We start from the raw sequence: 113,283 nt of genomic DNA, 5'->3' as shown, positions 1-113,283 counted from the left end.
CACGGCCGTCGCCCGGGAAACGGTGGAGGCCTATTTCCGCTTTTCCCAGGAGCACAACGTACCGGTGGTGTCCTTTGCCAACGCCTATCTGGGCCTGGGGGCGGCGGCGGTCCTGGAGATCGACCGCGCCGAACTGGGCAGGCAGGCGAGCGATATGGGTTCGGCTATCCTCAAGGGGACCGAGGCGTCGGACATTCCCCTCGCCTATCCGCGCAGAATCCAGCTCAGAACCAATCCGAGCGTCATGAAACACTTGGGCATAGCAGCCGAGCGCGCTGCTCTGCACCCAAGAGAATGACCGTGTCGCCCCGCACCCAATTCATAAACTTCCGCGCCAGCTTCCAATTCAAGCTTTTCCTCATATTTACCCTGCTGACCGCCCTCATGGCCGTCCTGTTCGGCTCCGCCTACATCGTCACCGAAATCCGCGAGCAAAGCATCTATGCCGGCAACAGGTGCCAACTGATAGCGGCGCACCTGGCCGATACCGTCCGCCTGCCCCTGTTCGCCGAAAACCGCACCATGCTCATGCAGATTGCCCAGGACACCGCCCGTACCCCCGATTTCCACAGCCTGACGGTCCGCACCAATGACGGCAGGGTCCTGGCCGAGGTGCGCAAACCGATTTCACGCAGTCCCAGCGAGTTGCTGAGCAGGACCGTGGAGGTACGCAGCACCCCCCTGGGAGCCTCCCCGGAATCCGCCATTATCGGCAGCAAAGAACCGGTGGGCGCCTTGATCGGCAGCGTCCGCCTGGATTTGGACACGACCGAGCTCAAGGCGCGGACCCAGCGCCTGATCATGATGGCATGCGCTACGGCCTTTCTTTTCTGGCTCTCGGTCTCGTCCCTCTGCTATCTCGCGCTCCGCCAGGTGACCCGCTCCTTCAATGCCCTCATGCGCGGTCTGGAGTCCATGCAGTCGGGGAACTACGCGGTCAGGATCGCTCCCGTCAGCAACGATGAACCGGGCCGGGCCGCCGGTGCCATCAGCCTGCTGGCCGCCTCGCTGCAAGAGCGGGAAGAGGAAAACCGCCGCCTGCAACAACAGCTGGTCGACGCCATGCGCCTCGAAGTCCAGAAGGAAAAACAGCAGATCATGGCCAAGCTGATCCAGACCAACCGCATGACCTCCCTGGGGCTCTTGGCCTCCAGCATGGCCCACGAGATCAACACGCCCAACGGCGCCATCAAGCTTGCGGGGCAGCAGGTGGCCAAGACCTGGAAGAGCGCGCTCCCCATACTGGAGCGAGTTGCCGAGGAGGAAGGGGATTTCGTACTGGGAGGGGCGGTATTCAGCCTGGTGCGGGGTGAAGTCACCAAGGCCACGGAGGTCATCGCACGCTGTTCCGAGCGCATCGAAAAGGTCGTGCAGGATATGAGGGTTTACAACATCGGCGGTCATAGCGACGCAAAGGGCCGGGTGGACCTCAATCAGGTGGTCGTTGACGCACTTACCATCATCCGCGCCCATGGGCGCCACGGCAATATCGTCATCCAGACCGAACCGTACCCGGAACTGCCCGCGGTGGCCGGCAACCGTTACCAACTGGAGCAGGTGGTTATCAATCTGATCCTGAACAGCATACAGGCCATTCCGGAATCACGGAACGGGCTCATAACGATCGTCTCGGGCTATGACCGCCAGCATGGGGAGGTTTCCCTCGTCGTAAGGGATGACGGGAAGGGCATCCGACCGGATATCATGAGCCGCCTCATGGAGCCGTTTTTCTCCACCCGCATGGAAAGCGGCGGCAGCGGCCTTGGCCTGTATATCTCGAACTTCATCGTGACCGAACATCGCGGGCGCTTGGTCGTCGAATCGGAACCGGACAAGGGCACGACCGCCACGATCAGCATACCCGCTGCCGGCGACGCCGGCACTCCCGGCCCCGATGCCCCACCCGCTCCAGAGGCCTAGGCCCACTCTTCAGTTCATCTTTTCCAATTCGCTCAGCTTTTTCTGCACCGTCTGACGGCACACGCCGAGAAGGTCGGCGGCCGGCCCCTTTTTGCCCCCTGTAACCTTCAGAGCCTCTTCGAACATCAACTTCTCGATTTGCCCCATGGAGGGAAATGTGGGGAAGACCACATGCAGGCTGAACTGGCTGTTGGCAACCTTGGCTCCGGCGTCGATCATGGTTCTGGACCTGACCGCCAGATCCGGGAAGTCGCTCTGCACCAGCAGACCGGTCTTGTTGACGACCACCGCGCTGCCGACCTTGTTGATGAGCTCCCTGACATTGCCGGGATACTCATACTCTTCCAGCAGCCAGCGCAACTCCGCGGCAATCCTGGGCGCCCTTTTACCCATGGCCTTTGCCGCCATATTGATATAATGGTTAACTAAGGGCATGATATCCTCGCGCCGCTCCCGCAAGGGGGGTATGTGCAGTTTGTGGTAACAGATCCGGTGATAGAGATCCTCCCTGAACGTACCCTCGGCGACCAGTTTTTTGAAGTCCCGGTTGGAGGCCACGATGATCCGCGCGTCGCTTTTCAGGAGGACATCCGAGCCCATGCGGTAATACTCGTTTTCCTGCAGGAGCCGCAGCAGCTTGATCTGGGATTCGGGCGCCAGATCGCCGATCTCGTCGAGAAACAGGGTCCCGCCCTGCGCCTTGGCGATCAATCCCTGGCGAAGTTCGTTCGCGCCGGTGAACGCACCTTTCTTGTGGCCGAAGAGCGTATCCTCGAACATATGGGCATCGAGCCCGGCCACATTCAGGGGGGTAAAACTGCCCTGCAGGCCGCTGGCCTTGTGAATGGCGCGGGCAATCAGCTCCTTGCCGACCCCGGTTTCGCCGGTGATGAGCACCGGGTAGCGGGAGGGGGCGATGGTCTCCACCAGCTTGAAAATGGACAGCATCTTGTCGCTGCCGGTCAGGATGTCCTTGAAGATATCCGGCTGGGCAAGGGGATCGCCCAGGAGATAGTTCTGGAGCTGCTGGTTCTGGTTCGAAAGCTCGAGGATCTTGAATGCGTTGTTGATGCTGGATATGAGCCGCGATGAATCGAGGGGTTTGGTGATGTAGTCCATGGCCCCCTGTTTCATGCAGCTTACCACCGTATCGATATCGTTTACCCCGGTCATGATGATGACCGGGATGGTCGGATATTTCTGGGCAATGACCGGCAAAAGGTCGGCACCCGAGACGCCCGGCATGATCCAGTCCAGGAAAATTGCCGAGTAGATTCCCTTGTCCAATTCCGCCAGCACCTGGCTGCTGTCGGTGAGCGTCACCATCTCGCAGATCGAGTTGGAGAGAAGCACAAACCGAATCTCTTCCAGAAAATCCGCATTGTCATCGACAAACAGGACAAGGGGCACCTTGCCGTTTTTTTGTGGTTTTTGCGTATCGGTCATGGGTCGTCCCTCCTGCTGCGGAATAATGCAAAATTATTGCCCAAAAACTTGCGGCAACAAAAAAAGCAGGTCAATCTGCCGGCGCTGGGGAAAAAGAGTTTGTTACAAAAGAGTGGCGTCCTCTCCGAGCTTGACGCTTCAGCCCGGAGAGCGGCGAATGGGGAGGCCCCGCCGGCCGCCCGGCTCGAAACGGGGAAACCGAACGGCCCGCGAGAGGCACAAGGTGATGAAAACGAGAGATGAGCCTCGTGGGCACAGGGCTCGGCCGGCAGGACGGCTACTGGGTCAGTTCGTCCGCCACCCTGACAAGGTTGGGCAGATCGGGCTTGGTCAGGATATGGTTGGCCCCCAGCCCGATCCACTTGCGCTTGTTATCCTCGGAGGCAAGGGAGGAGAAGATCACAACCGGCAAACTCTTCAGCGTCTCTTCCTTGCGCACGAGCGAGGTCAGGTGCAGGCCGTCCATCTGCGGCATCTCCACGTCGGTGATCATCATGCTGATGTGGGACCTGAAGTCGCTGCCGTCCTGGGTGCAGTGGGTGATTTTATCCTGAATGATGCCCCATGCCTCGGCGCCGTTTTCCGCTTCGGTAACGGCATAGCCGGCCGAACGCAGGGTCTGGCACAGGGTATTGCGAATGAACAGGGAGTCATCGGCGACCAGTATCGTTTTGTGGGAGCGGTCCACGACGCCACCTTCGGCTGACAGCAGGGCGCCCTCTGCAAGCGGCCTCAAGGCGCTCTCCGAGCAGAGCTCGCCCACGATCTTCTCGAAGTCCAGCACCAGGATGATGCGATCATCCATCTTCACCAGGCCGGTGACCTGCTCGCTATGCACCGAGTGGGACGGCGGCTCGACGTTTTTCCACGAGATCCGGTAGATGCGGGAAACGGAGTGGACCAGCACCCCGACCATCAGGTTGTTGAACTCGAGGACCACCACCCGGTCCGCCACCAGGTCTCCCGTATCCTTGCCGAGCACCTTGGCGAGGTTGATAACGGTAATGACCTTGTCCCGCAGCTTGATCATCCCCTCCACGCCCGGCTTGGCATTGACGACCCGGGACATCTGGGGCAGCCGGATGATCTCCCGGACCTTGGCCACATTGACGCCGTAGTGGCAGGGCACGAGATTATTGTGGTCATCCATCTCGTCGATCCTGAACTCGACGATTTCAAGCTCGTTGGTATCGCTCTCCAGCAGTATGTTAGTCTGTTTCATATCCAGGCCCTTTGCGGTAATTTTCGGAGCAGTATAACAATGAATATCCATGAAGGGAAGAGTTTATAAATATCAAACCTGACGACCGGGCCACCCCGCTGAACTTGACTCCCCCGGGCGGTCTGTGCTAGCTTTTCCAATCATCCTGACAGATTTTCGGAGCCACGCACATGTTTTTTCCCCCCATTGACACCTTTCGCACCCTGTCCAGGAGCGGCAACCTGATCCCGGTCTACCGGGAAATCATGGCCGACATGGATACGCCGGTCACCGCCTTTAAAAAACTCGACGACGGGCGTTTCTCCTTTTTGCTCGAGAGTATCGAGGGTGGCGAAAAGTGGGGGCGCTACTCCTTTCTCGGCTCCAGCCCCTCATGTGTCATCCGCTCCAAGGGGCACACCGTCGAGATCATCGAGAACGACGTCACGACCACGGTAACCACCGATGATCCGCTCGGCTCCATCCGCACCCTCCTGGCCCGATTCACGCCGGTGGAGGTCGAGGGCCTGCCCCGTTTCTTCGGCGGCGCCGTCGGCTACCTGGGGTACGACATGGTGCGCCACTTCGAGCACCTGCCCACGGAGAAACCGGCTGCACTTGACGCCTACGAAGCCTATTTCCTGGTGACCGACACCATCGTCATCTTCGATACCATGGCCCAGAAGATCAAAGTGGTCTCCAATGCCCACCTGGACGGCGCCATTACCCCGGAAGAGGCTTATCGGCAGGCGACGGAGAAGATAGAAGCCATCATCCGCAGACTGCGCGCCCCGGTGCCGCCGGCCGCGACCATCCCCTCCGGCGGACCGGTCGAACTGCACTCCAACGTCACCCGCGAGGCATATGAGGCTGCCGTGGAAAAGGCCAAGGAGTACGTCCGGGCCGGGGACATCATCCAGGTGGTCCCCTCCCAGCGTTTCAGCGGGCCACTCTCGGCCGATCCGTTCGACGTCTACCGCGTGCTGCGCACCCTGAACCCCTCCCCCTACATGTTCTTCCTGAAACTGGACGGCACGGTCATCGCCGGGGCCTCGCCCGAGGTCATGGTGCGCAAGGAGGGGGACCGGGTCGAGCTCCGCCCCATCGCCGGCACCCGCCCCCGGGGCGCCACGCCCCAGGAGGATGCCCGACTGGCCGAGGAGTTGCTGGCCGACCCCAAGGAACGGGCCGAACACGTCATGCTGGTGGACCTGGGGCGAAACGATCTGGGGCGCGTCTGCACCACGGGATCGGTTACGGTATCGGAACTGATGGTCATCGAACGCTACTCCCACGTGATGCATATCGTGTCCAACGTGCAGGGGCGGCTGGGGAGCGACCACGACGCCTTCGACGTCGTGCGGGCCACGTTTCCGGCCGGCACCCTCTCCGGCGCGCCCAAGATCAGGGCCATGGAGATCATCGACGAACTGGAGCCGGTGCGCCGCGAGATCTATGGCGGCGCTGTGGGCTACTTTTCCTTTTCCGGCAACATGGACCTGGCCATCACCATCCGCACCCTGGTCATCAAGGACGGCATGGTGCACATCCAGGCCGGGGGCGGCGTTGTTGCCGATTCCGACCCGGCTGCCGAGTGGCAGGAGACCGTCAACAAGGCCATGGCCGCGCGGCGGGCGTTGGAGATTGCCGAGAAAGGGCTCGAATAACATGGCAGGCTGTTGAAAAACAGCCATCTCGCCGCCATCCTCGAAAGCCACCTTGTGCGGCGTAGCGCTGCTACGCCTCCGCGGAACTTTCTGCGGGTGGCGACGATCTGACTATTTTTGAACAACCTGAGAATAAATCAAAAGGGATAAGATATACTATGCTGGTAATGATCGATAACTACGATTCCTTCACCTTCAATATCGTCCAATACTTGGGCCAGTTGGGCGAAGACGTGCGCGTCTACCGCAACGACAAGATCACCGTGGAAGAGATCGAGGCCCTGCAGCCGGAGCGGCTGGTGATCTCCCCCGGCCCCTGTTCCCCCGGCGAGGCGGGCATATCGGTGCAGGCGATCAAGCATTTCGCCGGCAGGGTTCCGATCCTGGGGGTCTGCCTCGGCCATCAGGCCATCGGGGAGGCATTCGGGGGAAAAGTCGTCAGGAGCGTTTCCCTGATGCACGGCAAGACCTCGCCGATCATCCACGATGACCGGGAACTTTTTGCCGGACTTCCGAACCCGTTCCAGGCCACCCGCTACCACTCCCTGGTGGTGGAGCGGAGCAGCCTGCCGGATTGCCTGGAGGTCACGGCATGGGTTGAGAACGGGGAGATCATGGGGATGCGCCACAAGACCCTGCCCATCTGGGGTGTCCAGTTCCATCCCGAGTCGATCCTCACCGAGGGGGGGATGAACCTGCTGGAGAACTTCCTGAAGATAAGCCGGCGGTGAGGAACATCTCATCGTGGCAGGTGTCGATGCTACGCCATAATGTAAAAAGAGCCTGCCGGAGAAAATCCGGCAGGCTCTTTTGGTTCAGCTATGAGATGCGGCTATCAGGCGGCCTTGATGGTCACCTTGAGGGTTGCGACAACTTCGGGGTGAATCTTGACCGGAACGCTCGTCTCGCCCACCTGCTTGATCGGTTCGGCAAGAACGATCTTCTTGCGGTCGATGTCAAAGCCCTTTTCGGTGAGGAACGCGGCGATCTCCATATTGGTGACGGAACCGAAGAGTTTCCCTTCTTCGCCGGCCTGGTGGATCAACTCGATGGCAAGCCCTTCCAGTTTGGCGGCCAGGCTGCGGGCGGCCTCCAGGGTCTTGTTCTTCTTGTAGGTCAACTGGCGTTTGGCGTGTTCAAGCGCCTTGGCGTTCTTCTCGGTCGCCTCGATGGCAAACCCTTTGGGGACCAGATAATTGCGGGCATAGCCGGGAGCAACCTTGACGATGTCGCCGATGTGGCCGAGGGTTTCGATGTTTTCCTTCAGAATGACCTTCATACTTCTCTCCTTTCGAGCCTGACTATTACAGGTTTTCCTGTTTTTTGGGGGTGCGGAAGTCTCCCCACAGATCAAATATGCCGATGGCGGCAACGATGGCCGCGAGATACGGTTGCACCAGCAGCATCACCCAGAGAAACACGCGTATGATGCTGTAAAAAGCCTGGCGGGCGGTGATGGTCAGAATAACCGCCAACCCCTGCAAAAAATAAAGCGTCGTCGTTACGACCAGTACGTTGAGAGCCGGGATCGTGACGAACCGGCTGGGCGCCAGCATGGCGAATCCGGCTGCGATCAGGATCCAGACCAAGGGTTCCGGCAGCCGGAGATCCTTGAAATCGCCCAGGGGAAAGCGGTATCCCATCAGGAATGCCGGCCTGCGTATGAGCGCCAGATTGCATCCCGCCATAATCCCGAGCAGGATGGTCACCAATGACGGGTAAATCCTGATCAACAGCGCGGCAGCCATGTCCATGGACTTTTTGACCATGGACAACTCGTCGCCTTTGACGCCGCTCTTTTCATACAGGGCGAGCGCCCGGGAGATGCTGGTGGAAATCTCGCCGGAAAGGGCTTGCTGCAGATCCTGGTTGCCGACCAGCGTCAGAATGACGGCGACCACGGCCACAAGGGCCGCGCTAACGCCCGTGGTCCAGGCGATAGTCCGGGCCGCGCCATACCCCCGCAGCAGCAACTCCGGCATCAGCAGGGCGATAACCCCGCATTGCAACAGATAGATAGCGCCCACATTCGGACTATATACCGCCGTCAACGCGATACCGGCCAACGTGAAGATGACGGCCGCTGTGCCGCGCCCCTGACGCAGACGATAATACACCACCGGGAAGGGGGCCAGAAGCCCCGTAAAGAAACCGAGCGGCGGTAGTACAAAGGACACCGCAAACAACGCGAACGTGCCTGCGGTGCCCACGAGAACTGCGGTAAGCCGTGCCTTAATGGAATCGGCCGGTGTGTTCGGGTTCATTCAGACCCTAGGACAGCGAGTGGTTCGCGGCGATCGGCAAGAGCGCCAGGTTGCGGGCGCGCTTGATGGCCTCGGTGATTTCCCGCTGGTGTTTCGCACAGTTGCCGGAGATGCGGCGGGGAACGATCTTGCCGCGCTCCGAGATGAAGTAGCGCAGGGTACGGGGTTCTTTGTAATCAATGGTCAGGTTCTTTTCGGCGCAAAAACGGCATACCTTCCTGCGCTGGAACGGACGGCGCTTGCGGGGGCCGCCGGGGCCGCCTGCGGGACGCTGGCCGGGACCGCCTGCCGGACGTTGATACGGGGTGCTGGGTCTTTCGTCGCTCATGATAGTATATCCTCCAGGAAATTATTCGTTTGCCGCTTCAACGGCAGGGACTGCTTCTTCAACAGCCTCGACCGCTTCCGCTTCGACTACGGGAGCTTTTTTCTCAACAGCCTTCTCGGGCTCTCCGGTAATGTTGACGCTCTGGTACCGGAGCACCTTTTCGTTAAGTCTGAGGCGCCGTTCCAACTCGGCGATCAGCTCCGCCCCACCATCAAAGCGCAGATAGTAGTAGCGCCCCCGGGCAAACTTCCTGATGGGGTATGCCAGTTTCCTGACACCCCAGTCGTCCAGCCTGAAGCACTCGCCATTGTACGACGAGATGACTTCCTGAACCTTGGCGCCGATGCTTTTGATCTCGTCTTCGCCAAGTTCCGGCTGGAGGATGAAAATCGTTTCATACTTCCTCATGTGATGTTTCCTCCTCACGGTTTTCGAGCCCCGGTCCTGCCCGGAGCAAGGAGATACGGCACGGATGCCGTCTTTAAAAGAACTGGTTATGTACAATATTTTTCCAGCGATTGCAAACTATTTATCGTTTTCCCGACCCCTCCTAGTTTAGGAGGGGTCGGGGGTGGTAGCCTTTCTCCGTTTATGCGAAAGATCCGTGACAATCAATGATTGCTATAAATAGCTTGTGGTTATGGCGCCCGGCGAATGCGGAACTTTTTGAGCAACTCGGCCGGATGGTAGGAAAGTTTGGCGTTGCGCAAGCCTCCATCCCCCAGGTCCTGTTCCCGGTTCACAAATTTGCAGTCATTGAACAAAACACGGCTGTACTCGCGGTTAATGAGTTGGGAGAGCCCTTCCATGAAAGGGTCGGTCTTTTCGAAATGGCACACCGTGGTCTCGACGTTGAGCCGCTCCCCCAGGCTGAAGGCCTTGACCTCCCCGGCAACCGTCACCACGACCCCTTCCAGCCCCAAAAGTTCCGCTTTTTCCACCGCCTCGGCGGTGGCCTCGACCTCCAGCCCGAGGGACGGCTCCTCCCCGGCAGCCATCCCCCTCCACACCTCCAGCAGCTTACAGCACCCCGTCCGGTACGGTTCCGAGAAGAGTTCCACCCGGTACTCGTGGCGGGCGGCAAAATAGCTGATACGGTTCTTTTTCTTGTGAAAACGGTTGCCCGGCAGAGTGGCAAGCTCCTCCCGCAGGTAGAGATAGTCGAAAGAGTCCCGGTCTTCCACCGCGGTCACCCCTCCCCGCTTCAGACAGCGTTCCGCAAACGCCTCATCGGCACCGTAGAGTTCCAGCCCGTCGCCCCACACCCTGTCCAGCGCCGTTTCCACGGTCCCCCCCAGGGGCGGCATACAGTAACGCTCCCCCGAATACCCGCGCCCCAGGACCACCAACGAGTCCCCCACCATGGTCAACCGGTAGTCGTGGGCGGCACGAAACAGGTACAGGCCGGCAAAGGTCATTTCGGAGATACGCGGTTGCAAAACGGAAAAACGCTCATCCAGCAAAGGTTTATCGACAAGATCGAGAGGGCGCGAGTCGGGGTAGGATGGAATTTCCATTGAGTTCTCCGGAACGGTTGTAGTAATACAGAAAGAGTTATCCTATCAGAAAAGGTACCAGGGAGGAACAGCCATGGCCATCGCTACCAAAATTGCCGGATTCATCTCACGCTCATCCTGGATTCGCAAGATGTTCGAGGAGGGGGAAATTCTGCGCCGGGAATTCGGTGCCGACAACGTCTATGACTTCACCCTGGGGAACCCAAATGTGGAACCACCCGAAGCCTTCTACCGCGAGCTTCTGTCCTTGGCCCAACATCCCCTGCCCGGCATGCACAGCTATATGAACAATGCGGGCTACACCGAAACCCGGGCCGCCGTGGCGGCCAAACTGGCCAAGGATTCCGGACTGCCGGTCACCTTCGAACACGTGGTCATGACCTGCGGGGCGGGAGGGGCACTCAACGTGGTGCTCAAGACCATCCTCAATCCGGGGGACGAGGTTATCGTCCTGGCCCCCTATTTTGTGGAATACGTATCGTACATCGACAACCACGGCGGCGTCCCGGTGCCGGTCTGGACCGACCGCGACACCTTCCAGCTCGACGTGGACGCCATCGAGCGGGCGCTCACACCGAAGACGCGCGCCATCATCGTCTGCTCTCCCAACAACCCTACCGGGGTGATCTATCCTGCGGAAAGCCTGCGTAAACTCGGCGATCTCCTGGAGAGGACGCAGCAGAAGACCAGCCGCCATATTTACGTCATCTCCGATGAGCCCTACGCCCGCATTACCTATGACGGCAAGCACGTCCCCAACATCTTCCCGCTGGTAGAAAATGCCGTCATCGTTACCTCCCACAGCAAAGACCTGGCCCTGCCGGGCGAGCGGATCGGGTACCTGGCCATCAACCCGCGCATGCCCACCGCCATGCAGTTCATGGGAGGCGCCATCTACTGCAACCGGGTTCTGGGGTTCGTCAATGCCCCGGCCCTCATGCAGCGCCTGGTGGCCAACCTGCAGGACGAGACGGTGGATATCGAACCGTATCGGGCGAAACGCGATCTTCTGTTGCGGGAACTGACCGCCATGGGGTTCAAGGTGGTCAAGCCGGACGGCGCCTTTTATCTCTTCCCCGCCTCCCCCCTGGCCGACGACGTGGCATTCATCAAACTGGCCCAGAAACACCGCATCCTCCTGGTGCCCGGAAGCGGATTCGGGGCGCCCGGCTTTTTCAGGATCGCCTACTGCGTGGACATGGGCATGATCGAGCGGAGCCTGCCGGCCTGGCGCGCATTGGCCCAGGAAACCGGGCTCAAAGGATAAGTCGCTTTACCGACCGTACCCGCAACAACCGAACATGAAACGGCAGAGGCCCCCACAGGATTTTTCAACCTTGTGGGGGCCTCTGCCGTTTGGCTCGGCACAACTAACCACCCTGAAAACGTCTGCCACAGAGACACGGAGAAAAGCGGGAGCAAAACAAATAAACAACGATTCAGGTGTTGTTTTCCCCAAATAGATACTGCGTTTTTCTCTGTGTACCTCTGTGTCTCTGTGGCAGATGTTGATCTTAAATTTGGATCTGCCGCATCAATCCCGGAAACGCTTCACCAGGTCCCCGTAGGCGTCGATACGCCGGTCGCGCAGGAACGGCCAGATGCGCCGCACGGTTTCGCTCCGCGCCAGATCCAGGTCCACCAGCAGGATTTCTTCATCCTCCCGCGAGGCCTCCGCCAGCAGTTCCCCTTGGGGCCCGGCCGCAAAACTGCTTCCCCAGAACCGGATTCCGGTTTCGGGATGGAGGGGGGACGGCTCGAACCCGACCCGGTTGACGGCCAGAAGCGGCAGGCCATTGGCCACGGCATGGCCGCGCTGGACGGTGATCCAGGCGTCCCGCTGGCGCTCCTGCTCAGCCGTGCCGTCGGCCGGGTCCCAACCGATGGCGGTGGGATAGATGAGGAGATCGGCCCCGGCCAGGGCCATCATGCGGGCCGCCTCGGGATACCACTGGTCCCAGCAGACCAGGACCCCGAGGGTGCCGACCGAGGTCTTGATCGGATTGAACCCCAGATCGCCGGGCGTAAAATAGAATTTCTCGTAAAAGCCCGGGTCGTCGGGGATGTGCATCTTGCGGTAGACGCCGGCTGTTGAGCCATCCTTTTCGAAGACCACAGCGGTGTTGTGGTACAGGCCGGGGGCACGGCGCTCGAAGAGCGAGGCCACAACGACCACCCCCAACTCGCCGGCCAGACCGGCAATGGCGCGGCTGGCGGCACCCGGGATCGGCTCGGCCATGTCGAACAGGGCGGGGTCCTCCACCTGGCAGAAGTACGGGCCGGCATGCAATTCCTGCAGGACCACCAGCGCAGCCCCATCGGCCGCGGCGCGCCTGATCATGGCGCAACTCCTCTCCAGGTTTGCGCCTTTATCGTTGCCGCAACGCTGCTGAATCAATGCCGTCCTGATGAGTCGCGTCATGGCAGAACCCCCTGGGGCAACTGCATGGTCACGCAGTGCAGGGAGCCGTGCTGTTCCAGGAGCGGCAGGCAGTCGATGCCGATGATCTCCCGGCCGGGAAAGGCCTGACCGATGCACGCCATGGCCGGTTCGTCCTTTTCCGGGTCCCGGTAGGTGGGGACCAGCACGGCGCCGTTGATCACCAGAAAATTGGCGTAGGTGGCCGGCAGGCGGTGGGCCTGGTCATCGAAGCGGGCCTTGGGCCAGGGAAGCGGGAGCAGGCGGTAGGGCGAGCCATCCGGAGCCCGGAAGGCCCGGAGTTCCTCCTCCATCAGTTTCAACTCCTGATAGTGTTCGTCCCGGGGATCGTCGCAGGCCGTATAGACGATGATATTATCCGGGCAGATGCGCGCCAGTGTGTCGATATGGGAATCGGTGTCGTCCCCGGCCAGGAAACCGTGATTGAGCCACAGCACCCGGCCGGCCCCCAGAAGGGAGGCCAGGGCCAGTTCGATCTCCCCCTTGTCCAGTTGCGGGTTGCGATTGGGCGATAGCAGGCATTCGGCGGTGGTCAGGATGGTGCCGAGCCCGTCGCTCTCGACGCTGCCCCCTTCCAGAACCAGGCCGACGGTCTTGAGGTTGGGGACCAACGCCCCCAGTTCCTTGAGCCGTTTGGAGATCAAATTATCATGGTTGGCGGCGAACTTGAGCCCCCAGCCGTTGAAGCCGAAGTCCAGCAGCACCGGCCGATCGTTGAAGATTACCGTCAGGGGGCCAAAGTCCCGGGCCCAGGTATCATTGCTGGGCACCTCGCAGACAACGACCCTGCCCAGGTCGACGCCGGCGGCGGCCAGGCACTCCCGGGCCGAGGCGGCGCTGGGCGCGGTCAACAGCACCCGCTCAAACCGGGCGATCCGGCGGATAATCTCGACAAAGGCCGGCTGGACATCGTCCAGCATAGGGGACCAATCGGTGCCCTCGTGGGGCCAGGCCAGCAGGACGCCGTCCTGCGCCTCCCATTCGGCGGGAAATCTCGGATTCACGGTCACATCTCCTTTTGAACGAATCTCACCCCTGTCGTCAGGGGCGATGACCAGTATAGTATGGTGAAACCTCGCCGCGCAAGCCCGCTTTTTATCGTCAAACGAAAAACCGCCGGCCCGATCTCCCCTGTTGCAGGCAACCGGGACGATGCGCGGCACCGGATAACCTCGCCGATGCGTTTCCGCCCCCATGTCCGAGGACACTTTGGGCTTGCCTTTACGGGGCTCTTGCGTTAAGTAAATATTCCCGATTTCAACCCACATCACTGCGGGGTGTCCCCGCAACCATGGAGTGTGTGTGAAGAGCCTGACGTTACAAGCCCCTGCCAAGGTCAACTACCGCCTGGACGTGATCCGGCGCCGCCCCGACGGCTATCACGATCTGCGCATGGTCATGCAGCGGGTCAACCTGTGCGATATCATTACCATTACCCTGACCGAGACCCCCGGCGTCACCGTTACCTGCAGCAAAAACGGCGTGCCCGACGGGCCGGGAAACATCGCCTGGAAGGCAGCCAAAGCCTTGCTCGACCTGGCGGACCAGGGGCTGGGGGCGGTCATCGACATCGCCAAGAACATCCCCGTTGCGGCCGGGCTGGGCGGGGGGAGCAGCGATGCCGCCACGGTGCTGATGGGCATGAATGAGCTGTTGGCCCTTCAGCTCCCGGAACAGCGCCTCATGGAGATCGGCCTTACCCTGGGGGCCGATGTGCCCTTCTTCGTCTTTCAAAAACCGGCCCTGGCGGAGGGCGTCGGCGAACAGCTCGCCCCCATGCCGGCCATGCCGCCCGTCTGGGTGCTGCTGGTCAACCCCGGTGTGCATGTTTCCACGGCCTGGGTTTATCGAAGTTTACAGTTGACAAACCGGGACGGTCTGGCTAAACTCCCCGAGCTTTTTCGGAGTATTGAGGATATCTGTTCGATCTTTTCCAACGACCTGGAATCGGTAACCATCCCCGCTTTTCCCGTAATTGCCGAGATCAAGGAAATCATGCTTCGCGAGGGTGCGGCAGGCGCCATGATGTCCGGCAGCGGCCCCACCGTCTTCGGTCTCTTCCGGGACCGGGAAAGCGCCGAGCAGGCCCGCGCCGTTCTGACCGCCGGCACCGGCTGGTTCGCCGCCGTTGCCGAAACAATCTAGATACGATTTCTTCCTCTTTCGCTTATTGGGGCGTCGCCAAGCGGTAAGGCACCGGATTTTGATTCCGGCATTCGCAGGTTCGATCCCTGCCGCCCCAGCCATTCTTACGTAAAAGGGTTTGCAGAACATCCGGCAAACCCTTTTTACTATCGTTCATTCCCGAACCGCCCACCACTTTTTTTGCCCATTTTTCGAAAAAGGCTTATGATGATAATAAGGTAGTACGATGGATGACACATCCCGAAAGGGGGATCAGGTCATGGCAAGCAAAAGTGCAAAGATCTGCGCGGTTACCGATAGCCGAGAGCGCGCCAAATTGAGCAGCGAACCCGCATTCTATTGTTCCAGATGCGGGGCGAAAACCCACAGCAGCGCCAGCGTCTGCGAGCCGGTGCCGTTCGAGCCGGATCACTGAATCTCCGGGGATCATCCGCCCCGGAGCAGAGAGGCAAAGAATCAAAGCAAAGGGGCATCTTCATCAATCGATGGAGGTGCCTTTTGGTTGCGCGGGTCCCCCACCCCAGCGCATAACGCCGACAACGGCACGGGAGGCCCTAAGACCGCCCGCAACTGCCGGGATAAAGCCTCTGTGCGGCCTCTGCTATCGGGGCGAGGCTGATTGCAAATGTGAAGGAATAGGTTATGGGTGGGGTGGTGCCGTCGCGGTATTTTCAGGCGTCCGTGGCTTTTTGTCGGCGTTTATGTGGAGCTGGCAATGGAGGCATTTGCGCAAATAAAGCAGGGTCATACCGTTGACATGGAAAAGATTTCCGCAGCGGGGGCAGACGCACACCGCCGACCAGAACATGGTAATAATGAGAATAACGACCCATATCCCGATGGAGGTGCCCATCGTGCGGTAGGTCGGCGAAATCGAATGGATGATCCACATGGCCGGTATGTAGATGGCGACGGTTCCGAAAAAATACCTGCGTCGTTTGCGAATCACGGCAAGGCCGGGACCGAATCCGGCTGCGTCAGGGGTTTGCTTGTCGTCCATAGGCTTGCGTCCCTCGCCTGCGGTCATGGGGAAGAGATTTTTGCGGAGAACTGAAACAAAGGCCGTTTTCTGTGCGAAAACGGCCTTTGCTCGTGTAGCGCCCCGGCCATGCTGGGTTTAAAAAAGCCACCCACTGGTACAGAGCTATTTCTTTTTTGCCTTTTTAGGAGCCGCCTTTTTGGGAGCGGCTTTCTTCGGCGCAGCTGCCTTAAGGTCTTTCAAAGGTTTGCCTGCGGAGAACTTGCCAACGGTCTTGGCCGGAATCTTGAGAGCCTTGCCGGTCTGGGGGTTCCGTCCGGTACGAGCTTTTCGCGTGACCGCACTGAAGGTACCGAAGCCGATCAAGGTGACTTTTTCGCCACTCCTGAGTGCTGCGGTTGTAGCATCGATGAACCCCTTGAGGGCCTTTTCAGCCTGCGTCTTGGTGATTCCTGCCGCCTCTGCGATCTTTACTGCCAGCTCTGCCTTGGTCATTGTGCTCTCCTTTCGAGCTCTATGAATTAGCCTCCATTACGAAGGCATCTGTACATGAATCAGAGCATTGCTTCTTGTAGATCAAACTAGATTTTTGCGACGACCACTCTCGGGTTTGCCTGCTACTTCTTGCTATTTTTCATACACATACCACAAACCCTTTGCAAATTGCCAATAAAAATGCGGCTTGGCGACGACCTACGCATATAATTTGCCGGTATACAAGGATGCAGGTAGTGTAAACACCAGGCACACATCCCCGGAGCGCCATGGCCGTATCGAGCGAACATATTGATTTTGCTATTGACTTTGGCCAGGAATTGTAGTAATTCTTTTGAAAAATAAAGAAGGATCGCTACCAAGAGGGTTAGCTTACCAAGCTAGCCCTTTTTCATTGTACCGACCGCAAACCGCCGGGGCGTCCCCTTACCGGACGCTTCTTGAAAGGATCCGCACCCGTGCGCATCACCCTTGTCTCACTTCATCCCGCCCCTTCCCCCCAGGCGATTCCCCTTGCCAACGCCTTTTTGAAAGGCTGTGCGGCTGACACAGGCGTAGACATACATTTGGAGGATTTTTTTGTCGGCGACGACACCCTCGAATGTGCCCGCAACCTGGCGGAACGGCAGCCTGCAGCCATCGGTTTTTCCCTGTATGTGTGGAACCGCGCCGCCTGCCTGGCAATCGCGGCCGAGGTGCGCCGCCGCATGCCCCGGGTACTGCTCTTCGCCGGCGGGCCGGAGGTGACCGCCGACCCGCACGGCGTGCTCGACGGGTCCTCCCTGGACCTGGTCATCGTGGGTGAAGGGGAAAAACCTTTTGCGGCCCTCTGCACGCGACTGGCCGGCAACGCCCCCCTGGAGGGCATCCCCGGCATACTGCTGCCAGGGGCGGCGACGCCCTTTGCCCCCGCCGCCCCCTTGGCCGATCTGGACGCCATCCCCTCCCCCTACCTGGGGGGGCTTCTGGATTACGGCCGTTATCCGGGCATCCTGTGGCAGCTTTCCCGTGGCTGCGGCTTTACCTGCGATTTTTGTTTCGACTCCCGGGGCCAGCACGGCGTACGGCGCTTTTCCCTGGAGCGGATCGAATCCGAACTGCGCCATTTTGCCAAGGGCGGGGTAGCCCAGGTCTTTGTGCTCGACTCCACGTTCAACCAGGACTTGAAAAGGGCCAAGGCCATCCTGAAACTGATCAAAAGAATCGCGCCCGGCATCCACTTCCACTTCGAAGTCCGCAGCGAGTTCATCGACCGGGAACTGGCCACTCTCTTCTCCCAAATCACCTGCTCGCTGCAGATCGGCCTGCAAAGCGCCGACAGCCATGTCCTGCGGGGGGTTGGGCGTTCCTTTCGGCCCGACGACTTTGCCGCGCGGACCAACCTGCTCAACGAAAGCGGCGCCACCTTCGGCTTCGACCTTATCTACGGCCTGCCCGGCGACACCCTGGCGGGTTTCCGCCGCAGCCTGGACTTTGCCCTGGCGCTCTACCCCAACCACCTGGACATCTTCCCCCTGGCGGTGCTGCCCGGCACCCCCCTTGCCGAACGGAGCGCCGCCATCGGCCTCAACCATCTGCCCCAGCCGCCCTACACCCTGCTCTCCTCCCCCACGATCTCGGCCGACGACATGACCGTGGCGCAGCGCCTGGCAACGGCCTGCGACATCTTCTACACCCGGGGCAAGGCCGTGGCCTGGTTCAATGAGGCCGTCAAAGCCCTCAAGACATCCCCCAGCGATTTTCTGGACCTGTTTTCCCAATGGCTGCTGACCGTGCAAGACGCCCAGATCAGCGAAAGCGATCTGGACGACCAGGCGGTCTGGCAACTCCAACGGGGCTTTCTGGGCAGCGCATTCGGCAAACCGGGCCTGAAACGGCTTCTGCCGATGGTTCTCGACCTGGTGGATTACCACTACCACTATGCCGCCGCACTCCTGGCCCCGCCGGAACGACCGCCGGGACGAAACAGGGACAAGGGGCGCCTCCTGCACCTACCGCTGCGGCTGGCAGGGTCGGTCCGTCTGGTGGAATTTCACTACGAAATCCTGGAGATACTGGATGCCGGCGTGCCGGACATCCGCCGCCTGGCCGACACCCTGGTCCCGGCCGGCTCCTTTGCCGTCATCTATCCGGGCCGCGACGGGGTCTGCACCGAGTCTCTGGCCGAACCCTATTTCCGTCTTCTGGAGCGATTGAACGGCACGGACCCGGCCGGGCGCATCGCAGCCGATGTGCAGCTTGAGGCCGACGAGGCAACGCATTTTCTTCTGTTTGCCCAGGCCGAGGGGATCGTGCTGCGGAGTTGATGCCATGCCCCTCCGCACCACAGCCGGACAAACGCACGTTCGAGCCGGTTTGGAGGCCTCCGGCAGGGAATAAGCGTCCCATGATCGAAAGAGGTTGCATTTTGGCGGTCGTTTTAGTATATCTTTCATTTCCTTTTTGGAAATTCAGGGATTTCCGCGCGTAAAGCCCGGCATGGTCCCTTTCGGCTGAGAGGCAGACAAACAATTATGCTCGACAAGATCAAAATCTTTTCCGGCAATTCCAACCCAACCCTTGCCCTGAAAATTTGCGAGGCCCTCAAGATGCCGTTGGGGGCGGCCCGTGTCCGCAGGTTTTCGGACGGCGAGGTTATGGTTGAAATCAACGAAAACGTCCGTGGCCGTGATGTCTATGTCATCCAGTCCACCTGCGCCCCGACCAACGACAACCTGATGGAACTGCTGGTCATGACCGACGCCCTCAAACGGGCCTCCGCCGCGACCATCACCGCAGTGGTTCCCTATTACGGATACGCCCGCCAGGATCGCAAGGCCGCGCCCCGCACCCCGATCACCGCCAAACTGGTGGCCGACCTGATCACCACGGCCGGTATCGACCGGGTGGTAACGGTAGACCTGCACGCCGGCCAGATTCAGGGGTTCTTCGATATCCCGGTGGACAATCTCTATGCGGCGCCCGTCATCCTCAACCACCTGAAGGGCCGCTTCGACGGCCAGCCGATCGTGATGGTAACCCCGGATGCGGGCGGCACCGAACGCGCCCGGGCTTTTGCCAAACGGCTGGAATGCTCACTGGCGGTGATCGATAAACGCCGCACCGGCCCCAACGTTGCCGAGGTCATGCACCTGATCGGCGATGTGCGCGGCAAGATCGCCATCATTCTGGACGACATGATCGACACCGCCGGAACACTGACCCAGGCGGCCAAGGCGCTCAAGGAGAACGGCGCCACTGCCGTCTACGCCTGCGCCACCCATGGCGTGCTCTCCGGTCCGGCCATCGAACGTATCAACAATTCGGAGATCTCCGAGGTCGTGTTGACCGACACCCTCCCGCTGGGAGACAAGGAAAACATGACATCGAAGATTACGATGCTGTCCGTGTCGGGGCTTCTGGCGGAGGCCATCCGCCGCATCCATGAGGACGAATCCGTCAGCTCGCTTTTTGTTTAGGAACATATTTTTATAATTGTACAGGGTGGGGTCAGCCCCATCACTACACGTGGAGGAACAGTATGCAACAGAAACTGATGAACATCGAACTGAGATCGAAGACCGGCAAGGGCGTCAGCCGCCAGTTGAGAAATGCCGATATGGTCCCCGGCGTCGTGTACGGCAAGGGAATGGATCCTGTTGCGGTAAGCATCAAATATCGTGATCTTCAGGATGCCCTTGCAGGCGAAGGCGGCCAGAACAACCTGATCACCCTGGTGGGAGGCGGCAGCCTGGACCAGAGCATGGCCATCATTGCCGATATGCAGCGTGACGCGCTCAGAGGCACCTATCGCCACGTCGACCTCCACCGCATCAACATGAACGAAAAACTGCGCGTTACGGTCCCGGTCATCCTGAAGGGCACCGCCGCAGGCGTCAAGGAAGGTGGCCTGCTGGACCTGGCCCATCACGAACTGCACGTGGAATGTCTGCCGGGCAATATCCCCGACAACATCGAGATCGACATCACCAACCTGCAACTCAACCACTCGATCCATATCGGCGAGATTCCTCTCCCGGATGGGGTCAAACTGCTCGAAAACCCCAAGACCCCCGTGGTCAGCGTCCTCGGCAGAACCAAGGAAGAAGCGGAAGAAGATGCCGCAGCAGCAGCGGCTGCCGCAGCCCCCGCCGAACCTGCCGCGTAACCGGATCAGTTTTATTCCATGAAGACTTTACTCATAGCGGGGCTGGGTAATCCCGGCCCCACGTACCAATGGACCCGCCACAATGCGGGTTTCCTTTTTTTGGATCGCCTGGCCCACCGGGAAAACCTCTCCATAACCCGCAAGTCCTTTTCCGGGCTGGCGGGCGAATGGAGCCGCGGCGACGTCCGTCTGATCCTGCTCAAGCCGCAGACCTTCATGAACCTCTCCGGCAAGTCGGTCATGCAGGCGCTCCAGTTTTACAAACTCCCCCTGTCGAACCTGGTCGTGATCCATGACGAGCTCGACCTGCCGTTCGGAACGGCACGCTTCAAGCAGGGGGGCGGGCATGGCGGGCACAACGGCCTGCGCTCCATCATGGAACAACTCGGCAAGGGGGATTTCATCAGGCTGCGCATCGGCATCGGCAAACCGGTCCACGGGGATACGAGCAACTATGTCCTGGGGAACATCCCCCCGGACCAGATGGAGACCCTTCCCAAAATACTGGACGGCGGCCGGGACATGCTGGAGATGATGCTGGACGAGGGCCTGCCCAAGGCCATGAGCATGTTCAACAACCGCAATTTCCTGGAATAAGCGGAATCCGAATTTTGATTTGATGTTTGAAGAATAACGGTAAAAGGTGAAATCATGGGTTTTAACTGCGGTATCGTCGGGCTGCCCAACGTGGGCAAGTCCACCATCTTCAACGCACTGACCTCGGCCGGCGCCGAATCGGCCAACTACCCCTTCTGCACCATCGACCCGAACGTGGGGATCGTACAGGTGCCCGACCCGCGCATGGATCAGCTCTCGGCCATTGTCAAACCGCAGAAGATCCAGCCCACCACCATCGAGTTCGTGGACATCGCCGGCCTGGTCAAGGGGGCCAGTTCGGGAGAGGGGCTCGGCAACCAGTTTCTGGGCCACATCCGCAGCGTGGACGCCATCGTCCATGTGGTGCGCTGTTTTGACGACGATAATGTGGTGCATGTCAGCGGCCGCGTCTCGCCGGCCGACGACATCGAAGTGATCAACACCGAACTGGCCCTGGCCGATCTGGACACGGTGGACAAGAAGATCCTGCGGGCCGACAAGATGGCGCGTAGCGGGGACAAGAAGGCCAAGGACGAGGTCGCCTTCTACCAACGGGTCAAAGGGCTTCTGGAACAGGTCAAGAAACTCCACGGCGTGGCGGAAAACGAGGACGAGCGGCTCTGGCTGCGGGACCTGCACCTCTTGACCGACAAACCGGTCCTGTACGTGGCCAATGTGGCCGAGGACGACCTGGGCGGCGAGCACCCCTTTGTGGCTCAGGTACGTGAGATCGCCGGGGCGGAAGGCGCCGGGGCGGTGGTGATCTGCGGCAAGCTCGAAGCCGAGATATCGGAATTGGAGGGAGAGGAAAAACAGGCTTTCCTCCACGACATGGGGCTGGCGGAAGCGGGTCTGGACCGCCTGATCCGCAGCGGCTACGAACTGCTGGGGCTGATCACCTATTTCACCGCCGGCGTCAAGGAAGTGCGGGCCTGGACCATCGTCAACGGCACCAAGGCTCCCCAGGCTGCCGGTGTGATCCATTCCGACTTTGAAAAGGGGTTTATCCGGGCCGAGGTGATCGCCTATGCCGACTACATCTCGTGCAACGGCGAAGCCGGGGCCAAGGAAAAGGGGCTCATGCGCCTGGAAGGCAAGGAGTACGTGGTGAAGGACGGCGATGTGATGCATTTCCGCTTCAACGTTTGAAAGGTTGTTGAAAAACTGCCATCAGGCCTTCGTCCTCGAAAGCCCTTTTGTGACTGAGGCCTTTGGCCTCACCCTTCGGGCGCCTTCGCGGTCCAATTTCACGAGTGAAATTGTGCGGCGTAGCGCTGCTACGCCTCCGCAGGGCTTTCTACGGGTGCGACGATCTGACTATTTTTGAACAACCCAGGGGGTTCAATAGCCTGTTAAAAGGTTTAGTTGAGGTTGCTACGATGACACACGACACCCGCATCCTCCTGATCGACGACGACGACTCCGGGCGCGAGGCCCTGGAACTGCTCCTGAAGTCGATCGGGTACAGCGTCGCCTCGGCAGCCACCGGCGAGGCGGCCCTCGAACTCATGGCCCAGGAGCCGTTCAAACTGATCGTCTCCGACCTGTTCCTGCCGGACAAAAGCGGGTTCGACATCCTGCAGAGCGCCCGCACCCTCTCCCCTTCCACCGAGGTCATCGTCATCACCGGCCATGCCTCCGCCGAAACCGCGGTGCGGGCCATGAAGGAAGGAGCCTGCGACTACATAACCAAACCGGTCAATTTCGACGAGCTGAAACTGGTCATCGGCAAAGCCCTGGAGAAGCAGCAACTCCTCTCCGAAAACATCTACCTGCGCAAGCAACTCCAGAAGCGTTTCGAGTTCAGCAACATCATCGGCAGTTCCCCGGCCATGACCCTGGTCTTCGAACGGATGACCCGCATCGTCAAGACCGACTCGACCGTATTGATCAGCGGAGAATCGGGCACCGGCAAGGAGTTGGTGGCCCGGGCCCTCCACTACAACGGCAACCGCCGGGATAAACCGTTCATTGCCGTCAACTGCAGCGCCATACCGGAGGCCCTGCTGGAGAGCGAACTGTTCGGTCATGTGCGCGGCGCCTTCACCGGCGCCATCAAGGACAAGGCCGGCAAATTCGAGGCGGCCAATCACGGGACCATCTTCCTGGACGAGATCGGGACCATGCCCCAGCACCTGCAAACCAAGCTGCTGCGCGTCATCCAGGAGCAGGAACTGGAACGGGTCGGTTCAAACAAACCGGTCAAGCTGGACGTGCGGATCATCTCGGCCACCAACCTGGACCTGGAGCAGCAGGTCCGCCAGAACAAGTTCCGCGAAGACCTCTTCTACCGGCTCAATGTCATTCCCCTGCACCTCCCTCCCCTGCGGGAACGCCAGTCCGACATCATGGCGCTGGTGGAACATTTCCTGGTGAAATGCTGCCGCGTGATGTCGCGCACCCCCATGACCATCAACAAGCACGCCCTGGAGGCGTTGGAAGAGTATGCCTGGCCGGGCAACGTGCGGGAATTGGAAAACATGGTGGAACGGCTGGTGGCCCTGACGGAGGGGGACGTTATCCGCTATGAAGACCTCCCGCCAGGGATCAGCGGCCAGAGGCTGGCATCGGGCGGACCGTACCTCGAACTGACCGAACAGGGGATCAACATGGTCGATTCCCTGACCGCCATCGAAAAATCATTGATCTCGCAAGCCATGGCCATGGCCAAGGGGGTGAAGGCAAAGGCTGCCGCACTGCTCGGCATCAACCGGACAACCCTGGTCGAAAAGATGAAACGCCTCAGCATGTAGGGCTACGGATCGTCGCTGTCGGCAAACGACGGCGTACTGACGTTACGGTAACAGTATCGTCCGGCTATATGCGTTTTCCCTTTGGGACGATGTGTTTCAGTTTTTTTGAGCAATCATAATACGTCTGCTTTATGATCCCCCGCTTCTCTTTGAGATCCTTCTTAGCGGCTTCCTCCTCTATCAGGATTTCGGCTTCCCTTGTCAGCCCCTCGATTTTTTTCTCCTCTTTTTCATCTGCCCCAACTGTCATTTAGACCACCTCCCTGATTGACGTCCCTGCCATTTTCTGTCCGGATATGGTTAAAGGTATCTCTCGCCATTGCAATGTCAAGGCGGCGCTGAACGTTATCACGTTTCTTCGGCGGATCGTGAGCGGGGCGACGCTGCAGGCCACACCAGCCGAATGCCGGACATGCGGCTTTGTTTTCAACCGGCGCGGCGCGAGCGGCCGCCACCTCCAGCCAGGTGCCCGATCTGCGGCGCGCTCCACCATGCGCATCAGATGCCGATGCCGGCGATGGCGGCACCGCAATCGGGACAGGCTCCATTGCGAATCCTGTTGGTGCCTATGGAAAAACCGTAACGCTCGATCAGCAGTGTTGCACAGGAGGGGCACCGGGTGTTCTCACCGCCTTCGCCGGGCACGTTGCCTTCGTAAACATAGCGCAGCCCGGCGGCGCGGCCGATCTCCCGCGCCTTTCGCAAGGTATCCACGGGCGTTCGCGGGCGGTCGGTCAACTGGTAGGTGGGGTAGAACTGGGTCACATGCCACGGGGTGTCGACCCCAAGGTTGTCAACGATGAACGCCGTTATGCCCTGCAACTCGGCGTCAGAGTCGTTGAGCCCCGGGATAATCAGGGTGGTGAGTTCAATCCAGATCCCCTGGTTGCGATGTTGGATGATCGAGTCGAGGACTTCGGAGAGACGGGCATGGACAACGTCGCGGTAAAAACTTTCGGAGAAGCCCTTCAGGTCGATGTTGACGGCATCCAGGTATGGCGTGATCATCGCCAGCGCCTCTTTGCTGATATAGCCGTTGGTGACGAAAATATTGCGCAGCCCCGCCTCCTTGGCGAGGCGGGCGGTATCGTAGGCGAACTCGAAGAAGATGGTCGGCTCGGTATAGGTGTAGGAGATAGAACGACAGTCGTTCTTCCTGGCCCTCTGAACGATCTCCTGCGGGGTCTGCTCCACGCCCGTGATCGGTTCATCCCGTCCCACCTGGGAAATGGAGTAGTTCTGGCAGTGGCGGCAGCGGAAGTTGCACCCCACCGTTGCAATGGAATACGACCTGCTTCCCGGCATGACATGGAAGAGCGGTTTTTTTTCGATTGGATCAACATGCTCGGCACAGAGTTTACCGTAGACCAGGCTGTACAGGGTCCCCCCCCGGTTCTCCCGGACCCCGCAGATGCCCCGCGCCCCATCGGCGATCAGGCATCGGAAGCGGCAAAGGCCGCAGCGCACCCGGCTGTCTTCTTCCCGTTCATAAAACAGCGCTTCCTTCATGGTCTCCTCCTGTGCGCCCGGTGCCATTGCCGCATGAAGTTGCTCCGGCCGGGGGGGCAACGCCGAGGGCCGATATCTCGCTCGTGCTGCAGCCCCGCCGTGATGATCGCCAAGCCATCTGCGTGGCCGCGGACATTCTGCCCGGCACGTACGGCCTGTTTTAACTATACTGCAAGAACACCGGCACGCAATCGATCACGCGACGCACGGCCTTCACCATCATTATCATAAAATCTGCGCCCGATAATCGGTGTAATTACGTGGCATTGGCGCGGTTTCCAACGTAGTGCATGACTAGCCGCAAAATGCGGGAATTTTATTGCCTAGACTTGTGAGAACATAATTGTTATTTTGTCAGATTGTAAAATTTCAACCTGTATTCCCGGAAATGCGACTCTGCAGAAGCAGCGGATTACGCTGCAGTTTGGTAGGAACGTAATGGGCTGCCGCAAATTATCGCCCGGAATCACCTGAAAAATACCATTGGTCCTGTGATGCGACACCTTCCGTTCACGATAGGCCGTATCATGGAGCCCCAGGAGTTCAAGATGAAACGCAAAGCACTGGCCCTCCTCTCTGGCGGGCTCGATTCCACCCTTGCCGTCAAGTTGATGCTCGACCTGGGCATTGACGTGGAGGCCCTCAACTTTACCTCCCCCTTCTGTACCTGCACCGGAAAGAACGCCGGCTGCAAGTCCGAGGCGGTCCGGGTGGCCGAGGAGTTCCAGATCCCCATCAAGGTCATGAACAAGGGGCTCGACTACCTGGAGGTGGTCCGCAATCCGCGCCACGGCTACGGCAAGGGGATCAACCCCTGCATCGATTGCCGCATCTACCTGCTGCGCAAGGCCAAGGAATACATGGCCGAGAGCGGCGCCGACTTCGTTTTCACCGGAGAGGTGCTCGGACAGCGGCCCATGAGCCAGCGCCGCGATGCCATGCGGGTGATCGAGCGGGAAAGCGGCCTGGAAGACCTGCTGCTGCGTCCGTTGTCGGCCCATTTCCTCCCTCCGACCCTCCCCGAGCGTGAGGGGTGGATCGACCGGGAAAAACTCCTCGCCATCAGGGGACGCTCCCGCAAGGATCAGATTCAGCTCGCCGACGAGATGGACGTGAGGAACTACCCCTGCCCCGCCGGCGGTTGCCTGTTGACCGAGCTTTCCTTCGTTCCCAAGGTCCGGGATATCTTCGACCACAGCGACGAGCTCAACCTGCGGGATTGCCGTCTGCTCAAGATCGGCCGCCACTTCCGCATCGGAGCGCGCACCAAGGTCATCATCGGACGCAACGAGGCGGATAACAATCTCCTGGAAAACGTTATGCAGACGGGCGAGACGGCCATTACCTGGATGGACGGCAATACGCCCGCAGGGGTCATCATCGGCGATCAGGACCCCGCCGGCATCGGGCTGGCGGCGCGCATCCTTTTGCGCTACACCAAGGCCGAGCAGACCGCCGCCTGCCGGGTCAAAGTCCGCTGCAACGGCGCCGAAGAGATCATCACCGTTGCGAACGACCTGAACGAGGCGGCAGTCACCCCGTACCTTATCGCGTAATTCCGGGCCGACGCAGCAATCAGACGACCCTATTCCACAAAGGAGCATACCCATGAGCATCGTCAGGAAGTCATTGGTCATCATCATCGTCCTTGCCGCGGCCGCACAACTGGTACCTTACGGGAAGGATCATACAAACCCGCTGTTAGTCCGTGAACCGGCCTGGGACAGCCCAGCCACGCACGACCTCGCAAAACAGGCCTGCTTCGACTGCCACAGCAACGAAACCGTCTGGCCCTGGTATTCACGGATTGCACCGATCTCCTGGCTGGTCTACCACGATGTGGCCGAAGCCAGGCAGGAACTGAATTTCTCCGCCTGGCAGGGGGGCGCGGGCAAGGGCGAGAAGCCCGAGAGGGTGGCCAAAGAGCTGGAGTCCGGGGATATGCCGCCGCTCCAGTACCGCCTCGCCCATCCGCATGCCATCCTGGATGCCGCCTCGCGGAAGGCCCTGCTTCAAGGCTTGACGGCAACCATCAAGGGGTCGGCCGACCGCTGACCCGGCTCAAGTACCTTGATCCCCTCATACACAAAAAAACGCGCCCGGCAGACATACCGGACGCGTTTTTTTGTTGCCGCAACACTCCCGGCGGCACTTACCCCAGACGCAACTCGTCCAGGGACAGCCGGTAGCCGGGCAGGAATTTTTCCAGAAAGTAGCGCACCTCGGGCAGCGGGCTCTTGGAGAGCGCCTCCAGGTGTTCGGCCCCGGCCCGCCGGAATTCGAGGTTGCCGGATTTATCCTCTTCGATGCACTTGGCCAGGGCGGCGATCTTGTCGGCAGCCTTGACCAGGGCACGGTACTCCTCATCCCCCTCGAAAAAGAAAAGCGGCTCGTATTCCTTGGCCAGTTCGGGAGGCAGCATGGCCAGGAGCTTGCGGCGCGCCCGGTCCTCCAACTGGTGGAAGGAGCGCTTGAAATTGGGGTTGAAGTGCTTGACCGGCGTGGGCATGTCGCCGGTGAAGATCTCGCTGGCATCGTGAAAGATACCGAAGAGCGCGGCCCGTGCAGGGTCCAGGTCGCCCTTGAAATAGGTCTTGCGGATCATGGCCAGGGCGTGGGCGATCACCGCCACATCCAGGCTGTGCTCCTGGATGTTTTCCGGCACGGTATTGCGCATCAGGCCCCAGCGGCTGATATAGCGCATGCGCGCCAAAAAGGCGAAAAAATCGTAGGTGCCGTCCTGTTTCTCTGTCCGCTGCATCCCTTAGCCCCGCTCGTACGGCTCGAAGAGCCGCTTGTATTCATCCAGCGCAAACCGGTCGGTCATGCCGGCGATATAATCGCAGACCACCCGTTCCAGACCGAAACGGTCGAACCGCGCCCGGTATTTGGGGGGCAGCAGGTTCGGAAAACGGATATAGGTCTCGAACAGCCGGGTGATGAAGATCTCCGACTTGACCCGCATCTTATCGACCTTGTAATGGCGGTAGAGGTGCTCGAACAGGAACCGCTTCAGCTCCATATTCTGCACCGTGATGCCGTCGCTGAAATGCACCAGGGAACGGTTGGCCCGCCGCAGATCGTCCAGCGATACGATGGCGTACCGCTCCAGGTTGGCAACGACGGTGGCACAGATATCGACGATCAACAGGCCGATCAGGGCGCTGATGGTCTGGTACATCAGGCGTTTGGTGTCGATGGCCGGGTATTTCCGGCGTATCCCGTCGCTGGCTTGACGCCAGATATCCACATGTTCCAGCATCTCCAGGGTGATGTACCCGGACTTGAGGCCGTCGTCGATATCGTGGTTATTGTAGGCGATCTCGTCGGCATAGTTGATGATCTGGGCTTCCAGGGAGGGAACGATGCCGGGCATGAACCCGGCCATGATCTCCGACGGGGCATCGTAGGGGCTGGAATGCTTGATGATCCCCTCACGCAGTTCCCAGGTCAGGTTCAGGCCGTTGAATTCGGGATAACGCTCCTCCAGCTCATCCACCGTGCGGAAGGATTGCAGGTTATGCTCGAAGCCGCCATGCCCCGCCATGAGCCGGTTCAGCACCTCCTCCCCCGTATGCCCGAAGGGGGTGTGTCCCAGGTCGTGGGCCAGGGCCAGCGCCTCGGTCAATTCCTCGTTCAGGTGCAGACGGCGCGCGATGGCGCGGCCGATCTGGGCCACCTCCAGGGAATGGGTCAGGCGGGTGCGGTAATAGTCCCCCTCGTGGTTGACGAACACCTGGGTTTTGTATTCCAGGCGCCGGAAGGCGGCGCAGTGGATGATACGGTCCCGGTCCCGCTCGAAAGCCGGGCGGTCGTCGCGAAATTCCTCGACATGCTTCCGGCCGCGCGACTGGGCGCTGGTGCAGGCGTAGCCGGCCAGATCGGTGCGTTCGGCGGATATGGACATGGCATGACCTCGTGGAATGGAGGCGTTTTTGTCACCTGGTGACAAAAAGCGTCAAATCGGAACAGAAAAAGGGGCTAGGCGTATCGCCTAACCCCTTGAATTTCTGGTGGAGCTGAACAGGATCGAACTGTCGACCTCTTGAATGCCATTCAAGCGCTCTCCCAACTGAGCTACAGCCCCATTGACTAAGGAAGTAATTAACTACCAGATGACGCCGTCACTGTCAATACTATTTTGATTTTTTTGCAGGATTTTTTTCGAGGGTGGCGCCCCGCCCCTCTGAGCCGTGGAATCCCGGTATTTATTCTTGACGCGCAACAAAGCTTACAGTATAGTGCCGAGACCTGCCGGAGTGGTGAAATTGGTAGACGCACTGGACTCAAAATCCAGCGCCCGCAAGGGCATGCCGGTTCGACCCCGGCCTCCGGCACCATCGATAAATAAAGGCTTTGCGGGTTTTCCCGCAAAGCCTTTTCCTTTGGTCAATAGCAAAGATGTCAGATATTCGTTTCATGTTTATCATCTTTTCATTCAGTATTCTTACCACATTCTTGGGAAGATTGGGAACATCTCAGCTTTTCTGCCGCTACCCTTAACACCACGCTAGTAAATACGTGAAGTCCATATTTTATGCTTTGCCTCCCCTCCACTCAATCCCCAAAACAAGTATGCACGCTGCGGGCGCTCTTGACCCAGTCGTGATCCAGCGGCACGGTCTTGCGCTTCCCCACCACGTCCTTGAGCGGCACCGCCTTGACGCCGTCGCCCCGCGCGGCCACCATGACGCCGAATTCGCCCTTGTTGATGAGGTCGGCGCAGGCCGTCCCCAGGCGTGTAGCCAGCAGACGATACCCCGCCGAAGGCGTCCCGCCGCGCTGCAAGTACCCCAGGATCGTGAGGCGCGATTCCAGGCCGGTGAGCTCTTCCAACTGCCGGGCCAGTTGCAGGCTGTTGCCCGGCTTGCTGTCGGCGATCCGTTCCAGGGCCTGCTGTTTTTGCTCCTTTTTCTTTTTGTCCTTGCCCTTGCCGCCTTCGGCCAGCCTGGCGGCGTCTTCCCGGGAAACGGCGCCTTCGGCCACGGCAACGATGCTGAACCCCTGCCCGCTGTGACTGCGGCGCATGATTGCCGCGGCGACCTGTTTCACATCGTACGGTATTTCCGGGATCAAAATGACATCGGCCCCGCCGGCAATGCCGGCCCCCAAGGCCAGCCAGCCCGCCTTGTTGCCCATCAACTCCAAGACGAGGATGCGATGGTGGCTGTGGGCGGTACTGTGCAAACGATCCACCGCTTCCGTGGCAATGCCGAGTGCGGTGTCGTAGCCAAAGGAGACATCGGTCAGGGCCACGTCGTTGTCGATGGTCTTGGGCAGGGTAATCACATTCAGCCCCTGCTTCATCAGATGATAGGCGTTCTTCTGCGTACCGCCGCCCCCCAGGCAGACCAGCGCATCCAGATGGTGCTTGCGATAGTTTTCCACAATGACGCCGGTCATATCCATCAGTTTTCCGGCAACGGGCATGGCGTAGGGCTTGTCGCGGCTCGTGCCCAGGATGGTGCCGCCCAAGGTGAGAATGCCCGAGAGCGCGCCCGAATCCAGCAATTGCGTCCGGTTTTCCATCATGCCGCGAAAGCCGTCGCGGAACCCGATCACCTTCATGCCGTACCGTCCCAGGAGCGCCTTGCCGACCCCTCGGATTGCCGCATTCAGCCCAGGGCTGTCGCCACCGGAAGTCAAGATGCCAATCATTTTGCTCATGGTTTGCCGGCCTTTCCCCTCTGAATCCCCGATCTCCGCTTTTACAGCTTCCCCTCTAGCGCCTCACCTGTCCAGCACCTCCCGCACCTTGGCCGCCAAATCGGGCAGGGAAAACGGCTTCGAGATAAAGTGCACCCCTTCGTCCAGAACACCGCGATGGACAATGACATTCGCCGTATATCCCGACATGAACAGGCACTTTATCTCCGGGCAGAGCGGCGCCAGATTTCCGGACAGTTCCCGTCCGTTCATCCCGGGCATGACCACATCGGTCATGAGGAGGTGGATCGGGACGGTGCTCTCCCGGGCAAGCCGGATCGCCTCGTCCGGGCCGCCAGCGGCCAGAACGGCGTATCCCAGTTTTTCCAGCAGGAGCTTCGTCATGACCAGGATGCTCGTATCGTCCTCCACCAGCAGGATGGTCTCCTGCCCCCCGGAGAGCGGTTGTGCAGAGCCTTCAACCGGGACAGGCACCCCCGCGCCCTCGTACCGGGGCAGGTAGATCCTGAAGGTCGTCCCCTGGCCCAGCTCGCTGTAGCTGGTGATAAAACCGTTGTTCTGCCTGACGATGCCGTAGACCGTCGCCAGGCCCAGGCCGGTGCCCCGGCCGATCCCCTTGGTCGTGAAAAACGGTTCGAAGACATGCGCCATGGTTTCCTTGTCCATGCCGCAGCCATCGTCGCTCACGGCAAGCAACACGTACTCACCCGGAAGAAACCCCATGTGGGCGGCGCAATACTCCTGGTCGAAAATGCGGTTTCCGGTCTCGATGGTGATCTTGCCCACATCGGCGATGGCATCGCGGGCGTTGACGCACAGGTTTGCCAGAATCTGGTCGATCTGGGACGGGTCAAACTTGACCTGCCACAGGTTGTCTGCCGGCTTCCATGCGAGATCGATATCCTCGCCGATGAGGCGCCGCAGCATCTTGAGGGTGTTCTCCACAGCTCCATTCAGGTTCAGCACCTTGGGGGCAATGGTCTGCTTGCGGGCAAAGGCCAACAGCTGCTGCGTGAGATCGGCGGACTTCTGGGCGGCCTTGCGGATCTCCTCCAGCTTGGTCTGCAACGGGTGCGCCGCCCCCAACTCGGCGATCCCCATCTGGGCATACCCCAGAATGACCGTCAGCAAATTATTGAAGTCGTGGGCCACGCCGCCGGCCAGCCGGCCCACCGACTCCATCTTCTGGGCCTGCTGGAGTTGGGCCTCCAGGTTGGCCTTCTCCTCCTCGGCCCGTTTGAGCTCCGTGAAGTCGGCAACCAGCACAAAGAATCCCTGCGCCTTGCCCCCGACCAGATCAGGGACATAATGGGTCCAGGTGTAGCCCGTCTCGCCGTTCGGCTTTATCAGGGGCCTCTCGAAACGCTGCGGTTCTCCCCGCAGGGCGCTTTGAATGCGGGGTTCGTACTTGCGAAACTCCGCTTCCCCCATCAGTTCCTGGAGGCTAATCCCCATCATCTGTTCCGGGGTCTTGCCGAACCACTCCAGATACGCCTTATTGGCGAAACGGCAACGAAGCTCATCGGTCCAGTAGCTGACCATGCCGGGGAGTTGATCGTTCAGCGTCCGGAGGAACCGCTCGCTGGCGATCAGCTTTTCCTCAGCCTGCTTGCGCAACAGGGCCTCCCCGATGTTTTCGGCGACCCCCTCGAGCGTTTCTATGGCCTCAAGGGTAAAGCGCCCAGTCCTCCGGTCGTTCAGTTGCAACAGTCCGACAATGCGCCCCTTGGCCCGAATGGGAATCAGGGCGACCGATGCGAACCCCTGGTGTATGCACTCGTTGCGCGGGTTGCTCCGGGGGTCTTCGGCGGCAGGCGCATGGAGAAGGGGAAACGAGTCGTTGGTCCAGCAACTGCCACCCTTGGTAAAATTGGGGCTCGCGGCATCCCCCTTCCCGGTGATTACCAGCCCGCAGGTGCATTCCAGACAGACATCGCCGCGCTCGTCCCGGCAAATCCCCCCATCCCGCGTTCTGGTCAGAAGCGAATTTTCCTTGTGCAGGAATTCCTGGGAGAAACCTTCCTGGCAGAAGTAGGGGAAGTCGTCTTCGTCCTGCAGGCGAATGCCCACGGCATCAACCCCGGTCGCTGCTTTCACCAGGCCGATGACCTTCTGGATGGCCTCGCTCTGGTCCCCCTTTTCGTTCAGCACCCGCAGTATGTCCTGTCCCATGCTGCGGTAGGCTTCCGTCCTTTTGCGAGCCGTGATGTCACGCGCGACGTGAACGCAGGAGGTCAAGCCCCCCTCGGCATCATAGATCGGCGATACCGTCACCTCGAAAATGCCGTTCAGCCTCTTCTCTTCAACCTGCTCCGTATGCATGCACCCATCCTGCATCATCCTGACATGGGGACAACTCCCCGCCGAATCAGGCGATGCATGCATGACCTCATGACACTTCCGCCCGATCAGTTCTTCCGGGCGGAGACCGCAGCGGTCCGCCATGGCCCGGTTGACGCGCCGGATGGTGTAGTGGGCGTCAATGATCGTTATGAGGTCGGGGACGGCATCGAAGGTCTGTTCCCAATCCTGCCAGACTTGGTGGTTTTCATGCCGCTCGTCTTTCGGTTCGGGTGGCATGCGCGTGGCGCTGGCCGGTTCACCACCCATAGCCGGTAAGCTCGATTGATCATGCATGGAAGAAGCCCCTTGGCGGTATCGACGTGTCGATAGTAGTGCCAAGAACTTTATCAGATGATGGCGGAGATGCAAGAGCGGTTGTGCGCGGGACGGGGCGGGAATAGCCGCAGAACTGGCGTCGGCATGGGATGCGGGAGTCATGAACAGGGCCAAACTCCGGCCGGAGAAGGAATGAGGGCTTTGCCGGAATCCCCAGGGAAGCGTTTTCCTTTCGGACATCCGCAGGCGGGCATCCGGCCCATCCGCATCGTCTTCCCCCTTGAACGTCGGCGTTGCCCTGCTATACTAGGAGACTCACAACAAGGAGGCGTCATGCGCCATGCCGCATCCATACTGGCGGTTGCCACCATTCTTTTTGCCGGCTGCGTCTACAGGATCACACCCCAAAACGCCGAGCAGAAACTCATCGCGGGGAAAACGACCAAGCAGGAGGTGGTGAAGCTCTACGGCGCCCCCTACCTGAGGTACAAGACCCCCGGCATGTCCATGGCCTCGGGCAAAAAGGAATACCTGCTTCACGCGGGGGGCGAAATCTGGCTCTATTACATCCACTACCTGGGAATGCTCGACATCATGGAACAGGAGACCTTGCGCATCCTGTTCGACGAGAAGGGGATAGTATCGTCCTATACCTTTACCAACACCACCTCCGCCGCCCTTTTCCCGCAAAAGCCGCCGCTGCGATCACCCTCCCCCGCCCCGCTTCTCCGGTAATGCGGGCGTCACCGTTTGCGTCCCGCATACCATTTCCAATAGAACAGGAGCGATATCATCGGGATTGCGATCAAGGCCGCAATGATATACGGCACGATGATATCGATGTTCGCATCGAAAAACATGCTGCGCAGCTGGGGGGAACAGGAGGGGATGAGGCAGATGGTCGAGAGGTAGAGGCCGATGCACATGGTGATGATGGAGTTCAGGATCAACCAATGGAATATGGTTCTGTATTTGTCAGATTTCATGTCGTGCCTACCTTTACCACGGAGTAGCAGCAACGGATCCCGAAGCACGCGTCCATACACGTCCCCCTGATTGAGTAGCATTTGACATGCCAAGAACCTCTCCCGGTTCACCCGACCTTCAACACCCCGGTATTGCACATAAAAATACCCATTCCCCGCCCTGTGCATCGCCCGGCGCTGAATAGCTTCAAAATACCGATTAAAGCGGTCAACAATACACAACCGTGCGTAGTTGTTTGTTTTTATACATTTCACCGGATTCGGTGCTGTATAAATTATTTCTCACAGCTACCAGCTGCGGTATTGTTTGATGGTCAATGAGTGGCGAGAAGAGCGCGAAGGCAACAGAAAACCCTCCATGACGCGTCCGCATACTGCGGTGCGCCGTGGAGGGCTGCTATACGGGACTCTATTCAGCGAGGCGAGACTCCCCCGCGCACACCAGTGGGAGAGTCCCGTGATTCGAACCGGGGAGCGCCTAAAACGCAAGGTTCAGACTGCACTGGACCTTTGCCTCGGATGGATACGAGTGATTGTCGTATCTAACGGTGCCAAGGCCGTAAGCGCCGTCGATATCGAGGTATATCATCGGGGCGCCGACACTGAGACCGGCGGTCACGGCACCACCCGATTCGGAAAGATCGGTGTACCCGCCGGCACGGAGCTTGAGGGACTGGAAGGGGTGAAATTCCGCACCGCCACCCACTAGCTGGCTTTTCAGCCCTCGGACGACCGTGGTATTTTTGATCACGTCGATATCGGCGACCACATCCAGCCAGCTCGCGAGCTCCGCAGCGAACCCGGCACGGATTTGCGGATCCACGTTGAACTTGTCGCCGTTCTTTGCGGAAAACGAGGGGGCGTTGAGGTTTTTACCGATCAGGCCGACGGTAACCGGAAGCGGCAGAAGAGCTTCCGGTTTCCACATCACGCCGAGATCGACCCCCCATGAGGAAGAACCGTTACGGTTTCTGGACAGGTCCTTTGTCAGGTCTTTCGAGGAGAGGACCGTACCATTATCAAATATTTTCGGATTTTCCGAAGTAACCTCGCCATACAGGTATTTGCCGGTGATGCCGAGGCCGACGTGGCCCAACTTGCCCACATCCAGGAGATACCCGTACGATATGGGGGCTTCGATAAGCGCGATGCCGCGTGTCGTTACGTAGTCATTATTCAGCGACGTAGTAATACTGCCGGGAGGGTTTGTTGTGTCAACGGGAACGGTGTGCGGAACCGCTCCCCCTTCAAATGTTCCGAAGACGCCAAAACCGAACTGTTTGACCTGGGCGCCGAGAGCGGTGTTGGCGGTGACCCGGAGGTTGTCGGAAGCGGAGACATTGGCAACGGCATTGGCAAGGTTGTTGATGGCGGTTGTGTTTGACTGGTTGCTGTTCCAGGCCTTGTACGTTGTTGAAAGATTGTCGATATCCTCTGCCAGTTTCTTTTCCGGTTTAAGGCCGGCACCGGCAGTCAGAGACACGCTTACGCTCTTCTTCGCAAAGGCAAGGCCGGCGGGATTCCAGTACGGAGACAGGGCGCCGTCACTGCGAGCGACCCCGGCCCCTCCGACGCCGAGGGCGCCGCCTACCGCCTGAAATTCGAGAGCATACCCGCTCTTACAGAGGCTGAGGATCGCAAAAGCGGCTATTGCTGAACGTTTCATCATACAGTTTCACTCCTGGAGGTGAGATCAATGACGGCAAAATGCAGACACATGATTACCCATCTTGTAAGACACCAAGGCTCATATCGAGACAACGCTGTCGGATAAATTCACTGAAACTCATCTTTTACCTGCTTGCGTAGCTGTACAAAAAAAATCCCACAAAGGCCGAAATATTCTGCTTTTCAGGCCTTTGTGGGATGTGTTATTTTGGGGTGGCTAGTGGGATTTGAACCCACGCATGTACGAGTCACAGTCGTATGTGTTAACCGCTTCACCATAGCCACCATAAAAGAGTTTGTTTATATATCCCGAAACAGGAAACTCGTCAAGCCCAAAATCATGTGCCTGATCTGGCGCCGGTGCATATCGCTTGAGCTCTACCTGCACAACGGCGCCAGAGAGGCGGTTCCCCCCGAGGAGGACCCATGGGGCAACACTGCCGGAGTTTCATTTTGTGGGACAACCACCAAACGCCGCAACGAATTTCTGCTCTTAACAGAGGACATTTTGTGGTAGGCTACCCCGAAAGCCTACGCGTAGCGACAGCGCATTCTTATCTTACGAGGCAGACATGGCAAAAAACTTCATTTCCAATCTCTCCGGTCCATGGCTTGAATCTCTCTATGAAACCTGGCAGCGGGACAACACGGCAGTGGCGGAGGAGTGGCAGCATTTTTTCAGCGGTTTCGAGCTTGGCAGAGAAAACGGCGCCCCAGCCACGCCAGGGGTGATGGACGAGGCCGCCGCCCTGAAACAGTCCGGCGTTCAGTCGCTCATCTACCGTTACCGCAACATCGGCCACCTGCTGGCCTGCACCGATCCCCTCTCCCCCTGCCTGCTCGAACACCCCCTGCTGCTGCTTTCCGAGTTCGGCCTGGGCGACGACGACCTTGACACCCGCTTTACCGCGCGGCGGTTCATCAAGCAGAGCGCGACCCTGCGGGAGATCGTGGCGACCCTGCGGGAGAGCTACTGCCGGGAAATCGGCGTCGAGTTCATGCACATCCAGGAACCGGCCGAGCGGCAATGGCTGATCGACCGCATGGAGCCGCGCCGCAACAGGCCGAACCTCTCTCCGGGAGAACGGTTGCATATCCTGGAGAAGCTCCACGAGGCGGCGCTGTTCGAGTCGTTTCTCCAGCGTCGCTTTCCCGGCCAGAAGCGTTTTTCGCTGGAAGGGGGCGATGTCCTGATCCCGGTGCTGGATGCGGTCAGGCAGGCGTGCCCGGCGGCCGGCATCAGCGACCTGGTGCTGGGCATGGCGCACCGCGGCAGACTGAACGTGCTGGCCCACATCTTCGGCAAGCCCTATGAGGACATCTTCGCCGAATTCCGCGATACCATGGAATTCGGTTTCCTGGGCGACGGGGACGTGAAATACCACAAGGGGTACTCGGCCGACATCGAATTGCCCGGCGGCAAGCTGCACCTGACCCTCACCTCCAACCCGAGCCACCTGGAGGCGGTCAACCCGGTGGTCGAGGGCAAATGCCGCGCCCGGCAGACCCGCTACGGCGAGGGGGGGGCTCAGCGGGTGCTGCCGCTGTTGATCCATGGCGACGCAGCCTTTGCGGGACAGGGGAGCATCATGGAGGTGCTCAACATGTCCCAACTGGAGGGGTATGGAACCGGCGGCACCATCCATGTGGTGCTCAACAACCAGATCGGCTTCACCACCCTCCCCAAGGATGCCCGTTCGACCCGCTATGCCACGGATGTGGCCAAGATGCTGGCCTGCCCCATCTTCCACGTGCAGGGCGAAGCCCCGGAGACCGCCGTGCACGCCGCCCGCCTGGCCCTGGAATACCGGCAGGCCTTTGGCCGCGACGTGGTGCTCGAACTGATCTGCTATCGCCGCCATGGCCATAACGAAGGGGACGAACCGGCCTTCACCCAGCCGCTCATGTACCGCAAGATTACGGCCCGCCCCACGGTCAACCGGATTTACGCCGATACCCTGGCCGAAGCGGGATTGGATGCGACGGAGCTGGCCGGCATCGAGCAGGGGATAGCGACCCGCCTCGACAACGCCCTGCAAACCGAGACTCAGGCGACAAAGATCGGTTTCCAGCAACAATGGAGCGATATCGCCCGCGATTATGCCGCCGCCGCCAGCGAAACCGGTGTCCCGGGGGAAAAACTCGTGGCCCTCGCCCGAAGCCTGGTGGAACTGCCGCCCGGTTTCACCCCCCATGCCAAGATTCTGACCTTGATCAAGAAACGCTTTGAAGCGGTGACGAGCGGGACCGGACTGGACTGGGGCAACGCCGAAACGCTGGCGTACGCCACACTGCTTGACGAGGGTATGCCGGTACGCCTCTCGGGGCAGGATTCGAGGCGAGGGACCTTCAACCACCGCCACTGCGTCCTGCACGACACCACCACCGGCGCCTCTTATACGCCGCTGGCGACGACGGCACGCGGGGGAGCGACCTTCCAGGCCTGGGACAGCCTTCTGTCGGAGTTCGGCGTGCTCGGCTTCGAGTACGGCTATTCCCTGGAAACCCCCAACGGCCTCGTCATCTGGGAGGCCCAGTTCGGGGATTTCGCCAATGGCGCCCAGGTCATCATCGACCAGTTCATCGCCAGCGGGGAAACCAAGTGGAACCGGGCCAGCGGACTCGTCATGCTGCTCCCCCACGGCTACGAAGGCCAGGGGGCCGAGCACTCCAGCGCACGCATCGAGCGCTATCTGCAACTGTGCGCCCGGGAGAACATGGTGGTGGCCACGCCCTCCACGCCGGCCCAGATGTTCCACCTGCTGCGCCGCCAGCTCAAGCAGCCCTTCCGGAAACCGCTGATCGTCTTTACGCCCAAGAGCCTGCTGCGTCACCCGAGTTGCGTTTCCTCCCTCGACGAGTTGCAGCATGGCGGCTTCCAGGAGGTGATCCTGGACAGCCCCGGCACCGCCGACGTCACCCGGGTGCTTGCCTGTAGCGGCAAGATCTATTATGAACTGGTTGAAGAGCGCGACCGCCTGGGCCGGAGCGATACCGCCATCGTCAGGATCGAACAGCTCTACCCGTTGCGCGGGGACCTGCTCGGGAAGATTGTCGGGGCTCTCCCCCCGGGAGTCCGCTTCAGCTGGGTCCAGGAGGAGCCGGAGAATATGGGGGCATGGCCCTATCTGCGCCGCTATTTGACCGAGGCAGCGGGGGCGATACGCTACGTGGGGCGCCCGGAGGACAGCTGTCCCGCCGTCGGCTCCCATCGTATCCATGCCGACGAGCAGAAGGCCGTCATCAGCGCCGCATTCGCCGACTGACCACCCCACGCCCGCACCGCCGGGCGCGAACACCACAAGATCGATTGCCCAGGGATTTTATGCCAGATTTGCTATTCATATCCGACAACCCAAAGGTGGTGCAGATAAAGGATCTGCTCCAGCCGTCGCTCAAGTTGGAAATCGGCGTGACAGCACATATCGAAGGCCTCCGGGAGGAACTCCACGGCCACCAACCGTCAGTACTCTGCATCCAGGAACAGGTAGCGGGGACAGGGGCCGAAGAGATCGCCAACCTCATCCGGGAGGAGCAGGGAGAGGGAACGTCCCTGTTTGTCCTGCTGCGCGCGGGGGACGACGGCGCCGTGCCGGCCGGGCCATGCTTCAAACACGCCATCGACCTGAGCCTGCCCGTGGATCAGCTCGCCAAGAGTATCCTTCGCGTGGTACTCAAACCGGCCTTCAAGCTCCGCTGGAACGATATCTACATCCCCCGGGACCGGCATAAAGCGGCGACGGCGCCCCCCGGCCGGGAAGAAGCGGAGCCAACAGGGGCGGACGCCGCCCCTGCAAAAGCGGAGATCCCGGCCGAGCTCTTGAAGGCGTTTGAACACAACTACCACTCCCGGCATCGCGGCAGGTGGCTGAAGTATGCCGCAGCCTCCCTGGCGGCATGCCTGGCCGTCGGCGGCTGGCAGCTGAGCTCGAACAGGCTCGATCAGGGGGGGAGCGTCTCCTCGCCACCAGAGTCACCGTCACGGCCGGCGGCCAAATCTCCGGCGGTGCCCCCTGCCCTTCCGGCCAAAAAGAGCATCCCCCGCCCCCCGGCTCCCTCTCCCGTTGCAATCGCCCCGAAGACCCCATCGGCCTCGCGCACGGCCGCGGCCCCGGCCGCGACGATGAAACTGCCGTCGTTTATTCCGGCGAAAGGGCGGGACAACGCCTATTCCCGCCGGAAACCGAACTGGGAGCGCTATGCCGATACGAACTACGAGTTCCGCATTCTCAGGTCGGGCAGCCGCATCAAAGCCCTCCAGGTGCTGGCGTCCAAACGACGTGCCATCAGCGAGGCGTTTTTCAAATCGGCCCTGGCCGAAGTTGCGGGAACCGGCGACTACCGCATCACCTCCCACGAGCAAAAGGATGGCTTTTCCATACGACGCGGGAAGGTAGGCAACGGGGCCGGAATTGTGCGTTACGACCAAGGACGGAACCTGCGGGCCTTTGTCATCTCGCTCCCCTAAGTGTCGCGCAGGCCGATGACACCGGAGTTGCGTGGACCAGAACGGCACCAAGCGTCCTGGTGACGGATGACAATGCAGAGTTGCGGTTCGCCTTGGCGCTACGTCTGGGCGCCTTTGACCATCTGACCGAGCCGTTTGAGACGTATTTACCATTTGGACATACCGGCAAGTTATGTTAAGTTATTTTTCATATTACTTCAGGAGTCGTGATATTTATGAACCGGATCGTAGCAGTTGTTATGTTGTGCCTTATCTCCCTGCCGGCCGCCCTGTGGGCCGGCTCCTCCTCCCCTTCCCTTCCCAAGTCGTACCATTCCTGGCAAAAAAGCGGCCGCAAGGTCGTCACCGACAAAAGCTCGCTTTTTTACGGGATTCACTACATCTACGCCGACAAAAAGGCCATGAATGGCTATAAGGCCGGCAACCGTTTTGCCGAGGGGAGTTCCATCGTCATCGAGCACTTCAACATCAAGGACGGCTCAGGTTCGCCCGCCGAGGGTTCCAAGAACATGGTTGTCCTGATGCGCAAGGATAAACGCATGAAAACGACCGGAGGGTGGCTGTTCGCCGGGTATGGCGCCGACGGTGCCCCCAGCGGGCTCGACCCCGTGAGCACCTGCTTCGGCTGCCATCAGAAAGACGCGGCCAAGAAGGATTACGTCATCTCTACCATCAACGATTTCAAAAAGTAGCCATGTGGCGAATCCATATCACGATCACTTAACCGGGCAGCCATGACTTCATCCGCAGGGCCGCTTGACCGTCGGCCTCCCCATATCCTCGTCGTGGACGACGAGGAGGATATTCTGCGCCTGATCACCTTCGGCCTCGAACAATCGGGGTTCAGGATCAGTACCGCCGGACATGCCACCGGGGCGCGCCGTCTGCTGCAAGACGACCAGTTCGATACGATCATCACGGATGTCATGATGCCGGACGAGGACGGCATTACCTTTCTGGGGGACATTCACCGGCGTCTGCCTGATACCCCCATCATCATCATGACGGGATACGCCCAGTTCCAGGTGGCCGTCAACGCCATCAAGAACGGGGCATTCGACTTCATCTCCAAGCCTTTCGACCTGCTCTACCTGCAGAACGTGGTCGCCAAGGCCGTCAACTACTCGAAGTTGCTGCGCATGGAAAAGAACTACCGGGCCGAACTCGAAGCAGCCGTTGTCGCCCGGACCGGGGAGTTGAAAAATGCCCTGACGGAGTTGGAAAAAACGCGCACGGCCCTGCTCGGGGCGGCCAACGAAAAAAGCGAATTCATGGCGACCATCACCCATGAAATGCGCACCCCCATGAACGGCGTGATCGGGGCGCTTGATCTGCTCGCGGACACCGATACTTCGGGCGTTCAGAAAGAATACCTCGAAATGGCCCGCCAGTCGGCCGAAAAGATGCTGGAACTCGTAGATCGGGTGCTTTCGTTCAGAAACGGCTTCAGCCATACGGCGGCGACCGGGCGTGGATTTCTCGACCTTCCCTCGACTATGGAGCGGTTGGCCCGGGACCATCGCGAACGATTCGCCGAAAAAAAACTCAGCCTCGATGTTTGGATCGCGCCGGACATCCCCCGGAGAATCGCCTGCGACGGCGAACAACTGTACCGGCTCTTGGGGATACTGTTGGAAAACGCCCTCAAGTTTACCGACGCCGGAGGGGTGTGCCTGGAGGTTGCCGCGGGGTCCCCAGAAGATTCCTGCGTATGCTTCACCGTGCGCGACAGCGGCAGCGGCATCCCCGACGACATGCTGGAACGGATTTTCGAACCCTTTGTCCAGGTGGACAGTTCGCTGACACGGCGCTTCGGTGGCGTAGGACTCGGCCTGAGCATTGCGAGACACATCGCCACCCTTCTGGATGGCCGTTTGTGGGCTGAAAACCGGCCAGGCGCCGGATGCAGCTTTCATTTCCAGGTCAAGGCAGATACGACGTTACACTAAAAGGAGCCCTTCGTGAAATGCCTCATTGTGGAAGACGACTTCATTTCGCGCCGAATTCTCAAAGAGATGCTGTCGAAGCATTTCGACTGCGACATCGCCATCAACGGGGAAGAGGCGGTGACATCCTTTCGGCTGGCCCACGAGGGCAAGCACCCCTATGACCTGATCTGCATGGATATCATGATGCCGGGGGTCAACGGCCAGGAGGCGCTGAGGCGTATCCGGGAGTTGGAACGCTCGCTCCAGGTTCCCCCGCAACTGGAGGCCAAGGTAATCATGACCACCGCTCTGGACGATCCCCAAACGGTCGTTCAGGCATTCTACAAGGGAGGCGCGACCGCCTATCTCGTCAAACCGATCGGCAGGCAGAAGCTGATGAACGAATTACGGGTGCTCGGTCTGCTGTAACTTCCTCCACCCCCATAAAGGACGCATTCCATGGCCTCTGGAACACCGCACATCACCATACCCCAGGTCGGAGCGAACAGCGAAAAGGCACTTGCCGGGTGGCGCTCCGTCATAACCCCCTCAATCGATACACTCAAAAAGCTGGCAGGCACCACCGAGGACGAGTTTCTTCAGATCGGTGCCCAAATGCAGGATTTTTATCAGCGTTCCCAAGAGATCACGTCCATGGCCAACCAGATGGTCGAGGCCGTCTCCGGCCCGCAGGCCCAGACGGTGGTCGAGCGTCTGCGCGAGATGATGGGAAATATGGAGGCCTATCTCTCCAGCACCCGCTCCCAGAGCCATGAGAACTGCACCATGCTGGAACGTATCCTGGAACTCCTCGACCATTTGACGGAGCCCCTGGACGGGTTTCAGAAGATGTACAAGATCCTGCGGATGCTGAGCACCTCGACGAAGATCGAGAGTTCCCGCCTGGGCGAACTGGGGCTCGGGTTCCAGACCCTGGCCATGGACGTGGAAAAGCTCTCCCACATGGTGCACGAGAAATCGGCCAGCATCCAGGGCGACCGGCAGATGCTGGCCGGCATGATCGGCGATACCCTGCGCACCGTCCGCACCAGCGAAGCCGACCAGGACAGGGAGTTGAGCACGACCCTCGCGAGCGCCTCCCACACCCTGGAAGAACTGGTCTCCGTCAACGACCGCTGTACCAGCTTCGCCACCATGATCTCATCCATCTCCGGCGAGGTCTCCGGCAATCTCAGCGAAGTGGTTGCTTCCATGCAGATGCACGACATGACCCGTCAGCAGTTCGAACACATCGTGGAGGCCCTGGAATGCCTTGCCGCCAAGTTGCAGGGCTTCTCCGCCGCCGTTCATACGAACGGGGATCCCCACAAACTGATCACGGAAACCGGCGACGTGTGCGAATTGCAATCCGCACAACTCCGTCATGCGGCATCAGAGCTCTGCGGAGCGGTTCGCTCCATCGTCGAAAATCTTCGGGACATGGCCGGGAAACAGGCTCGAATGACCTCGGAAACCCTGAGCACCACCGGCATCGCCGACTCAACAACCGGAGGTTCGTTCGTGGGGGCCATCAGCGACGACATGGGCACCGTAACCGCGGTGCTGGCCAAATGTACCCTGGCCGACCAGGAGATGTCCGCCACGCTGAAGAAGGTTGCCGATACGATGCAGGAGGTAACCGGCTTTGTAACGGATATTGAAGACATCGGCCTGGAGATCGACCTGATCGCCCTCAACTCCCAGATCAAAGCGGCCCACACCGGCCGCGAGGGCGCCGCCCTGGGGGTGCTCGCAGAGGCGATCAAGCGGCTTTCCGTTGATGCCGTGACCCAGACCTCGGCGGTTTCGGAGGCCTTGTTGCAAATCAACCATGTCACGGAGCGCCTTTTCGGCGAGGCGAACCAGGAGCGGGAGCACCTTGGGGCGAAGGTTGCCACCATGGAAGAGGAAACCGAACAGATCCTCGCCTCCCTGGGCACGATGAACAGCGAACTGGTCTCCCTGCTGGCCGCCCTCAACGGCAAGGTTCAAACCCTGACGGAGAGGATAGAAGAGGCCACGGGAAGCATGGACGCCCACGAGCGGGTCGCGAGCCTGACGGACGAAGTCATGTCCCGCCTCGATGTCATTGTCAGGGAAGCCCGAGAACTCGAACCGGCCAGCACGGAATTCAAGGATAACCTGCGCCACATGGAAGAACGCTACACCATGGAGAGCGAACGCAGCATCCATGAGTCGATTGCCCGCAAACGCGGCATGGCTAGTGCCATAGCGACACCGAAGGACGCCGCACCGGAAGCGCCGTCATCCACGGACGCCGATTTGGAGTTCGGCGACAATGTCGATCTTTTTTAGACATGACACATGAGCGAGGGGGAATGGCATGATGGAACGAAAAGCATGTGACCCGAAAAGAACGGCGGATGCTTCGGCCAGAACACTGGCCATCGATGGCGCCTTGACCATCGAACGGAGCGGCGAATTCTGCCAAACCCTTAGGGACGCCCTTGCCGGCGCGCAGCAGGTCGTCCTGGATGTGACACAGGTGCAAGAGATCGACATACCGGGCTTGCAGTTGATCTGCTCCGCATGCAAGACGGCAGCAGCCGCCGGCAAGGTATTCACCTTTGCGGGGCACCTCCCCGCGTGCCTGCTGGAATTGAAGGACGGGATCGGGGCATGCCAGAACAGCCCGTGCAGTCACAACGGAAACTCATCCTGCATTTGGTTCGGAGGTATGAAATAATGGCAAAACTGATAATGACGGCCGACGATTCGGCCAGTGTCCGGCAGATGGTCAGCTTCACCCTCAAACAAAACGGGTATGACGTTCTTGAGGCGGTGGACGGCAAAGACGCCCTGGCCAAGCTTTCCTCCCAAAAGGTAGATATGCTGATTACCGACCTGAACATGCCGAACGTCGACGGCCTGGGGTTGATCAGGGGCGTTCGGGCCGGGGCGCTCAACAAGTTCATCCCGATCATCATGCTGACCACCGAATCCCAGGACGGCAAAAAATCGGAAGGCAAGGCCGCCGGCGCAACCGGCTGGATCGTGAAGCCTTTCAAACCCGAGCAGCTTATAGCCGTCATCAAGAAGGTTCTCGGGTGATCGCTGTCGCTTCGACACATACCCTAGCCGCACGAGGCCCACTATCATGATCGAACAGCATATTGTCACGTACCGGGAAGAGGCGAACGAACTACTGGCGGAACTGGAAACGTCGCTTCTCGAACTGGAAGAGAACCCCACGGACGAGGAGTTGATCGGCAGGGTCTTCCGCGCCATGCACACCATCAAGGGGTCGGGCGCCATGTTCGGCTTCGACGAGGTCGCCCAATTTACCCACGAGGTGGAAACGGTCTTCGATCTGGTACGCAACGGCAAGATGACGGTTTCGAAACTGCTCCTGAACCTGACCCTGCGCGCCCGGGATCACATCAAGAGCCTCCTGGACGCATCCGTTTCCGGGGAGGAGTCCGACCGCGCCGAAGGCGAGGCGGTTATTGCCGGACTCAAACAGCTCGTTCCGTCATCCCCGAACGAACCGAGTCCACCGCCAGTCCAGAGTCAGCCCGCTCCTGACGCCGGGGCCGAGACGTTGAAGACCTGGCGCATCCGCTTCAAACCGTGCCCGGAAATTTTCCTGTCCGGCACAAAACCGCTGGGCTTGATCAATGAACTCCGCGAGTTGGGGACCTGCCATGTGGTGGCCCACACCGCGGGCGTCCCTGTGCTGAACGACATGAACCCCGAACTCTGCTACATTTACTGGGATATCATCCTGACCACCGCGCGTGGTATGGACGCCATCAAGGATGTCTTCATCTTCATAGAGGACGATTGCGAATTGAAGGTGGATTTGATCGACGACGGCGGCACCGGCGATACGGACCTGGACTATAAGAAACTGGGCGATATCCTGGTGGAGCGCGGCGACCTGAGCCCGATGGAAATCCAGAAGATCCTCGGACTCCAAAAACGCTTTGGAGAGCTGGCGGTTGCCGTCGGGGCCATTACGCCCGACAAGGTGCAGTCTGCCCTGGTGGAACAGCAGCACGTCAAGAACGTGCGCCAGGAGCGGGCCACACAGGAATCGACCTCCAGCATCCGCGTGCCCGCCGAAAAGCTTGACCTGCTGGTCAACCTGGTGGGGGAACTGGTCACGGTTCAGGCCCATCTCAGCCAGACGGCGGCCCTTCACGGCAACACCGATTTCGCCTCCATCGCCGAGGAGGTGGAACGCCTGACCAACGACCTGCGCGATACGGCCCTCAACATCCGCATGCTGCCCATCGGCACCACCTTCAGCAAGTTCAAGCGCCTGGTGCGCGACCTTTCCCAGGAACTGGGCAAGGAAATCGAGATGGAGACCGAAGGGGCGGAAACGGAGTTGGACAAAACCGTCATCGAGCGGCTCAACGACCCCCTGGTGCACCTGATCCGCAACAGTATCGACCACGGCATCGAAATGCCCGACGTGCGTCTGGCCGCCGGCAAACCGGCCCAGGGGACCGTACACCTGGGGGCGATGCACTCAGGGGATAGTGTCCTGATCACCATCCGCGACGACGGGGCGGGACTCGACAAGGAGGCCATCCGCTCCAAGGCCGTGGAGCGGGGGATTATTGCGGCCACTGCCGAGTTGTCGGACAAGGAGATCTACAATCTGATCTTTGCCCCCGGTTTCTCCACCGCAGCCAAGGTAACCAACGTCTCGGGCCGCGGCGTGGGCATGGATGTAGTCAAGAAGGCCATCGAAGGGCTTCGCGGCAGCATCGACATCACCACGGCGCAGGGGACGGGCAGCACCATCACGCTCAAGATTCCCCTGACCCTGGCCATCATCGAAAGCCTGCTGGTGCGCATCGGCCCCGACTACTTCGTCATGCCGCTCTCGTCGGTCGAGGAATGCGTCGAACTCACCCGGGACAACATCGAGGAGGCCCACGGCCGCCATCTGGCCAACGTGCGCGGCGCCATCGTCCCCTATATCCCGCTCCGGGATCAATTCAGCATCTCCGCCAACCGTCCGGACATCGAACAGATCGTCATCACGAACATCCACGGCACCAAGGTCGGCTTTGTCGTGGACAGCGTCATCGGCGAACACCAGACGGTTATCAAGTCCCTGGGGCGGATGTATCGCGACATCAAAGGCATTTCAGGCGCCACGATCCTGGGAGACGGCACCGTGGCCCTGATCCTCGACATGGGGCTCTTGCTCCAGTCGGTCGAAACCCTTGAACAGGGCGGGGTATCCTCCGCTATCCCAATGTGAACAGTACAAAAAATTTTTGGGGTGCTATGCAACGTGTGGTTTCAATAATTGCCGATAATGCGCCGTGTTAAGCGGGCATCCCACCCCGTGGTATTTTTGATTGCAGTATAATGACAAACATCATCAAGGAGGCGACAGCATGCTCAACAACATGAAAATTGGAAAACGGCTCGCATTTGGATTTGGCATCATATTGGCGCTTATGTTTGCGCTGGTTTGGATCGGCATCTCCGATATGGGGCAGATCCAGGGGAAACTGGAGCGCATCGTCAAGGTCAACAATATGCGATCAGAGTTGACAAGCGATATGTTGAACAATGTCTACGAGGTATCGGTAAACCTCCGCAATGCGATCATCGACGAGAATGCCGAGAAACGCCAGGAATACGGAAAAAATATTCAGGAACAGCGCGACCAGTACAATGAGGGTTTCAAAAAGATCGAAAGCCTGACCACGAAAGAGGACCCGAAAGGCCTGGAATTGCTTGCCAAGATCAAGGAGGGCCAGGCCGCGGCGCGCACCTTGAACAGCAAGGTGCTTGAACTCACCCTGGCCGGGAAAAACACGGAGGCGTCATCTTTGATGATGAAAGAGGCCCGTCCAGCGACCAGAAAGTGGATCGGTTTTCTCCATGATTTTAGCGATCACCAGAAGGAACGCACCCGGATACGTCACGAGGAAGCGGTCAAGACCTACGAGACCGCCCGTATGTGGATACTCGTCATCGGCGGCGCGGCCATACTGTTTGCGGTTTTCGTGGCCTTATTCCTGACGCGAGGCATCGTGCGTCCGCTCACTGAAGCCGTGGGTGTGGCCAACGCCTTGGCCGCGGGGGACCTGACCGTCGCGGTGGAGGTCAGGAGCAAGGACGAGACCGGCCAATTGATGGAAGCCATCAGGAACATGGTCGAGAAACTCAAACACGTGGTGGGTGACGTGATCGCCGCGGCGGACAATGTGGCCTCCGGCAGCCAGGAACTCTCCGCCACGGCGCAGCAGCTCTCCCAGGGGGCCACCGAGCAGGCGGCCAGCGCCGAGGAGATCTCCTCCTCCATGGAGGAGATGACCTCCAGCATCAAGCAGAACGCCGACAACTCGGGCCAGACCGAGAAAATCGCGGTCAAGAGCGCCAGCGACGCCAAGGAGGGGGGCAAAGCCGTGGCCGGGACCGTGGGGGCCATGAAGGAGATCGCCACCAAGATTTCCATCATCGAGGAGATCGCCCGCCAGACCAACCTGCTGGCCTTGAACGCCGCCATCGAGGCGGCCCGGGCCGGGGAGCACGGCAAGGGGTTTGCCGTGGTCGCCTCGGAGGTGCGCAAACTGGCCGAGCGCTCGCAGGCAGCGGCCGGCGAGATCAGCGAGCTCTCCACCCGCAGCGTCCAGGTGGCCGAGGCCGCCGGCGACATGCTGGACAGGATGCTGCCGGACATCCAGAAGACCGCCGAACTGGTGCAGGAGATCAGCGCCTCCAGCAAGGAGCAGGACACTGGGGCCGAGCAGATCAACAAGGCCATCCAGCAACTGGACAGCGTCATCCAGCAGAACGCCTCGGCCAGCGAGGAGATGGCCTCCACCTCGGAAGAGCTTTCGGGTCAGGCCGAGCAGTTGAAGGATTCCATCAGCTTCTTCCGCATCGACGCAGGCCAGTCCCGGGGTTCGCAGAGCCCTCGTCCGGCCCGCAAGAACGTCCAAATCGCCCACGTCGCCCGGAACGTTTCCGCGCCGGCGGTCCGCAAAGGCAGCGGGATCAGTCTCGACCTGGGAACCCCGGGGCCGGATCGTCTTGACGACGAATTCGAGAAATTCTAGGGGGGCGCCATGAGTGCAGCGGACATCATCGAAACGGTCCAGTATCTCACCTTCAAGCTCGACGAGGAGGTCTTTGCCCTCGACGTGGCCAAGGTCAGGGAGATATTGGAGTACACCGGCATCACCAAGGTGCCCCAGACCCCGGACTTCATGCGGGGGGTCATCAACCTGCGGGGCAGCGTCGTCCCGGTCATCGACCTGCGGCTCAAATTCGGCATGTCGGCCACCGAGCGCACGGTCAACACCTGTATCATCGTGGTGGAGGTGGAATTGGAGGACGAGACCCTTATCCTGGGTGTTCTGGCCGACTCGGTTCAGGAGGTGATCGAGATGGAGCCGGAGCAGATCGAGGCCGCGCCCCACATCGGCACCCACCTCAACACCGACTTCATCAAGGGCATGGGCAAACACGACAACAGATTCATCATGATCCTGGACAGCGATAAAATATTTACCGATGAAGAGTTGTACACGGTGCAGCAGGACGTGGGGTGACAGCCCGATTCCACGTATGGCGGGGCAGCAACGACCATGCAGCACGAAGCGATAAAATACCAGGTATGGAGTTATCCCACGTCGCCCCAGGCGGGGCTTGCGGACGATAAAATACCGCGCATCCTCCTGGCCGAAGACAACACCTTGGACCAAGTCAGCATCCGCAAGCTGCTGGAAAAGGGCAACGTGCAGGTCCACTGCGTCGATAACGGCCGCGACGCCGTGGACGAGGCCAGAAGCGGAAGTTACGACCTCATCCTGATGGATATCCTCATGCCGGAGATGGACGGTTTTGTGGCCACCCTCAAAATCCGCGAAGAGGAGCAAGCCGTCGGCGGGGGCACTGTGCCGATCATCGCCCTGACCGCCTACTCCCTCAAGGCGATCCAGGACAAGTGCCGTAGTGTCGGCATGAACGGGTATCTTTCAAAGCCGATGTCGGCCAGGGAGTTGCGGGCGGTGTGCGGCCTGTTTTGCGTCCTTCCCCCCGGTGAAGGGTCAGAACTGGAAGCCTGCGGAACGCTCCCCATCCTGGACGAAGAAGAGGCGCTGGAGAACCTGGGGGGGGTCCGCCCCCTCTATGATGAGCTTGTTGACATGTTCATCGACCAAGCCCCTCATTTGATCGATCATCTTGCCGACCTTGTCAGGGCCGGTGATACGGAGGCGGCCAAAAGGCACATCCGCAGATTGATGGTATCCGCCGAGACCATCGGCGCCAAGCGTCTCGCACATCTGTGCAGCCACATTCAGTCGAGCCTTGACGGCGGCAATCTGGACGACTGTGCACAATGGACCGCCCAACTCCCCCACGAGCTGGAGCTTCTTACGAACACTATTCTTCTTGACAGGGATGGCCTATGAGTGTGCACCGGCGGTCGATTATGACCTCTCCCCGTATTGGAACGCTTTTATGAACCCGCACGACGAGGCCTTCCATACCCCCGGTATTCCTGCAGTACTCAAAGACAGGGAATTCAACAGGTTCAGCGGTTTTATCTATGACGAGGTCGGCATCAAGATGCCGGCGGCCAAGAAGACCATGTTGGAGGCCCGCTTGCAAAAGCGGCTCAAAGCCCTCGGCATGCGTACCTTCGAGGAATACGCGGAGCACGTTTTCAGCGGCGCGGAGAAGAGCAGTGAGCTGATCCACCTGATCGACGTGGTGACGACCAACAAGACCGATTTCTTCCGGGAGCCCGCCCATTTCGACTACCTTGTGAAATCGGCGCTTCCTGCGCTGGTGGAGGCGCGGGAGGCCGGTTACCGGTCGCCGCTCAAGATATGGAGCGCCGGCTGTTCCAGCGGCGAAGAACCGTACACTCTGACCATGGTCCTATCGGAGTTCATGGCGAACAATCCCGGGTTTCGCGTTTCCATCCTGGCAACGGATATCTCGACGGCGGTGTTGGAAAAGGCAAAAAACGCCATCTACACCGAAGATCGCGTCGACCCCATCCCCTTGCAGATGAAGAAAAAATACCTACTGAGAAGCCGCGACAAGAGCAAGGGGCTGGTACGTGTGGCTCCCCACCTGCGTTCCCTGGTCCAGTTCAGGCGCCTGAACTTCATGGAGGATTTCGGCATGCGGGAACAGATGGAGATCATCTTCTGCCGCAATGTCATCATCTATTTCGACAAGCCGACCCAAGAGCGGCTGCTGAACAAATTCTGCCGCCAACTGGTCCCCGGGGGGTATCTCTTTCTCGGGCACTCCGAAACTTTGAGCGGCCTGAATGTCCCCTTGACGCCGGTGGCATCGACCGTGTATCGGAAACTATGAAAAACCTGTACGACAAGCATGTGTGCAACGTATACTTGAAACCCGGGGAGATTTTCGTCGCCCGGAGCCCTGCCCTTGTCTCCACGGTGCTCGGTTCCTGCGTTGCGGTGATTTTGCATGCGCCCCGGATCGGCGTAGGGGCCATCTGCCACGCCATGCTCCCCGGCGGAAAAGCGGAGCAGGATGATTTTCGTTATGTGGACAGAGCCGTATCATATCTGTATAACCGGATAAGCGCCCTGTGCGGCGGCCCAAACGACATCGAGGCCAAGCTCTTCGGGGGGGCGAACGTGCTCAACTTCACCGTCCGCAACGACGGAGCGGGGTCGGTTGGGGGCCAGAACATCGAAGCCGCCTTGCAGGCGCTCGACGGGCTCGGCCTGAAGGTATCGGCGGCCGATACCGGCGGCAACCAGGGCAGAAAGCTGTTTTTCTATTCTCGCAGCGGCGAGGTTTTCGTGCGCCAGGTACGAAAGATCTTCTGATGATCGGCGTCCAGATTACCAAGAGGAGATCATCATGACGACCAGGATCAAGGTGCTGATCGTCGACGACTCTGCCCTCGTCAGGCAGGCGTTGACCGAAATCCTGTCGTCTGACCCCCACATCGAGGTCACGGCCGCCGCCTCAGACCCGTTTGTGGCAGCGGAGCGCATGAAGGAAGGTGTCCCGGACGTCATCACACTCGATGTCGAGATGCCGCGCATGGACGGCCTGACGTTTCTTCAGAAGATCATGACCCAGCACCCCATCCCGGTGGTCATGTGCTCAAGCCTGACCGATTCGGGCAGCGAAACGGCCCTCAAGGCCCTGGAGTACGGCGCGGTCGAGATCATCGCCAAGCCCAAGATGGGGACCAAGCAGTTTATCGAGGAATCGCGGGTCCGCATCTGCGATACGATCAAGGCGGCGGCCATGTCCAGGCCCCGGCCGCTGGCAATGCGGGCGACCCACACGGTGCCCCCCAAGCTGTCCGCCGATGTCATCATGGAAAAACCCACGACCCGGGCCATGATACAGACCACGGAAAAGGTCGTGGTGGTGGGGGCCTCCACCGGCGGCACCGAGGCCCTCAAGACCTTTCTCGAAATGCTGCCGGAAAATGCCCCGGGTATCGTCATCGTCCAGCACATGCCGGAACATTTCACGGCCGCCTTTGCCAAGCGCCTCAACGGCATCTGCCGCGTAACGGTAAAGGAGGCGGCCGACAACGATTCGGTGGTCCGCGGGCGGGTACTGATCGCGCCGGGAAACCACCATCTGCTGCTCAAACGTAGCGGCGCCCGGTATTATGTGGAGATCAAGGAGGGCCCCCTGGTGTCCCGCCACCGTCCTTCGGTGGATGTCCTGTTCCGGTCAGCCGCGCGCTACGCGGGGAAAAACGCCGTGGGCGTCATCATGACCGGCATGGGGGACGACGGTGCCCACGGCATGAAGGAACTGTTCGACGCCGGCGCAATGACCCTGGCCCAGGATGAAGCGACCTGCGTGGTGTATGGCATGCCGAACGAAGCGGTCAAGCGGGGCGGCGTCCACAGGACGCTCTCACTTCAGAACATTGCCACGGAAGTACTGAAGCTGTGCGGGTAACGGGTTAACGCTATGGGGCAGAACAACGAAAATTTCTTTCTGGGCCGGCAACCGATCCTCAACCGCAAACAGGAGATCGTCGGCTACGAGTTGCTCTTCCGCGCCACCACGGTAAACCGCGCGGAATTCGAAAGCTGCTCCCAGGCCAGCACCAGCGTCATCACCAGCGCCCTGTCGAATTTCGGCCTCCAGGAGGTCCTGGGCGGAAAATTCGGTTTCATCAACGTCTACCTCGGCCTGTTTCTCTCGGAATTGCTCGAACTGCTCCCCATTAGGCAATCGGTTCTCGAACTTCTGGAAACCATCGAGCTCGACGACCATGTTGCCGAGCGCTGCCGCGAGTTGAGAAAGCTCGGTTTCAAGCTGGCCCTGGACGACCATGTGTACAGCCCCAAATATCACGAGATCTACTCCGCTGTCGATTACGTCAAGATCGATATCCTGGAAACCAGCCCGGAACAACTTCCCGAGATCGTCCGCAAGCTGCGTCAGTGGCCGCTTAAGCTCCTGGCGGAAAAGGTCGAGACCTTCGAACAGTTCGAAACCTGCGCCGCACTTGGCTTCGATTACTTTCAGGGGTATTTTTTCGAACGTCCGGTGGTGCTCAACAAAAAGCGGTTCGATGTCTCGAGCAGGGCCATGCTCACCTTGCTCCAACAGCTTACCATGGACGCCCCCCCCGAAGAGCTGGAACAGACCTTCAAGGAGAACCCGAGCCTCTCCTATAACCTTCTGCGTCTGGTCAACTCCGTTGCCCTGGGCATGCGCGAAAAGATCAAAACCCTCCGGCACGCAATCCTCATGCTGGGGACCAACCACCTGCGGCGCTGGATCCAGTTATCCCTGTTCTCCGGCAACGATTCCCGCGGCATCGACAATCCGCTCCTGGAGATGGCGGCGGTACGGGGGCGCCTGATGGAAACACTGGTGCTGCAAAAGCTGCAACACGCCTCTTCCTCCGAACAATCGGAAGAGGCCTTTATGACCGGCATCCTGTCCCTTCTCGATGTCCTGTTCGAAACGCCCATGGACGAGATCATCTCGAACCTCAACCTCAACGAGGAGATATGCGCCGCCCTCCTCGATCGCTCCGGGCGACTGGGCGAACTGCTCCTGCTTGCCGAAAAACTGGAAGTGACCGATTTCGACGCGGTCACGCCGTTACTCGAGCGGTGCGGCATAACACTCGACGAACTCCTGACAGCCCAACTCGAGGCCTTCAACTGGCGGTCCGGCGTCATAGCCCACTGATGCGCCGACGACATGGTCCGGTGCGGCAGCCGGGCTAAAGCTAAGCCTTTCCATCCTTGACACCCCATTCTTTTTGAGGTAGCCTATTATGTCCTACCATAGGACATGCCTGATTCCAGGGCGCATTCAAACAACACGCTTGCAGGCTTCCTGGCGTTTTTTCGGCGTACCGGTTCGTACGGCGCTGCCATGCTCCTTGTTTGCCTGTTTTCCTTTGAATCCGCCCCGTGGTGTACCACTCGAAATTCCTTGCAAGGTCACGTCAGTATGAAAATCACAGCAATCATTCCCGCCCGATACGCTTCCACGCGTTTTCCGGGGAAGGCCCTGGCCGATATCGGGGGCAGACCGATGATCCAGCATGTCTACGAACGGGCGTGCAAAGCATCCCTGGTCTCGCGGGTCATCGTGGCAACGGACGACACGCGCATCGCCGATGCCATCAGGCTGATCGGCGGCGAGGCGGTCATGACCTCCACCAGCCACGAGACCGGCACCGACCGTCTGGCAGAGGTGGCGCACAGCCTGGATACGGATATCATCGTCAATGTACAGGGCGATGAGCCGCTCATCTCCCCGGAGATGATCGACCAGGCCATCGAGCCCTTTCTCCATGACCCAGCCCTGAAGATGGGGACCCTGAAGACGCGCATCAAGTGCCTGCACGACTTTTTGAGTCCGAACGTGGTCAAGGTGGTGACCGGCGCCGACGGCTGCGCCCTGTACTTTTCCCGTTCCCCCCTCCCCTTTTTCCGGGACAAGTGGCAGGACCTGAAAGACGAATCCTTTGCCAACGGCAAACTGCTCTGCTACAAGCATGTCGGCCTCTATGTCTACCGCCGGGACTTTCTGCTCGAGTACGCCGCCATGCCGCCGACATTCCTGGAGATCTCGGAGAAACTGGAACAGTTGCGGGCCATAGAGAACGGCATACATATCCGCGTGATCGAAACGGAGTTCGAATCCATCGGTGTAGATACCCCCGATGACCTGGCCAAGGCGCAGGAGCGCTACCGCATAGTGACGCAATAATTTTCTAGCCTTTTCCACAGGAGCAGATTTTATGAAAACCAAGTTTATCTTCATCACCGGCGGGGTTGTCTCGTCCATCGGCAAAGGACTGGCGGCCGCTTCCCTGGGCGCCTTGCTCGAGGCGCGCGGTCTGCGCGTTACCATGCAGAAGCTGGACCCCTATATCAACGTGGACCCCGGCACCATGTCTCCGTTCCAGCACGGCGAAGTCTTTGTCACCGACGACGGCGCCGAAACCGATCTGGACCTGGGGCACTACGAACGCTACACCAACGCCCGCCTCTCCAAGAAAAGCAACTTCACCACCGGCCAGGTTTATTTCTCCGTTATCGACAAGGAGCGGCGCGGCGACTACCTGGGTGGCACGGTACAGGTCATCCCCCATATCACCGACGAGATCAAGAACAAGATCATCGAGAACGCCAAAGGGGCGGACGTGGCCATCGTCGAGGTGGGGGGTACTGTGGGCGATATCGAATCCCTCCCCTTCCTGGAGGCGATTCGCCAGTTCCGTTACGACCGCGGCCACGGCAATACCCTCTATATCCATGTTACCCTGGTGCCCTACATCCGCACCGCCGGAGAACTGAAGACCAAACCGACCCAGCATTCGGTCATGGAACTGCGCAAGATCGGTATCCAGCCCGATATCCTGCTCTGCCGCTGCGAGCGGGAACTGCCCCAGGAGATGAAGAAAAAGATCGCCCTGTTCTGCAACGTCGAAGAGAAGGACGTCATCCCGGTGGTTGACTCGGAACACATCTATGCCGTGCCCCAGTCGCTCAACAAGGAGCGGCTGGACGAACAGGTGGTGGACAAGCTCAACATCTGGACCAAGGAACCGGACCTGACCCCGTGGCAGGATGTGGTGGAGACCCTGCGGCACCCCAGCCACGGGGAGGTGCGCATCGCGGTGGTCGGCAAGTACGTCAACCTGACCGAGTCCTACAAATCCCTGGCCGAGGCCCTGACCCACGGCGGCATCGCCAACGACTGCCGGGTATACCTCAAGTATGTCGACTCGGAAAAGATCGAACGGGACGGCATTGACGGCCATCTCGACGATGTGGACGGCATCCTGGTGCCGGGCGGGTTCGGCGAGCGCGGGACCGAGGGGAAAATCATCGCAATCCAGTTCGCCCGCACCGCAAACATCCCCTTCTTCGGGATCTGCCTGGGGCTGCAGATGGCGGTCATCGAATTTTCCCGCAACGTCTGCGGCGTCAAGGATGCCTGTTCAAGCGAGTTCTCGGACTGCGGCTCTCCACTCATCCATCTTATGGAGGACCAGAAATCCGTCAGCAAAAAGGGGGGGACCATGCGGCTCGGGGCATACCCCTGCGCCGTCACCAAGGGGACCCTCGCCCATGCGGCCTACAACGCCACCGAGATCTCCGAGCGGCATCGCCATCGCTACGAATTCAACAACAAATACCGTTCCGCCCTCACGGGAAAAGGAATGATCCTGTCCGGCATCTACAAGGACAAAGATCTGGTGGAGATTATCGAACTCCCCAACCACCCCTGGTTCCTGGGGTGCCAATTCCATCCCGAGTTCAAATCCAAACCGCTCCAGCCCCACCCGCTCTTCCGGGCCTTCGTCGGGGCGGCACTTGCGTACCGCAATAAGAGGTAAACCATGACCCGCGAGATCGCAATCAACGATGTGAAGATTGGCGGAGGCAGGCCGCTGGTGCTGGTGGCCGGCCCCTGCGTCATCGAGTCGGAGGCGGCAACCCTGCGCCACGCCGAGCGGCTGCTGACCATCTGCAACGGCCTGTCCATACCGCTCATCTTCAAGGCGTCCTACGACAAAGCCAACCGCACCTCTATCGGCGGTTTTCGGGGACCGGGCATCAAGGACGGCCTGAAGATCCTGGCCAAGGTGAAGGACTCCCTCGGCCTGTCGGTGCTCTCGGATATCCATTCCATCGAGCAGGTGGCGCCGGCGGCAGAAGTGCTGGACGTGCTGCAGATACCGGCCTTTCTCTGCCGGCAAACCGACCTCATTATAGCGGCGGCCCAGAGCGGCCGGGTCATCAACATCAAAAAAGGGCAATTCCTGGCCCCCTGGGACATGAAAAACGTGGCCGCCAAGGCGGTGGCCTCGGGCAATGAGAATATCATCCTCACCGAACGGGGCGCCTCCTTCGGCTACAACAATCTGGTGGTGGATATGCGCACCTTCCCGATCATGCGCGCCACCGGCTTCCCGGTCATCTTCGACGCCACCCACAGCGTGCAGCTTCCCGGAGGCCAGGGGGAGTGTTCCGGCGGCCAGCGGGAGTACGTGGAATACCTCTCCCGTGCCGCCGTTGCGGCGGGCATAGACGGGATCTTCATGGAGGTGCACGAAGACCCGGACAAGGCGCTGTGCGACGGCCCCAACTCCATCCCCCTGGACGATCTGCCGACGCTCCTGAAGCTGCTCAAGTCGATCGATGCCCTGGTCAAATAGGTTCGCCTTTCCTCCCGGTATCAACACTGCTTTGAAGGATATGCATGCAGAACTATCCCTACATCATTACCATTTCTTCGGAAAAAGGCGGGGTCGGCAAAACCACCCTGGCTTCCAACCTGGCCATCTACCTGAAGGCCATGCGCGACGACCTGCCGGTCACGATCTTCTCCTTCGACAACCACTTCACCATTGACCGGATGTTCGAGCTGCCGGGCCAGAATCTGACGGGCACGGTCTTCGAGATGCTGAAGGGTGTCCCGGCACGGGAACTGGTACATGTCGGCCAGTACGGCGTCAGCTATATCCCTTCCTCGACCGAGTTGGGGGAGATGAACGAAAACTTCCGGGGCCCCATGAGCCTGACGCGCATGTTCGCCGAATGCGGCTTTGGCGGCATCGTCATCATCGACACGCGGCCGGACCTGAACATCCTGACCCAGAACGCCCTCTATGCCGCCGACCGGGTGCTGATCCCGGTCAAGGACATGCCCAGCCTGGAGAACTGCAAGAATATCTTCGCCCTGTTCGACCAGCGCGGCATCGACAAGAAATCGCTCTCGCTCATCCCCTGCCTGATCGACTCACGCATCAAATTCGACGGGCTGTTCAAGGACCAGAAGACTTTGCTGCGGGCCTTTGCCATAAATCGCGGCTACCGCTGCATGGATACCTACATTTCCAAAAGTCCCAAGGTGGAGAGCCTCAATACCAACCCGGACGGCAAGATCTATCCGATCCTGACCCATGCCCGCGGCACCGATGTCCACGGCCAGTTCACCGAGATCGCCCGGGATATTCTGCGGAATTACGATGCCACCCCGGAGCCCCGCTCCTGTCTGTATGCGGCCTGGCTGAGGGAAAAGGAAGGGAAAAAGAAGGAGTCGTACCTTGCCCGGCTGGAGGGGCTTGCCGAGCGCTGCCTGGTCTGCGGGGCGCTCCTGTCGGAGCAGCCGGAGCGGCGGGGATTCTATTACGAGTCGTCCGACCGGGCCAGCCGCGGCTTCCTGCATAGCGACTGTTTCACCGACCTGCTCTGCGCGGCGCTCTATGGCATGACCGACCAATCCCAGGCCTACGGCGCAGCGCGCATGGTGATTGCCGACCGGGCGCAGAAAACGGTCTCCCTGTTCTTGCCCCAATCCCAGGGGGCAACGGCCCTGCTCGATTATCGGCAGTTCAGCCATGATGGGGACCAGCTTTTCAGGAAGGAACTGTCGATGCAGGGGTTCAGCGAGGGGGAATTCGACGGTATGAACGACCGGCTCTTCCTGCTCTTGAATGAATCCCTGGCAGGGTATGAGGGCTCGTTGCGTGAAGAAACCTGGCTGGCGGTGCATCCCGTGGATGCCGACGCCCCGGAAACGGTCCTTCAGGATGAGCGTTATCGCGCCATACGGCAGGTTCATGCCAGGATCGCCGAACAGCTTGGACAATCAGCCTAAAGACGACAACCATTCACCACAAAGGCACAAAGAACACAAAGAGTTATCGATAAACCGGCATTCACTCAAAAGGCGAGTCCGGCCCACTATAAAATTACCACATAACTTATTTAAATTATTTGTGTAACTTTGTGACCTTTGTGCCTTTGTGGTGAACAGCTTTTTTCTGAGTCAATGAGAGAGGCTGGTTAGCCGCCGGTTGCCGCCAGCAGCTCCGCGGCGTGGGTCAGGGCCGAATCGGTAATTTTGGCGCCGGCCAGCATCCGGGCGACCTCATGGGTGCGCTCGCCGGCCACCAGCGGAACGACCCGGGTGGTCGTTCTGCCGTTTGCCACCTGTTTCTCCACCCGCAGATGCTGACCGGCAAAAACAGCCACCTGCGCCAAGTGGGTGATGCAGAGCACCTGTTGAACCGAAGCGACCTTTTTAAGCTTTTGTCCCACCATCTCCGAGGTTGCGCCGCCAATCCCGGTATCCACCTCGTCAAAGATCAATGTCGGCACATCCCCTTCGGGCAGCACCTGTTTGAATGCCAGCATAAGCCGCGACAACTCGCCGCCGGAGGCGACCCGGGCCAGGGGCCGGGGCGGCTCGCCCGGATTGGGTGAGAAGAGGAGTTCAACCCGTTCGTACCCCGTGGAACGCGGCTCCGCCAACGGTTCCAGGAGCGTTTCCACAACAGCGTTCTTCATGGCAAGCTGGTGGACCTCCGCGGCCAGCGCCTTGGAGAGGGCGCCCGCGGCGGCCGCACGCCGCTTTGTGAGGTCGTTTCCCCGCTTTCGCACGTCATGGGCAAGCCGCTCCCGTTCCTCTTCCAGGTTGTGCTTGTCCTGTTCCCGATTCATCAACGTTTCTATCTCGCGATCGAGCCCCTGTTTGAATTCGAGAATAGCCTCCACAGTGGGGGCGTACTTCCTTTTGAGCCGGTGGATCAGGTCGAGGCGGTCGTCGGCCTGTTGCAACGCCAGGGGGTCGGCCTCGATGCGGGAGGCATAATCGCGCAGCATGATGGCGGCATCCTCCGCCTGCAGGTAGGCGTTTTCCAGGGAGGCCGCCACTCCCTCCAGACTGCGGTCGATGGCAGAGATCTCGGCGATGGAGTTTTTGATGCGCCGCAATTGCCCGAGGATCGCCCCATCCCCCTCATAGAGCCGTTCAAAGGCCTCTGCGCTGACGCTCCCCAGCTTTTCGGCACCGGCAAGCAGTTGGCGGCGTGCCTCCAACTCCTCCTCCTCCCCGGCCCGCAACTCCGCCCGGCCGATCTCATCGGATTGGTACGACAGGAGATCGAGCCGCCGTTCCGCCTCCCGTTCCTCTTCATCCAGGGTCGCAAGACGCTCCTGAAGGGCGCGGAAGCGTTCAAAGCTTCGGGCGAACTCCTCCCGCTGCGGAGTCAACCCGGCGTAGGCGTCCAGGAGCAGGAGATGGTTCTCCGGGCGAAGCAGGGTCTGGGACTCATGCTGGCCGTAGATATTGATCAGGCGGGGGGCGATGTCGGTGAGCAGCGCCAGGGTGGCCATGCTCGCGTTGATGAAAATCCGGTTTTTCCCGGCCCGGGAGATGGAGCGTTTCACGAGCAGCTCGTTGTCGCAGTCAAATCCCGAATCCCGGAGTTTCCGGGCCACCTCGGGTTGGCCCGATATGTCGAACAGCGCTTCAACGACCGCTTCGTCGGCCCCGGAGCGGATCAGGTCGGCCGAGGCGCGCCCCCCCATGATGAGGCCGACGGCATCGATGATGATCGACTTGCCGGCGCCGGTTTCGCCGGTCAGCACGGTGAGCCCCTGCCTGAAGGAGATATGCAGGGTGTCGATGATGGCGATGTTCTTGATGGTCAGGTCGGTCAACATAGGGTCACGCTCCACAACGTACGCCGGAACACCACTACTGCCCTCCCCACTTCAGTTTGGTCCGCAGCACCTCGTAATAATCCCGGCTGCGGGACATGACCAGGGCGGTGGTTTTGAGAGCGGCCCGCACATCCACCGAATCCTTTTCCATCAACTCGAAACCTACCTGACCGTCCAGGGTCAGGTAGACCTTTTCGTCGTAGGACGACGCTACGGTAATGGAAACATTGGACGCATCGGAAACCACGATGGGGCGGTTCGTCAGGGTGTGGGGACAGATGGGGGTAATGACGATGCAACTCATCTGGGGGTGGATGATGGGACCGCCGGCGGACAGGGAATAGCCGGTGGAGCCGGTGGGCGTGGAGATGATCAGCCCGTCGGCCCGGTAGGTGGTCAGGGGATGGCCGTTGACCTTGGTTTCCAGGTCGATGATCCGGGCCAGCGCCCCCTTGTTGATGACGATATCGTTCAGCACATGGTGCTTCTCGATCTCCCGCCCCTCCCGGCGGACGCTCACCTCCAGCATCATCCGCTCCGAGACGTGGGGATGCCCCTTCAGGCATAGTTCCAGGACCGGGTAGAGTTCCTCCACCGTCACCTCGGTCAGAAAGCCGAGGCTCCCCAGGTTGACCCCCACGATGGGGACCTCCCTGCCGCTGAAGAGCCGGGCCACCGAGATCAGCGTGCCGTCCCCTCCCAGCACCACCACCAGTTCGGCCTGCTCGCGGATGTTCTCGGCCGTGGTTCCCTGGTGGTAGCCGATGTGGCGGGCCAGATGCGCCTCCACCAGGGGGCGGCACCCCCTCTCCTCCAGCCAGTTGATGAGGTCGTCGGCAACCCCCTGGCAGCGCGGGTCATGCTTTTTGGCGAATATGGCGACCTTGCGTATCCCCATGCATCAGCCCTTCAGGTGTCTGATCTTTTCCAGGCTCGCTTCCAACACCAGCTTTTTGTCGGTCACCTCGGCCAGCTTTTCCCGCTCCTTGGCGACCACATCCGCCGGGGCGCGCTCGACGAAGCTGGGGTTCTCCAGCTTCTTCGAAAACAGGTCGATCTCTTTTTCGATCTTGGCGATTTCCTTGAGCAGGCGTTTCTCTTCCTCCTCCACATCCACCAGCCCCTTGAGCGGCACGAAGATCTGCACGTCTCCCGCCACCTGGATGGAGGCATCCTCCGGCTTCTCGATCCCCTGTCCCATGGCCAGGTCGGCGACCCGGGCCAGGCTGACGATGGCCCCTTCGTTGTGTTTCATCAGCCTGAGACTCTCGTCGCTGCCGCAGGAGAGGATCACGCTGATCTCGCGTGCAGGGGGCACCTCCATCTCGCCCCGGATGTTGCGGATGCCGCCGATGACCGCCATGACCCGCTCCATGTTGGCGGCCGCCTCGGGGTGGGAACGCTCCGGGGCCGGTTCCGGGTACGGGGCCAGCATGATGGTTGCTCCCTTCGTACCGGGCAGGGCCTGCCAGATCTCCTCGGTGATGAAGGGCATGAAAGGGTGCAGCAGCCGCAGCAGCTGTTCCAGGGTGTACCAGAGCACATACCGGGCCGTTTTCTTGCGCAGCGGGTCGTCGCCGTACAGGTCTTTCTTGGAGAGTTCCAGATACCAGTCGCAGAACTCGCTCCAGGTAAACTGGTACAGCCCCATGGCCGCCTCGTTGAAGCGGTACTCCGCCAGGGCCGTGCCGGTCTCCCGGGCGGTCTCGTTCAGGCGGTGCAGGACCCACTTATCCCCTTCGGAGAGCGGCAACTCCTGCAATTTCAGGGTGTCGGGATCGAACCCTTCCAGGTTCATCAGGGTGAAACGGGCGGCGTTCCACACCTTGTTGCAGAAATTGCGGTAGCCGGCGATACGCTCCTCGGCCAGCTTGATGTCCCGTCCCTGGGCGGCAAAAGCGGCCAGGGTGAACCGGAAAGCGTCGGTGCCGTACTGGTCGATGATCGTCAGCGGATCGATCACGTTCCCCTTGGATTTGCTCATCTTCTGCCCATGGGCATCCCGCACCAGGGCGTGGATGTACACATCCCCGAAGGGGACCTCGTCCATGAAGTGCAGCCCCATCATCATCATGCGGGCCACCCAGAAGAAGAGGATGTCGAAGCCGGTCACCAGGCAGGAGGTGGGGTAGAAGGTAGCCAGTTCCGCCGTTTTTTCGGGCCATCCCATGGTGGAGAAGGGCCACAGGGCCGAGGAAAACCAGGTATCCAGGACATCGGTCTCCTGGCGGAGCTCATCGCTCCCGCACTTGCAGCAGGTCGCCGGGGCCTCCATGGCCACGGTCACTTCGCCGCAGTGGTCGCAGAACCAGGCCGGGATGCGGTGCCCCCACCAGATCTGGCGCGAGATGCACCAGTCGCGGATGTTCTCCATCCAGTCGTAATAGGTGTTCTCCCACTGCTTGGGGAGGATGCGGGTTTTGCCCTCCTTCACCGCCGCCAGAGCTCGTTCCGCCAGGGGGGCGACCTTGACGTACCACTGCAGGGAGAGGTAGGGTTCCACCACGGTCTTGCAGCGGTAGCACCCCCCCACCGCCATGGCGTGGTCCTCGATCTTTTCCAGCAGCCCGGCCGCTTCCAGGTCCTCGACGATCCGCTTGCGGGCCTCGAAGCGGTCCATCCCCTCGTACTGGCGCCCCTCGGCGTTGATGATACCGGATTCGTCCAATACATTGATCTTATCCAGGCCATGACGCTGGCCCACCTCGAAGTCGTTGAAATCGTGGGCCGGCGTGATCTTTACCACCCCGGTGCCGAACTCCCGGTCCACGTAGTCGTCGGCCACCACCGGAATCTCCCGGTTGACCAGGGGCAGGATCACCTTCTTGCCGACCAGAGCCCGGTAGCGTTCATCCTCGGGATGCACGGCCACAGCCGTATCGCCCAGCATGGTTTCGGGACGGGTGGTGGCCACCACCACGTATTTTCCCGGTTCACCGGCCACCGGGTAGCGGATGTGCCACAGGTGCCCCTTCTTGTCCTCGTGTTCCACCTCGATATCCGACAGGGCGGTATGGCAGCGGGGACACCAGTTGATCAGGCGGTTGTCCCGGTAGATGAGACCGTCCTGGTACAGCTTGACGAACACGGTGCGCACCGCCTTGGACAACCCCTCGTCCATGGTGAAGCGTTCCCGCTCCCAATCGCAGGAGGCGCCCAGGCGTTTCAACTGGCCGATGATCTGGCCGCCCGACTCGGCCTTCCACTTCCAGACCCGCTCGATGAATGCCTCGCGCCCCAGTTCGTGGCGATCCTTCTTTTCGGCGGCAAGCTGGCGCTCCACCACGTTTTGCGTGGCAATGCCGGCATGGTCGGTACCCGGCATCCAGAGCACGTTGTACCCCAGCATCCGCTTCCAGCGGCAGAGGATATCCTGCAGGGTATTGTTGAGGGCGTGCCCCATGTGCAGGGCGCCGGTAACGTTCGGGGGGGGGATGACGATGCTGAAGGGTTTCTTATCCGACGTAGCGGCGGCACGGAAGTATCCCTTGGCCTCCCATTCCGCGTACCATCTCTTTTCCACGTCGTGCGGCTCGTAGCCTTTTGCCAGTTCTTTGCTCATGGTTGCATAACACCTTTAACGTAATGAATTTCAAGCAATTCGGGGTGCCGGCCGGCAACGCCTCGCGGCAGCACACGCCATCGCCGCACCCGAACAGACACTATAAAAAAAACAGGGGGATTATGCAACATCCCCCTGCAAAAAGCATATCTTTTTATCTCTCGGTCAGCCTTGTGAATAAGACCCGCTCACCGCATATTTCACACACAATAATTCTAATAATAATAAACAAGTATCGTTATTTGGGAACCAGAGGAGTCTGTAACCGTGATAGTTCCCGATTTCTGTGTAACTCCGGTTATAGATGTTTTAGTCACACTCAACGTTGTCCCTGCAATAGTTGCAACAAGATCAGCGCTGGTGTTTGCAGTAACCGCATATGGCGTGATACCACCGGCAATAGTTGAGGTTTTTACAGTCCCAGCCGCGTCAGTTGACGCAAACACGATCGGAGATGGGCTCGCATTCAGAGGGGAGCTGCCGGTAAGTATAGTGGCAACAGAACTCGACAGCCCACCGGTTGATGCAGTCACAAAGTATGCTACCGAATCGACACCTTGTATGGAGTAATCCGTAATTGTAAAAGATCCGGTAGAATCGAGGTTATATTTTTTTGTTGTTGTTGCTGGCGTATAGTTTGGGTTGGTTATAGTAACGTCGACTTCCAGACCATTTGGGTCTTTTCCTGATGGCGGCGTATATGTGACTGTTTCCGAAATTGTGTACAATCCGCCAGTCGGGCCGGTAACCGTTGGGGATGTTATGGTAAGCGAACCGTTCGTGTTTTTGTCGCCACCGCATGACTGCAGTATAAAAGCGATCAAAACAAGTGATATAAGAGAGAAATAGCGTAACGACTTCATGAAGCCTCCCAGACTGTTTTTACTTTATATCGTATTCAAAATTCTTGGCGTAATAAATATCAGCAATTCGGTCTTTGTCTTCTGCTTTGAATTCGATTTAAAGAATTTTCCCAGAAAAGGGATATCCATCAAGAAGGGGACGCCTTCATCGGTTTCCGTATCGTTGTCCACGTAGATCCCGCCGATAACCGTGGTCTCTCCGTCACGCAGCAGCATCTCGGTCGTGGCCTGTTTTTTATTGATCGATGGTGCGGTGCTGCCGCTCGTGGAGGAGCCGGGAGAGTCGTTTTTGGCGTCGATCTTCATGCTGATCGTCCCATTGGCGTTGATATGCGGGGTTACCTCCAGCGCCAGGGCCGCCTCGACGAACTTGGTTTCAACCTTATCGGAGGTTGAGGACGTGTAGGGAATCTGCTGCCCCTGGGTGATCTTGGCGGTCTTGTTGTTCAATGTCGCGACCTTCGGCGTTGAGACGATTTTAACAAGCCCGGCGGTTGCCGCGGCGTTCAGACGCATATCAAGCTGAATATTGCTGGTGAGGGAGCCGAAGGAAATACCGGTCGCCGTCCCGGAGTTGCTGCTGGCACCGGACGTGGAAGGGACCGTCGAGACCGCGCCGCCGAACGTGGTGTCAAGGGAATTGATCCCCAAGAATGACGCGGAACCGTCCCGGTAATGGATACCCCAGTTTACGCCCAGGGAACGGGTAAAAGTAGAGGTTGCCTCCACAATCCGGGCTTCGATCATGACCTGTTTTTCAGGCACATCGAGTTGCTGCAACAGCTTGCGCATGTCGTCAAGAGCCTGGGGGATATCTTTGACGATCACCTTGTTGGTGCGCGTATCCGGGGAAATCACGCCACGTTCGCTTTTCAGCCCGTTGAACTGGGCGGCAATAGTCGCAATATCGGCATAATTGATACTGTAGGTTTCGGTTTTAAGCTCGATGGATTTCGTCAAAGCCTTTCTGATCTCTTGCTCTTCCTCTGCCTGGGACTTGAATTTCCCTTTGCCCTTGATGATGATGATGTTGCCCTCTTCGCGCTTGTCGAGCCCCTTGGTGTCGAGGATGATGTCCAGGGCCTGGTCCCAGGGCACGTTGACCAGCTTGATGCTGATCGTCCCGGTGACATCGTCGCCAAGCACGAAGTTCTTGTTGCTGACCTCGGAGAGGAGTTGGAAGATCTTGCGCACCTCGGCATCGGCAAACTCAAGGGTGACCTTCCGCCCCTTGTAGTGTTTCACCAGTTCACCCGACTTGGCCGGAGAATCCGGTGCGGGCGCCAGTTCCGAGGTTATATCCGCATCTTTTGCGACCGGATGCCGGGGATGGAAATGTGCTTCCGGGGTCCCCAGGTCCAAAGCCCCTGCCGTGAGTCCTTCGGGATTTTTGAAATCGATGTAGAGCATATCGCCTTCATGGCGGAATTCATACGGTGCGGCGACGCGCAACGCGATACGCACCTTGGTGTCGGTGCCTTTGCGGGTCTTGACCATGAAGGGGGTAACCCGGAGAACCGGCGTCACGAAGGCCTGGGCATCCAGGGAGCGTTGCAGCCGCTTCGCCAGCGTGGCGTTCCGCAGCGTCAGGGTAACATACCCCGGAGTCTTGACCGGCTGCTCGGCGTCAACATCGCCCCTTACCCTGACAGCAACGCGGGACACACTGTCGATCACCTGGAAGTCGATCATCTCTACAATGGCGGGGCCGGTTGCCGTGCGCGTCTCCATTTTGGGCGTTGCGGCGGCGGAAGGCGCAGACGGCACGACCGCCTTTTGCGCGGGCGGCGCTGTAACCGCCTTGTCAGGCGCTTTGTGCGGGGCAGGCTGTTCGTCTGCTTTTGCCACGGCGGCCGCGGCAGTTTTGGAAACAGCTCCCTGATCGGCCGCACCCGCGAGGATAACCCTCACTCCCTCCTCAGCTTTCGTGGTTGTGGCTTCCGGGAAACTGCCGTTGACGGCATCGAGCACGACGCGGGTCTTGTCGGGGTAAAGGCCGATACGGGCCGAGGCGACCCCGATTGCGTTCAGGGGAATAAAACGGTTGGGCAGGATACTCGTGACGCCGAACAGGTCGATGACATAACGCTCGGGTTTATTGAGCCTGAACGTCTTGAATTCTTCTACGCCGCCATCGACGGCAAGGATTATGGCGCCATCTTTTGCCGTAACGGCGTTCAAGGCGCGCCTCGTGACCGCCCCGGGCACGACCGGCTGCAACTTGGCGCCGGCTTGGGCAGGTTCCGTAGCCTTTGCCCCACCGGAAACGGGCATGACAGCCGGGGCGGAATTTTCCCCAGGGATGCCGGCCGTTTTCTCGGCCGTTACCGTTCCCGCAGTCGAAGCATGCTGAACCGGAAAGGCGATATGCAACTCGCCGGGTTGGGCCGGGGAGGCGGAGATAACCGCGTCGATATCGTTGACCAGTTCCACGCTGATACGTGTCAGTGTGCCGGCCGCGGTGTCAAAGCGGCTGACGCTGACGTTTTTGATGTTGCCCTTATTGACGGCAACCGGAGCAGTAACGGCGCCTTGAGTCGTTTGAGACAGGTCTATCACCAGGCGAAGCGGGGCGGTGGTCTTATAGCTTGTATAGGTGGCGGGCGAGGAAAGTTTGACGACAAGCTCCGCAGCTTCGCCTTCACCGGATGCGTTTATCGATTCGATGGCGGCAAGTTTGACTTTAGCGGGCTCCGGGGCGGATTCCGCACTGCCTGCCCCACCCGCAAGAAAGACTGCCGACACAGTCAAGACAAAGGCTAGAACAATAGATTGTCTCATTAACCACTTCATGCGGAACTCCTTATTGTTTCCTGGGAAGGGTGATTTTGATGGTCTCCTTGCGCACCCGACCGTTGTCGTCTCTGAATTGCTCCAGCACATTCACGCCGGCATTGCTGATCGAGGTGATGCGACCGTCGTTCTTGCCGATCGTCATGCCCACCTTGAGGACATATCCCTTGCCGTTGGGGTCAACAACCATTGCCTTGTTTTGCCGGTCACCCGTCACCACGCCGATCAGCTTGAACTGGCCGACATCGAAGCTGTGGATAGGGAGGCCGCTACCTTGGACGGCTCTGCTCACAATGCCCGCCGCCGGCGCAGGGTGCTGTTTGACGACCAGAAAGGGCTTGAAAGGATCTTTTTTGTTGCTGAAGTCGAATTGATTTACCGGCGGCGGCTGGAGCTTAAGCGCCGAACTTACCGCTTTCTGCACCGGTTTGGGCTGTTGCGGCGCAGCGGCCTTGGCCGGCTGGGCAACCGTTGCGGGCGGCTCTTTTTTCTTGCAGCCCGGCAGTGTGGCAGCCACGATGCCCATGACAACAATGATCGCCACAAAACGGCTATTTGGGAGCAGGCTTCTTCTTATCATCCTTAATCTCTTTCTTATCAAGGAAGCGGAATGTGGTCGCGAGACAGGTAACCTTTGTCATCATCCTGTTGTTGACATTCTTGATATCGGCAAAAGCCACGTTGGTTATGTTGACGATGCGGGGGAGGTTGGCAACAGCGGCAAAAAAGTTGGCAACGCTGTAATACGACCCGGACACGGTAATGTCAACCGGCACCTCGGCATAGAAATCCTTGGGCGACTCCCCCTTGGGCTTGAAAACGAGGAAATCGAGTCCCGCCCCTTTGCCCAGGGTGGTGATGCTTGTCAAGAGCGAGGGAATTTCCTTGGAGTTGGGGAGTTCGGTCAGCGCCTGGGCGAGTTCCCGGTTGAGTTGGTCGTATTCCCGCTGGAGCCGGGGAAGATTGTTGGCAACCCTGGTCTTCTCATCGATCTCGTTCTGGAGCCTCGACAAGTCCGCCTCCAGGGCGTTCAGCTCTTTATACTTGGGCAGGTACAGCGCATAGAGCAGCGCAGCGGCTTCCACGGCCATCACAAGCACAAGTATGAGGATCTTTTGTTTTGTCGGCAGCTTTAGAATTTTTTCGACTTGCGGATCCATAGCCAGTCCATCCTAGTTCAAATAAAATGCTATTTCTTAGGGGCGGCCGCGGGCTGCGGCGGGGCAGCTGCCTTCAACTTGCATGTCAACTCAAACTTTTTCAATTTGGTCCCGCCCAACTCCATCTGCTCGGACACGACCAGTTCGACCCCCATGTAATCACGGGATGCCTCGAGGCTGCGCATGAAAGAGGCTATCAACTCTTCCGTATAAGCGATGCCCGACAACTTGATGTCGGCGCCGTTTTCCGTGTAGCCGGTAAGCCAAAGTTGCTCGGGGGTAACGTCGCTTAACGTGGACAAACGCTCGGCCGGTCCGGTTTTGTTTTTGCGCAGCTGTGCCAGGACATCCAGCTTTTTCTTCACCTGGTCCTTCAGGGTTTTGAGTTCTTCGAGCTTGCCGATCCTCTTCTTCAACGCCCCGATTTTTTCGTTGGCCGTTGTAATGTCCGCCTGTGCGGAAGCGATCTGCATCCGCTTAACGATATATAAGGACACGACTATCACAGCCACCAGCAGCAGACTAACGCAGAAGATGGAGATCTGCTGGACGGCCGTCTCTTTCTTTTTCGCGGCACGAACCGGCAATAAGTTGATCTTGATCATTTGTCCCCTACCCTCCTTATGGCAAGCCCAACGCTTACCGCCATGAGCGGGCCGATTTCCTGAAGGTATTCAGGGTCAAAATCCTTTTCATTATACTTGAGCTTTGCAAACGGGTTAATGATCTCAACCGGTAAGCTCAGCTTATCACTCACCGTTTCATTCAAACGATAAACCTTGGAACACCCCCCGCTCACGAATATCTTGGTAATACGGTCCTCGTTTGCCGTAGAGTTGTAAAAATCCAGCGAACGGCGTATCTCCTGGGTAAGGGTGTCGTTCACCTTGCCCAGCACATCCAGCAGGGCGCTGTTCTGCGTTTCATGGGCCAGGAGCTTTGCCGATTCCGCTTCAGCGCTGCCCAGGCCCATCTGCTTCTGAATCTCTTCCGTGTAGAGATTTCCGCCCATCTGGACATCGCGGGTCAAAAGCGTGATGCCGTCTTTGACGATGTTGATATTCATGATGTTGGCGCCGATATTTATGAGCGCCACAACCTCGTCCGGGCCGACATCGTGATTGATTTCAAAGGCATTCTGCACGGCGAATGAATCCACATCAACCACGGACAACTGCATGGCCGCTTCGTTGAAAACAGCCACATAGTCGTTGATGATATCCTTTTTGCTGGCAACGAGCAGCACGTTCATCTTGGCGGAATCGATACTGTCGGGCGAAAGTATCTGAAAATCCATATTGACGTCATTGATGTCAAACGGGATGTATTGTTCCGCTTCCCACGTAATCTGGTCTTCCAACTCCTCGACCGGCATCGCGGCAAGGGTGATCTTGCGGATGATGACGGAGTTGCCCGAGATCGAGCAGGCGACGTCCCTGACCTTGACCCCCAGGCTTGCCGTCAGGCTCTTCAGCGCCGCGACAATAGATGAGCTATCGATCAGCGTGTTGTCCACGATAGCTTCCGGCGGAAGCGGCACAATGCCCACATTGAGAAGCTGAAAAGCATCTTTGAGGCATTTGATCTGCACCAGCTTTACCGAACTGGAGCCAATGTCTATTCCGATGACGTCCTTTTGCTTTCTAAAAAGAAACATATCAGGTTCCCGTTGTCGTTAATCCTGAAAAACCTTGTTTTTGTCATCTAGCGAGTAGCCCAATGCGAGGATAATTTTTCGCTTGGTTTCAAGGCGGCAGCTTTCCCCCCGCTCGATCCGGTCCACCGTGAGCGCAGACACGCCAGCTTTGCGGGCAAGTTCCGACTTGCTCATGAGCTTTGATTCGCGGATCGTCTTCACTTGATTTGTGCATTTCATATCAATACCATTCCGCCTCTTTTTTTAGCTTGATCATCTATTTACAACAATTTGAAAAACTGTCAACTATTTTTTATATAATTAATACATAAAAACACTATTAATTACATAATATCCCATAAAATAGAGACGCACACATCATCGTGACAACAACCAAGCGCCCCGGACCGACAAAATGCCTGTTGCAAAATTAGCCTTATTTTGTCTATAATTAGCCCCGATTTTATTCAATTGACATGAAGGAGGAAAAATGAAAATTGCAGCTCGTTTTTTGGCAGCACTCTCCCTGGCCGTCAGCCTCGCTGGTGGCGCATGGGCAGCAGACTCCGCTACGGCGCTTGTCAACCTTGACTGCGTCAAGTGCCATGCACAGCCTCCGGCAGACATTGCGGCTGCCGGGGGAGCTCACAAAACAAGCGTATCCTGCCTGGACTGCCACATCGGCCACCCCCCCGCGGTCAAAAAACCGATTCCCAAGTGCAGCATGTGCCACTCCGACAAGCCGCACTACAAGCTTTCGGGATGCCTTTCCTGCCACAAGAATCCGCATAAGCCCAAGGACATCTCCTTCGGCCGCAACGTGACCGACCCATGCCTTTCCTGCCACAGCGGCCAGATCAAGCAACTCAGGGAGAACAAGAGCAAACACACCGCCCTGAACTGTTCCTTCTGTCACGACGTGCATGGCAAGATCCCCCTGTGCACCCAATGTCACAAGCCCCACTCCAGCGACATGACCGCTGCCGATTGCAAGAACTGCCATAAGGCCCACATGCCGAAGGTGGTCACCTATGGCTCGTCTCTTCCCAACAAGGACTGCGCCGCCTGCCACAAGAACGCCATGTCGTTCCTGTCGGCCAGCAAAACAAAGCATGGCAAGCTCCTGTGCGTAACGTGCCACCAGAACAAACACAAGATGCTGCCCAAGTGCCAGGATTGCCACGGCACCCCGCATCCGGCAGGCATCCTGACCAAGTTCCCCAAATGCCAGGATTGCCACAACATCGCCCATGACCTGAACAACTGGACGAGCAAGGCGCCGGCAGTAAAAGCCAAAAAGGCCGCCGGCAAAAAACGTCAGTAGTTTCGGCAACAACAAGGTCTGCCCAAGCAAAAAGGGAGTGTCCCAAGACACTCCCTTTTTCTATTCAGGCCCTGTTCCACCTGTAGCGGCGAACCGGTATTCGCCCAATCCGGCGCGTATGCGATACGCCTCTGCCGGAATCGGCACGGACCTCTACATGATCGAAAAATTCGTATGGATGATCTTCTGCAGTTCCTCGATTCCGACAATCGCACGACGGATCTTTTCGTGCTCTTCGGCTGGCAGCCGGTAGGGGTTCAGATAGTGGGAATCGCTCTGGATCCCCTTGATCACGTTGATCTGCATGAGGATGCGGTATTTGGTCAGGATGTAATACGCCTCGCGTAAACCTTGGGCCATCTCCGCCGAAAAGCTCCCTTCCTTTTCGAGAAAAGCGATACGCTCCACGGTATTTGTCGCCGGCACCCCCTGGTTAATGGCGAGAATGCGTATATTCATCACCAAGGGAGCCCAGGCCAAAAGCTTCAGATTGAATTCCCCCTTATGCTCGCCGCTCCCCTCGGTCCAGAGCCGCTTCATGAATCCCAGCGCCAGCCTCATCTCCGTTGCCGCCCGGGCCATCCCCCACAAGACCTGAAAGTAATCCCGCTCCATTCCCCTGATCAATCCGATGAGTTCCTGGGCTATGGAGCGGTCTCCGGCAACGTGGCGCGCATCGGAGAGAACGATCAGATCCATCATATTCTTGCCGTAATCATCCACCTCATACCTGACAATGGCCAAAAGGCGCTTGCGCCACTGGGCAAGAGAACCACGCCAGGTCAGGTTTGTCGGCATGATGCCGCCGGTGCAACGCTTGAAACCGGCCTCCTCCAACCGGTCCACCAACAGCGTGGAATAATCCAGGAAATAGCTGTCCGCCTCCTCGCCGCCACCGTCGCCGTAGACGATCAGGTAATCCTGATCCGTAATCAGGGTCTGTTCCTCGCGCCCATCGCTGCCCATGCTGACCAGGGCGAACGGGACCGGCGGCACGGGGCGGCCTCTGCTTTCAAGCTCTTCGGCCACCCCCGTCATGGCGCGCTTGGCCAATTCGTCCCGATAATGGGTACAGTTGCGATGAAGGGACGCAACGGAAAAAAGCAGGAGGAAACGCTCAACCTCTATCCGGTTCAGGGCCTCATGGATGTCTTTCAGTTCACTCTGCCCGGCGGCGGCAATGCCGTGCATGAGCCGGTCGCCTTCGGCGCGCCACGCCACCATACGCCGGCGATCCTCATCCAGGAGAGCGGAGATGCTCCTCAGGAAACGGCCGATCTCGTCGGCCGTGCAGTAGCGGCCGATACGGCGTGGATCGGGCAGCGCTCCCAGGACATCGCGCTCCCCTCCCCCGGCGCCGGGATGACGGGCTGCCGCCGGCTCCACGGTTGCCGGTACATGCCGTGACATTCGCCTCATTGGTGGACCCCTGAACGGTACAAAATAAATGGGGAAAGCCAAAAGCTTTCCCCATTATACACCTGCTATCGAATATTACACCATCAGTGGTCGATGGCCTTGGCCATGCCGATGCCGGTGTTCTGACGGACGTAGATCTCGTCGAACATCTCTTCGGAACGCCTGCTGGGGAATGCCAGGGCTCCAAAGATAGCCGCCAGGAAGCCGAGCGGGATGGAGATGATGCCCGGGTTCTTCAGAGTCAGGATCGGTTTGTCCAGCCCCATGATGGATGTGCCGCCCTTGTTCTTCTCGTAATCGACCTTTGCCTTGGCGAGGGCCTTGGCGTCCTTCTCGTCAAGCTGGGCGCCCATGGGCAGAGCGGCCTGCTTCTTCTCCAGGGCGGTGATGACCTTCTGCGCCCCGGCTGCAACCACCTTGGGATAGGTCATATTGGGGGAGACCATCACCAGGCCGATGGAGGCGACCGTGCCGACCACCAGGCCGGAGATGACGCCGGCGGTGTTGAATTTTTTCCAGAAGAGCGACAGGATGACCACCGGCAGGTTGCCGGAGGAAGCCACGGCGAAGGCCAGGGCCACCAGGTGGGCGACGTTGGCTTTTTCCGCCATGAGACCGATGATGATCCCGACTGCGCCGACGACCAGCGAGGTGATGCGGGCAGCCATGACCTGCTCGTGCTGGTCGGCATGGCCGTCCTTGATCACGTTGACGTAGATGTCGTGGGCAATGGCGGCAGAGGCGGCCAGAACCAGACCGGAGACGACCGCCAGGATGGTGGCGAAGGCGACCGAGCAGAGGAAGGCCAGGAAGAGGTCACCGACGATCGGGGCGATGTCCGCGCCCAACTGCTGGGCCAGGAGCAAGGTGGCCATGTTGCCGCCCGGGTCAACCTGTGTGATGCCCTGGGGGGTCACGTGGATGGCGGCGCCGAAACCGAGCAGGGTGGTCAGGACGTAGAACAGACCGATGAGCCACATGGCAACGATGACCGACTTGCGGGCGGCCTGGGCCGTGGGCACGGTGAAGAAGCGCATCAGGATGTGCGGCATGCCGGCGGTTCCGAACACCAGGGCCATACCGAGGGAGATCTGGTCCAGCGGCGCCTTCATGAACAGGCCGGGCTCAAGGAAGCGTTGGCCCGCCTCCGTACCGGCCAGGGCAATCCCATCCTTTAACGCCAGCTTGGATACGTGGTCCTGAATGTCGGGGCTGTTGACGATGTCGTTGAAAAAACCGATCGGATTGAAGCCTGCCTTGGCCAAAACCAGGACCGACAACAGAAAGGCGCCGGACATGAGCAGGCCGGCCTTGATGATCTGGACCCAGGTAGTGGCGGTCATGCCGCCGAACACGACGTAGCCGACCATCAGGATACCGACGCCGATGATGGCGGTCTTGTAGGGAACGCCGACCAGGAGCGCCATCAGCTTGCCGGCGCCGACCATCTGGGCGGTCAGGTAGAAGGTCGAGACAGCCACGGTCGAGATGGCGGCCACGGCGCGTACCGGCTTGGGCTCGGTGCGGAAGGAGAGGATATCCCCCAGGGTGTACTTGCCGGCGTTACGGCACGGCTCGGCCACGATCAGGAGCACGGTGATGTAGGCCACAAGCCAGCCGACCGAGTACATGAAGCCGTCATAGCCGTAGAGGGAAATCAGGCCGGAAATCCCCAGGAAGGAGGCCGCCGACATGTAGTCGCCGGCAATGGCCCAGCCGTTCTGGGTGCCGGTGATGCCGCCGCCGGCGGCGTAGAAGTCGGAGGCGGTCTTGGTGTGCCGGGCGGCCCAGACGACAACGCCCAGGGTGATGCCGATGATGACGGCAAACATGGTGAGGGTAATGGTTTTGTCTGCCTTGAGCTCCCTCTTCTTGGCCGGGGCGGGCGCTGCGGCCGGGGCCTGAGCCTGGGCGGCCGGCGCGGTCATGGCGGACGGGGCTGCGGCAGGAGCGGTTGCGGCGGTCGTGGCACCGGGGCCTGCAGGAGCCTTGGCAGGCTCCTCAGCAAAGGCGGCCGCTGCGACGGAAAGAACCAGACCGGTGGCAATGATGATATTTTTGATAGTCATGTCGTATCCCTCCTTTACTGGATTTCTTCGACCAGTTCCCTGGTCAGCCGGTCAAAGTCCTTGTTGGCCACGTGAGCGTAGTAATGAGCCAGCCCCCACGACACAAAAAATTGGGAAAGTGCAAAGAGATAGCCGAAGTTGATGACGCCGATGATTTTGATCCTGAACAGGCCCGGCGCATACGCTGCCCCGATGGGAAGCAGGAAGTAATACACACAGGAGAATATCCACCAGCCGAAGAGGAAAGCGGATTTTTTGTGATGCAGTTCGATAAACTTGGGATTCTTCGCAATTGCTGACCAGTCGTACTGTCTCTCTGCCATGGGTTGCTCCTTTCTCTTTATAAACGCGGTCGGCTCATCCATCCTTCACGGGTATCCGCCTTCAAGCCCCTCCTTTCACATTTCATGGATTATGTTTCTATAAGGCCGGCATCCTGGCATAGCCGAATTTCATCGAAATAACCTCTGCGCCTTCACGCATTGAAGGCACGATTTCCCGTTCAAGACGTTCATGAAGCATGCGGAACGAGGGGGCCAGCATGGTGAGCGCCCCCACGACCTTGCCGGCATAGTCGCGGATAGCCACCGCCACGGCGCAGATGCCATCCCCTACCCCGCCGAAATCGATGGCCACGCCGTTTTTGCGTATTTCATGCAGTTCCTTCTCAAGCTGCTTCAGGTCGGGCACCCCGTTCCCCCCGACGCGCCGCCGCCCCATATGCCTGATAATGTCGGGAGAGCTCATGGCCTTGATGGCCTTGCCGGCGGCATTGGTAAAGAAGGGGAAACGTTGCCCCACCATGTCCATGGCCTTTATCTGCTGGAACGAGTCCACCATATCGAGAAAAAGGACCTCATCGTTGTTCATCACGGTAATGTATACCGCTTCGTCGTGCTTGCGGGCCAATGCCTCCATCACCGGATGAGCGAGCCTGATAAGGCTCGCGCTCTTCAGGATGTGTTGCGCCATCTCGAAGGCATGCAGACCGAGCCGGTAAACCCCGTCGCCATCCCGCTCGATGAACCCGCTATCCTCGAGCGTCGCAAGCAGCCGGAAGACCTTGTTCCTGCTCAAGTCGAGCTTTTGAGCCAGCAGGGGAACGGTTACGCGCGCCCCCTCAGCCGCCAGGGCCTCCAGGAGATCGAACGCCTTGAGAACCGACTGAACCGAGTATGCTCCCCTTGCCCTGTCCATAGCATCTCCGCGGCATTCCGCAACAAATGATAACTATCGTTTTAAAACATTCAATGCAACCGATTTATTTATTATCTAATACAACGTTTTATAAATGTCAACGCATTTTTACGCAAAACCGCATGTGACACAAATTACCAAATAATTAATGTTAGTTATAAACAAACCTGCGTGCAATAACAGCAATGAAAATAAAGTATACCCATATAATAACCACTGTTTTATTAGTCGTTTTTGCCGATACCATTAACCATCATTGCCCTACAACGCGACACCCCCACGGCAGCAGGATCAGCCAGGCAACCGCCGGACAGACGCACCGTCAAAAGCAGATCCCCTCGCCGCAAGCCGTAACCGGAGCCGTTCACCGCCGGCCGCCCCTTATTTTTATTGAAGTGCCATGCCAACTTATGTTAGTTTTAAAAGCTATTTTGTCGTTACTAACTTTCGCGGGAGATTGTAATGCTTGGGTCCCTTATCAAAAAGATCGTCGGCAGCAAGAACGAACGAGAACTCAAAAAACTCTGGCCGATCGTTACCAAAATCAACGAAATGGAATCCTCCGTCGCCACACTTTCGGATGAGCAACTGCGCGGCAAAACGGCTGAATTCAAGGAGCGCCACGCCAAGGGGGAATCCCTGGACGCCTTGCTGCCGGAGGCGTTTGCCGTCTGCCGCGAGGCGGGCAAGCGGGTGCTGGGAATGCGCCATTTCGACGTACAGCTGATCGGCGGCATGGTGCTGCACTCCGGCAAGATTGCCGAGATGAAGACCGGCGAGGGAAAGACCCTGGTGGCCACCCTGCCCGCCTATCTGAACGCCATCTCCGGCAAGGGCGTGCACGTCGTCACCGTCAACGACTACCTGGCAAAGCGCGACGCCGAATGGATGGGCCTACTGTACGGCTTCCTGGGGCTCACGGTCGGCGTGATCGTCCACGGCCTGGAAGACGAAGAACGCCGCGACAACTACGCCGCCGACATCACCTATGGGACCAACAACGAATTCGGCTTCGATTACCTGCGGGACAACATGAAGTTCGACCTGGATGACTACGTCCAGCGGGGTTTCAACTACGCCATCGTTGACGAGGTCGACTCGATCCTGATCGACGAGGCGAGGACACCGCTGATCATCTCCGGTCCGACGGAGGAATCCACCGACAAGTATTACATCATCGACCGCATCATCCCGATGTTGCAACAGGGCGAGGCGAAGGATGTCGAGGCCAACACCCTCTCGGGCAAGCGCAAACAGTACACCGGCGATTTCACCATCGACGAGAAGGCCAAGAGCGCCACCCTCACCGAGCAGGGCGTCCTGAAGGTCGAAAAGCTGCTCAAAATCGACAACCTGTACGACCCGCGCAACATCGAGTCGCTGCATCACGTCCAGCAGGCCTTGCGGGCCCACGCCATGTACAAGCGCGATGTGGATTATGTGGTCAAGGACGGCGAGGTGATGATCGTGGACGAGTTCACCGGGCGCCTCATGCCGGGCCGCCGTTGGTCCGACGGCCTGCACCAGGCCATCGAGGCCAAGGAAGGGGTCAAGATCGAAAACGAGAACCAGACCCTGGCCACCATCACCTTCCAGAACTATTTCCGCATGTACAAGAAACTCTCCGGCATGACCGGCACCGCCGACACCGAGGCCGAGGAGTTCAACAAGATCTACAAGCTGGAAGTCATGGTCATCCCGACCAACCGGCCGCTCCTGCGCCCGGACTTTCCGGACGTGATCTACAAGACGGAAATGGAGAAGTTCACGGCGGTCATCGAGGACATCAAGGAGCATTACGCCAGCGGTCAGCCCTGCCTGGTGGGCACCATCTCCATCGAAAAGTCCGAGGTGCTTTCGGAATTGCTCAAACGGCAGGGAATCCCCCATAACGTTTTGAACGCCAAACAGCACGAACGCGAGGCCGAGATCGTGGCTCAGGCCGGCCGCAAGAGCACCATCACCATCGCCACCAACATGGCCGGCCGCGGCACCGACATCCTTTTGGGCGGCAATCCGGACTCCCTGGCAAAACAATGGCGCCGGGCCAACCCCGAGGCCACCGACGAACAGTACGCGGCAGAGCTGGAAAAATTCAGGACCCAGTGCGCCGCCGAGCACGACGAGGTGGTCAAGCTGGGGGGCCTGCACATCCTGGGCACCGAGCGCCACGAATCACGCCGTATCGACAATCAGCTGCGCGGCCGTTCCGGGCGTCAGGGCGACCCCGGTTCGTCCAAATTCTACCTCTCGCTCCAGGACGACCTGCTCCGCATCTTCGGCTCCGAGCGGGTGGCCAAGATCATGGACCTGCTCAAGATCGAGGAGGGCGAGGCCATCACCCACACCATGATCACCAAGTCCATAGAAAACGCCCAGAAAAAGGTGGAGGCCCATAACTTCGAAATCCGCAAGAACCTGATCGAGTACGACGACGTCATGAACAAGCAGCGCGAGGTGATCTACACCCAGCGCCGCGAGATTCTGGCGGGCCAGGATATCCGCGACAGCTTCCTGGATATGCTGGACGAAACCATAGAAGATATCGCCGCCACCTATTGCATCGAAAAGATGCCGGCCAACGAATGGGATTGGCAGGCCATCGGCGAGCTGGTCTTCAAATGTTTCAATCTCCACCTGGATCTGCCCGAGGAAACGCTGCCCCGCCTGAATCCGGCCAACTTCCAGGAGACACTCAAGGAACAGGCCCACGCCATCTTCCAGGCCAAGGTCGGCGAATTGGGAGACGAATTGACCGATCACCTGATCAAGGTCATGATGCTCCAGGCCATCGACAACCACTGGAAGGACCACCTGCTCAACATCGATCATCTCAAGGAAGGCATCGGCCTGCGCGGCTACGGCCAGAAGGACCCCAAGCAGGAATACAAGAGAGAGGCCTACAACCTGTTCATGGAGATGATCGTCCGCATCCGCGAAGAGGTTGTGGAACGCATCTATTGGGTTCAGGTCAATCACGAGGACGAGATCCAGGAGATCGCCGAGGAACAGCGCACCCAAAAGCTGGTCTTCAACATCTCGGGCGATGAGGACCGCCACCAGGAACCGGCCAAGAGCGCCAAGGTGGCGGGCAGGAACGACCCCTGCCCCTGCGGCAGCGGCAAAAAATACAAGAAGTGCTGTGGAAAATAGCAGCCCATCCCCATGACCGGCACCGGCGGGATCGTTCCCGGCCCGGTGCGGTTTCCAAACTACGAGATGTTTTTCGAGGTTACGTCATGGACATAAAAGGCTTTCTATTCTCGGCCGTCGAAGCGGCCATCAAGAAGCAGGGCAGAAAAGACCTGGCCCTGATTTTTTCCGAGGTGCCGGCCCAGGCGGCGGCGGTATTCACCACCAATGCCGTCAAAGCGGCACCGGTGCTGCTCTCCGCAGAGCGGATCACAGGCGGCCGGGCTCAGGCTCTGGTGGTCAACAGCGGCAACGCCAACGCCTGCACCGGCGAACAGGGGATGCGGGCGGCCCGGGAGACCTCGCGCCTGGTTGCCGAGGGGCTGGGGCTCCCGGACGAAGCGGTTCAGGTTTCTTCCACCGGGGTCATCGGCGTACAACTCCCCATGGACAGGATGCGGTCGGCAATCCCGGCCCTGGTTGAGGGACTGGCCTCCGGCACCCTGGATGACGTTGCCGAAGCCATCATGACCACCGATACCTTCCCCAAGATGGAGGCCAGGAGCGGCGAGGCGGGCGGGGTCAGCTACACGGTGGCCGGCATTGCCAAGGGCTCCGGCATGATCATGCCCAACATGGCGACCATGCTCTCCTTCATCATCACCGACGCCGCGGTGGAAGCCCAAACCCTGGACAGATGCTTCCGGCGCGCGGTGGCGACATCCTTCAACGCCATCACCGTGGACGGCGACACCTCCACGAACGATACCTGCCTGGCGCTGGCCAACGGCATGGCGGGAAACCAAGCCATTGCAGGAGAAACACCCGAAGCCCTGGCGTTCGAGGCACTGTTGCGGGACGTGCTGCTCTCCCTGGCCAAACAGATCGTGAAGGATGGAGAAGGCGCCACCAAATTCGTGGAAATCCGGGTCACCGGAGCCAAAAGCGATGCCGACGCCAAGCGGGCGGCCATGGCCATCGCCAACTCCAGCCTGGTCAAGACCGCCTTCTTCGGGCAGGACGCCAACTGGGGCCGCATCTTTGCCGCTGTGGGCTACTCGGGGGCAGAGGTGGACCAATCGCTCCTTTCCCTCTGTTTCGATACGGTCTGCATGGCAAAAAACGGCGTCTTTGCCGGCGGCGACGCCGAAGCGCTCGGCACCGAGGTGCTCAGGAAGCGGGAATTCACCGTCAGCGTCGATCTCGGCCTGGGGGCCGGGGCCGCAACGGTCTACACCTCGGACCTGTCCCACGAGTATGTGAGCATCAACGCCGATTACCGTTCCTGATGCGCCAAGACCGGCAGAATTTCCCTGAAAAAGCCCCCTGACGGGGGCTTTTTCACGTCCGCAGAATGGAAAGGTCCACCGTGCGCATACTCCGCACACTTCTCATAATCCTCTCCCTCATCTCCTGCCCCCCGTTGCTGCACGCCTCCGATGACCCGATGGACGCCGGTCGGACCGCCACCATCGACTTTCTCCTAGAGCAGGCCATTTCCCGCGGCCTGATCGCCGGAGGCGTGGTGGTGGTGGGAAACCACGACGGCATCCTGTACCGGTCGGCACGGGGCGGACGGTTTCCGACGGCCGACTCGGCACCGCTCACCGAACGGACCATGTTCGACATAGCCTCCCTGACCAAGGTATTCGCAACCGCTCCGGCGGTAATGAAGCTGCTGGAAACAGGGGCCATCAATTTGACCGACCCGCTCACCCGCTGGTTCCCTGAATTCGAGGGGAGCGGACGCGAGGACATCACCGTCCTCAACCTGCTGACCCATACCTCGGGCCTGGACGACAGCGCCATCTCCGGCGGCGCTCCCCTGAACGAGGTCATCCGGATGGCGGCCTCCGAAAAGCAGTGGCGGCTGCCGGGCAACCGCTTTCGCTATGCCGACACCAACTTCATCCTGCTGGGCGAACTGGTGCGACGCGTTACCGGGGCCTCCCTGGACCGTTACTGCCGGGACAACCTCTACGGCCCCCTGGCCATGACCGACACCATGTTCCTGCCACCGGCGGAACGCCTCCCCTCCATCGCGCCGACCCTCGGTTCGGCCCGCGAATACCTCACCGGCATCGTCCAGGACGACGTCGCCCGCCGCCTGGGCGGCGTGGCGGGGCATGCGGGCCTGTTCAGCTCGGCCCAGGACCTGGCCCGTTTTGCCCGCATGCTGTTGAGGGGCGGGCAACTTGACGGCAAACGCATCTTCTCCGAGCGGGTCGTGCGCCAGATGACGGCCCCCTATTTTTACAGCAACGGCGCCGTGGTGCGCGGCCTCGGCTGGGACATGGACTCCCCTTACTCGGCGCCCCGGGGGGACTTCTTTTCCGAGACGTCCTTCGGCCATACCGGCTACAGCGGTTCATCCGTCTGGATCGACCCCCAACGGGACCTGTTCGTCATCCTCCTGACCAACCGTCTCGATTATCGGGACATCCGGCTATTCAACCAGTTACGGAGCGATATCTCCACCATTTCCGTTGCGGTTTTCTCGTCACGAGCCACAACCGTTCCACCGAATCGCGCCAAAGTCATTGAACTGCTTAAACCTTGACACCTTAACAGCCGTATGGTAGCTTTCTTCGCACTTCCACACACTTCGTACGCGCGCACAAGGGAGGGAACGATGGGCATCAAAATTCTCCTTGCCGATGACAGCATCACCATCCAGAAAGTGATTGGCATCATTTTCGGCGGCGATGACTATTCCCTCACGGTAGTCGACAACGGCAAGGACGCTCTCGACAAGGCTCGGGAGATCCTCCCCGACGTTCTGCTTATCGATGCGGTCATGCCGGGCATGACCGGCTACGAGGTCTGCGAAGCCGTGCGCGCCACCCCTGCCCTGGCCGCAAAACCGATCCTGCTCCTGACCGGCTCCTTTGAACCGTTTGACGAGAACAAGGCCCAAAGCTGCGGGGCCGACGACTTCCTTGCCAAGCCCTTCGAATCCCAACAGATCGTCGCCAAAGTAAAAGCGCTCTATGACCAGGGGACATCCCGCGTCTCAGCCGCCGCGCTGTCCCAACCGGTTCAGGAAGCTCCCGCGTTCGAGGCCCCTCCCCTGGCGGCCTCCGCCCCGTTTCCGGCTGCAGCTGCGCCCACGGAGAGTGCCAAACCGGGCGACATCTGGGGGGCCTTCACCCCCGCCGCAGAACCCGCGGCGGCGGTCGCTGCCGCGACGCCTGCTTTCGAACCACCACCGGCGGCGGCATTCGAACCGCCTCCGGCTCCTGTTTTCGAGCCTCCCGCACCAGCAACGTTCGCCCCTCCCGCAGCGGCGGCGTTTGAAACGGTCGAAGAGCAGGCCGACGTTTTCTCCACAGCCCACAAAGAGCCCGAGTTTGAGGCCATTCAGCCTCCGGCTGCGCCCGCGGGCACCGGTTCCCAATGGATTCCCGTCGAGGAGCAGACCTTCGAGTTCCACTCGGAAGCCACCTCCTTTTCCGAGCCTGAGCCTCCGGCACATGAGGCCGCCTTTGGCGAGATATCCTTCGGGGAGACCGTCCCACAGCCCCTCCCCTTCGAACCGGCCCCCACTGCCGCGCCGGTCCATGCATCTTTCGAAGTTCCCCCCCCTGCCGCTGTTGTCGAAGCGAGTGCGCCGGCCCCCCTCCCCCAAGCCGCCGCCATAAGCGAAGAGCAGCTCAGAGCCGCCATTACCGGCGCTTCGAAAGAGGTGATCGAGCGGATTGTGTGGGAAATCGTGCCGGATCTGGCCGAGGCCATGATCAGGGAAGCCATCCTCAAGATCAAGGAAGGCCGCTAGCCTTCGTACCGCCGTAATCACATATCACGACGATGGGGATGATTCTACATCCCCATTTTTTATTGTCATCACAACCGTTCTCCCATCGGCGGAACGGAGGAGAAGAGTAAGACCATGATCAGAAAAGCCATAGCAAAGATCGTCGAGAGGCAGGACCTCTCCGAGGGTGAGATGATCGAGGTGATGAACCAGATCATGTCGGGCGAGTGCACCCAGGCCCAGATCGGCTCGTTTATCACCGCCCTGCGCATGAAGGGCGAGACGGTGGAGGAGATCGCCGGCGCCGCCCGGGTCATGCGCGAACGGGCCACACCGATCCGGGTGGGCCGCAATGTGTTGGGGATCGACCGGGACGACATCAACATCGACCGGGAGACCATCCTGGACGTGGTGGGCACCGGCGGTGACGGCACCAACACCTTCAACATATCCACCACCGTATCGTTCGTGGTCTCGGCCTGCGGCGTCAGGGTGGCCAAGCACGGCAACCGTTCGGTGTCCTCGGCCTGCGGCAGCGCCGACGTGCTTGAAAAACTGGGCATCAACCTGGACGTCACCCCGGAAACCGTGGAGAAATGCATCGCCGATATCGGCATCGGTTTCCTGTTCGCCCCGGCCCTGCACGGCGCCATGAAGTACGCCATCGGTCCGCGCCGCGAGATCGGCATCCGCACCATCTTCAACATTCTGGGGCCCCTCACCAATCCGGCGGGGGCCGATTGCCAGGTCATGGGGGTCTACCGGGCCGACCTGGTGGAAAAACTGGCCGGGGTCCTGCACCGCCTGGGCTGCAAGCACGGCTTCGTGGTATTCGGCAGCGACGGCATGGACGAGATGACCCTGACCGGCGAGACCCTGGTGGGCGAGGTCACTCCGGCGGGGGTGCGGCTGATGACGGTTACCCCGGAGCAGGTGGGACTTACCCGCTGCTCCATGGATATCCTCAGGGGGGGGGACGCCACCGCCAACGCCGCCATCGTGCGTTCGGTCCTGGCAGGGGAAAAAGGGGCCCGGCGGGATATCGTCCTGTTGAACGCCGCCTATGCCCTTATGGCGGCAGGCAAGGCCGCCGCACCGGCCGAGGGGCTCGCCCTGGCCGCCGAGGCCATCGATTCGGGCCGCGCCATGGGACAGCTCGAGAAACTGGTGCTGTTGACGAACCAGGGAGAATGACTTTTTTACCCCGCGCCGTCCCGGACGCCGGCAGACAAACCAGGGAAAGAGACAGAGAGCCGCGCATGAATAAGGATACAGCCGATGTGCTGAAAAAGATCAACGGACACAAGCGGGAAGAGGTGGCGGCGGCCCGGGTGGCCACACCGCTGGCCGAACTCCAGGCCCGCATCGCCGACCTGGAGGATACGCCGCGCGGCTTCGAGCGGGCCCTGCGGAGTGCTGTGGCCTCGAACTGGACCGCCATCATCGCCGAGGTGAAGAAGGGCTCCCCCAGCAAGGGGCTCATCCGGGAGGCGTTCGACCCCCTGGAAATCGCGGAGGCGTACCAGGCAAACGGCGCCACCTGCCTGTCGGTGCTGACCGACGAGCAGTTCTTCATGGGGCACCTGCGCCTGCTGGCCCTGATCCGCGAGACGGTCAGCCTGCCGCTCCTGCGCAAGGACTTCATCGTCGATCCGTACCAGATCTACGAGGCCCGCGCCGCCGGGGCCGATGCCATCCTCCTGATCGCCGCATCCCTCGACCTGGGGCAGTTGCAGGAGTTCCACGCCATAGCGAAGGAGCTGTATCTGGATGTGCTGCTGGAGGTCCACGACGAGGCGGAGATGGAAGCGGCGCTCCGCACCGATTGTTCCCTCATCGGCGTCAACAACCGCAACCTGCGCACCTTTGCCATCGACCTGGGTACAACGGCCCGCCTGGCCCGCATGCTCCCCCCCGACCGGCTGCTGGTGGCCGAGAGCGGCATCAACTCACGCTCGGACATCGAGCGCCTCACCGCCGACGGCGCACGCGCCTTTCTGGTGGGCGAGTCGCTGATGCGCGAAACGGATATGGGCGCAAAACTCCGGGAGCTGGGGGGGCTCTGAGCCCCCGTGCCCCAACAGACGAAGAAGCACAAGGGAGGAACGGTGCATGGCGGGTTCACGCGGGATCGGTTTGGCCATAGTGGCCTTTGTGGTATATATCATCGGCGGTATCGGCACCTTCGCCGGCGTCGCGCTGATCATGCTGATGAAGGGGCGCGACCTGTGGGGATGGGGCGAGGGGCGCGCCATCGGGTATCTGTTTCTCTGCGCCGGGCTCTGCCTCTCCATACTGGGGGTGCTGTTGATGCGGATATTCCGCAACCGGGGCTTTTCGTGAGCCCCGCTTCCCGGGCAACCGTCACGGCATCGCGGTAACGCCCTTTTCCCGCATCAAATCCAGGGAGCGCAGGAGCTCCAGTGCGCGGTTCAACTGGTAATCCCTGGCCGTGGCCGTATCGGCAGCTCCCTTCTTCGCTCCACGGGGAATTGCCGTCTCCCCTTCCGCGTCCCGTTCCTCGCCACTCGGTTCCAACCTGTTTTCCAGATCCTTTTCCCTGAGCTCCGTTCCCTTGCCGGCATCCTTGTCGGCCATCGGCCCTGTGGTGCCGACCTCGATATCCGGCGTGATCCCCTTTGCCTGGATGGAGCGGCCGCTGGGGGTATAGTACCGCGCCGTGGTCAGCTTGAGCGCCCCCTTGTCCCGCAGCGGGAAGATGCTCTGCACCGACCCTTTGCCAAAGCTCTGTTTCCCCATGATGATGGCCCGGTGGTGATCCTGGAGCGCGCCGGCCACGATCTCGGAAGCGCTGGCGCTGCCGCCGTTGATCAGCACGACGATCGGATAGCGGGGTTCCTTGGGGCCCAGGGAGGCGTGAAAATTCTGGGTGGCGTCCGGCGAACGCCCCCTGATGGACACGATCAGCGTCTTCGCGGCATCGTCGCCGATAAAGTTATTGACCACCTGCACCGAAGACTCCAAAAGACCGCCCGGGTTGTAGCGCAGATCGATGACCAGTCCCTTGAGCTTGCCGCCGGAAGCGGCGCGGAGCCCCTGCAGCGCCTGGCTGAATTCATCGCCGGTACGCTCCTGGAACTGGGTGATCCGTATCAGGCCGTACCCCGGCTCCAGCAGCCGCGATTTGAGGCTCTTGACCCTGATGACGGCGCGGATCAGCCGGAAGGTCCGGGGCTGGGGGGAATCCCCGCGCAGGATGGTCAGCACGACCGGCGTCCCCGGTTCGCCGCGCATGCGCTTGACGGCCGCCGAGATATTCATCCGTTCCGTGGGGGTGCCGTCGATCTTGTAGATGTGGTCGTTCCCCTGGATGCCGGCCCGGAAGGCGGGGGTGTCCTCGATCGGGGCGATGACGGTCAGCCTGCCGTCCTTCGTGCCCAATTCCAGCCCGATACCGCCGAAGCTCCCCGCCATCTGGACCTCCATCTCATGGTACGGTTCCGGGGGCAGATAGGCGCTGTGGGGATCGAGAGCGGACAGCATGCCGTCCACCATGCTCTGGACGAGCTTCTTGGTATCGGGCTTTTCCACGTAGTTTTGGACCACCGCGGCATAGGCCTCGTTCAGAAGCGCCACGTAGGCGGCGTCGGAATGCCTGCCGGGCGAAGACCAACGGCCGGCGAAGATCAAGGCCAGGCACAGGACGATGCCGACGACAAGAAGGGACAACAGCAGTTTTGAGCGTAGTTTCATGCCTTGGCATCCCGTAAGCGTGAGTTTGGCCTAGTTCTACATCATTCCGAGCCTTTTTCCCACGATTAATTTACATCCTCCCCCTACTTGGTGTATCGTTGCACCGGATCGCGAATCAAAACCGGCATCACGCCGAAGGAGTTGCCATGCAGATCGCAGCCATACTCTACCGCCTGTCGCTCACCTTCTGGACCGGCGGAATCGCCCTGTTCACCTTCATCCTGACGCCGATGCTCTTCAAGGCCCTCTCCCGGGACCAGGCGGGCCAGATCGTCGGCATACTCTTTCCGGGGTATTTCCGCTGGGGCCTGGCCTGCGGCGCCATCGCCCTCGCCTGCCGGCTCGTCATGCGCAACAACGCGCTCGTGCCGGCCTGTCTGCTGGTCGTCATGCTGGCCCTTACCTCGGTGCAGGCCTTTTCCATCGAACCGCGGGCCGCTGCCCTCAAACGGCAGATACCGTCCTTCGACACAACTCCCAAGGAACATCCGCTCCGGCGGGAGTTTGCAAAACTGCACGGCATCTCGGCCGTGTGCAATCTGGCGGTTGTGGCCGGCGGCATCGTTCTGGTGGTGGTGTTGTAATTTCAAAACGTGACTGCAAAGGAGTGACAAGGAATGGGCATCGTCGTCAAGGCGTCCGACCTGAAGTTCAAATATCCGAAGGACCTGCAAAACCGCGAGGAGCCGAAGTTCAGCGGCATACCGGATCCGACCCCCTTCAACCGGGACGACCTCTACGATATCCTCCCCATGATGGAGGCGGTCATGGATGCCCTGGGGAGCAGTGACGGCCAGGTGCTGCATCTCCTGGAGGATATCCTCAACGAGATGCCGCGCTTCTTCGTCACGCGTGAAGAGGTGTACTCCTGTCTTCTGGAAACGGCTCGGGAACGCCACACCTAGCCGCCCTCCTTCGTCACGAGCAGGAGGCGCAACCGGATGCGGTGCACGACGAGGCGCACCCCTTCTGCTTGACCGGCGGCACCCCTCCCCGCTCCTTGAGGCGTTCCAGGGACGCCCTGGCGATCAGCCAGGAGCCGTCTTCCTGCTCGACCCCTTCCAGGGTTCCCTCCCGCAGCAGCATCAGCAGCCTGAGGCCGGTAGTGGCAAGTTCTTCCGCCGCCTCGTCAAACGCCATCATCGTGGCCTGTTCTTCTGTCCCGTTCATGCCGCCTCCCCGCAACTTCCGTTCTGGTCCGAATGTGGTCCTCTCGAAACAGATTCACAGGGCGTGCCAGCGGGCAGCACTACCGTAACCATCAGGTATAATTGAGTTTGACCACAACGCCGGCCGATAGTGATGCGAAACGGTCCCGAAACTGCCGTTTGTTCAGGCAGCATGCCCTGTTTCCGGGCGGAAGCCGGACCGGTTTCCGTATTGAATCAAGAGCGTTAAAGCGCTACCATCCAAACAGAAGCGGCGTGGCAAACGTTTGGGCAGTCCCCTCCCGGCAAGGGAGGGGGGACGATTCAAGCCCACGCCAGAACCCATCGGGGGCCTTTCATGTTCAGCGGTATCAGCGCCAATGTCCTCATGCTCGGCCTGGTCAGTTTCCTGACCGATGTCTCCAGCGAGATGATCTATCCCCTGCTCCCCCTGTTCATCACCGGGGTGTTGGGCGCCGGGCCGGCCTTTCTGGGGATGATCGAGGGGATCGCGGAATCCACGGCGGCGTTTTTGAAACTGGTGTCGGGCATCGCCTGCGACCGTATCCGGGGGCGCAAGGGGCTCGTGCTGGCCGGCTACGCCCTGTCGTCCCTGTCGCGCCCCCTGATCGCCCTGGCCGGCTCCCCCCTTGCCGTTCTCGCCGTACGCTTTTCCGACCGGGTCGGCAAGGGTATCCGCACCTCCCCCCGGGATGCGTTGATCGCCGACTCCACCGACGCCGCCATGCGCGGCAAGGCCTTCGGCTTTCACCGCTCCCTCGACCACGCTGGCGCCATTGTCGGCCCCCTGCTGGCAACCGCCCTCATGGCGTGGTTCGTCAGCGACCTGCGCACGGTCTTCTGGCTGGCCGCCATTCCCGGCATCCTGGCCGTGGCCCTGATCGTCTTCACGGTGCGGGACATGCCCCACCCCGTCTCCGCCGGAAGCCTTTCACCGGTAAGGATGGCTCCGCCCCGGCGCATCAGGGGCTACCTGCTGATCCTGCTGCTCTTTACCCTGGGCAACTCCTCCGATGTCTTCCTGCTCCTGCGGGCGGGGCAGTTGGGCGTGACGCCGGCCCGCATACCGCTCCTGTGGACCTTCTTCCACGTCGTCAAGATGTGCTCGGCCATGCCCTTCGGCACCCTGTCCGACCGGATCGGCAGGCGCGGGGTGATCGTCGCCGGCTGGGCGGTCTATACGATAGCCTATGCCGGTTTTGCCATGGCTGCGTCGGAGTGGCACATCTGGCTCCTGTTTGCCTGGTATGGGTTGTTCTACGGCATGACCGAAGGGGTGGAGAGGGCCTATCTGACCGATCTGGCGAAACCGGAGGAACGGGGAAACGCCTTCGGGTGGTACAACTGTGCCGTGGGGGTCGGCGCCCTGCCGGCCAGCCTCCTGTTCGGCATGATCTGGCAAAAGATCTCGCCCCAGGCGGCGTTCGGCTTCGGGGCCGGCCTGGCGTGCCTGGCGGCCCTGTGTCTGCTCGCCTGGGCTCCGCAGCCCGCACCGACTTCCCCCAAAACAGCAGCGCCAGAGCTGTGATGGGCTCTGGCGCGGTATGTCCGTGTCGTGTTCCGAAACTATTTCCTGACGTCGATCCCGTAGCTCTTGATCTTCCGGTGCAGGTTGCTCCGTTCCAGTTCGATGACCTCGGCGGTGCGGGAGATGTTCCAGTCGTTTTCCTCCAGCCGGTGAATGATAAACTCCCGCTCGAATCCCTCCCGGGCCTCCCGCAGGGTCGCCACGGGCTGCCCTCCGTCCGGCCGGTGGTCGGGAACGTCGGGCAGGGGTTGGGCTCCGCGCAGTTCGGGGACATCGGCTCCGGTAATGGCCCGGCCCGGGGTCATGATCAGGATGCGCTCCACGATATTCTTCAACTCCCGCACATTGCCGGGCCAGTCGTACCGGGCGAGCAGTGCCAGGGCCTCGGGCTGGAAAGCCTTGGGCTCGCGTCCCTCCCGCCGATAGAACTGGGCGACAAAGTACTGCACGAGCAACGGGATATCCTCACGCCGCTCCCGTAAGGCGGGGACCCGGAACGGCACCACATTCAGACGGTAATAGAGATCCTCCCGGAACCTGCCCCGGCTGATCTCCTCGTCCAGCGCCTTGTTGGTGGCGGCAATGATCCGCACATCCACCGTCACCAGCCGGGTGCCCCCCACCCGTTCGAAACAGCGTTCCTGGATGATCCGCAGCACTTTTGCCTGGGTCCTGAGCGACATGTCGCCGATCTCGTCCAGAAACAGCGTACCGCCGTCGGCCAGGTCGAATTTGCCCTTCTTCTGGGCGGTTGCGCCGGTGAAGGCGCCCTTTTCATGGCCGAACAGTTCGCTCTCGATCAACTCTTCCGGTATGGCGGCGCAATTGATGGCGACAAAGGGCCGGTCGCGACGCGGGCTGTAGTAATGGATCGAGCGCGCCGCCAACTCCTTGCCGGTGCCGTTCTCCCCGGTCACCAGCACCGAGGCGGTCGTGGGGGCGACACGCACGATCTGTTCGCGCAGCCGGGCCATTACCGGGGCGGAACCGATCATCTCGTACTCGTTGGCCACCACCCGCTTGAGTTCTTCGTTCTCCACGCTCAGATCCTTCATGCGCAGGGCGTTCACCACGCTGATGAGCACCTTGTCCAGGGACAGCGGCTTCTCGATGAAATCGAACGCGCCGAGCTTGGTGGCGCGGACCGCCGTTTCGATGGTGCCGTGTCCCGAGATCATGATCACCGTGATCTGGGGGAAGAGGGCCTTGAGCCGCTCCAGCGTCTCCAGGCCATCCATGCCCGGCATCCAGATATCCAGGAGCACCAGGTCGGGCAACTCCTGCTGGGCGCACTCCAGGGCCTCGACGCCGCTCTCCGCCGTAAGCACCGTATACCCCTCGTCCTCCAGGATACCGGTCAGGGATATTCTGATATCCTTTTCATCATCGACAACGAGAATTGTTTTCGACATGCATTACTCCTCGACATTCAGTAAGGTATTGATCCTGCCGCGGCGGTACTCCGTTTATGCCGCCGGCAGTTCCACGACAAAGCAGGCGCCCCGCGGCTGGTTGTCCTTGATCCGCACGAAGCCGCTGTGATCGGTGACGACACTGCTGACAATGGCCAGCCCGAGCCCGGTACCCGACTTTTTGGTGGAAAAATAGGGTTCGAACAGACGCGGTTTGTCCTCGGGCGCGATGCCGGGGCCGGTGTCGGCAACGGCGAATGACGCCATCTTCAATTCGGCATCATAGCTGCTGCTGATCCTGACCGCGCCCTGCTCTTTCATGGCCGCCACGGCGTTCTCCAGCAGGTTGATGATCACCCGTTTGATCTGGTCCCGGTCGATCTTGAGCAGGGGCAGATGCCCGTCCGGCTCGAATTGGAACGCCACGCCCCGGTGGGCCTCCTGGTAGAGGGTCAGGGTCTCGCGGATCAGGGCATTGAGATCGTTGGGCTCCGGCTGGATCGCCGGCATGCGGGCGAAATTGGAGAACTCGTTGACCAGGTTCTTCAGCTCATCCACGGATTTGATGATCATTTCGGTGCATTCGTCGAAGACCGTCTCATCGCCGCTGAACCGGGACAGATAGCGCTTGCGCAGGCGCTGGGCCGAGAGCTGGATCGGGGTCAGGGGGTTCTTGATCTCATGGGCGATGCGCCGGGCCACCTCGCGCCAGGCCGCCATGCGCTGGACCTTCATCATCTGGGTCATGTCGTCCAGCACCAGCACCGTCCCCAGGATGACCCCCGCCTCGTCCCGCAGCATGGTGAGGTGCAGGTGCAGGGCCAGACGGGAGCCCTGGATATCCAGAAAGATCTGCCGACTGACGGTATCCTGCTTCGAGAGCGCCAGGTCCCGCACCACCTCCTTGACGATCTCCAGATGTTTTTCCCGCAGCACGTCCCGGAAATTCCGCCCCAGCACCTTGCCGGTGTTGATGTTCAGGAGGCGCTCGGCGGACTTGTTGATGGTGGTCACCACGCCGGCCTTGTCGACCGAGATCACCCCGGCCGCCACGTTGCGCAGCACGATCTCCATGTACTGCCGGCGCTCTTCGATCTCCTGGTTGATGCGGGACAACTCCTGGTTGGAGGTGTTGAGCGCCCGCTGCTTGCCGCGCAGATCCTCGGTCATGCGGTTGAAGGACTGAATGAGCATGCCGATCTCGTCGGCCGAATAGGACTCGATGTGGATGTCCAGATTGCCGTCCGCCACGGCGCGCGTGGCGTCCACCAGGTCCTGTAGCGGCTTGGTCATGCTGCTGGCCAGGTAGACCCCCATCCAGTAGGCGAAGAACACGATGACCGCGGTAATGAGGAACAGGGTGGCGATATAGCCGGTCCGGATCGGGTTCTTCATGATCTTGAGCTGGCGGAACTCGTGATAGGAGCCGGTGATCTCCTTCATCTTGTTGACCAGCGAATAGGGGACGTAGTAGTTGACCACCACGACCCCCACCACGTCCTTCTGGTTCCAGGTGGAGTAGACCGGAACGATGCCCCGGATCAGGTCGGCCTTGCCGGCCTGGTTGATACGCGTCAACTCCTCCCCCACCAGGCCGCGTTTGATATCTTCGGAGGCGGGGTTGGTGAATTCGCTCAGGGGCACATTGGGATTGGAGGAGCGGACCAGTTCCTCCCGCTGGGCCGAATAGACCTCCACCACCCCCAGGTTGTACTCCTCCTGCTTCTGCCGGATCAGTTCCTTGAGCCGGGGCAGGTTGGCCTCGTTGAGCAGCTTCTGGGACTTGATGAAGGAACTGATCTGACGGCCGTAATAGAGCGAGTTGGAGGCGGAGTTTTTGTAGTAGGTCTGGGCGACCTCCAGGGATTCGCTGAGGGAGGTTTCCACCTGGGCGTTGAACCAGTTGTGGACCGTATTGTTGATGAACCCGGCGGCGGCGAAGAAGAGCAGCATGGTGGGGATCAGGGACAGGCCGACGAACGAAAGCACCAGTTTGGTGCGCAACCGCTTGGCAAAAGGGTTGGTGCGGCTCTCCACAAAGAGCTTCACCACGTTGCGGCAGACCAGGTACACCAGCAGGATCACCAGCATGACGACGACGTTGATGACGCCGAAGATGGCGATGTTGCTCCCCATGGGCGCGTCGGCGCTCAACTGGGTCAGGTGCATCTCCGTCCTGGTGAGGAAGATGATCAGGATGATCGCCAGGACGATGACCACCGCCTCGCGTATCCGTTTTCGCCGTTCATAGGTTGTCAGTTTTTGGGATTCCATTCCAGACGATTCCACCTTGGGGTCCATGTCTGCGCATGGTTTGTTTCTTCCGCGCGCGGCCTGTTACAACCTGCCCGAACGGATGATGCCGTAGACCCACCAGAGCCCGATCAACCCGGCCGCCGTGTACCCCAGGAAGGCCAGTGCCGGCAGGCCGAACAGTTGCGGTCCCCGCTCGATCTGCATGATGATCGACGAGCCGATGATCAGGGCCGCCAGGATGAGGCTGGAAGAGAGGCGGTTGATGGAACGGTCGAAATCGGCGGTAAACTTGTCCAGCCCCCGGTGTTCCAGGTCGATCTTGAACTTGTTGCGATTGACCCGGTTGATGAGTTCCTTGAGATCACGGGGGAGGTTGCGGGCCAGGCTGAGATACGACGCCACAACGGCGTTGATGTCGTGGGCGACGCGCCGGGGCGACATGCGCCGACGGATGGCCTTCTCCATGAAGGGACGCAGGTGCTCCACCATATTGAAGGCCGGGTCCAGGGAGCGCCCCATCCCCTCGATGATGATCAGCGATTTTGCCAAAAGCATCAGGTCGGGCTGGATGCGGATGCTGTACAGGGTGATGATCTCGATGAACTCCATCAGCATCCGCCCGACCTCGATCTCTTTGAGCGGGATCTCGTAGTAGCTGTCGATGAAGTTCGAAAGGTCCCGTTTCAGGGCGCGCACGTCGAGACTATCGGAGATATCGCCGGCAAAAAGCAGCAGGGAGACGACCTGATCCATATCCCGGTTGACGATCGCCAGCAGGATATCGCTCAGGAAGGTTCGGAGCTCTTCATCCAACCGCCCCACAATGCCGTAGTCCAGCAGGCAGATGATGTTGCCCGGCAGGATCATGACGTTGCCGGGATGGGGGTCCCCATGGAAAAAGCCGTGTTTGAGCACCATCTCCAGGAAGGCGTCGGCGCCCCGTTGGGCGATAATCCTCCGGTCGAGCCCGCCCCGTTCCAGCCGGTCCAGGTCCGAGACCTTGATCCCGTCCACATACTCGAGGGTCAGCACCCCCCGCGCGCTCTGCCCCCAATAGACATGGGGAAAATACAGCCCCCCGCTCCGGGCGAAATTGTCCCGGATCTTCTCGATGGTGTGCCCCTCGCGGGTGAAGTCCATCTCCCGGCGGATCGTGCGGGCGAATTCTCGCACCACCCCCACCGGGTCGTAGATTTCGCTGCCGGATACGTGGCGCTCGGTCAGTTGGGCCAACGACATCAGGGCGCCGATATCCGCCTCGACCAATTCGACCACGCCGGGACGGCGGACCTTGACCACCACCTGTTCCCCCGTCAACAGGCGGGCGCGGTGCACCTGGGCGATGGACGCCGCCGCCAGCGGTTCCGGGTCGATCTCGGCAAAGAAGTCGTGTATCGGGCCGTGCAGTTCGCGCTCGACCTGGGCCGTCAGTTCGGCAAACGAGAAGCTGGGGACCTGGTCCTGGAGCTTTTCGAACTCCCGCACAAAGGGGGCGGGAATGATATCGGGCCGGGTGGAGAGCAGTTGCCCCAGCTTGACGAAAGTCGGCCCCAACTCCTCCAGGGCCAGGCGCATCCGTTCGGCGGCCGAGAGACGGGCGATATCCACGGCGTCATGACGCAAAAACCGCCTGCCCCGGGCCGCGATATCGCTCAAACCGATCGCCTCCAGGGCGTGGTCGAAGCCATAGGCGGAGAGGACGCGGGCGATATTCCAGTAGCGGCGGATGCTGCGGATATTCCGGTTAATTTTGAAAAAAGAGAGCATGGGCCATTCCCATCGACAGATTTCGGCTATCGCGCAGCGTGCCACGAGAAGCACGGCGCCATCCTCCTGCCGGGTTTAACACCACGGATTTCAAGCAGGCCTATTCAATCAAGAAAAAGTCCGTTCACCACAAAGACACAAAGGTCACAAAGCTACACAAATAATAATTTCTGTTAGTTAAGTGATTTGAGTGAAGACATTTTCGCCGCTACCCCTGTTAATTCTTTGTGCTCTTTGTGCCTTTGTGGTGAATAACTGTCGTCTTTAGGTTCATTCGTTGTTGCGGGCCTCCAACTCCTGCACCCTGGCGACCAGGCGTTCATACTCATCGCGCGAGACCAGGCCGAGCCTGTCCACCACCTTACGGACCTCGGTCTCCGCCATCTCCCTGATCTTGTCTTTGCTCTCCTGGGCGATGCCCTGAACCCGGTCAACAAAACTCCGCCCCTCGTCCTCGCTGACCTTGTATTTTTCTTTCATCTCGTTTACCAGCTCTTCGGCCTTTTTCTGGGTGATGGCAGCGGCCCCGATAGCGGTCATAACCGTCTTTTCCAATAGATCCAGCATGCTCAGCCCTCCTTGTTTCCAGACGTATAAAGCGCGGCAACGGCTGCAAGCATATCACAAGCAGCAAACGATGCAAATGTGATTGTTGCATTTTTGCCGCAATTGCCTCTGAGGCGGAGAGTATGGTATGGTGGCGGAAAAGCGCGACGGACGCCGAGTTGCAGGTGAACTGGGTGCGAGGCGGCACGGAGGGAAGCGCCGGAGGCGTACCAGGGGGTGCGCTGATGGGCCGAACAACGCAGGCGTTTAATTGCGGTTCGACAGGAGAGGTGTGAATGCGGATCAGGGATGCAGTGGCAACACCGGGGCTCGGGAAACAGAGCAGGAATTCACCCACCGCGAAGAGTGGCGCCGGCGCCGGTTCGCTCTTCGCAGCCGAGTTGACCAACCAACAGTTCGATATGACATCGTATGAGCAAGAGGTGGAGAACCTGCGCCAGGAAATAGGAATGGTGGGCGACAAACTGGCAAATGAGCCGACCCTGCCCAACTTCAAACGTTTCCGCGACCTCCTGAGCCAACTGGCCAAGAGGATTTCCAATGAGGCCTATCGCCTGGAAAAGATCGGGGGGACGCCGCAGAACCCACGCACCTTCGAGATCATCACGGTCATCAACGCGGAGGCGGACAAACTCTACAATCTCATCCTGACGGACAACCGGGACAATATGGCCATCACGGCCAAGGTCATCGGCATCAAGGGGCTGGTGGTCGACCTGTTAACCTGATAATGCCGCGGGCCGAACTGGTTGGCGCGACAAACAAAAGAGGCAAGGGAAAACCCTTGCCTCTTTCTAGTAACATCTCATGCGGGAGCAGCAGACGCTTAGTCAGCCTTGGCTTCGCACACCTCTTCCGGTTCCACGATCGTGGTCTGAACGGCAGCCGGTTCGGTTGCAGCTTCGGCAGCAGCGGCAGGTGCCGCCTTCTTGGCCGCAGGCTTACGGGCAGGTGCCTTGGTCGCCTTCGGAGCAGTCGCCGGAGCCTTCGCGCTCTTCATCTCTTCCTCCACCAGCTCGATCAAAGAGATCGGAGCGGTGTCTCCCTGGCGAATACCCAGTTTTATGATGCGCGTATAGCCACCGGGGCGGTCCTTGTAACGCGGAGCAATAGCCGAAAACAGCTTCGTCACGACGGACTTTTCACGGATATATGATGCAGCCTGCCGCTGGGCATGCAGATCGCCACGTTTGCCAAGAGTGATCATCTTTTCGGCAACGGAGCGTATTTCCTTTGCCTTGGCATCGGTTGTCGTGATCTTTTCATGGTTCAAGAGCGAGGTGACCATATTCCGGAACATCGCTTCGCGATGGCTCGTTTTCCTGCCAAGTCTCCTGCCCGCTTTGTTATGACGCATAACGCATTCCTTTCTGAAACGAGTGGCTAATCCTGGGTATTACTCTTCTTCCTTCTTTTCGCCACGCAGGCGGCGCATGATCTCCGGATCGGGGAATTCATCCAGCTTCATGCCGAACGTCAGTCCCATATCGCTGAGAATGTCCTTAATCTCATTCAAGGATTTGCGACCGAAGTTCTGGGTCTTCAGCATCTCCGCCTCGGACTTGGAAACCAACTCGCCGATCAGCTTGATGCCCGCGTTCTTGAGGCAGTTGGCCGACCGCACCGAGAGTTCCAGTTCATCAACCGTGCGGTACAGGTTTTCGTTGATCTTATCCTTCTCTTCCTGGGACTCTTCAACCTGGTCAGGTTCCGACTCTTCGTCGAAATTGATGAAGATGCTCAGCTGTTCCTTCATGATCTTGGCGGCATAGGCCACCGCGTCTTCGGGATTCGCACTGCCATCGGTCCAGACTTCGAGGGTCAGCTTATCGTAATCCGTCATCTGGCCGACACGGGCGTTGGATACGTTGAAGTTAACCTTCTTGATGGGCGAATAGATGGCATCGATGGGTATGGTGCCCACCGGGGCCTTTTCATCGCGGTTACGATCGGCCGGGACATACCCCTTGCCCATCTTGACCGTCATCTCGACCTCGAGGTTGGCATCCTTGCCACAGGTCAGGATGTGGTGTTCGGGATTCATTACTTCTACGGCATGGCCGACGAGGATATCGCCCGCCGTAATGATTCCTTCCCCTTTATGTACGATTCGTATAGTCGCCTGGTCAGCGGTATGCAGCTTGAGCCGCACGCCTTTGAGATTCAGGATGATATCGGTAACGTCCTCGGTCACGCCTTGAATAGTGGAGAATTCGTGTAAAACACCCTTGATGCGGACCGAAGTTATGGCCGCACCCTGGAGGGTTGACAGGAGAATCCTGCGCAAAGAGTTGCCGAGCGTGGTGCCGAACCCGCGCTCAAAAGGTTCGGCGTAAAACTTGCCATATGTATTTGAAAGAGATTCTTTCTCGACTTGAAGCTGTTTTGGCCTGATCAGATCTCGCCAATTTTTATACATTACAACCTCCTCCGGAGGATTAGTGTCCGGTCATGGACATGAGGCGCCAGACGCGCCGCGCAGGTCTCCCGGGAATTACTTCGAGTAGAGCTCGACGATCAGCTGTTCCTGGATCGGGGTCGTGACATCTTCACGAACCGGCAGGCTCTTGATGAGGCCCTTGAAGGCATCGCGATCAAGTTCGACCCACTGGGGAACACCGCGCCGCACGACCGCTTCCAGAGAATCGGTGACAGCAACGATCTTCCTGCTCTTCTCACGGAGTTCGATGACATCGCCCACCTTGAGCTGAATGGAGGGGATATTCACCTTGCGGCCGTTGATGGTGAAGTGACCGTGACGGACAAGCTGACGCGACTCGGTGCGGGAAGAGGCAAATCCCAGACGATAAATCACATTATCAAGACGCCGCTCAAGCAGGGACAGCAGGTTTTCACCGGTAACCCCTTTCATGCGGTCAGCTTCCTGAAAGTATTCACGGAACTGTTTTTCCAAAAGGCCATAGATACGACGGACCTTCTGCTTCTCACGAAGCTGCACGCCGTAATCAGAGGTTTTTGAACGGCCTTGGCCATGCTGCCCCGGGGGATAATTGCGGCGTTTGATGGCGCACTTATCCGTGTAGCAGCGTTCCCCTTTCAGAAACAATTCCATGTTTTCTCTTCTGCACAGACGGCATGAAGGTCCTGTATAACGAGCCAATGAAAACCTCCTTGATATGAATGACGCGAGTTAAACTCTTCTACGTTTGGGGGGGCGACAACCGTTATGGGGAATCGGTGTCACGTCCTTGATGAAACTGATCGTAAAGCCTGCGGCCTGAAGGGCGCGGAGGGCGGACTCACGGCCGGAACCGGGGCCCTTGACATACACCTCGACACTGCGCATGCCGTGCTCCTGGGCTTTTTTCACGCAATCCTCGGCAGCGATCTGAGCTGCGAAGGGCGTACTCTTGCGGGAGCCCTTGAAACCTTTGGCGCCGGCAGTGGACCAGGCCACGACATTGCCGACCGGGTCGGTGATCGTGATGATCGTATTGTTGAATGTCGCCTGGATATGGGCAACACCGTTGGATATATTTTTACGTTCCTTCTTCTTGCGTACGACTTTCTTCGCAGGACTTGCCATTCGAATTCTCCAGAGCTAAATGGGATTATTTCTTTTTGCCGGCCACGGTGCGGGCAGGACCTTTACGCGTACGGGCATTGGTCTTGGTGCGCTGGCCGCGGACAGGGAGGCCTTTTCTGTGACGGAGGCCGCGATAACAGCCAAGATCCATGAGCCGCTTGATATTCATCGAAATATCACGACGAAGATCCCCTTCGACCTTGCAGTTGCGGTCGATTTCGTCACGAATACGGGAGACTTCGGCTTCAGTCAGCTTGTCCGTGCGGGTGTCGGGATCTATCTGTGTGGAGGCAAGGATCTGCTCTGCTGACGAATTACCGATACCATAGATATAGGTGAGAGCAATCACGATCCGTTTGTTTTTTGGTAAGTCAATACCTGCAATGCGTGCCAATTGTAAATCCTCCTTTAGTTACTCATCCTTGACGCTGAGAATGCTTAGGGATGTCACAGATAACACGTACCACACCCTTGCGTTTGACAATCTTGCATTTGTCGCAAATCTTCTTAACCGATGCTCGTACTTTCATATTACTCCCCTTCACGTGCTTGCTAAATGCGTGTCAGAATATCAGGACCCTTATCGGTTATGGCAACCGTGTGTTCAAAATGTGCTGAAAATCCGCCGTCGCGGGTGATGGTCGTCCAGCCGTCCTCAAGCACCTCGACCGCGTACGACTTTTCGTTGACCATGGGTTCTATCGCCAGCACCATGCCCGGCTTGAGCCTTACGCCGGTGCCCGTGGCGCCGAAGTTGGGCACCTGCGGTTCCTCATGGAGTTTCCTGCCGATGCCGTGTCCGACGAAATCACGTACGACAGAAAAGCCTTGTGCCTCAACGTGCGTCTGAACCGCGTGGGAAATGTCGCCCAGCCTGCCGCCGGCCACCGCCTTGTCTATGCCGGCATAGAGAGACTCTTCCGTCGTCTTGAGCAGCGTGTTGATACGTGCCGGAACCGTTCCCACCGGAATGGTCAGGGCGGAATCGCCATAAAACTCGTTGTACAGGACACCGAAATCAAGGCTGATAATATCTCCCTCTTTCAAGGGCGCTTTCGTTGGCATCCCGTGCACGACCACATCGTTGGGGGAGCAGCATAAAGCGCTGGGGTACTTGCAGTACCCTTTGAAAGCGGGCTTTGCCTTGCGGCGTCGGGTTTCGGAATCGGCAAACTCATCAAGTTCCGCGGTCGTTACCCCCGGTTTTACCCGTTCGCGGAGCAGGAGGAGTATTTCTGCAACTATCTTGCAGGCGTCACGCATCTTCTCAATCTCACGAGGAGATTTAAGGACGATCACCGGCATTGCCTTTCAATAGGGAGCATATCTGCCCCTGAATGTCCTGGATCGTACCGTTGCCGTCAATATGACGCATCAAGCCCCGCTGCTCAAAATACTCTTTAAGCGGTGAGGTCTGCTGGCGATACACCTCCAGACGATTCTGAACCGTTTCCACACGGTCGTCATTGCGCTGCACCAGTGCGGAACCGCATGCGTCGCAGATTCCGGCAACCTTCGGCGCATCGTAGGCCACATGATACCCCTTGCCGCACGCAGGACAGGTGCGCCTGCCGGAGAGCCGCTGAACGATCTCGGCGCTGTCCACATCGAGGGAAATCACGTGGTCGATGTGCTTGCCAAGCCCCTTCAGCAACGAGGTGAGGGCATCAGCCTGGGGCGTCGTACGCGGGAAGCCGTCAAGAATAAAACCATCACGGCAGTCCGGCTCGGAGATCCGCTCCTTGACCAGCCCGAGAACGATCTCGTCGGAAACGAGCCCACCGGCATCCATGATCGACTTGGCGGCTACGCCGAGCGGCGACTGCGCCTTAACTGCGGCACGAAGCATGTCGCCGGTCGAAATCTGGGGAATGCCGAAACGCTCAACGATAAACTGTGCCTGGGTACCTTTACCGGCCCCCGGAGGGCCAAACAGGATGACATTCATCCTATTTTCTCCCCCTGATCCTGACACCCTTCAAGAACCCCTCGTAATTGCGGGTAATGAGGTGCGACTCAATCTGAGCGACCGTATCCATACCAACGCCAACAGCAATCAACAGGGCGGTCCCTCCAAAGTAGAACGGGAGATTGAACTTCCCGATCAAAATCGAGGGCAGCACGCACACAAGTGATATATAGATGGCGCCGGCAAACGTGAGTCGCGTCAAGACGCTGTCCATAAAGTCAGACGTCTCCTTACCCGGCCTGATGCCAGGGATATAGCCGCCATGCTTTTTGACATTCTCGGCAACATCTACCGGGTTGAATGTTACAGCCGTGTAGAAATAACAGAAGAAGACGATGAAAGCAACAAAAAAGAGATCATAGACAAAATTGCCCGGCGTTAAACTTTTGGCCGCCTTCTGCACCCAGGGCACATTGATGAAGTTGGCTACCGTTGCCGGAAACATGATAATTGATGATGCGAAGATCGGCGGTATGACGCCCGCCATATTCACCTTCAACGGGAGATGGGAAGTTTGGGCGTTGAATGTCTTCAGCCCCACCACCCGCTTGGCGTAGTGGATGGGAAGGCGCCGCTGCCCGCGCTCCACGAAGACGATGGCGGCAATGACAACGAACATCAGGGCAAGCACGAAGATGAGCACGAACAGGGACAACTGTCCGGCGTTCAGCAGCCTGACGGTGTTGCTCAGTGCCGTCGGAATCCTGACGACGATCCCGGCAAAGATGATCAGAGAGATACCGTTGCCGATCCCCTTCTCGGTCATCTGCTCGCCAAGCCACATGATAAATGCCGTACCGGCTGTGAGGGTGATGACCGTCATCAGGCGGAAGCTCCAGCCCGGATTGGGGACAACCAGTTCGCCGGCGGGGCCGCGCATGCTCTCCAGGCCGATGGCAATGCCGAGACCTTGCACAAAACTGAGCACGATGGTGCCATAGCGGGTATACTGGATGATCTTCTTGCGGCCGGACTCCCCTTCCTTTGAGAGCTTTTCTATGGCCGGAACCACAACCGTCAGCAGTTGGAAGATGATCGACGAAGAGATGTACGGCATGATGCCCAAGGCAAATACCGTCAAACGTTCAAGTGCACCACCAGAAAACATATCGAACATGCCGAGGAGCGTCCCCTGGGCCTGCTTGAAAAAATGCGCCAGCGCAATTCTATCGATACCGGGCGTGGGTATGTGGCAACCGACACGATAGACAGCCAACATCCCCAAGGAAAAAAGCACACGTTTCTTCAACTCGGGGATCTTGAAAATATTCTGGAGTGCGTCGAACACTAGGCCTTCTCCTCGACAGATCCGCCTGCGGCAACAATTTTCTCTTTGGCGGATTGGCTGAATTTATTGGCAGTGACCTTAAGAGATTTCGTAATATCGCCGTTACCAAGGATCTTAACCAGACCGTTGGTGCCTTTTATCAGGCCCTTAGCCGCAAGCGCCGCGGCATCCACTTCAGCGCCAGCCTCGAATATGTCGAGTTGGCTGAGGTTCACCACAGCATACTCAACACGCTCAAGAGGCGTAAAACCACGCTTCGGCAACCTGCGCTGCAAAGGCATCTGGCCGCCTTCGAAACCGGCCTTGATGCTGCCGCCGGAACGGGCCTTCTGTCCCTTGTGGCCCTTTGTGGCGGTCTTGCCATGCCCGGAACCGGTGCCGCGACCGATGCGCTTCCTATCTTTTGTCGATCCCAGTGCGGGTCTCAGTGTGTTCAAATCCATGTATTCCACCCCTTTTACTTCGTCACTTTCAGCATGTGGCCGACTTTATTGATCATACCCTGTACTTCCGGGGAGTCGGGCCGGGTAACTGTCTGGTTGAGACGGGAAAGGCCGAGGCCGGCGACGATATCGCGATGCTTCTTGGTTTTCCCGATAGTGCTCTTAATGAGTGTGATTTGCAACGTGCTGCTCATGGTATCCTCACTTCAATCGATTATTCGGTTATTCCACGGCGTGCGGCGATCTCTTCAGGGGTCTTCAACCGCTCAAGGCCGGCGAAAGCCGCCTTCACCACATTGTGGGGGTTGTTGGAGCCAAGGCATTTGGAAAGGATGTTATTGATGCCGGCGGCCTCAAAAATGGCGCGCGCTGCACCGCCGGCGATAACGCCCGTACCAGCGGATGCAGGCTTCATCAGAAGCCGGCCGGCTCCGAACCTACCTTCAATTTCAAAAGGTATGGTCTGATGCTGGTTGACCGGAACCTTGATGAGGTTTTTCTTTGCCTGCTCGACACCCTTCCGGATTGCCTCGGGTACTTCGTTCGCCTTGCCAAGACCATATCCGACATGGCCATTACCGTCACCTACCACGATCAGGGCGGAAAAGCTGAAACGACGACCACCTTTAACAACTTTGGCAACGCGGCTGATGTGAACGACACGATCCGTGAGATTCAGTTCCGCTGGATTGATTCTGCTCAATGAAAGCCTCCTCGTATGCTTTAGAAACGAAGCCCGGCTTCGCGGGCTCCGTCAGCAAGTGCCTTGATTCTGCCGTGGTACAGAAAACCGTTACGGTCGAATACCACTGATGAAATACCTTTTTCGATGGCCAAGCGGGCGACTTCCTTACCCACATGGGTTGCCGCAGCAACGTTGCCCGTATAAGCAAGCTCTGCAGAGTCGGAAGCCAGGGTTGAACAGGCAACCAGAGTTACACCCTTTGTATCGTCAATCAGCTGGGCATAGATATGGCGTGCGCTCTTGAAGACGCTCAGACGGGGGCGCTCGCTGGTGCCACGAACCTTTTTACGGACACGGACTTGGCGTTTGAGACGGATGATGGTTTTAAGTGCGGTCTTTGCCACAGAAATCTCCTTATAAAGACTATTTCTTACCGGTCTTGCCGGCTTTTCTCAAGATAGTCTCGTCAGCATACTTAACACCTTTACCCTTATAGGGTTCGGGAGCGCGGAATGATCTGATCTTGGCGGCGGTCTGACCCACCAGCTCTTTGTCTGCACCCTTGACGGAGACCTTGGTCATCTTGTCAACATCGATGACGATGCCTTCCGGGATCGGGAAATTTATCGGGTGGGAGTAGCCGAGAGCCATAACAAGCTCTTTCCCCTTAACCTCGGCACGATAGCCGACGCCGTTGATCTCAAGATCGGTCTGAAAGCCCTTGGTCACACCAACGACCATATTGTTGATCAGGGTGCGGGTCAGGCCGTGAGCTGCGCGTGCGGCGGTGCTCTCATCATTTCTGGTGACTTCTACCGAGCTTTCGCCGACATTGATCGTGACGCAGGACATTACCTGGCGAGCCAGCTTACCATTGGGCCCTTGTACGGAAACCAGCGTATCATCCAGAACGACCTTTACCCCTTTGGGTATCTCTATGGGGAGTTTCCCTATTCTCGACATCTCTGCATACTCCTTGATCGCAATGTTTACCAAATGGTACAGATAAGCTCACCGCCGACGCCGGCCTGACGGGCGGCGTTGTCGGTAATAATCCCCTTGGATGTTGACAGGATGGCAACACCGATACCGTTCTTGACGACGGGGATATCCTCAGCCTTCGAGTAAACCCGGCCACCCGGTTTACTGACGCGTTTGATCTCGTTGATCACGCTATCCTTTTCGTCAATATACTTCAGATAAATCCTCAGAACGCCTTGAAGATTATCGGAAATAACCTTGTAATTCTTAATAAAACCTTCCTGCTTCAATACATTGGCTATATTGACCTTCAGGTTGGAGGAAGGGATATCGACCTTCTGCAGCTTGACCATATTTGCGTTGCGTATTCTGGTCAGCATATCTGCGATTGGATCTGTCATGGACATCGTGCGTGCACTCCTATCTAGTGTACTTCAAGTTCGATTGCTTACCAGCTGGACTTGATTACGCCGGGGATTTGGCCTATAGACGCATACTTGCGAAGACAAATCCTGCACATCTGGAACTTGCGATAATATGCTTTGGGTCTCCCGCAGACCGGGCAGCGGTTATGCTGGCGGACCTTGAATTTAGGCTTACGCTGCGACTTGATGATCATTGAGGTTTTTGCCACGGAATCCTCCAGTTATCTTAGTTCCTGAACGGCATGCCCAGGTACTTGAGAAGCGCTTTGCCTTCCTCGTCGGTTTTGGCGCTTGTTACGATCGTTATATTCATACCCTTGATCTTGTCAATGGTGTCATAGCTGATTTCAGGGAAGATGAGCTGCTCCTTGATGCCAAGGGTGTAATTGCCCTTGCCGTCGAAGGCCTTGCCGGAAACGCCCTTGAAGTCGCGCACCCGGGGGAGCGCCACGTTCATGAGGCGGTCCAGGAATTCATACATGCGATCCCGGCGCAAGGTCACCATGCAACCGATCGGCATGCCCTGGCGCAACTTGAAGGTCGCGATGGACTTTTTGGCTTTGGTGATAACCGACTTTTGGCCGGTAATGGCGTTCAACTCGACCGCGGCGGAGTCGAGGATCTTGACGTTCTGGATAGCTTCACCAAGACCCATATTGACAACGATCTTCTCGATGTGCGGAACTTCCATTATGTTCTTATAATTGAAATCCTTGCGCAGCTTCGCAATGATTTCGTTATCATATAATTCCTTTATACGGGCCATGGTAATGGTATCTCCTTCGAACTATTTCTCAATGGAAGCGCCGCATTTAACGCAGTTCCGTTGTTTCTCGCCATTTTCCAGCACCGTGATTTTGGTCCTGACAGGCTTGGCGCACTTGGGACAATAGGGCATGACATTGGAGATATGGATCGCGGCCTCTTTCTCCTTGATGGCGCCCGCCTCGTTGCCGCGTGCCTTCACATGGCGCTTGACAAGGTTGAGCCCCTCAACGATCACACCATTCTTTTTGGGCAGCAATTTAAGAACTTTGCCGGTCTTGTTCTTTTCTTTGCCGGCAACAACCATTACGGTATCGCCCTTGCTGACATGAGATTTCATGGCTTGCATCTACGTTCTCCGATTCAGATTAAAGTACTTCCGGTGCGAGGGAAATGATCTTCATGAATTTCTTGGCGCGCAGCTCTCGGGCAACAGGGCCGAAGATACGCGTTCCCACAGGCTCTTTTTGGTTATTGATAACGACGCCGGAATTATCGTCGAAACGAATATACGAACCATCGGGGCGACCGAGCGCTTTTGCGGTCCTGACGATGACCGCCTTGACGACATCGCCCTTTTTTACCTTCGAGTTCGGCAAAGCCTCGCGGACAGAGGCCACGATGATGTCGCCTACCCCGGCATATTTACGTTTCGAACCGCCAAGCACCTTTATGCAAAAGAGCTTCTTGGCACCTGAATTATCGGCTACATCCAGTATTGATTGCATCTGTATCATTACTCGGTACCCCTGTCCTAAGAGATGCTTTCGATGATCTGCTTCAGGCTCCAGCGCTTATCCTTGCTCAGGGGGCGACATTCGATGATCTGAACGCGGTCGCCGACCTTGCAGACGTTCTGCTCGTCATGGACTTTGTACTTCACGCTGCGCTTGATATATTTGTTATAGAGTTGGTGTTTTACAAGACGGTCAACCTTGACGACAACCGTTTTTTCCATCTTGTCGCTCACCACGACACCTAACTGTGTTTTCCTGTGGCCACGTTCACTCATCAGTTGCTCCCTATGCCTTGCTCTCGGTAATAATGGTGCTGATCCGGGCAATATCTTTACGGATAGTCTTCAGCTTGGCGGTGTTCTCGAGCCTGCCGGTGTGCAGTTGGAACGTGAGATTGAACAGTTCCTGGGTAAGCTCACCATGTTTTTTCGACAGCTCGTCGGCCGACAGATTGCGCAACTCATTAGGCTTCATGGTCGCCTCCCCTTTGGATGAACTTGGTGGAAACGGGCAGTTTATGAGCGGCGAGTCGAAGCGCCTCGCGGGCAATCTCCTCAGTGACACCTTCCATTTCATAAAGAACGGTTCCCGGCTTGACAACGCATACCCAGGAATCGGGTGATCCTTTGCCCTTGCCCATCCTGGTCTCGGCAGGTTTCGCGGTCAACGGTTTGTCCGGAAACACGCGGATCCAGATCTTGCCACCCCTTTTGACATAACGGGTCATGGCGATACGGGCTGCCTCAATCTGACGGGAGTCCACCCAGCCGCATTCGGTTGCCTGCAGACCGAACTCGCCGAAGGAGAGTTCGATACCGCGACACGGCTTGCCGGTCATACGGCCCTTCATCTGTTTTCTATGTTTTACCCTTTTAGGCATTAACATTGATGCATACTCCTGTAGCGCAAAATAAGGATGTTACTGACCGGGGAGAATTTCACCCTTGAAGATCAGAACTTTGATTCCAATGATGCCGTAGGTCGTCTTGGCTTCTGCGAACCCGTAATCAATATCTGCACGCAGAGTATGCAGGGGAACGCGGCCTTCACGATACCATTCGGTGCGGGACATTTCAGCGCCGCCGAGTCGCCCGGAACAGGTGATCCTGATTCCCTTGGCCCCGAATTTGAGTGCGGATGTCACACTCTTCTTCATGGCGCGGCGGAAAGCGATCCGACGCTCAAGCTGGAGAGCCACGTTCTCGGCGACCAGTTGGGCATCAAGTTCAGGCTTGCGGACTTCGTGGATATTGATAAACACTTCCTTAGAAGTCAGTTTAGCCAAGTCCTTTTTGATCGTCTCGACCTCGGAGCCCTTCTTACCGATGATCAGGCCCGGCCGTGCGGTATGAATGTTGATCTTGGTCTTATTGGCCGCACGTTCGATTTCAATCTTGGAAACGCCGGAATTGTACAGGCGCTTTTTCAGAAATTTCCGAATTGCCAGGTCTTCATGCAGATGCTTCGCGTAGTCAGCTTCCGCATACCACTTGGAGTCCCATGTTTTAACGACACCAAGCCTGAAACCTATCGGATTAACTTTTTGTCCCAAACTACACCTCCAGGAAAAACTATTTCGTATCGGAAAGAGTAACCGCTATGTGGCTGGTCGGTTTGCGAATCTTGCTGGCGCGCCCCATGGCACGCGGCGTAAAACGCTTCAACACGGCGCCGCCATCGACGTATATGGTCTTCACAAACAACTTATCAACGTCGGAGACACCCTTTTGCTCTGCATTGGCAACCGCAGACGTCAGCAGCTTGGAGATAAGCTTTGCCGAAGGTTGCGGAAGAAAACGCAACGTATTGAGTGCATCCTGTATTGCCTTACCCCTGACAAGATCCACCACCAGGCGAGTCTTACGAGGCGAAAGTCGTGCAAGTGTCAATTTTGCGCTGGATTCCATTTCAAACTCCCCTGATTACTTCTTGACTTTACTCTTCTTGTCGGCGGCATGGCCGTGAAACGTTCTCGTTGGTGAAAATTCACCCAGTTTATGGCCGACCATATTCTCGGTCACAAAGACCGGAATGAACTTGCGGCCATTGTGGACGGCAAGACTGAGGCCGATAAAATCAGGCGTAATGGTTGAGCGACGCGACCATGTCTTGATGATTTTTTTCGAGTTGGGCCCTTCAGCTTGCACCTTTTTGATCAGGTGCCCATCGACGAAAGGTCCTTTTTTTATTGAACGTGCCATGATGTATCAGCCTCTCAACGTATTATTTGGTACGCTTCTTCACAATGAAGCGATCGGAAGACTTGTTGGTCCTGGTCTTGTAACCCTTGGTGGGGATACCCCACGGAGTTACCGGATGGCGGCCACCGGAGGTGCGCCCTTCGCCACCGCCATGGGGATGGTCAACCGGGTTCATGGCAACACCACGGACCTTGGGACGCTTGCCGAGCCAGCGTGAACGACCGGCCTTGCCCACGTTGACGTTCTCATGGTCGATGTTGCCGACCTGGCCGATGGTGGCGTAGCAATCCTGGAGGATCAAGCGCACTTCGCCCGACGGCAGCTTGATCTGGGAGTACTTGCCTTCCTTGGACATAAGCTGGGCAAAGGTGCCGGCGCTTCTGGCCAACTGAGCCCCCTTGCCGATCTTGAGCTCGATATTGTGGATGATCGTACCCAGCGGTATCGAACGGAGCGGCAGCGAGTTACCCGGCTTGATATCGGCCTCGGGACCGCTGATGACCGTATCGCCGACCTTGAGGTGGAGCGGCGCAAGGATGTAACGCTTCTCGCCGTCAACGTAGTTCAACAGGGCGATGCGTGCGCTACGGTTCGGGTCATACTCGATACTTGCCACTGTGGCCGGAATATTGCGTTTATCACGACGGAAGTCAATGATACGGTATTTCTGTTTGTGGCCGCCACCGATGTGACGTGCGGTAACACGGCCCAACGCGTTTCTGCCACCCGACTTCGTAAGTGAAACAAGAAGGGACTTCTCAGCCGTTGTCGTTGTAATCTCTTCAAAAGTCGAGCAGGTCTGGTGTCTGCGTCCTGCCGATGTTGGTTTATAACTCTTGATTCCCATTGTGAACCCCGAATACTAGTAATTAAACCTCAAAAAAATCTATGGACTGACCCTTCTGGAGGGTCACATAGGCCTTTTTCCAGTTGGAACGCTTGCCGAAATTCTTGCCGACGCGCTTGACCTTGCCGGCCACGTTGACGGTGCGGACATCGTCTACCTTGACCTTGAAGAGCGTTTCGACAGCCTGCTTGATCTCAATCTTGTTGGCATCCCTGTCAACGACGATGGAGACTGTGTTGGAGGTGTCGCTGCCAAGCGAAGTCTTCTCCGTGACGTGAGGCTTTTTTATAATGGAGTAAATGTTCATTTCTGCAACGCTCCTTCAACGGTCTGAACCGCATCCTGCGTGAAGATAATGTTCTTGTACTTCAGCATGTCGTGAACGTTCAGGGCGCCCACTTTCAGAAGCTTGACATGCGGTACGTTCCGCGCAGAAAGGTAGAGATTATTGCTTGGGCTATCGGTGACGATCAGGGACTTCTCCAGTTCGAACCGCTTCATGAAGCCGGCAAAATCCTTGGTAGAGATCTTGTCGAAATCGAGCTTGTCGAGTACCGTGATGCTTTCACTCTTGTACTGGAACGAAAGGAGCGAACAGAGTGCGGCGGCACGGGCCTTTTTGTTCATGCTCAGGCTATAGGTCTTGGGTTGCGGACCGAATGCAACACCACCGCCCGGGTACTGGGGAGCACGACTACAACCCTGACGGGCGTTGCCGGTTCCTTTCTGCTTGAAAGGTTTCTTGCCGCCGCCGGAAACGGCAGCACGGTTTTTCACCGCCACGGTTCCGGCTCTTCTATTGGCAAGCTGGATCCGAAGTGCCTGGTGAATGAGATATTCTTTCACCTCGGTGCCGAAGACAGTGTCCGGCAATTGCACCTCGCCAACCTGCTGTTTGTTCATGTTATAAACCGCTATCGAAGGCATACTGTTACTCCCGATTAATTACTAAGCTTTGACACTCTGTTTGATGAGGACGATATTGTTGGCATGGCCAGGGATCGCCCCTTTGATCAACAGCAGGTTATCGGCAGAGACCACACGTACCACCTGAAGCCTCTGCACGGTTACACGTTCATTGCCCAACTGCCCCGGCATCTTCTTGTTCTTGAAGACATGGGACGGGGTGGCTGAAGCGCCGATGGAGCCGGGCGCCCGGTGGAAGCGCGAACCGTGGGAAGCACGCCCGCCCTTGAAGTTCCAGCGTTTGATGACACCCTGGAACCCCTTGCCGATGCTGGTCCCGGTAACATCGATATAGTCGCCGGGCTGGAACTGGTCGAGGGTGAGGGTATCGCCGACATTCAACTCTGCGGCGTTCGCAAGTTTGAACTCGCGCAGGTATTTGAAGACACCCTGGCCGGCTTTCGTGCAATGCCCTAGGAGAGGCTTCGTGGTGTTGGTGGCGTTCACCGGCTCGAATCCAACCTGAACCGCCGTATAGCCATCGCTATCGGTGGTCTTTTTCTGAACGACGACGCAGGGGCCAGCCTGAACAACCGTAACCGGGACCTTGGTGCCGTCTTCCAGGAATATCTGGGTCATGCCCAGTTTTTTTGCGATGATACCTTTCTTCATAGCCATTCCTATTCAGTCGTATTAGCCGTTACAGTTTGATTTCAACGTCCACACCGGCGGACAGGTCCAGTTTCATCAGGGCATCCACGGTCTGCTGCGTAGGATCGAGAATGTCGATCAGACGTTTGTGGGTCCGAATTTCAAACTGATCCCGGGACTTTTTGTCAACGTGCGGTCCACGGAGAACGCAGTACTTGTTGATGATCGTCGGCAGCGGGATCGGTCCGGCCACGCGGGCTCCGGTTCTTTTCGCCGTTTCAACGATTTCGCCTACCGAAACGTCCAGCAACTTGTGGTCATATGCCTTAAGGCGGATTCTGATCTTCTGGCTCTGCATTGATATCCTCGTAACGTTTTATTCGATGATCGAGCTGACGACGCCGGCGCCAACGGTACGGCCACCTTCGCGGATGGCGAAACGCAAACCTTCGTCCATGGCGATCGGGGTGATCAGTTTCACGGTCATGGCAACGTTGTCGCCGGGCATGACCATCTCGATACCAGCGGGAAGTTCGGCTACGCCGGTCACGTCCGTCGTCCGGAAGTAGAACTGGGGACGGTAGCCGTTGAAGAACGGCGTATGACGACCGCCCTCTTCCTTGGTCAGAATATAGGCTTCAGCCTTGAACTTGGTGTGCGGAGTGATGCTGCCCGGCTTGGCAAGTACCTGGCCGCGCTCGATGTCTTCACGCTTCACACCGCGCAGCAGGGCGCCGATGTTGTCGCCGGCACGACCTTCGTCCAGCAGCTTGCGGAACATCTCGACACCGGTTACCGTGGTCTTGGCCGTGG

118 protein-coding genes and 4 tRNA genes (1 of these 122 running past the window's edge) are annotated in these 113,283 nt (G+C 59.0%); 51 read left to right on the top strand and 71 right to left on the bottom strand.

What is annotated here, in order from left to right:
* A protein-coding gene (locus F6V30_RS11600; protein WP_151157119.1) for an ABC transporter substrate-binding protein crosses the window boundary here: on the top strand, positions 1-298 show its 3' end. Its footprint begins 581 nt before the window's first position; only the last 298 of its 879 coding nucleotides appear in the window; its start codon lies beyond the left edge, outside the window; its stop codon occupies positions 296-298.
* Positions 295-1,920, top strand: a complete 1,626-nt coding sequence (locus F6V30_RS11595) for a sensor histidine kinase (protein WP_151157118.1) — start codon at positions 295-297, stop codon at positions 1,918-1,920. The genes F6V30_RS11600 and F6V30_RS11595 overlap by 4 nt, the downstream gene beginning before the upstream one ends.
* 9 nt (positions 1,921-1,929) lie before the next feature.
* Here F6V30_RS11595 and F6V30_RS11590 read toward each other — a convergent pair whose 3' ends face one another.
* A complete protein-coding gene (locus F6V30_RS11590) occupies positions 1,930-3,366 on the bottom strand; it encodes a sigma-54-dependent transcriptional regulator (RefSeq protein ID WP_151157117.1) in 1,437 nt (478 codons plus the stop codon).
* A 277-nt stretch (positions 3,367-3,643) separates the two neighbouring features.
* Positions 3,644-4,588 carry a chemotaxis protein gene (locus tag F6V30_RS11585; protein ID WP_151157116.1) on the bottom strand — a complete coding sequence of 315 codons (945 nt, stop codon included), beginning with the start codon at positions 4,586-4,588 and terminating at the stop codon, positions 3,644-3,646.
* A 170-nt stretch (positions 4,589-4,758) separates the two neighbouring features.
* Between F6V30_RS11585 and trpE the strand changes: the two genes are divergently transcribed.
* The gene (gene trpE, locus F6V30_RS11580; protein ID WP_151157115.1) at positions 4,759-6,234 is read left to right on the top strand and encodes an anthranilate synthase component I; all 1,476 of its coding nucleotides are present in this window, start codon (positions 4,759-4,761) and stop codon (positions 6,232-6,234) included.
* Positions 6,235-6,392: 158 nt separating this feature from the next.
* On the top strand, positions 6,393-6,965 hold the full coding sequence (locus tag F6V30_RS11575; protein WP_151157114.1) for an anthranilate synthase component II: 573 nt from the start codon (positions 6,393-6,395) through the stop codon (positions 6,963-6,965).
* 104 nt (positions 6,966-7,069) lie between these two features.
* Here F6V30_RS11575 and rplI read toward each other — a convergent pair whose 3' ends face one another.
* The 5 genes from rplI to F6V30_RS11550 form a co-directional block, all read right to left on the bottom strand.
* On the bottom strand, positions 7,070-7,513 hold the full coding sequence (gene rplI, locus F6V30_RS11570) for a 50S ribosomal protein L9 (protein ID WP_151157113.1): 444 nt from the start codon (positions 7,511-7,513) through the stop codon (positions 7,070-7,072).
* Between the two features lie 25 nt (positions 7,514-7,538).
* Complete coding sequence (locus F6V30_RS11565; protein ID WP_151157112.1) at positions 7,539-8,498, bottom strand: YybS family protein; 960 nt, start codon at positions 8,496-8,498, stop codon at positions 7,539-7,541.
* Between the two features lie 7 nt (positions 8,499-8,505).
* Positions 8,506-8,826 (bottom strand): 30S ribosomal protein S18, encoded by a 321-nt coding sequence (gene rpsR / locus F6V30_RS11560; RefSeq protein ID WP_149306011.1) that lies wholly within the window; start codon positions 8,824-8,826, stop codon positions 8,506-8,508.
* 21 nt (positions 8,827-8,847) lie between these two features.
* Entirely contained in the window at positions 8,848-9,234 is a 387-nt protein-coding gene (gene rpsF / locus F6V30_RS11555; protein WP_149306012.1) for a 30S ribosomal protein S6, read from the bottom strand.
* Positions 9,235-9,464: 230 nt separating this feature from the next.
* On the bottom strand, positions 9,465-10,343 hold the full coding sequence (locus F6V30_RS11550) for a DUF2156 domain-containing protein (protein WP_151157111.1): 879 nt from the start codon (positions 10,341-10,343) through the stop codon (positions 9,465-9,467).
* Positions 10,344-10,416: 73 nt separating this feature from the next.
* On the opposite strand from F6V30_RS11550, the gene F6V30_RS11545 reads away from it, so the two are divergent.
* Positions 10,417-11,610 (top strand): pyridoxal phosphate-dependent aminotransferase, encoded by a 1,194-nt coding sequence (locus tag F6V30_RS11545; protein ID WP_151157110.1) that lies wholly within the window; start codon positions 10,417-10,419, stop codon positions 11,608-11,610.
* Between the two features lie 267 nt (positions 11,611-11,877).
* On the opposite strand, the gene F6V30_RS11540 is transcribed toward F6V30_RS11545, so the two are convergent.
* Both F6V30_RS11540 and F6V30_RS11535 read right to left on the bottom strand, forming a co-directional pair.
* Positions 11,878-12,765 carry a carbon-nitrogen hydrolase gene (locus tag F6V30_RS11540; protein WP_151157109.1) on the bottom strand — a complete coding sequence of 296 codons (888 nt, stop codon included), beginning with the start codon at positions 12,763-12,765 and terminating at the stop codon, positions 11,878-11,880.
* A complete protein-coding gene (locus tag F6V30_RS11535) occupies positions 12,762-13,787 on the bottom strand; it encodes an agmatine deiminase family protein (protein WP_151157108.1) in 1,026 nt (341 codons plus the stop codon). The genes F6V30_RS11540 and F6V30_RS11535 overlap by 4 nt, the downstream gene beginning before the upstream one ends.
* A gap of 298 nt (positions 13,788-14,085) precedes the next feature.
* Here F6V30_RS11535 and ispE point away from each other — a divergent pair, with 298 nt between their 5' ends.
* From ispE to F6V30_RS17110, 3 genes are all read left to right on the top strand, one after another.
* Positions 14,086-14,928 (top strand): 4-(cytidine 5'-diphospho)-2-C-methyl-D-erythritol kinase, encoded by an 843-nt coding sequence (ispE, locus tag F6V30_RS11530; protein WP_151157107.1) that lies wholly within the window; start codon positions 14,086-14,088, stop codon positions 14,926-14,928.
* Positions 14,929-14,954: 26 nt separating this feature from the next.
* Positions 14,955-15,029, top strand: a tRNA-Gln gene (locus F6V30_RS11525).
* A 158-nt stretch (positions 15,030-15,187) separates the two neighbouring features.
* Positions 15,188-15,343: a hypothetical protein gene (locus F6V30_RS17110; protein WP_191965667.1), complete on the top strand. Its 156-nt coding sequence runs from the start codon at positions 15,188-15,190 to the stop codon at positions 15,341-15,343.
* Between the two features lie 225 nt (positions 15,344-15,568).
* Here the strand turns inward: F6V30_RS17110 and F6V30_RS11520 are convergent, their stop codons facing one another.
* Both F6V30_RS11520 and F6V30_RS11515 read right to left on the bottom strand, forming a co-directional pair.
* Positions 15,569-15,955, bottom strand: a complete 387-nt coding sequence (locus tag F6V30_RS11520; protein WP_191965666.1) for a hypothetical protein — start codon at positions 15,953-15,955, stop codon at positions 15,569-15,571.
* A gap of 117 nt (positions 15,956-16,072) precedes the next feature.
* Positions 16,073-16,429 (bottom strand): HU family DNA-binding protein, encoded by a 357-nt coding sequence (locus F6V30_RS11515; protein WP_275095657.1) that lies wholly within the window; start codon positions 16,427-16,429, stop codon positions 16,073-16,075.
* A 431-nt stretch (positions 16,430-16,860) separates the two neighbouring features.
* Here F6V30_RS11515 and F6V30_RS11510 point away from each other — a divergent pair, with 431 nt between their 5' ends.
* The 6 genes from F6V30_RS11510 (at position 16,861) to F6V30_RS11485 (ending at position 23,899) form a co-directional block, all read left to right on the top strand.
* Positions 16,861-18,708 carry a B12-binding domain-containing radical SAM protein gene (locus F6V30_RS11510; protein WP_151157105.1) on the top strand — a complete coding sequence of 616 codons (1,848 nt, stop codon included), beginning with the start codon at positions 16,861-16,863 and terminating at the stop codon, positions 18,706-18,708.
* 207 nt (positions 18,709-18,915) lie between these two features.
* A complete protein-coding gene (locus F6V30_RS11505; protein ID WP_151157104.1) occupies positions 18,916-19,860 on the top strand; it encodes a ribose-phosphate pyrophosphokinase in 945 nt (314 codons plus the stop codon).
* A gap of 62 nt (positions 19,861-19,922) precedes the next feature.
* Positions 19,923-20,549 (top strand): 50S ribosomal protein L25, encoded by a 627-nt coding sequence (locus tag F6V30_RS11500; RefSeq protein WP_151157103.1) that lies wholly within the window; start codon positions 19,923-19,925, stop codon positions 20,547-20,549.
* Between the two features lie 18 nt (positions 20,550-20,567).
* Positions 20,568-21,146, top strand: coding sequence for an aminoacyl-tRNA hydrolase (pth, locus tag F6V30_RS11495; RefSeq protein WP_151157102.1), 579 nt, complete (start codon positions 20,568-20,570; stop codon positions 21,144-21,146).
* Positions 21,147-21,200: 54 nt separating this feature from the next.
* A complete protein-coding gene (gene ychF / locus F6V30_RS11490) occupies positions 21,201-22,295 on the top strand; it encodes a redox-regulated ATPase YchF (protein WP_151157101.1) in 1,095 nt (364 codons plus the stop codon).
* A gap of 230 nt (positions 22,296-22,525) precedes the next feature.
* Positions 22,526-23,899, top strand: coding sequence for a sigma-54-dependent transcriptional regulator (locus F6V30_RS11485; protein WP_151157100.1), 1,374 nt, complete (start codon positions 22,526-22,528; stop codon positions 23,897-23,899).
* 64 nt (positions 23,900-23,963) lie between these two features.
* On the opposite strand, the gene F6V30_RS11480 is transcribed toward F6V30_RS11485, so the two are convergent.
* Both F6V30_RS11480 and amrS read right to left on the bottom strand, forming a co-directional pair.
* Positions 23,964-24,149 (bottom strand): hypothetical protein, encoded by a 186-nt coding sequence (locus F6V30_RS11480; protein ID WP_151157099.1) that lies wholly within the window; start codon positions 24,147-24,149, stop codon positions 23,964-23,966.
* Positions 24,150-24,397: 248 nt separating this feature from the next.
* Positions 24,398-25,408, bottom strand: a complete 1,011-nt coding sequence (amrS, locus tag F6V30_RS11475) for an AmmeMemoRadiSam system radical SAM enzyme (RefSeq protein WP_151157098.1) — start codon at positions 25,406-25,408, stop codon at positions 24,398-24,400.
* Positions 25,409-25,956: 548 nt separating this feature from the next.
* Here amrS and F6V30_RS11470 point away from each other — a divergent pair.
* Both F6V30_RS11470 and F6V30_RS11465 read left to right on the top strand, forming a co-directional pair.
* Positions 25,957-26,964, top strand: coding sequence for a hypothetical protein (locus F6V30_RS11470; RefSeq protein WP_151157097.1), 1,008 nt, complete (start codon positions 25,957-25,959; stop codon positions 26,962-26,964).
* A 52-nt stretch (positions 26,965-27,016) separates the two neighbouring features.
* Entirely contained in the window at positions 27,017-27,463 is a 447-nt protein-coding gene (locus F6V30_RS11465; protein WP_151157096.1) for a heme-binding domain-containing protein, read from the top strand.
* 97 nt (positions 27,464-27,560) lie between these two features.
* Here F6V30_RS11465 and yfbR read toward each other — a convergent pair whose 3' ends face one another.
* From yfbR to F6V30_RS11450, 3 genes are all read right to left on the bottom strand, one after another.
* Entirely contained in the window at positions 27,561-28,169 is a 609-nt protein-coding gene (gene yfbR / locus F6V30_RS11460) for a 5'-deoxynucleotidase (RefSeq protein WP_151157095.1), read from the bottom strand.
* Positions 28,170-28,172: 3 nt separating this feature from the next.
* On the bottom strand, positions 28,173-29,315 hold the full coding sequence (locus F6V30_RS11455; RefSeq protein ID WP_151157094.1) for a deoxyguanosinetriphosphate triphosphohydrolase: 1,143 nt from the start codon (positions 29,313-29,315) through the stop codon (positions 28,173-28,175).
* A gap of 104 nt (positions 29,316-29,419) precedes the next feature.
* Positions 29,420-29,495: transfer RNA gene (locus F6V30_RS11450), tRNA-Ala, on the bottom strand.
* Positions 29,496-29,661: 166 nt separating this feature from the next.
* Between F6V30_RS11450 and F6V30_RS11445 the strand changes: the two genes are divergently transcribed.
* Positions 29,662-29,748 (top strand) — tRNA-Leu (locus F6V30_RS11445).
* A gap of 217 nt (positions 29,749-29,965) precedes the next feature.
* Here the strand turns inward: F6V30_RS11445 and F6V30_RS11440 are convergent.
* Together F6V30_RS11440 and F6V30_RS11435 are read right to left on the bottom strand one after the other, a co-directional pair.
* On the bottom strand, positions 29,966-31,075 hold the full coding sequence (locus F6V30_RS11440) for a 6-phosphofructokinase (RefSeq protein WP_151157093.1): 1,110 nt from the start codon (positions 31,073-31,075) through the stop codon (positions 29,966-29,968).
* A 63-nt stretch (positions 31,076-31,138) separates the two neighbouring features.
* Complete coding sequence (locus F6V30_RS11435; protein ID WP_191965665.1) at positions 31,139-33,712, bottom strand: PAS domain-containing protein; 2,574 nt, start codon at positions 33,710-33,712, stop codon at positions 31,139-31,141.
* Positions 33,713-34,027: 315 nt separating this feature from the next.
* Between F6V30_RS11435 and F6V30_RS11430 the strand changes: the two genes are divergently transcribed.
* The gene (locus F6V30_RS11430; RefSeq protein WP_151157092.1) at positions 34,028-34,429 is read left to right on the top strand and encodes a hypothetical protein; all 402 of its coding nucleotides are present in this window, start codon (positions 34,028-34,030) and stop codon (positions 34,427-34,429) included.
* An 8-nt stretch (positions 34,430-34,437) separates the two neighbouring features.
* Here the strand turns inward: F6V30_RS11430 and F6V30_RS11425 are convergent, their stop codons facing one another.
* The 3 genes from F6V30_RS11425 to F6V30_RS11415 all read right to left on the bottom strand — a co-directional run bounded on the left by F6V30_RS11425 (position 34,438) and on the right by F6V30_RS11415 (position 36,633).
* Positions 34,438-34,680: a hypothetical protein gene (locus F6V30_RS11425; protein ID WP_151157091.1), complete on the bottom strand. Its 243-nt coding sequence runs from the start codon at positions 34,678-34,680 to the stop codon at positions 34,438-34,440.
* 478 nt (positions 34,681-35,158) lie between these two features.
* Positions 35,159-36,349, bottom strand: coding sequence for a conjugal transfer protein TraF (gene traF, locus F6V30_RS11420; RefSeq protein WP_151157090.1), 1,191 nt, complete (start codon positions 36,347-36,349; stop codon positions 35,159-35,161).
* 208 nt (positions 36,350-36,557) lie between these two features.
* Positions 36,558-36,633 (bottom strand) — tRNA-His (locus F6V30_RS11415).
* Positions 36,634-36,920: 287 nt separating this feature from the next.
* Here F6V30_RS11415 and F6V30_RS11410 point away from each other — a divergent pair.
* The 20 genes from F6V30_RS11410 (at position 36,921) to F6V30_RS11315 (ending at position 59,853) form a co-directional block, all read left to right on the top strand.
* On the top strand, positions 36,921-39,614 hold the full coding sequence (locus F6V30_RS11410; protein WP_151157089.1) for a 2-oxoglutarate dehydrogenase E1 component: 2,694 nt from the start codon (positions 36,921-36,923) through the stop codon (positions 39,612-39,614).
* Between the two features lie 59 nt (positions 39,615-39,673).
* Positions 39,674-40,816, top strand: coding sequence for a hypothetical protein (locus F6V30_RS11405; protein WP_151157088.1), 1,143 nt, complete (start codon positions 39,674-39,676; stop codon positions 40,814-40,816).
* Positions 40,817-41,031: 215 nt separating this feature from the next.
* A complete protein-coding gene (locus tag F6V30_RS11400; protein WP_151157087.1) occupies positions 41,032-41,508 on the top strand; it encodes a cytochrome P460 family protein in 477 nt (158 codons plus the stop codon).
* Positions 41,509-41,550: 42 nt separating this feature from the next.
* The gene (locus F6V30_RS11395; protein WP_151157086.1) at positions 41,551-42,765 is read left to right on the top strand and encodes a hybrid sensor histidine kinase/response regulator; all 1,215 of its coding nucleotides are present in this window, start codon (positions 41,551-41,553) and stop codon (positions 42,763-42,765) included.
* Positions 42,766-42,777: 12 nt separating this feature from the next.
* On the top strand, positions 42,778-43,173 hold the full coding sequence (locus F6V30_RS11390; RefSeq protein ID WP_151157085.1) for a response regulator: 396 nt from the start codon (positions 42,778-42,780) through the stop codon (positions 43,171-43,173).
* Positions 43,174-43,203: 30 nt separating this feature from the next.
* Positions 43,204-45,060, top strand: coding sequence for a methyl-accepting chemotaxis domain-containing protein (locus F6V30_RS11385; RefSeq protein ID WP_151157084.1), 1,857 nt, complete (start codon positions 43,204-43,206; stop codon positions 45,058-45,060).
* A 28-nt stretch (positions 45,061-45,088) separates the two neighbouring features.
* Entirely contained in the window at positions 45,089-45,451 is a 363-nt protein-coding gene (locus F6V30_RS11380) for an STAS domain-containing protein (protein ID WP_151157083.1), read from the top strand.
* Complete coding sequence (locus F6V30_RS11375; protein WP_149309197.1) at positions 45,451-45,816, top strand: response regulator; 366 nt, start codon at positions 45,451-45,453, stop codon at positions 45,814-45,816. Before F6V30_RS11380 ends, F6V30_RS11375 begins: the two co-directional genes overlap by 1 nt.
* A gap of 46 nt (positions 45,817-45,862) precedes the next feature.
* Positions 45,863-47,986 (top strand): chemotaxis protein CheA, encoded by a 2,124-nt coding sequence (locus F6V30_RS11370; protein WP_151157082.1) that lies wholly within the window; start codon positions 45,863-45,865, stop codon positions 47,984-47,986.
* A 139-nt stretch (positions 47,987-48,125) separates the two neighbouring features.
* Positions 48,126-49,799: a methyl-accepting chemotaxis protein gene (locus F6V30_RS11365; RefSeq protein WP_151157081.1), complete on the top strand. Its 1,674-nt coding sequence runs from the start codon at positions 48,126-48,128 to the stop codon at positions 49,797-49,799.
* A 9-nt stretch (positions 49,800-49,808) separates the two neighbouring features.
* The gene (locus F6V30_RS11360; protein ID WP_151157080.1) at positions 49,809-50,294 is read left to right on the top strand and encodes a chemotaxis protein CheW; all 486 of its coding nucleotides are present in this window, start codon (positions 49,809-49,811) and stop codon (positions 50,292-50,294) included.
* A 36-nt stretch (positions 50,295-50,330) separates the two neighbouring features.
* A complete protein-coding gene (locus tag F6V30_RS11355) occupies positions 50,331-51,158 on the top strand; it encodes a response regulator (RefSeq protein ID WP_151157079.1) in 828 nt (275 codons plus the stop codon).
* Between the two features lie 49 nt (positions 51,159-51,207).
* Complete coding sequence (locus tag F6V30_RS11350; RefSeq protein WP_151157078.1) at positions 51,208-52,077, top strand: CheR family methyltransferase; 870 nt, start codon at positions 51,208-51,210, stop codon at positions 52,075-52,077.
* Positions 52,074-52,562: a chemotaxis protein CheD gene (locus F6V30_RS11345; RefSeq protein WP_151157077.1), complete on the top strand. Its 489-nt coding sequence runs from the start codon at positions 52,074-52,076 to the stop codon at positions 52,560-52,562. Before F6V30_RS11350 ends, F6V30_RS11345 begins: the two co-directional genes overlap by 4 nt.
* Before the next feature lie 34 nt (positions 52,563-52,596).
* Positions 52,597-53,667, top strand: a complete 1,071-nt coding sequence (locus tag F6V30_RS11340) for a protein-glutamate methylesterase/protein-glutamine glutaminase (RefSeq protein WP_151157076.1) — start codon at positions 52,597-52,599, stop codon at positions 53,665-53,667.
* Between the two features lie 12 nt (positions 53,668-53,679).
* Entirely contained in the window at positions 53,680-54,918 is a 1,239-nt protein-coding gene (locus F6V30_RS11335) for an EAL and HDOD domain-containing protein (RefSeq protein WP_151157075.1), read from the top strand.
* 267 nt (positions 54,919-55,185) lie between these two features.
* On the top strand, positions 55,186-55,950 hold the full coding sequence (gene kdsB / locus F6V30_RS11330; RefSeq protein ID WP_151157074.1) for a 3-deoxy-manno-octulosonate cytidylyltransferase: 765 nt from the start codon (positions 55,186-55,188) through the stop codon (positions 55,948-55,950).
* Positions 55,951-55,981: 31 nt separating this feature from the next.
* Positions 55,982-57,586 carry a CTP synthase gene (locus F6V30_RS11325; protein ID WP_151128711.1) on the top strand — a complete coding sequence of 535 codons (1,605 nt, stop codon included), beginning with the start codon at positions 55,982-55,984 and terminating at the stop codon, positions 57,584-57,586.
* Between the two features lie 3 nt (positions 57,587-57,589).
* Positions 57,590-58,408, top strand: coding sequence for a 3-deoxy-8-phosphooctulonate synthase (kdsA, locus tag F6V30_RS11320; RefSeq protein ID WP_151128710.1), 819 nt, complete (start codon positions 57,590-57,592; stop codon positions 58,406-58,408).
* A gap of 44 nt (positions 58,409-58,452) precedes the next feature.
* Positions 58,453-59,853, top strand: coding sequence for a ParA family protein (locus F6V30_RS11315; RefSeq protein ID WP_151157073.1), 1,401 nt, complete (start codon positions 58,453-58,455; stop codon positions 59,851-59,853).
* A gap of 188 nt (positions 59,854-60,041) precedes the next feature.
* On the opposite strand, the gene recN is transcribed toward F6V30_RS11315, so the two are convergent.
* The 3 genes from recN to F6V30_RS11300 are packed head-to-tail and all read right to left on the bottom strand — an operon-like array spanning position 60,042 to position 65,265.
* Positions 60,042-61,703, bottom strand: a complete 1,662-nt coding sequence (gene recN / locus F6V30_RS11310; protein WP_151157072.1) for a DNA repair protein RecN — start codon at positions 61,701-61,703, stop codon at positions 60,042-60,044.
* Between the two features lie 34 nt (positions 61,704-61,737).
* A complete protein-coding gene (locus F6V30_RS11305; RefSeq protein WP_151157537.1) occupies positions 61,738-62,595 on the bottom strand; it encodes an NAD(+)/NADH kinase in 858 nt (285 codons plus the stop codon).
* 9 nt (positions 62,596-62,604) lie between these two features.
* A complete protein-coding gene (locus F6V30_RS11300) occupies positions 62,605-65,265 on the bottom strand; it encodes a valine--tRNA ligase (RefSeq protein WP_151157071.1) in 2,661 nt (886 codons plus the stop codon).
* 267 nt (positions 65,266-65,532) lie between these two features.
* On the opposite strand from F6V30_RS11300, the gene F6V30_RS11295 reads away from it, so the two are divergent.
* On the top strand, positions 65,533-65,835 hold the full coding sequence (locus F6V30_RS11295; protein WP_151157070.1) for a hypothetical protein: 303 nt from the start codon (positions 65,533-65,535) through the stop codon (positions 65,833-65,835).
* 317 nt (positions 65,836-66,152) lie between these two features.
* Here F6V30_RS11295 and F6V30_RS11290 read toward each other — a convergent pair whose 3' ends face one another.
* The 6 genes from F6V30_RS11290 to F6V30_RS11265 are packed head-to-tail and all read right to left on the bottom strand — an operon-like array spanning position 66,153 to position 71,957.
* Positions 66,153-68,921 (bottom strand): type IV pilus secretin PilQ, encoded by a 2,769-nt coding sequence (locus F6V30_RS11290; protein WP_191965664.1) that lies wholly within the window; start codon positions 68,919-68,921, stop codon positions 66,153-66,155.
* A 10-nt stretch (positions 68,922-68,931) separates the two neighbouring features.
* The gene (locus F6V30_RS11285) at positions 68,932-69,447 is read right to left on the bottom strand and encodes a pilus assembly protein PilP (RefSeq protein WP_246163466.1); all 516 of its coding nucleotides are present in this window, start codon (positions 69,445-69,447) and stop codon (positions 68,932-68,934) included.
* Positions 69,448-69,472: 25 nt separating this feature from the next.
* Complete coding sequence (locus tag F6V30_RS11280; protein WP_151157067.1) at positions 69,473-70,081, bottom strand: type IV pilus inner membrane component PilO; 609 nt, start codon at positions 70,079-70,081, stop codon at positions 69,473-69,475.
* 29 nt (positions 70,082-70,110) lie between these two features.
* Positions 70,111-70,686 carry a PilN domain-containing protein gene (locus F6V30_RS11275; RefSeq protein WP_151157066.1) on the bottom strand — a complete coding sequence of 192 codons (576 nt, stop codon included), beginning with the start codon at positions 70,684-70,686 and terminating at the stop codon, positions 70,111-70,113.
* On the bottom strand, positions 70,683-71,738 hold the full coding sequence (gene pilM / locus F6V30_RS11270; protein ID WP_151157065.1) for a type IV pilus biogenesis protein PilM: 1,056 nt from the start codon (positions 71,736-71,738) through the stop codon (positions 70,683-70,685). Before pilM ends, F6V30_RS11275 begins: the two co-directional genes overlap by 4 nt.
* Positions 71,739-71,756: 18 nt before the next feature.
* On the bottom strand, positions 71,757-71,957 hold the full coding sequence (locus F6V30_RS11265) for a helix-turn-helix transcriptional regulator (RefSeq protein ID WP_151128701.1): 201 nt from the start codon (positions 71,955-71,957) through the stop codon (positions 71,757-71,759).
* Between the two features lie 250 nt (positions 71,958-72,207).
* On the opposite strand from F6V30_RS11265, the gene F6V30_RS11260 reads away from it, so the two are divergent.
* Positions 72,208-73,041 (top strand): cytochrome C, encoded by an 834-nt coding sequence (locus tag F6V30_RS11260; RefSeq protein WP_151157064.1) that lies wholly within the window; start codon positions 72,208-72,210, stop codon positions 73,039-73,041.
* 153 nt (positions 73,042-73,194) lie between these two features.
* On the opposite strand, the gene F6V30_RS11255 is transcribed toward F6V30_RS11260, so the two are convergent.
* The 4 genes from F6V30_RS11255 to F6V30_RS11240 all read right to left on the bottom strand — a co-directional run bounded on the left by F6V30_RS11255 (position 73,195) and on the right by F6V30_RS11240 (position 77,726).
* Positions 73,195-74,460 (bottom strand): putative nucleotidyltransferase substrate binding domain-containing protein, encoded by a 1,266-nt coding sequence (locus F6V30_RS11255; protein WP_246163464.1) that lies wholly within the window; start codon positions 74,458-74,460, stop codon positions 73,195-73,197.
* A gap of 83 nt (positions 74,461-74,543) precedes the next feature.
* Entirely contained in the window at positions 74,544-76,529 is a 1,986-nt protein-coding gene (locus F6V30_RS11250; protein ID WP_151157063.1) for a solute symporter family protein, read from the bottom strand.
* A gap of 14 nt (positions 76,530-76,543) precedes the next feature.
* The gene (locus F6V30_RS11245) at positions 76,544-76,852 is read right to left on the bottom strand and encodes a DUF485 domain-containing protein (RefSeq protein ID WP_151157062.1); all 309 of its coding nucleotides are present in this window, start codon (positions 76,850-76,852) and stop codon (positions 76,544-76,546) included.
* A 97-nt stretch (positions 76,853-76,949) separates the two neighbouring features.
* Entirely contained in the window at positions 76,950-77,726 is a 777-nt protein-coding gene (locus F6V30_RS11240; RefSeq protein WP_151157061.1) for an IclR family transcriptional regulator, read from the bottom strand.
* Positions 77,727-78,188: 462 nt separating this feature from the next.
* Here F6V30_RS11240 and secA point away from each other — a divergent pair, with 462 nt between their 5' ends.
* The 7 genes from secA (at position 78,189) to F6V30_RS11205 (ending at position 86,955) form a co-directional block, all read left to right on the top strand.
* On the top strand, positions 78,189-80,879 hold the full coding sequence (secA, locus tag F6V30_RS11235) for a preprotein translocase subunit SecA (protein ID WP_151157060.1): 2,691 nt from the start codon (positions 78,189-78,191) through the stop codon (positions 80,877-80,879).
* Between the two features lie 86 nt (positions 80,880-80,965).
* On the top strand, positions 80,966-82,147 hold the full coding sequence (gene argJ, locus F6V30_RS11230; protein WP_151157059.1) for a bifunctional glutamate N-acetyltransferase/amino-acid acetyltransferase ArgJ: 1,182 nt from the start codon (positions 80,966-80,968) through the stop codon (positions 82,145-82,147).
* A gap of 80 nt (positions 82,148-82,227) precedes the next feature.
* Positions 82,228-83,418: a serine hydrolase domain-containing protein gene (locus tag F6V30_RS11225; protein WP_246163462.1), complete on the top strand. Its 1,191-nt coding sequence runs from the start codon at positions 82,228-82,230 to the stop codon at positions 83,416-83,418.
* A 72-nt stretch (positions 83,419-83,490) separates the two neighbouring features.
* On the top strand, positions 83,491-84,633 hold the full coding sequence (locus tag F6V30_RS11220) for a response regulator (protein ID WP_151157057.1): 1,143 nt from the start codon (positions 83,491-83,493) through the stop codon (positions 84,631-84,633).
* Between the two features lie 114 nt (positions 84,634-84,747).
* The gene (gene trpD / locus F6V30_RS11215; RefSeq protein WP_151157056.1) at positions 84,748-85,806 is read left to right on the top strand and encodes an anthranilate phosphoribosyltransferase; all 1,059 of its coding nucleotides are present in this window, start codon (positions 84,748-84,750) and stop codon (positions 85,804-85,806) included.
* A 65-nt stretch (positions 85,807-85,871) separates the two neighbouring features.
* Positions 85,872-86,678 (top strand): indole-3-glycerol phosphate synthase TrpC, encoded by an 807-nt coding sequence (gene trpC / locus F6V30_RS11210; RefSeq protein ID WP_151157055.1) that lies wholly within the window; start codon positions 85,872-85,874, stop codon positions 86,676-86,678.
* 46 nt (positions 86,679-86,724) lie between these two features.
* Entirely contained in the window at positions 86,725-86,955 is a 231-nt protein-coding gene (locus F6V30_RS11205) for a hypothetical protein (protein ID WP_151157054.1), read from the top strand.
* Positions 86,956-86,976: 21 nt separating this feature from the next.
* On the opposite strand, the gene F6V30_RS11200 is transcribed toward F6V30_RS11205, so the two are convergent.
* Positions 86,977-88,326 carry a S41 family peptidase gene (locus tag F6V30_RS11200; protein ID WP_151157053.1) on the bottom strand — a complete coding sequence of 450 codons (1,350 nt, stop codon included), beginning with the start codon at positions 88,324-88,326 and terminating at the stop codon, positions 86,977-86,979.
* 146 nt (positions 88,327-88,472) lie between these two features.
* Here F6V30_RS11200 and F6V30_RS11195 point away from each other — a divergent pair, with 146 nt between their 5' ends.
* Together F6V30_RS11195 and F6V30_RS11190 are read left to right on the top strand one after the other, a co-directional pair.
* Positions 88,473-88,910, top strand: a complete 438-nt coding sequence (locus tag F6V30_RS11195; protein ID WP_151157052.1) for a DUF4149 domain-containing protein — start codon at positions 88,473-88,475, stop codon at positions 88,908-88,910.
* 33 nt (positions 88,911-88,943) lie between these two features.
* The gene (locus F6V30_RS11190) at positions 88,944-89,231 is read left to right on the top strand and encodes a hypothetical protein (protein WP_151157051.1); all 288 of its coding nucleotides are present in this window, start codon (positions 88,944-88,946) and stop codon (positions 89,229-89,231) included.
* Between the two features lie 13 nt (positions 89,232-89,244).
* On the opposite strand, the gene F6V30_RS11185 is transcribed toward F6V30_RS11190, so the two are convergent.
* The gene (locus tag F6V30_RS11185; RefSeq protein ID WP_151157050.1) at positions 89,245-89,496 is read right to left on the bottom strand and encodes a hypothetical protein; all 252 of its coding nucleotides are present in this window, start codon (positions 89,494-89,496) and stop codon (positions 89,245-89,247) included.
* A gap of 336 nt (positions 89,497-89,832) precedes the next feature.
* Here F6V30_RS11185 and F6V30_RS11180 point away from each other — a divergent pair, with 336 nt between their 5' ends.
* Complete coding sequence (locus F6V30_RS11180) at positions 89,833-91,023, top strand: MFS transporter (protein WP_151157049.1); 1,191 nt, start codon at positions 89,833-89,835, stop codon at positions 91,021-91,023.
* Between the two features lie 38 nt (positions 91,024-91,061).
* Here F6V30_RS11180 and F6V30_RS11175 read toward each other — a convergent pair whose 3' ends face one another.
* The 4 genes from F6V30_RS11175 to F6V30_RS11160 all read right to left on the bottom strand — a co-directional run bounded on the left by F6V30_RS11175 (position 91,062) and on the right by F6V30_RS11160 (position 97,025).
* Positions 91,062-92,435: a sigma-54-dependent transcriptional regulator gene (locus F6V30_RS11175; RefSeq protein ID WP_151157048.1), complete on the bottom strand. Its 1,374-nt coding sequence runs from the start codon at positions 92,433-92,435 to the stop codon at positions 91,062-91,064.
* 54 nt (positions 92,436-92,489) lie between these two features.
* On the bottom strand, positions 92,490-94,709 hold the full coding sequence (locus tag F6V30_RS11170) for a sensor histidine kinase (protein WP_151157047.1): 2,220 nt from the start codon (positions 94,707-94,709) through the stop codon (positions 92,490-92,492).
* Between the two features lie 63 nt (positions 94,710-94,772).
* Positions 94,773-96,458, bottom strand: a complete 1,686-nt coding sequence (locus tag F6V30_RS11165; protein ID WP_151157046.1) for an ABC1 kinase family protein — start codon at positions 96,456-96,458, stop codon at positions 94,773-94,775.
* Between the two features lie 270 nt (positions 96,459-96,728).
* Positions 96,729-97,025: a phasin family protein gene (locus F6V30_RS11160; RefSeq protein ID WP_151157045.1), complete on the bottom strand. Its 297-nt coding sequence runs from the start codon at positions 97,023-97,025 to the stop codon at positions 96,729-96,731.
* Between the two features lie 275 nt (positions 97,026-97,300).
* Here F6V30_RS11160 and F6V30_RS11155 point away from each other — a divergent pair, with 275 nt between their 5' ends.
* A complete protein-coding gene (locus F6V30_RS11155) occupies positions 97,301-97,753 on the top strand; it encodes a YaaR family protein (RefSeq protein WP_151157044.1) in 453 nt (150 codons plus the stop codon).
* 98 nt (positions 97,754-97,851) lie between these two features.
* On the opposite strand, the gene rplQ is transcribed toward F6V30_RS11155, so the two are convergent.
* The 31 genes from rplQ to F6V30_RS11000 form a co-directional block, all read right to left on the bottom strand.
* Positions 97,852-98,382: a 50S ribosomal protein L17 gene (rplQ, locus tag F6V30_RS11150; protein WP_149309278.1), complete on the bottom strand. Its 531-nt coding sequence runs from the start codon at positions 98,380-98,382 to the stop codon at positions 97,852-97,854.
* Positions 98,383-98,421: 39 nt separating this feature from the next.
* Complete coding sequence (locus F6V30_RS11145) at positions 98,422-99,444, bottom strand: DNA-directed RNA polymerase subunit alpha (protein WP_151157043.1); 1,023 nt, start codon at positions 99,442-99,444, stop codon at positions 98,422-98,424.
* Between the two features lie 75 nt (positions 99,445-99,519).
* Positions 99,520-100,146, bottom strand: a complete 627-nt coding sequence (gene rpsD, locus F6V30_RS11140; RefSeq protein WP_151157042.1) for a 30S ribosomal protein S4 — start codon at positions 100,144-100,146, stop codon at positions 99,520-99,522.
* A 30-nt stretch (positions 100,147-100,176) separates the two neighbouring features.
* On the bottom strand, positions 100,177-100,572 hold the full coding sequence (rpsK, locus tag F6V30_RS11135; protein WP_149209917.1) for a 30S ribosomal protein S11: 396 nt from the start codon (positions 100,570-100,572) through the stop codon (positions 100,177-100,179).
* 25 nt (positions 100,573-100,597) lie between these two features.
* On the bottom strand, positions 100,598-100,966 hold the full coding sequence (rpsM, locus tag F6V30_RS11130) for a 30S ribosomal protein S13 (protein WP_151157041.1): 369 nt from the start codon (positions 100,964-100,966) through the stop codon (positions 100,598-100,600).
* 22 nt (positions 100,967-100,988) lie between these two features.
* Positions 100,989-101,102, bottom strand: a complete 114-nt coding sequence (rpmJ, locus tag F6V30_RS11125) for a 50S ribosomal protein L36 (RefSeq protein ID WP_149209915.1) — start codon at positions 101,100-101,102, stop codon at positions 100,989-100,991.
* A gap of 22 nt (positions 101,103-101,124) precedes the next feature.
* Positions 101,125-101,871, bottom strand: a complete 747-nt coding sequence (gene map, locus F6V30_RS11120) for a type I methionyl aminopeptidase (protein WP_151157535.1) — start codon at positions 101,869-101,871, stop codon at positions 101,125-101,127.
* On the bottom strand, positions 101,858-102,520 hold the full coding sequence (locus tag F6V30_RS11115) for an adenylate kinase (RefSeq protein ID WP_151157040.1): 663 nt from the start codon (positions 102,518-102,520) through the stop codon (positions 101,858-101,860). Before F6V30_RS11115 ends, map begins: the two co-directional genes overlap by 14 nt.
* Before the next feature lies 1 nt (position 102,521).
* Positions 102,522-103,829 carry a preprotein translocase subunit SecY gene (gene secY, locus F6V30_RS11110; RefSeq protein WP_151157039.1) on the bottom strand — a complete coding sequence of 436 codons (1,308 nt, stop codon included), beginning with the start codon at positions 103,827-103,829 and terminating at the stop codon, positions 102,522-102,524.
* A complete protein-coding gene (gene rplO / locus F6V30_RS11105; RefSeq protein WP_151128673.1) occupies positions 103,829-104,272 on the bottom strand; it encodes a 50S ribosomal protein L15 in 444 nt (147 codons plus the stop codon). The genes secY and rplO overlap by 1 nt, the downstream gene beginning before the upstream one ends.
* A 14-nt stretch (positions 104,273-104,286) precedes the next feature.
* Positions 104,287-104,466, bottom strand: a complete 180-nt coding sequence (rpmD, locus tag F6V30_RS11100; protein WP_149209910.1) for a 50S ribosomal protein L30 — start codon at positions 104,464-104,466, stop codon at positions 104,287-104,289.
* 20 nt (positions 104,467-104,486) lie between these two features.
* Positions 104,487-104,975 (bottom strand): 30S ribosomal protein S5, encoded by a 489-nt coding sequence (rpsE, locus tag F6V30_RS11095; protein ID WP_149309295.1) that lies wholly within the window; start codon positions 104,973-104,975, stop codon positions 104,487-104,489.
* A gap of 20 nt (positions 104,976-104,995) precedes the next feature.
* Positions 104,996-105,361 (bottom strand): 50S ribosomal protein L18, encoded by a 366-nt coding sequence (rplR, locus tag F6V30_RS11090; protein WP_151157038.1) that lies wholly within the window; start codon positions 105,359-105,361, stop codon positions 104,996-104,998.
* Between the two features lie 19 nt (positions 105,362-105,380).
* Positions 105,381-105,920 carry a 50S ribosomal protein L6 gene (rplF, locus tag F6V30_RS11085; protein WP_151157037.1) on the bottom strand — a complete coding sequence of 180 codons (540 nt, stop codon included), beginning with the start codon at positions 105,918-105,920 and terminating at the stop codon, positions 105,381-105,383.
* A 26-nt stretch (positions 105,921-105,946) separates the two neighbouring features.
* Entirely contained in the window at positions 105,947-106,345 is a 399-nt protein-coding gene (gene rpsH / locus F6V30_RS11080) for a 30S ribosomal protein S8 (protein ID WP_151157036.1), read from the bottom strand.
* A gap of 41 nt (positions 106,346-106,386) precedes the next feature.
* Positions 106,387-106,572: a type Z 30S ribosomal protein S14 gene (locus F6V30_RS11075; RefSeq protein ID WP_149309302.1), complete on the bottom strand. Its 186-nt coding sequence runs from the start codon at positions 106,570-106,572 to the stop codon at positions 106,387-106,389.
* A gap of 17 nt (positions 106,573-106,589) precedes the next feature.
* Positions 106,590-107,129, bottom strand: coding sequence for a 50S ribosomal protein L5 (gene rplE, locus F6V30_RS11070; RefSeq protein WP_151157035.1), 540 nt, complete (start codon positions 107,127-107,129; stop codon positions 106,590-106,592).
* Between the two features lie 21 nt (positions 107,130-107,150).
* Positions 107,151-107,477: a 50S ribosomal protein L24 gene (gene rplX / locus F6V30_RS11065; protein WP_151157034.1), complete on the bottom strand. Its 327-nt coding sequence runs from the start codon at positions 107,475-107,477 to the stop codon at positions 107,151-107,153.
* Positions 107,478-107,496: 19 nt separating this feature from the next.
* A complete protein-coding gene (gene rplN, locus F6V30_RS11060) occupies positions 107,497-107,865 on the bottom strand; it encodes a 50S ribosomal protein L14 (protein WP_149209902.1) in 369 nt (122 codons plus the stop codon).
* 17 nt (positions 107,866-107,882) lie between these two features.
* Entirely contained in the window at positions 107,883-108,140 is a 258-nt protein-coding gene (gene rpsQ / locus F6V30_RS11055; RefSeq protein ID WP_149209901.1) for a 30S ribosomal protein S17, read from the bottom strand.
* A 10-nt stretch (positions 108,141-108,150) separates the two neighbouring features.
* Positions 108,151-108,339, bottom strand: a complete 189-nt coding sequence (gene rpmC / locus F6V30_RS11050; RefSeq protein WP_149309308.1) for a 50S ribosomal protein L29 — start codon at positions 108,337-108,339, stop codon at positions 108,151-108,153.
* Positions 108,329-108,751, bottom strand: coding sequence for a 50S ribosomal protein L16 (rplP, locus tag F6V30_RS11045; protein ID WP_149309310.1), 423 nt, complete (start codon positions 108,749-108,751; stop codon positions 108,329-108,331). The genes rpmC and rplP overlap by 11 nt, the downstream gene beginning before the upstream one ends.
* 33 nt (positions 108,752-108,784) lie before the next feature.
* The gene (gene rpsC, locus F6V30_RS11040; protein ID WP_149209898.1) at positions 108,785-109,417 is read right to left on the bottom strand and encodes a 30S ribosomal protein S3; all 633 of its coding nucleotides are present in this window, start codon (positions 109,415-109,417) and stop codon (positions 108,785-108,787) included.
* A gap of 19 nt (positions 109,418-109,436) precedes the next feature.
* Positions 109,437-109,772: a 50S ribosomal protein L22 gene (rplV, locus tag F6V30_RS11035; protein ID WP_149309312.1), complete on the bottom strand. Its 336-nt coding sequence runs from the start codon at positions 109,770-109,772 to the stop codon at positions 109,437-109,439.
* 15 nt (positions 109,773-109,787) lie between these two features.
* The gene (rpsS, locus tag F6V30_RS11030; RefSeq protein WP_151157033.1) at positions 109,788-110,066 is read right to left on the bottom strand and encodes a 30S ribosomal protein S19; all 279 of its coding nucleotides are present in this window, start codon (positions 110,064-110,066) and stop codon (positions 109,788-109,790) included.
* Positions 110,067-110,088: 22 nt separating this feature from the next.
* Complete coding sequence (gene rplB, locus F6V30_RS11025; RefSeq protein WP_149309316.1) at positions 110,089-110,913, bottom strand: 50S ribosomal protein L2; 825 nt, start codon at positions 110,911-110,913, stop codon at positions 110,089-110,091.
* Between the two features lie 22 nt (positions 110,914-110,935).
* Positions 110,936-111,220 carry a 50S ribosomal protein L23 gene (locus tag F6V30_RS11020; RefSeq protein WP_149209894.1) on the bottom strand — a complete coding sequence of 95 codons (285 nt, stop codon included), beginning with the start codon at positions 111,218-111,220 and terminating at the stop codon, positions 110,936-110,938.
* Complete coding sequence (rplD, locus tag F6V30_RS11015) at positions 111,217-111,840, bottom strand: 50S ribosomal protein L4 (RefSeq protein WP_151157032.1); 624 nt, start codon at positions 111,838-111,840, stop codon at positions 111,217-111,219. Before rplD ends, F6V30_RS11020 begins: the two co-directional genes overlap by 4 nt.
* A gap of 21 nt (positions 111,841-111,861) precedes the next feature.
* On the bottom strand, positions 111,862-112,491 hold the full coding sequence (rplC, locus tag F6V30_RS11010) for a 50S ribosomal protein L3 (RefSeq protein ID WP_151157031.1): 630 nt from the start codon (positions 112,489-112,491) through the stop codon (positions 111,862-111,864).
* A 28-nt stretch (positions 112,492-112,519) separates the two neighbouring features.
* A complete protein-coding gene (gene rpsJ / locus F6V30_RS11005; protein ID WP_151157030.1) occupies positions 112,520-112,828 on the bottom strand; it encodes a 30S ribosomal protein S10 in 309 nt (102 codons plus the stop codon).
* A gap of 18 nt (positions 112,829-112,846) precedes the next feature.
* A partial coding sequence (locus F6V30_RS11000; RefSeq protein WP_246163460.1) for an EF-Tu C-terminal domain-related protein occupies positions 112,847-113,283 on the bottom strand: 437 nt, incomplete at its 5' end.

The organism is Oryzomonas sagensis (assembly GCF_008802355.1).
Classification (GTDB): Bacteria; Desulfobacterota; Desulfuromonadia; order Geobacterales; family Pseudopelobacteraceae; genus Oryzomonas; species Oryzomonas sagensis.
This window is presented reverse-complemented; position numbering and strand designations above follow the sequence as displayed.

Bases quoted from the DNA above. Each gene is read 5' to 3' on its own strand.
- F6V30_RS11595 (WP_151157118.1), top strand. From the start codon at position 295: ATGACCGTGTCGCCCCGCACCCAATTCATAAACTTCCGCGCCAGCTTC.
- F6V30_RS11590 (WP_151157117.1), bottom strand. From the start codon at position 3,366: ATGACCGATACGCAAAAACCACAAAAAAACGGCAAGGTGCCCCTTGTC.
- F6V30_RS11585 (WP_151157116.1), bottom strand. From the start codon at position 4,588: ATGAAACAGACTAACATACTGCTGGAGAGCGATACCAACGAGCTTGAA.
- trpE (WP_151157115.1), top strand. From the start codon at position 4,759: ATGTTTTTTCCCCCCATTGACACCTTTCGCACCCTGTCCAGGAGCGGC.
- F6V30_RS11575 (WP_151157114.1), top strand. From the start codon at position 6,393: ATGCTGGTAATGATCGATAACTACGATTCCTTCACCTTCAATATCGTC.
- rplI (WP_151157113.1), bottom strand. From the start codon at position 7,513: ATGAAGGTCATTCTGAAGGAAAACATCGAAACCCTCGGCCACATCGGC.
- F6V30_RS11565 (WP_151157112.1), bottom strand. From the start codon at position 8,498: ATGAACCCGAACACACCGGCCGATTCCATTAAGGCACGGCTTACCGCA.
- rpsR (WP_149306011.1), bottom strand. From the start codon at position 8,826: ATGAGCGACGAAAGACCCAGCACCCCGTATCAACGTCCGGCAGGCGGT.
- rpsF (WP_149306012.1), bottom strand. From the start codon at position 9,234: ATGAGGAAGTATGAAACGATTTTCATCCTCCAGCCGGAACTTGGCGAA.
- F6V30_RS11550 (WP_151157111.1), bottom strand. From the start codon at position 10,343: ATGGAAATTCCATCCTACCCCGACTCGCGCCCTCTCGATCTTGTCGAT.
- F6V30_RS11545 (WP_151157110.1), top strand. From the start codon at position 10,417: ATGGCCATCGCTACCAAAATTGCCGGATTCATCTCACGCTCATCCTGG.
- F6V30_RS11540 (WP_151157109.1), bottom strand. From the start codon at position 12,765: ATGACGCGACTCATCAGGACGGCATTGATTCAGCAGCGTTGCGGCAAC.
- F6V30_RS17110 (WP_191965667.1), top strand. From the start codon at position 15,188: ATGGCAAGCAAAAGTGCAAAGATCTGCGCGGTTACCGATAGCCGAGAG.
- F6V30_RS11520 (WP_191965666.1), bottom strand. From the start codon at position 15,955: ATGACCGCAGGCGAGGGACGCAAGCCTATGGACGACAAGCAAACCCCT.
- F6V30_RS11505 (WP_151157104.1), top strand. From the start codon at position 18,916: ATGCTCGACAAGATCAAAATCTTTTCCGGCAATTCCAACCCAACCCTT.
- F6V30_RS11500 (WP_151157103.1), top strand. From the start codon at position 19,923: ATGCAACAGAAACTGATGAACATCGAACTGAGATCGAAGACCGGCAAG.
- pth (WP_151157102.1), top strand. From the start codon at position 20,568: ATGAAGACTTTACTCATAGCGGGGCTGGGTAATCCCGGCCCCACGTAC.
- ychF (WP_151157101.1), top strand. From the start codon at position 21,201: ATGGGTTTTAACTGCGGTATCGTCGGGCTGCCCAACGTGGGCAAGTCC.
- F6V30_RS11485 (WP_151157100.1), top strand. From the start codon at position 22,526: ATGACACACGACACCCGCATCCTCCTGATCGACGACGACGACTCCGGG.
- F6V30_RS11480 (WP_151157099.1), bottom strand. From the start codon at position 24,149: ATGACAGTTGGGGCAGATGAAAAAGAGGAGAAAAAAATCGAGGGGCTG.
- amrS (WP_151157098.1), bottom strand. From the start codon at position 25,408: ATGAAGGAAGCGCTGTTTTATGAACGGGAAGAAGACAGCCGGGTGCGC.
- F6V30_RS11470 (WP_151157097.1), top strand. From the start codon at position 25,957: ATGAAACGCAAAGCACTGGCCCTCCTCTCTGGCGGGCTCGATTCCACC.
- F6V30_RS11465 (WP_151157096.1), top strand. From the start codon at position 27,017: ATGAGCATCGTCAGGAAGTCATTGGTCATCATCATCGTCCTTGCCGCG.
- yfbR (WP_151157095.1), bottom strand. From the start codon at position 28,169: ATGCAGCGGACAGAGAAACAGGACGGCACCTACGATTTTTTCGCCTTT.
- F6V30_RS11455 (WP_151157094.1), bottom strand. From the start codon at position 29,315: ATGTCCATATCCGCCGAACGCACCGATCTGGCCGGCTACGCCTGCACC.
- F6V30_RS11440 (WP_151157093.1), bottom strand. From the start codon at position 31,075: ATGAGCAAAATGATTGGCATCTTGACTTCCGGTGGCGACAGCCCTGGG.
- F6V30_RS11435 (WP_191965665.1), bottom strand. From the start codon at position 33,712: ATGCATGATCAATCGAGCTTACCGGCTATGGGTGGTGAACCGGCCAGC.
- F6V30_RS11430 (WP_151157092.1), top strand. From the start codon at position 34,028: ATGCGCCATGCCGCATCCATACTGGCGGTTGCCACCATTCTTTTTGCC.
- F6V30_RS11425 (WP_151157091.1), bottom strand. From the start codon at position 34,680: ATGAAATCTGACAAATACAGAACCATATTCCATTGGTTGATCCTGAAC.
- traF (WP_151157090.1), bottom strand. From the start codon at position 36,349: ATGATGAAACGTTCAGCAATAGCCGCTTTTGCGATCCTCAGCCTCTGT.
- F6V30_RS11410 (WP_151157089.1), top strand. From the start codon at position 36,921: ATGGCAAAAAACTTCATTTCCAATCTCTCCGGTCCATGGCTTGAATCT.
- F6V30_RS11405 (WP_151157088.1), top strand. From the start codon at position 39,674: ATGCCAGATTTGCTATTCATATCCGACAACCCAAAGGTGGTGCAGATA.
- F6V30_RS11400 (WP_151157087.1), top strand. From the start codon at position 41,032: ATGAACCGGATCGTAGCAGTTGTTATGTTGTGCCTTATCTCCCTGCCG.
- F6V30_RS11395 (WP_151157086.1), top strand. From the start codon at position 41,551: ATGACTTCATCCGCAGGGCCGCTTGACCGTCGGCCTCCCCATATCCTC.
- F6V30_RS11385 (WP_151157084.1), top strand. From the start codon at position 43,204: ATGGCCTCTGGAACACCGCACATCACCATACCCCAGGTCGGAGCGAAC.
- F6V30_RS11380 (WP_151157083.1), top strand. From the start codon at position 45,089: ATGATGGAACGAAAAGCATGTGACCCGAAAAGAACGGCGGATGCTTCG.
- F6V30_RS11375 (WP_149309197.1), top strand. From the start codon at position 45,451: ATGGCAAAACTGATAATGACGGCCGACGATTCGGCCAGTGTCCGGCAG.
- F6V30_RS11370 (WP_151157082.1), top strand. From the start codon at position 45,863: ATGATCGAACAGCATATTGTCACGTACCGGGAAGAGGCGAACGAACTA.
- F6V30_RS11365 (WP_151157081.1), top strand. From the start codon at position 48,126: ATGCTCAACAACATGAAAATTGGAAAACGGCTCGCATTTGGATTTGGC.
- F6V30_RS11360 (WP_151157080.1), top strand. From the start codon at position 49,809: ATGAGTGCAGCGGACATCATCGAAACGGTCCAGTATCTCACCTTCAAG.
- F6V30_RS11355 (WP_151157079.1), top strand. From the start codon at position 50,331: ATGCAGCACGAAGCGATAAAATACCAGGTATGGAGTTATCCCACGTCG.
- F6V30_RS11350 (WP_151157078.1), top strand. From the start codon at position 51,208: ATGAACCCGCACGACGAGGCCTTCCATACCCCCGGTATTCCTGCAGTA.
- F6V30_RS11345 (WP_151157077.1), top strand. From the start codon at position 52,074: ATGAAAAACCTGTACGACAAGCATGTGTGCAACGTATACTTGAAACCC.
- F6V30_RS11340 (WP_151157076.1), top strand. From the start codon at position 52,597: ATGACGACCAGGATCAAGGTGCTGATCGTCGACGACTCTGCCCTCGTC.
- F6V30_RS11335 (WP_151157075.1), top strand. From the start codon at position 53,680: ATGGGGCAGAACAACGAAAATTTCTTTCTGGGCCGGCAACCGATCCTC.
- kdsB (WP_151157074.1), top strand. From the start codon at position 55,186: ATGAAAATCACAGCAATCATTCCCGCCCGATACGCTTCCACGCGTTTT.
- F6V30_RS11325 (WP_151128711.1), top strand. From the start codon at position 55,982: ATGAAAACCAAGTTTATCTTCATCACCGGCGGGGTTGTCTCGTCCATC.
- kdsA (WP_151128710.1), top strand. From the start codon at position 57,590: ATGACCCGCGAGATCGCAATCAACGATGTGAAGATTGGCGGAGGCAGG.
- F6V30_RS11315 (WP_151157073.1), top strand. From the start codon at position 58,453: ATGCAGAACTATCCCTACATCATTACCATTTCTTCGGAAAAAGGCGGG.
- recN (WP_151157072.1), bottom strand. From the start codon at position 61,703: ATGTTGACCGACCTGACCATCAAGAACATCGCCATCATCGACACCCTG.
- F6V30_RS11300 (WP_151157071.1), bottom strand. From the start codon at position 65,265: ATGAGCAAAGAACTGGCAAAAGGCTACGAGCCGCACGACGTGGAAAAG.
- F6V30_RS11290 (WP_191965664.1), bottom strand. From the start codon at position 68,921: ATGAAGTGGTTAATGAGACAATCTATTGTTCTAGCCTTTGTCTTGACT.
- F6V30_RS11285 (WP_246163466.1), bottom strand. From the start codon at position 69,447: ATGGGCATCGTGGCTGCCACACTGCCGGGCTGCAAGAAAAAAGAGCCG.
- F6V30_RS11280 (WP_151157067.1), bottom strand. From the start codon at position 70,081: ATGGATCCGCAAGTCGAAAAAATTCTAAAGCTGCCGACAAAACAAAAG.
- F6V30_RS11275 (WP_151157066.1), bottom strand. From the start codon at position 70,686: ATGATCAAGATCAACTTATTGCCGGTTCGTGCCGCGAAAAAGAAAGAG.
- pilM (WP_151157065.1), bottom strand. From the start codon at position 71,738: ATGTTTCTTTTTAGAAAGCAAAAGGACGTCATCGGAATAGACATTGGC.
- F6V30_RS11265 (WP_151128701.1), bottom strand. From the start codon at position 71,957: ATGAAATGCACAAATCAAGTGAAGACGATCCGCGAATCAAAGCTCATG.
- F6V30_RS11260 (WP_151157064.1), top strand. From the start codon at position 72,208: ATGAAAATTGCAGCTCGTTTTTTGGCAGCACTCTCCCTGGCCGTCAGC.
- F6V30_RS11255 (WP_246163464.1), bottom strand. From the start codon at position 74,460: ATGAGGCGAATGTCACGGCATGTACCGGCAACCGTGGAGCCGGCGGCA.
- F6V30_RS11250 (WP_151157063.1), bottom strand. From the start codon at position 76,529: ATGACTATCAAAAATATCATCATTGCCACCGGTCTGGTTCTTTCCGTC.
- F6V30_RS11245 (WP_151157062.1), bottom strand. From the start codon at position 76,852: ATGGCAGAGAGACAGTACGACTGGTCAGCAATTGCGAAGAATCCCAAG.
- F6V30_RS11240 (WP_151157061.1), bottom strand. From the start codon at position 77,726: ATGGACAGGGCAAGGGGAGCATACTCGGTTCAGTCGGTTCTCAAGGCG.
- secA (WP_151157060.1), top strand. From the start codon at position 78,189: ATGCTTGGGTCCCTTATCAAAAAGATCGTCGGCAGCAAGAACGAACGA.
- argJ (WP_151157059.1), top strand. From the start codon at position 80,966: ATGGACATAAAAGGCTTTCTATTCTCGGCCGTCGAAGCGGCCATCAAG.
- F6V30_RS11220 (WP_151157057.1), top strand. From the start codon at position 83,491: ATGGGCATCAAAATTCTCCTTGCCGATGACAGCATCACCATCCAGAAA.
- trpD (WP_151157056.1), top strand. From the start codon at position 84,748: ATGATCAGAAAAGCCATAGCAAAGATCGTCGAGAGGCAGGACCTCTCC.
- trpC (WP_151157055.1), top strand. From the start codon at position 85,872: ATGAATAAGGATACAGCCGATGTGCTGAAAAAGATCAACGGACACAAG.
- F6V30_RS11205 (WP_151157054.1), top strand. From the start codon at position 86,725: ATGGCGGGTTCACGCGGGATCGGTTTGGCCATAGTGGCCTTTGTGGTA.
- F6V30_RS11200 (WP_151157053.1), bottom strand. From the start codon at position 88,326: ATGAAACTACGCTCAAAACTGCTGTTGTCCCTTCTTGTCGTCGGCATC.
- F6V30_RS11195 (WP_151157052.1), top strand. From the start codon at position 88,473: ATGCAGATCGCAGCCATACTCTACCGCCTGTCGCTCACCTTCTGGACC.
- F6V30_RS11190 (WP_151157051.1), top strand. From the start codon at position 88,944: ATGGGCATCGTCGTCAAGGCGTCCGACCTGAAGTTCAAATATCCGAAG.
- F6V30_RS11185 (WP_151157050.1), bottom strand. From the start codon at position 89,496: ATGAACGGGACAGAAGAACAGGCCACGATGATGGCGTTTGACGAGGCG.
- F6V30_RS11180 (WP_151157049.1), top strand. From the start codon at position 89,833: ATGTTCAGCGGTATCAGCGCCAATGTCCTCATGCTCGGCCTGGTCAGT.
- F6V30_RS11175 (WP_151157048.1), bottom strand. From the start codon at position 92,435: ATGTCGAAAACAATTCTCGTTGTCGATGATGAAAAGGATATCAGAATA.
- F6V30_RS11170 (WP_151157047.1), bottom strand. From the start codon at position 94,709: ATGGAATCCCAAAAACTGACAACCTATGAACGGCGAAAACGGATACGC.
- F6V30_RS11165 (WP_151157046.1), bottom strand. From the start codon at position 96,458: ATGCTCTCTTTTTTCAAAATTAACCGGAATATCCGCAGCATCCGCCGC.
- F6V30_RS11160 (WP_151157045.1), bottom strand. From the start codon at position 97,025: ATGCTGGATCTATTGGAAAAGACGGTTATGACCGCTATCGGGGCCGCT.
- F6V30_RS11155 (WP_151157044.1), top strand. From the start codon at position 97,301: ATGCGGATCAGGGATGCAGTGGCAACACCGGGGCTCGGGAAACAGAGC.
- rplQ (WP_149309278.1), bottom strand. From the start codon at position 98,382: ATGCGTCATAACAAAGCGGGCAGGAGACTTGGCAGGAAAACGAGCCAT.
- F6V30_RS11145 (WP_151157043.1), bottom strand. From the start codon at position 99,444: ATGTATAAAAATTGGCGAGATCTGATCAGGCCAAAACAGCTTCAAGTC.
- rpsK (WP_149209917.1), bottom strand. From the start codon at position 100,572: ATGGCAAGTCCTGCGAAGAAAGTCGTACGCAAGAAGAAGGAACGTAAA.
- rpmJ (WP_149209915.1), bottom strand. From the start codon at position 101,102: ATGAAAGTACGAGCATCGGTTAAGAAGATTTGCGACAAATGCAAGATT.
- F6V30_RS11115 (WP_151157040.1), bottom strand. From the start codon at position 102,520: ATGAATGTCATCCTGTTTGGCCCTCCGGGGGCCGGTAAAGGTACCCAG.
- rplO (WP_151128673.1), bottom strand. From the start codon at position 104,272: ATGGATTTGAACACACTGAGACCCGCACTGGGATCGACAAAAGATAGG.
- rpmD (WP_149209910.1), bottom strand. From the start codon at position 104,466: ATGAGCAGCACGTTGCAAATCACACTCATTAAGAGCACTATCGGGAAA.
- rplF (WP_151157037.1), bottom strand. From the start codon at position 105,920: ATGTCGAGAATAGGGAAACTCCCCATAGAGATACCCAAAGGGGTAAAG.
- rpsH (WP_151157036.1), bottom strand. From the start codon at position 106,345: ATGTCCATGACAGATCCAATCGCAGATATGCTGACCAGAATACGCAAC.
- rplE (WP_151157035.1), bottom strand. From the start codon at position 107,129: ATGGCCCGTATAAAGGAATTATATGATAACGAAATCATTGCGAAGCTG.
- rplX (WP_151157034.1), bottom strand. From the start codon at position 107,477: ATGCAAGCCATGAAATCTCATGTCAGCAAGGGCGATACCGTAATGGTT.
- rplN (WP_149209902.1), bottom strand. From the start codon at position 107,865: ATGATACAGATGCAATCAATACTGGATGTAGCCGATAATTCAGGTGCC.
- rpsQ (WP_149209901.1), bottom strand. From the start codon at position 108,140: ATGAGTGAACGTGGCCACAGGAAAACACAGTTAGGTGTCGTGGTGAGC.
- rpmC (WP_149309308.1), bottom strand. From the start codon at position 108,339: ATGAAGCCTAATGAGTTGCGCAATCTGTCGGCCGACGAGCTGTCGAAA.
- rplP (WP_149309310.1), bottom strand. From the start codon at position 108,751: ATGTTAATGCCTAAAAGGGTAAAACATAGAAAACAGATGAAGGGCCGT.
- rplV (WP_149309312.1), bottom strand. From the start codon at position 109,772: ATGGAATCCAGCGCAAAATTGACACTTGCACGACTTTCGCCTCGTAAG.
- rpsS (WP_151157033.1), bottom strand. From the start codon at position 110,066: ATGGCACGTTCAATAAAAAAAGGACCTTTCGTCGATGGGCACCTGATC.
- rplB (WP_149309316.1), bottom strand. From the start codon at position 110,913: ATGGGAATCAAGAGTTATAAACCAACATCGGCAGGACGCAGACACCAG.
- F6V30_RS11020 (WP_149209894.1), bottom strand. From the start codon at position 111,220: ATGAACATTTACTCCATTATAAAAAAGCCTCACGTCACGGAGAAGACT.
- rplD (WP_151157032.1), bottom strand. From the start codon at position 111,840: ATGCCTTCGATAGCGGTTTATAACATGAACAAACAGCAGGTTGGCGAG.
- rplC (WP_151157031.1), bottom strand. From the start codon at position 112,491: ATGAAGAAAGGTATCATCGCAAAAAAACTGGGCATGACCCAGATATTC.
- rpsJ (WP_151157030.1), bottom strand. From the start codon at position 112,828: ATGCAGAGCCAGAAGATCAGAATCCGCCTTAAGGCATATGACCACAAG.